This is a genomic window from Sphingobacterium sp. UBA1498, from assembly GCF_002325125.1.
GTDB lineage: Bacteria > Bacteroidota > Bacteroidia > Sphingobacteriales > Sphingobacteriaceae > Sphingobacterium.
In genome coordinates this window covers 120,799-236,141 of record NZ_DCRG01000023.1, presented here as the reverse complement: position 1 = coordinate 236,141, position 115,343 = coordinate 120,799, and the positions used below count along the sequence as shown (strand labels likewise).

At 40.4% G+C, this 115,343-nt stretch carries 90 protein-coding genes, 4 tRNA genes and 1 riboswitch (2 of these 95 only partly in view); of the genes, 52 read left to right on the top strand and 42 right to left on the bottom strand.

Going from position 1 to position 115,343, the window contains the following annotated elements; all coding sequences use genetic code 11:
- The 10 genes from B3139_RS14200 to B3139_RS14155 form a co-directional block, all read left to right on the top strand.
- Nucleotides 1-1,764, top strand: the 3' portion of a protein-coding gene (locus tag B3139_RS14200; RefSeq protein WP_293884157.1) for a glycoside hydrolase family 9 protein. The gene continues 63 nt to the left of window position 1, outside the view; only the last 1,764 of its 1,827 coding nucleotides appear in the window; the start codon falls outside the window, past its left edge; the stop codon is at nucleotides 1,762-1,764.
- A 59-nt stretch (nucleotides 1,765-1,823) separates the two neighbouring features.
- Nucleotides 1,824-2,459, top strand: a complete 636-nt coding sequence (locus B3139_RS14195; protein ID WP_293884155.1) for a polysaccharide deacetylase family protein — start codon at nucleotides 1,824-1,826, stop codon at nucleotides 2,457-2,459.
- A gap of 22 nt (nucleotides 2,460-2,481) precedes the next feature.
- On the top strand, nucleotides 2,482-3,294 hold the full coding sequence (gene murQ / locus B3139_RS14190) for an N-acetylmuramic acid 6-phosphate etherase (protein ID WP_209578509.1): 813 nt from the start codon (nucleotides 2,482-2,484) through the stop codon (nucleotides 3,292-3,294).
- A gap of 39 nt (nucleotides 3,295-3,333) precedes the next feature.
- Entirely contained in the window at nucleotides 3,334-4,824 is a 1,491-nt protein-coding gene (locus tag B3139_RS14185) for a sodium:solute symporter (RefSeq protein ID WP_209578510.1), read from the top strand.
- Between the two features lie 118 nt (nucleotides 4,825-4,942).
- Nucleotides 4,943-5,758: a purine-nucleoside phosphorylase gene (locus B3139_RS14180; protein ID WP_293884152.1), complete on the top strand. Its 816-nt coding sequence runs from the start codon at nucleotides 4,943-4,945 to the stop codon at nucleotides 5,756-5,758.
- Between the two features lie 113 nt (nucleotides 5,759-5,871).
- On the top strand, nucleotides 5,872-7,941 hold the full coding sequence (locus tag B3139_RS14175; protein ID WP_293884150.1) for a putative porin: 2,070 nt from the start codon (nucleotides 5,872-5,874) through the stop codon (nucleotides 7,939-7,941).
- Between the two features lie 130 nt (nucleotides 7,942-8,071).
- A tRNA-Val gene (locus tag B3139_RS14170) sits at nucleotides 8,072-8,149 on the top strand.
- A 9-nt stretch (nucleotides 8,150-8,158) separates the two neighbouring features.
- Nucleotides 8,159-8,236 (top strand) — tRNA-Val (locus tag B3139_RS14165).
- A gap of 9 nt (nucleotides 8,237-8,245) precedes the next feature.
- Nucleotides 8,246-8,320 (top strand) — tRNA-Val (locus B3139_RS14160).
- A gap of 34 nt (nucleotides 8,321-8,354) precedes the next feature.
- Nucleotides 8,355-8,429: transfer RNA gene (locus B3139_RS14155), tRNA-Val, on the top strand.
- 119 nt (nucleotides 8,430-8,548) lie between these two features.
- On the opposite strand, the gene B3139_RS14150 is transcribed toward B3139_RS14155, so the two are convergent.
- Nucleotides 8,549-9,730, bottom strand: a complete 1,182-nt coding sequence (locus B3139_RS14150) for an acyloxyacyl hydrolase (protein ID WP_209578513.1) — start codon at nucleotides 9,728-9,730, stop codon at nucleotides 8,549-8,551.
- A 257-nt stretch (nucleotides 9,731-9,987) separates the two neighbouring features.
- Between B3139_RS14150 and B3139_RS14145 the strand changes: the two genes are divergently transcribed.
- Nucleotides 9,988-12,933 (top strand): M16 family metallopeptidase, encoded by a 2,946-nt coding sequence (locus B3139_RS14145; RefSeq protein ID WP_293884148.1) that lies wholly within the window; start codon nucleotides 9,988-9,990, stop codon nucleotides 12,931-12,933.
- Nucleotides 12,934-13,013: 80 nt separating this feature from the next.
- On the opposite strand, the gene B3139_RS14140 is transcribed toward B3139_RS14145, so the two are convergent.
- A complete protein-coding gene (locus B3139_RS14140) occupies nucleotides 13,014-13,535 on the bottom strand; it encodes an NADPH-dependent FMN reductase (protein WP_209578515.1) in 522 nt (173 codons plus the stop codon).
- A gap of 226 nt (nucleotides 13,536-13,761) precedes the next feature.
- On the opposite strand from B3139_RS14140, the gene B3139_RS14135 reads away from it, so the two are divergent.
- The 5 genes from B3139_RS14135 (at nucleotide 13,762) to lepB (ending at nucleotide 18,731) form a co-directional block, all read left to right on the top strand.
- Nucleotides 13,762-14,559 carry a ParA family protein gene (locus tag B3139_RS14135; protein WP_293884145.1) on the top strand — a complete coding sequence of 266 codons (798 nt, stop codon included), beginning with the start codon at nucleotides 13,762-13,764 and terminating at the stop codon, nucleotides 14,557-14,559.
- 1 nt (nucleotide 14,560) lies between these two features.
- Nucleotides 14,561-15,496, top strand: a complete 936-nt coding sequence (locus B3139_RS14130) for a ParB/RepB/Spo0J family partition protein (RefSeq protein ID WP_209578517.1) — start codon at nucleotides 14,561-14,563, stop codon at nucleotides 15,494-15,496.
- Nucleotide 15,497: 1 nt separating this feature from the next.
- Nucleotides 15,498-16,220, top strand: coding sequence for a DUF5683 domain-containing protein (locus tag B3139_RS14125; RefSeq protein ID WP_209578518.1), 723 nt, complete (start codon nucleotides 15,498-15,500; stop codon nucleotides 16,218-16,220).
- A 182-nt stretch (nucleotides 16,221-16,402) separates the two neighbouring features.
- The gene (gene dapB, locus B3139_RS14120) at nucleotides 16,403-17,146 is read left to right on the top strand and encodes a 4-hydroxy-tetrahydrodipicolinate reductase (protein ID WP_209578519.1); all 744 of its coding nucleotides are present in this window, start codon (nucleotides 16,403-16,405) and stop codon (nucleotides 17,144-17,146) included.
- Nucleotides 17,147-17,162: 16 nt separating this feature from the next.
- Nucleotides 17,163-18,731 (top strand): signal peptidase I, encoded by a 1,569-nt coding sequence (gene lepB, locus B3139_RS14115; protein WP_293884139.1) that lies wholly within the window; start codon nucleotides 17,163-17,165, stop codon nucleotides 18,729-18,731.
- Between the two features lie 128 nt (nucleotides 18,732-18,859).
- Here the strand turns inward: lepB and B3139_RS14110 are convergent, their stop codons facing one another.
- A complete protein-coding gene (locus B3139_RS14110) occupies nucleotides 18,860-19,576 on the bottom strand; it encodes a pyridoxine 5'-phosphate synthase (RefSeq protein WP_209578521.1) in 717 nt (238 codons plus the stop codon).
- A gap of 60 nt (nucleotides 19,577-19,636) precedes the next feature.
- Between B3139_RS14110 and cdaA the strand changes: the two genes are divergently transcribed.
- Nucleotides 19,637-20,431 carry a diadenylate cyclase CdaA gene (gene cdaA, locus B3139_RS14105; RefSeq protein WP_209578522.1) on the top strand — a complete coding sequence of 265 codons (795 nt, stop codon included), beginning with the start codon at nucleotides 19,637-19,639 and terminating at the stop codon, nucleotides 20,429-20,431.
- A 68-nt stretch (nucleotides 20,432-20,499) separates the two neighbouring features.
- Here the strand turns inward: cdaA and B3139_RS14100 are convergent, their stop codons facing one another.
- From B3139_RS14100 to B3139_RS14080, 5 genes are all read right to left on the bottom strand, one after another.
- Nucleotides 20,500-21,345, bottom strand: a complete 846-nt coding sequence (locus B3139_RS14100; RefSeq protein WP_209578523.1) for a DUF2911 domain-containing protein — start codon at nucleotides 21,343-21,345, stop codon at nucleotides 20,500-20,502.
- Between the two features lie 140 nt (nucleotides 21,346-21,485).
- Entirely contained in the window at nucleotides 21,486-22,781 is a 1,296-nt protein-coding gene (locus B3139_RS14095) for a sugar MFS transporter (protein WP_293884135.1), read from the bottom strand.
- Nucleotides 22,782-23,077: 296 nt separating this feature from the next.
- Complete coding sequence (locus B3139_RS14090; protein ID WP_209578524.1) at nucleotides 23,078-23,503, bottom strand: hotdog fold thioesterase; 426 nt, start codon at nucleotides 23,501-23,503, stop codon at nucleotides 23,078-23,080.
- Complete coding sequence (locus B3139_RS14085; protein WP_209578525.1) at nucleotides 23,469-24,017, bottom strand: DinB family protein; 549 nt, start codon at nucleotides 24,015-24,017, stop codon at nucleotides 23,469-23,471. The genes B3139_RS14090 and B3139_RS14085 overlap by 35 nt, the downstream gene beginning before the upstream one ends.
- Nucleotides 23,998-25,227, bottom strand: coding sequence for a sensor histidine kinase (locus B3139_RS14080; protein WP_293884260.1), 1,230 nt, complete (start codon nucleotides 25,225-25,227; stop codon nucleotides 23,998-24,000). The genes B3139_RS14085 and B3139_RS14080 overlap by 20 nt, the downstream gene beginning before the upstream one ends.
- 120 nt (nucleotides 25,228-25,347) lie before the next feature.
- Between B3139_RS14080 and gltX the strand changes: the two genes are divergently transcribed.
- The gene (gene gltX / locus B3139_RS14075) at nucleotides 25,348-26,868 is read left to right on the top strand and encodes a glutamate--tRNA ligase (protein ID WP_293884130.1); all 1,521 of its coding nucleotides are present in this window, start codon (nucleotides 25,348-25,350) and stop codon (nucleotides 26,866-26,868) included.
- 204 nt (nucleotides 26,869-27,072) lie between these two features.
- Here gltX and B3139_RS14070 read toward each other — a convergent pair whose 3' ends face one another.
- Both B3139_RS14070 and B3139_RS14065 read right to left on the bottom strand, forming a co-directional pair.
- On the bottom strand, nucleotides 27,073-28,650 hold the full coding sequence (locus tag B3139_RS14070; RefSeq protein ID WP_293884128.1) for an MFS transporter: 1,578 nt from the start codon (nucleotides 28,648-28,650) through the stop codon (nucleotides 27,073-27,075).
- A gap of 7 nt (nucleotides 28,651-28,657) precedes the next feature.
- The gene (locus B3139_RS14065; protein WP_293884126.1) at nucleotides 28,658-29,707 is read right to left on the bottom strand and encodes an HlyD family secretion protein; all 1,050 of its coding nucleotides are present in this window, start codon (nucleotides 29,705-29,707) and stop codon (nucleotides 28,658-28,660) included.
- Between the two features lie 262 nt (nucleotides 29,708-29,969).
- On the opposite strand from B3139_RS14065, the gene B3139_RS14060 reads away from it, so the two are divergent.
- A complete protein-coding gene (locus B3139_RS14060; RefSeq protein WP_293884124.1) occupies nucleotides 29,970-30,776 on the top strand; it encodes an AraC family transcriptional regulator in 807 nt (268 codons plus the stop codon).
- A gap of 15 nt (nucleotides 30,777-30,791) precedes the next feature.
- Here B3139_RS14060 and B3139_RS14055 read toward each other — a convergent pair whose 3' ends face one another.
- A complete protein-coding gene (locus B3139_RS14055) occupies nucleotides 30,792-33,677 on the bottom strand; it encodes a DEAD/DEAH box helicase (protein WP_293884122.1) in 2,886 nt (961 codons plus the stop codon).
- 144 nt (nucleotides 33,678-33,821) lie between these two features.
- The gene (gene dapF, locus B3139_RS14050; protein WP_293884120.1) at nucleotides 33,822-34,601 is read right to left on the bottom strand and encodes a diaminopimelate epimerase; all 780 of its coding nucleotides are present in this window, start codon (nucleotides 34,599-34,601) and stop codon (nucleotides 33,822-33,824) included.
- 230 nt (nucleotides 34,602-34,831) lie between these two features.
- On the opposite strand from dapF, the gene B3139_RS14045 reads away from it, so the two are divergent.
- The 5 genes from B3139_RS14045 (at nucleotide 34,832) to B3139_RS14025 (ending at nucleotide 39,319) form a co-directional block, all read left to right on the top strand.
- A complete protein-coding gene (locus B3139_RS14045; RefSeq protein WP_293884118.1) occupies nucleotides 34,832-36,388 on the top strand; it encodes a Do family serine endopeptidase in 1,557 nt (518 codons plus the stop codon).
- Between the two features lie 405 nt (nucleotides 36,389-36,793).
- Nucleotides 36,794-37,240 carry a low molecular weight protein-tyrosine-phosphatase gene (locus B3139_RS14040; protein ID WP_293884116.1) on the top strand — a complete coding sequence of 149 codons (447 nt, stop codon included), beginning with the start codon at nucleotides 36,794-36,796 and terminating at the stop codon, nucleotides 37,238-37,240.
- Nucleotides 37,241-37,311: 71 nt separating this feature from the next.
- Nucleotides 37,312-37,659, top strand: a complete 348-nt coding sequence (locus tag B3139_RS14035; RefSeq protein ID WP_293884114.1) for a hypothetical protein — start codon at nucleotides 37,312-37,314, stop codon at nucleotides 37,657-37,659.
- 56 nt (nucleotides 37,660-37,715) lie between these two features.
- Nucleotides 37,716-38,474, top strand: coding sequence for a peptidylprolyl isomerase (locus B3139_RS14030; protein WP_293884112.1), 759 nt, complete (start codon nucleotides 37,716-37,718; stop codon nucleotides 38,472-38,474).
- 74 nt (nucleotides 38,475-38,548) lie between these two features.
- Complete coding sequence (locus B3139_RS14025; protein ID WP_293884110.1) at nucleotides 38,549-39,319, top strand: exodeoxyribonuclease III; 771 nt, start codon at nucleotides 38,549-38,551, stop codon at nucleotides 39,317-39,319.
- Nucleotides 39,320-39,388: 69 nt separating this feature from the next.
- On the opposite strand, the gene B3139_RS14020 is transcribed toward B3139_RS14025, so the two are convergent.
- Nucleotides 39,389-40,453, bottom strand: a complete 1,065-nt coding sequence (locus B3139_RS14020) for an Mrp/NBP35 family ATP-binding protein (RefSeq protein WP_293884109.1) — start codon at nucleotides 40,451-40,453, stop codon at nucleotides 39,389-39,391.
- A gap of 292 nt (nucleotides 40,454-40,745) precedes the next feature.
- Here B3139_RS14020 and B3139_RS14015 point away from each other — a divergent pair, with 292 nt between their 5' ends.
- The gene (locus B3139_RS14015; RefSeq protein ID WP_293884107.1) at nucleotides 40,746-42,920 is read left to right on the top strand and encodes a transglycosylase domain-containing protein; all 2,175 of its coding nucleotides are present in this window, start codon (nucleotides 40,746-40,748) and stop codon (nucleotides 42,918-42,920) included.
- Between the two features lie 27 nt (nucleotides 42,921-42,947).
- Nucleotides 42,948-43,487, top strand: a complete 540-nt coding sequence (gene hpt, locus B3139_RS14010) for a hypoxanthine phosphoribosyltransferase (RefSeq protein WP_293884105.1) — start codon at nucleotides 42,948-42,950, stop codon at nucleotides 43,485-43,487.
- Nucleotides 43,488-43,587: 100 nt separating this feature from the next.
- Here the strand turns inward: hpt and B3139_RS14005 are convergent, their stop codons facing one another.
- Nucleotides 43,588-44,172, bottom strand: coding sequence for a DNA-3-methyladenine glycosylase I (locus B3139_RS14005; RefSeq protein ID WP_293884103.1), 585 nt, complete (start codon nucleotides 44,170-44,172; stop codon nucleotides 43,588-43,590).
- 123 nt (nucleotides 44,173-44,295) lie between these two features.
- Between B3139_RS14005 and B3139_RS14000 the strand changes: the two genes are divergently transcribed.
- The 3 genes from B3139_RS14000 (at nucleotide 44,296) to B3139_RS13990 (ending at nucleotide 47,248) form a co-directional block, all read left to right on the top strand.
- A complete protein-coding gene (locus tag B3139_RS14000; protein WP_293884101.1) occupies nucleotides 44,296-45,270 on the top strand; it encodes a DUF4271 domain-containing protein in 975 nt (324 codons plus the stop codon).
- Between the two features lie 10 nt (nucleotides 45,271-45,280).
- Nucleotides 45,281-46,051 (top strand): uroporphyrinogen-III synthase, encoded by a 771-nt coding sequence (locus B3139_RS13995; RefSeq protein ID WP_209578542.1) that lies wholly within the window; start codon nucleotides 45,281-45,283, stop codon nucleotides 46,049-46,051.
- Between the two features lie 327 nt (nucleotides 46,052-46,378).
- Nucleotides 46,379-47,248 (top strand): cupin-like domain-containing protein, encoded by an 870-nt coding sequence (locus B3139_RS13990; protein ID WP_293884099.1) that lies wholly within the window; start codon nucleotides 46,379-46,381, stop codon nucleotides 47,246-47,248.
- A gap of 92 nt (nucleotides 47,249-47,340) precedes the next feature.
- On the opposite strand, the gene B3139_RS13985 is transcribed toward B3139_RS13990, so the two are convergent.
- Nucleotides 47,341-50,220, bottom strand: a complete 2,880-nt coding sequence (locus tag B3139_RS13985; protein ID WP_293884097.1) for a PD-(D/E)XK nuclease family protein — start codon at nucleotides 50,218-50,220, stop codon at nucleotides 47,341-47,343.
- A gap of 7 nt (nucleotides 50,221-50,227) precedes the next feature.
- Nucleotides 50,228-53,581 (bottom strand): UvrD-helicase domain-containing protein, encoded by a 3,354-nt coding sequence (locus B3139_RS13980; protein WP_293884095.1) that lies wholly within the window; start codon nucleotides 53,579-53,581, stop codon nucleotides 50,228-50,230.
- A 364-nt stretch (nucleotides 53,582-53,945) separates the two neighbouring features.
- Here B3139_RS13980 and B3139_RS13975 point away from each other — a divergent pair, with 364 nt between their 5' ends.
- The 5 genes from B3139_RS13975 to B3139_RS13955 all read left to right on the top strand — a co-directional run bounded on the left by B3139_RS13975 (nucleotide 53,946) and on the right by B3139_RS13955 (nucleotide 60,638).
- Nucleotides 53,946-54,467: a 30S ribosomal protein S16 gene (locus tag B3139_RS13975; RefSeq protein ID WP_293884093.1), complete on the top strand. Its 522-nt coding sequence runs from the start codon at nucleotides 53,946-53,948 to the stop codon at nucleotides 54,465-54,467.
- A gap of 118 nt (nucleotides 54,468-54,585) precedes the next feature.
- The gene (rimM, locus tag B3139_RS13970; protein WP_293884091.1) at nucleotides 54,586-55,110 is read left to right on the top strand and encodes a ribosome maturation factor RimM; all 525 of its coding nucleotides are present in this window, start codon (nucleotides 54,586-54,588) and stop codon (nucleotides 55,108-55,110) included.
- Between the two features lie 99 nt (nucleotides 55,111-55,209).
- Nucleotides 55,210-56,061, top strand: coding sequence for a hypothetical protein (locus B3139_RS13965; RefSeq protein ID WP_293884089.1), 852 nt, complete (start codon nucleotides 55,210-55,212; stop codon nucleotides 56,059-56,061).
- 177 nt (nucleotides 56,062-56,238) lie between these two features.
- Nucleotides 56,239-56,341, top strand: a riboswitch (SAM riboswitch).
- A 71-nt stretch (nucleotides 56,342-56,412) separates the two neighbouring features.
- Nucleotides 56,413-57,369, top strand: a complete 957-nt coding sequence (metF, locus tag B3139_RS13960; protein ID WP_209578549.1) for a methylenetetrahydrofolate reductase [NAD(P)H] — start codon at nucleotides 56,413-56,415, stop codon at nucleotides 57,367-57,369.
- Nucleotides 57,370-57,608: 239 nt separating this feature from the next.
- Nucleotides 57,609-60,638 carry a DUF2723 domain-containing protein gene (locus B3139_RS13955; RefSeq protein ID WP_293884085.1) on the top strand — a complete coding sequence of 1,010 codons (3,030 nt, stop codon included), beginning with the start codon at nucleotides 57,609-57,611 and terminating at the stop codon, nucleotides 60,636-60,638.
- Between the two features lie 144 nt (nucleotides 60,639-60,782).
- On the opposite strand, the gene B3139_RS13950 is transcribed toward B3139_RS13955, so the two are convergent.
- The 5 genes from B3139_RS13950 to B3139_RS13930 form a co-directional block, all read right to left on the bottom strand.
- A complete protein-coding gene (locus B3139_RS13950; protein ID WP_209578551.1) occupies nucleotides 60,783-61,448 on the bottom strand; it encodes an OmpW/AlkL family protein in 666 nt (221 codons plus the stop codon).
- 435 nt (nucleotides 61,449-61,883) lie between these two features.
- Nucleotides 61,884-63,554, bottom strand: coding sequence for a glutamine--tRNA ligase/YqeY domain fusion protein (locus tag B3139_RS13945; RefSeq protein WP_293884080.1), 1,671 nt, complete (start codon nucleotides 63,552-63,554; stop codon nucleotides 61,884-61,886).
- 183 nt (nucleotides 63,555-63,737) lie between these two features.
- Entirely contained in the window at nucleotides 63,738-64,385 is a 648-nt protein-coding gene (locus B3139_RS13940; RefSeq protein ID WP_209578088.1) for a carbonic anhydrase, read from the bottom strand.
- A gap of 209 nt (nucleotides 64,386-64,594) precedes the next feature.
- Nucleotides 64,595-66,136 carry a SulP family inorganic anion transporter gene (locus tag B3139_RS13935; RefSeq protein ID WP_293884078.1) on the bottom strand — a complete coding sequence of 514 codons (1,542 nt, stop codon included), beginning with the start codon at nucleotides 66,134-66,136 and terminating at the stop codon, nucleotides 64,595-64,597.
- A gap of 234 nt (nucleotides 66,137-66,370) precedes the next feature.
- Nucleotides 66,371-66,643: a hypothetical protein gene (locus B3139_RS13930; protein WP_209578090.1), complete on the bottom strand. Its 273-nt coding sequence runs from the start codon at nucleotides 66,641-66,643 to the stop codon at nucleotides 66,371-66,373.
- 234 nt (nucleotides 66,644-66,877) lie between these two features.
- On the opposite strand from B3139_RS13930, the gene B3139_RS13925 reads away from it, so the two are divergent.
- From B3139_RS13925 to B3139_RS13915, 3 genes are all read left to right on the top strand, one after another.
- Nucleotides 66,878-68,419, top strand: coding sequence for a helicase HerA-like domain-containing protein (locus B3139_RS13925; protein WP_293884074.1), 1,542 nt, complete (start codon nucleotides 66,878-66,880; stop codon nucleotides 68,417-68,419).
- A gap of 134 nt (nucleotides 68,420-68,553) precedes the next feature.
- On the top strand, nucleotides 68,554-69,465 hold the full coding sequence (locus B3139_RS13920) for a sugar phosphate nucleotidyltransferase (RefSeq protein ID WP_293884072.1): 912 nt from the start codon (nucleotides 68,554-68,556) through the stop codon (nucleotides 69,463-69,465).
- 96 nt (nucleotides 69,466-69,561) lie between these two features.
- Nucleotides 69,562-70,245: a TIGR02117 family protein gene (locus B3139_RS13915; RefSeq protein WP_293884070.1), complete on the top strand. Its 684-nt coding sequence runs from the start codon at nucleotides 69,562-69,564 to the stop codon at nucleotides 70,243-70,245.
- A gap of 117 nt (nucleotides 70,246-70,362) precedes the next feature.
- On the opposite strand, the gene dnaK is transcribed toward B3139_RS13915, so the two are convergent.
- The 3 genes from dnaK to B3139_RS13900 form a co-directional block, all read right to left on the bottom strand.
- Complete coding sequence (gene dnaK / locus B3139_RS13910; RefSeq protein ID WP_293884068.1) at nucleotides 70,363-72,267, bottom strand: molecular chaperone DnaK; 1,905 nt, start codon at nucleotides 72,265-72,267, stop codon at nucleotides 70,363-70,365.
- Nucleotides 72,268-72,398: 131 nt separating this feature from the next.
- Complete coding sequence (locus B3139_RS13905) at nucleotides 72,399-73,280, bottom strand: GLPGLI family protein (protein ID WP_293884066.1); 882 nt, start codon at nucleotides 73,278-73,280, stop codon at nucleotides 72,399-72,401.
- Nucleotides 73,273-75,960, bottom strand: a complete 2,688-nt coding sequence (locus B3139_RS13900; RefSeq protein ID WP_293884064.1) for a TonB-dependent receptor — start codon at nucleotides 75,958-75,960, stop codon at nucleotides 73,273-73,275. Before B3139_RS13900 ends, B3139_RS13905 begins: the two co-directional genes overlap by 8 nt.
- Nucleotides 75,961-76,187: 227 nt before the next feature.
- Here B3139_RS13900 and B3139_RS13895 point away from each other — a divergent pair, with 227 nt between their 5' ends.
- From B3139_RS13895 to B3139_RS13880, 4 genes are all read left to right on the top strand, one after another.
- Nucleotides 76,188-76,742, top strand: a complete 555-nt coding sequence (locus tag B3139_RS13895; protein WP_293884062.1) for a thioredoxin family protein — start codon at nucleotides 76,188-76,190, stop codon at nucleotides 76,740-76,742.
- A gap of 70 nt (nucleotides 76,743-76,812) precedes the next feature.
- Nucleotides 76,813-77,175: an MmcQ/YjbR family DNA-binding protein gene (locus tag B3139_RS13890; RefSeq protein WP_209578098.1), complete on the top strand. Its 363-nt coding sequence runs from the start codon at nucleotides 76,813-76,815 to the stop codon at nucleotides 77,173-77,175.
- A 136-nt stretch (nucleotides 77,176-77,311) separates the two neighbouring features.
- Nucleotides 77,312-78,454: a PCMD domain-containing protein gene (locus B3139_RS13885; protein WP_209578099.1), complete on the top strand. Its 1,143-nt coding sequence runs from the start codon at nucleotides 77,312-77,314 to the stop codon at nucleotides 78,452-78,454.
- A 101-nt stretch (nucleotides 78,455-78,555) separates the two neighbouring features.
- Nucleotides 78,556-79,329 (top strand): porin family protein, encoded by a 774-nt coding sequence (locus B3139_RS13880; protein ID WP_209578100.1) that lies wholly within the window; start codon nucleotides 78,556-78,558, stop codon nucleotides 79,327-79,329.
- Between the two features lie 107 nt (nucleotides 79,330-79,436).
- Here B3139_RS13880 and B3139_RS13875 read toward each other — a convergent pair whose 3' ends face one another.
- Complete coding sequence (locus B3139_RS13875) at nucleotides 79,437-80,399, bottom strand: isopenicillin N synthase family dioxygenase (protein ID WP_209578101.1); 963 nt, start codon at nucleotides 80,397-80,399, stop codon at nucleotides 79,437-79,439.
- Between the two features lie 275 nt (nucleotides 80,400-80,674).
- Between B3139_RS13875 and B3139_RS13870 the strand changes: the two genes are divergently transcribed.
- From B3139_RS13870 to B3139_RS13835, 8 genes are all read left to right on the top strand, one after another.
- A complete protein-coding gene (locus B3139_RS13870) occupies nucleotides 80,675-81,115 on the top strand; it encodes a MarR family winged helix-turn-helix transcriptional regulator (RefSeq protein WP_209578102.1) in 441 nt (146 codons plus the stop codon).
- Nucleotides 81,116-81,155: 40 nt separating this feature from the next.
- Complete coding sequence (locus B3139_RS13865) at nucleotides 81,156-83,585, top strand: 3-hydroxyacyl-CoA dehydrogenase/enoyl-CoA hydratase family protein (protein WP_209578103.1); 2,430 nt, start codon at nucleotides 81,156-81,158, stop codon at nucleotides 83,583-83,585.
- 30 nt (nucleotides 83,586-83,615) lie between these two features.
- Nucleotides 83,616-84,791, top strand: coding sequence for an acetyl-CoA C-acyltransferase (locus tag B3139_RS13860; RefSeq protein ID WP_209578104.1), 1,176 nt, complete (start codon nucleotides 83,616-83,618; stop codon nucleotides 84,789-84,791).
- A gap of 137 nt (nucleotides 84,792-84,928) precedes the next feature.
- Nucleotides 84,929-86,710 (top strand): acyl-CoA dehydrogenase family protein, encoded by a 1,782-nt coding sequence (locus B3139_RS13855; RefSeq protein WP_209578105.1) that lies wholly within the window; start codon nucleotides 84,929-84,931, stop codon nucleotides 86,708-86,710.
- A gap of 121 nt (nucleotides 86,711-86,831) precedes the next feature.
- On the top strand, nucleotides 86,832-88,088 hold the full coding sequence (locus tag B3139_RS13850; protein WP_209578106.1) for a YeiH family protein: 1,257 nt from the start codon (nucleotides 86,832-86,834) through the stop codon (nucleotides 88,086-88,088).
- 773 nt (nucleotides 88,089-88,861) lie between these two features.
- Nucleotides 88,862-91,459 (top strand): TonB-dependent receptor, encoded by a 2,598-nt coding sequence (locus tag B3139_RS13845; protein ID WP_293884048.1) that lies wholly within the window; start codon nucleotides 88,862-88,864, stop codon nucleotides 91,457-91,459.
- A 143-nt stretch (nucleotides 91,460-91,602) separates the two neighbouring features.
- Nucleotides 91,603-92,151 carry an RNA polymerase sigma factor gene (locus B3139_RS13840; RefSeq protein ID WP_209578108.1) on the top strand — a complete coding sequence of 183 codons (549 nt, stop codon included), beginning with the start codon at nucleotides 91,603-91,605 and terminating at the stop codon, nucleotides 92,149-92,151.
- Nucleotides 92,141-92,848: a hypothetical protein gene (locus B3139_RS13835; protein WP_293884045.1), complete on the top strand. Its 708-nt coding sequence runs from the start codon at nucleotides 92,141-92,143 to the stop codon at nucleotides 92,846-92,848. The genes B3139_RS13840 and B3139_RS13835 overlap by 11 nt, the downstream gene beginning before the upstream one ends.
- A 69-nt stretch (nucleotides 92,849-92,917) precedes the next feature.
- Here B3139_RS13835 and B3139_RS13830 read toward each other — a convergent pair whose 3' ends face one another.
- The 7 genes from B3139_RS13830 to B3139_RS13800 all read right to left on the bottom strand — a co-directional run bounded on the left by B3139_RS13830 (nucleotide 92,918) and on the right by B3139_RS13800 (nucleotide 99,819).
- A complete protein-coding gene (locus tag B3139_RS13830; RefSeq protein ID WP_293884043.1) occupies nucleotides 92,918-93,481 on the bottom strand; it encodes a nitroreductase family protein in 564 nt (187 codons plus the stop codon).
- 122 nt (nucleotides 93,482-93,603) lie between these two features.
- Complete coding sequence (pepT, locus tag B3139_RS13825; protein WP_293884041.1) at nucleotides 93,604-94,866, bottom strand: peptidase T; 1,263 nt, start codon at nucleotides 94,864-94,866, stop codon at nucleotides 93,604-93,606.
- 114 nt (nucleotides 94,867-94,980) lie between these two features.
- On the bottom strand, nucleotides 94,981-95,805 hold the full coding sequence (locus tag B3139_RS13820) for a DUF4197 domain-containing protein (protein ID WP_293884039.1): 825 nt from the start codon (nucleotides 95,803-95,805) through the stop codon (nucleotides 94,981-94,983).
- A 234-nt stretch (nucleotides 95,806-96,039) separates the two neighbouring features.
- Nucleotides 96,040-96,876, bottom strand: a complete 837-nt coding sequence (locus B3139_RS13815) for an endonuclease/exonuclease/phosphatase family protein (protein WP_293884037.1) — start codon at nucleotides 96,874-96,876, stop codon at nucleotides 96,040-96,042.
- Nucleotides 96,877-96,976: 100 nt separating this feature from the next.
- Nucleotides 96,977-97,744, bottom strand: coding sequence for a glycerophosphodiester phosphodiesterase (locus B3139_RS13810; RefSeq protein ID WP_293884035.1), 768 nt, complete (start codon nucleotides 97,742-97,744; stop codon nucleotides 96,977-96,979).
- 253 nt (nucleotides 97,745-97,997) lie between these two features.
- Nucleotides 97,998-98,645: an HD domain-containing protein gene (locus B3139_RS13805; RefSeq protein ID WP_209578115.1), complete on the bottom strand. Its 648-nt coding sequence runs from the start codon at nucleotides 98,643-98,645 to the stop codon at nucleotides 97,998-98,000.
- A complete protein-coding gene (locus B3139_RS13800) occupies nucleotides 98,638-99,819 on the bottom strand; it encodes a THUMP domain-containing class I SAM-dependent RNA methyltransferase (protein WP_209578269.1) in 1,182 nt (393 codons plus the stop codon). The genes B3139_RS13805 and B3139_RS13800 overlap by 8 nt, the downstream gene beginning before the upstream one ends.
- Nucleotides 99,820-99,896: 77 nt before the next feature.
- On the opposite strand from B3139_RS13800, the gene B3139_RS13795 reads away from it, so the two are divergent.
- Together B3139_RS13795 and B3139_RS13790 are read left to right on the top strand one after the other, a co-directional pair.
- A complete protein-coding gene (locus B3139_RS13795) occupies nucleotides 99,897-100,271 on the top strand; it encodes a DUF3127 domain-containing protein (RefSeq protein WP_070570272.1) in 375 nt (124 codons plus the stop codon).
- A gap of 192 nt (nucleotides 100,272-100,463) precedes the next feature.
- Nucleotides 100,464-100,928 (top strand): copper resistance protein NlpE, encoded by a 465-nt coding sequence (locus tag B3139_RS13790; RefSeq protein WP_293884030.1) that lies wholly within the window; start codon nucleotides 100,464-100,466, stop codon nucleotides 100,926-100,928.
- Nucleotides 100,929-100,949: 21 nt separating this feature from the next.
- Here B3139_RS13790 and B3139_RS13785 read toward each other — a convergent pair whose 3' ends face one another.
- The 5 genes from B3139_RS13785 to B3139_RS13765 all read right to left on the bottom strand — a co-directional run bounded on the left by B3139_RS13785 (nucleotide 100,950) and on the right by B3139_RS13765 (nucleotide 105,819).
- A complete protein-coding gene (locus B3139_RS13785) occupies nucleotides 100,950-101,951 on the bottom strand; it encodes an acyltransferase (RefSeq protein ID WP_293884028.1) in 1,002 nt (333 codons plus the stop codon).
- Nucleotides 101,952-101,970: 19 nt separating this feature from the next.
- The gene (locus B3139_RS13780) at nucleotides 101,971-103,122 is read right to left on the bottom strand and encodes an MFS transporter (protein ID WP_293884026.1); all 1,152 of its coding nucleotides are present in this window, start codon (nucleotides 103,120-103,122) and stop codon (nucleotides 101,971-101,973) included.
- A gap of 63 nt (nucleotides 103,123-103,185) precedes the next feature.
- Nucleotides 103,186-103,719 carry a fumarate hydratase gene (locus tag B3139_RS13775; protein WP_209578119.1) on the bottom strand — a complete coding sequence of 178 codons (534 nt, stop codon included), beginning with the start codon at nucleotides 103,717-103,719 and terminating at the stop codon, nucleotides 103,186-103,188.
- 3 nt (nucleotides 103,720-103,722) lie between these two features.
- Nucleotides 103,723-105,120 carry a class II fumarate hydratase gene (fumC, locus tag B3139_RS13770; protein ID WP_293884023.1) on the bottom strand — a complete coding sequence of 466 codons (1,398 nt, stop codon included), beginning with the start codon at nucleotides 105,118-105,120 and terminating at the stop codon, nucleotides 103,723-103,725.
- A 129-nt stretch (nucleotides 105,121-105,249) separates the two neighbouring features.
- On the bottom strand, nucleotides 105,250-105,819 hold the full coding sequence (locus B3139_RS13765; protein WP_293884021.1) for a hypothetical protein: 570 nt from the start codon (nucleotides 105,817-105,819) through the stop codon (nucleotides 105,250-105,252).
- 316 nt (nucleotides 105,820-106,135) lie between these two features.
- Between B3139_RS13765 and B3139_RS13760 the strand changes: the two genes are divergently transcribed.
- Nucleotides 106,136-107,746: a S41 family peptidase gene (locus B3139_RS13760; RefSeq protein WP_293884019.1), complete on the top strand. Its 1,611-nt coding sequence runs from the start codon at nucleotides 106,136-106,138 to the stop codon at nucleotides 107,744-107,746.
- Here the strand turns inward: B3139_RS13760 and B3139_RS13755 are convergent.
- The 5 genes from B3139_RS13755 to uvrA form a co-directional block, all read right to left on the bottom strand.
- Nucleotides 107,736-108,800: an endonuclease/exonuclease/phosphatase family protein gene (locus B3139_RS13755; protein ID WP_293884017.1), complete on the bottom strand. Its 1,065-nt coding sequence runs from the start codon at nucleotides 108,798-108,800 to the stop codon at nucleotides 107,736-107,738. The genes B3139_RS13760 and B3139_RS13755 overlap by 11 nt on opposite strands.
- 43 nt (nucleotides 108,801-108,843) lie before the next feature.
- Entirely contained in the window at nucleotides 108,844-109,722 is an 879-nt protein-coding gene (locus B3139_RS13750; protein WP_293884015.1) for a rhomboid family intramembrane serine protease, read from the bottom strand.
- A gap of 11 nt (nucleotides 109,723-109,733) precedes the next feature.
- Nucleotides 109,734-110,420, bottom strand: coding sequence for a rhomboid family intramembrane serine protease (locus tag B3139_RS13745; protein ID WP_293884013.1), 687 nt, complete (start codon nucleotides 110,418-110,420; stop codon nucleotides 109,734-109,736).
- A 12-nt stretch (nucleotides 110,421-110,432) separates the two neighbouring features.
- Complete coding sequence (gene mutL, locus B3139_RS13740) at nucleotides 110,433-112,319, bottom strand: DNA mismatch repair endonuclease MutL (RefSeq protein ID WP_293884011.1); 1,887 nt, start codon at nucleotides 112,317-112,319, stop codon at nucleotides 110,433-110,435.
- 302 nt (nucleotides 112,320-112,621) lie between these two features.
- On the bottom strand, nucleotides 112,622-115,343 hold the 3' portion of the coding sequence (uvrA, locus tag B3139_RS13735) for an excinuclease ABC subunit UvrA (RefSeq protein WP_293884009.1). 119 nt of this gene lie beyond the right edge of the window; 2,722 of the gene's 2,841 nt are visible here — the last part of the coding sequence; the start codon falls outside the window, past its right edge — the gene reads right to left on this strand; its stop codon occupies nucleotides 112,622-112,624.

Sequence of the window (115,343 nt, the reverse complement as noted above, 5' to 3'; positions counted from 1 at the left end):
TTTGTTTGTAACTTTGCGAAAGCACAGCAAAATGCTTGGATTAGAATAAACCAATTGGGCTATACTCCGGCAAGTAAGAAGGTTGCAGTATGGGGTGGAAAATCAATCAGGCAGCTTCGTTCTTTTGAGATTAAAAACGCAAAAACAGGTAAAACTGTGTATGTGCATCCTGTTGGAAAAGATTATGGGGCCTACGGTCCTTTTATTCAAAGTTTTCGTTTTGATTTTTCTGCCGTACAAGATACAGGACGCTTCTTTGTTCAAGCTGACGATGTAAAATCAGCAACATTCCGAATTGCGCGGGACGTTTATCAAGGGGCCGCAGATTTTGTATTGCGATATATGCGACAACAACGCACATTATTCAACCCTTTTCTGCAAGATAGTTGCCATACACACGATGGTTTTACACTTTACGCCGGAAAGGTGGGTATTCAAGATAGTTCGTATATCGATGCTGGTGGTGGTTGGCACGATGCTTCTGATTACTTGCAATATGCGACAACCTCGGCAAATGCAACATTTCACTTGCTTGCTGCCTATCGTGATTTTCCAAGAGTGTTTAGTGATTGGAAGCTGGCGAATGGGCTTGATGGTAAAAATGGTCGTGCGGATGTTCTGGATGAAGCGAAATGGGGATTAGATTGGTTGTTGAAAATGCATCCCAAGGCTAATGAAATGTACAATCAGATTGGAGACGACCGGGATCATGCCAGTATGCGGATGCCTAAGGAAGATCCGTATTATGGACGTGGATTTGAAAGGCCGGTGTATTTTATCGATGGTGCGCCACAACAACGGGGCAAGTATAGGAACAACACGACCGGTACAAGCTCTACTGCGGGTAAATTTAGCAGTGCTTTTCGCCTCGGGGCGACGTTGTTTGCTAAGGAAGATCGGAAGTATGCCAGACTGCTGTCGAAGAAATCAGCGTCCGCCTATGCCTATGCCAATATTAAGCCCGGCGTGACACAGACGGTTTCTGTGAAATCGCCCTATATCTATGCAGAAGACAATTGGGTGGATGATATGCAGTTGGCTGCTGCAATGGGGTTTTCAGCGACAAAGAAAAAGAAATTTGCCCAAGAGGGTTTACAATATGCCAGACAGGAGAAGGTGACACCTTGGATGATAACCGATACTGCCGCTCACTATCAGTGGTATCCGTTTATCAACCTTGGACATTATGAACTGGCAAAAGGATTAAAAGGGCAAGATCGCGAGGAGATTGTTTCTTACTATAAGCAAGGGATTGAGGAAGTTAATCGCAGAGCAGAGTTAAATGCCTTTTATCGGGGAGTTCCCTTTATCTGGTGCAGCAATAATTTGACTGTCTCTTTTGCCATCCAATGTTTGTGGTACAAGGAACTGACAGGAGATGCACAATTTGATGAGCTCGCTCAGGCTAATTTTGACTGGTTGTTTGGGACAAATCCCTGGGGAACAAGCATGGTTTATGGTCTTCCATCTTGGGGCGATACACCTGTGGATCCGCATTCGGCATTCACGTTTCTGGGAAAGCACCCGATCGACGGAGGTTTGGTTGATGGCCCTATTATGGCATCAACTTATCGCAATTTGATTGGTATCAAGCTGAATAATCCCGATCGTTATGCGGAGTTTCAAAGTGATTTGGCCGTCTATCACGATGATTACGGGGACTATAGTACCAATGAGCCGACCATGGATGGAACAGCTTCTCTCATTTATTTGCTTGCTTCAAAAGAGGGTAAGGCCATGGAGGAGCCTATTGGAAAAAAGTAACCCAGGATATTTTTGGTGCTATTGTCCGGGGCGACTCGACAACACAAAAGGTGGCGCTGATGTTTACTGGTCATGATTTGTCGGAAGGTACTTCAGCAGTGTTGGATGCCTTAAAACGTCATCATGTAAAAGGTTCATTTTTCTTGACAGGTGATTACCTCAGAAATCCGACCTTTAAACCGTATGTGCGTCGGATGTTAAGGGATGGTCACTATGTCTCGGGGCATTCGGATAAGCATCTTTTGGTCAGCGACTGGGGAAGTAGAAGTGTGTTATTGGTTACACGCGACTCTTTTGTGACTGATGTAAAGGCTAATCTGAATGCATTGCAAAGTGCAGGTATTAATAGCCGAAATCTGTCCTATTATATTCCTTCGTATGAATGGTATACGACTGAAACGGTCAATTGGGCAAAAGCGTTGGGGCTATCTTCGGTTAATTATACACCCGGAATACGGACAGCGGCCGATTATACGTATCCTGAAATGGGGGTTCGTTATTTGTCATCGGAAGTGATTCTCGACAATCTGTGGTCCTACGAGGCACGATTTGGGCTTAACGGGTTTATGCTGTTGATTCATATGGGAACGGATGACCGGCGTAAAGATAAACTGTATCATCATTTGGATGATATCATTCGCATATTAAAGGGAAAAGGGTATCAATTTGTAGATGTGCCCGATTTATTGAAATAAAGAAATACAATACATACTAATAATGGTAAATACAACGGAGAAAGATTCGAATTATCAGGATTTGGACAAGATGTCTGTGCATGAATTATTGACTAATATCAATAATGAGGATAAATCTGTGCCACTTGCTGTAGAGCAGGCTATCCCTCAGATTGAAGCATTGGTTAAGGTCACTGTGGAGAAAATGAAGGCTGGTGGTCGAACTTTTTATATCGGCGCTGGTACGAGTGGCCGTCTAGGCGTGTTAGATGCATCTGAATTACCTCCAACTTACGGTGTGCCATTTGAATGGATAATCGGCTTGATCGCCGGTGGCGATACCGCAATTCGGAAAGCGGTTGAATTTGCAGAAGATGATCTGGAGCAGGCCTGGAAGGATATGGAAGCCTATGATATCGATGAGAACGATGTTGTGGTGGGTATTGCGGCTTCTGGCACGACTCCTTATGTGATTGGTGGATTGAAAACCGCAAATGAAAAAGGACTTGTGACAGGATGTATCGTCTGCAATGGTGGCTCTCCTATTGCGGAAATAGCGCAATATCCTGTCGAAGTAATTGTGGGACCAGAATTCGTCACTGGGTCTACACGCATGAAATCGGGTACTGCACAGAAGCTGGTATTAAATATGTTTAGCACCGCAGTTATGATCCAATTGGGTAGGGTCAAAGGGAATAAGATGGTCGATATGCAATTGTCAAATCATAAGCTGGTAGGTCGTGGTGTGCGTATCATTATGGATCAAACAGGGGCGCCCGAGGATGAAGCTGCTGCTTTGCTTGAGCAGTTCGGGAACGTGAGACAGGCGATAGAATCCTATCAGGCAGCGCATTGACTATAACCAATTACTAATCACCTATTTTAAAAACAAACTATGTCACCAGTAATATTATTATCTTTTATAATAATCTATTTTGCGGTTTTGCTAGCAGTTGCGCACTTTACCTCAAAGGGAGCTTCTGATAACTCTACTTTTTTTGTTGCAAACCGTAATTCTAAATGGTATATGGTCGCCTTTGGGATGATCGGTACCGCACTCTCCGGCGTAACTTTTATTTCAGTTCCCGGTGCCGTCGGTGCTTCCGAATTCAGCTATTTCCAATTCGTTCTTGGCAATGCAGTGGGGTTTGTCATTATTGCCTACGTATTGCTTCCGCTCTATTACCGAATGAATCTGACGTCTATCTATACCTATTTGGAAGAGCGTTTTGGGCACACTACTTATAAAACTGGTGCCGCTATTTTTTTGGTTTCCCGAACGATAGGTTCCGCATTTCGTCTATATTTGGTCGCCATTGTATTACAGCATTTTATTTTTGATGCCTGGAATGTGCCTTTCGCGATTACGGTCGTTATATGTTTGGTGTTAATCTGGATGTATACCAATAAGGGCGGTTTAAAAACGATTATCGTAACAGATACCCTACAGACTACCTTCTTAGTGACTGCTGTCATTCTTTCCATTTATTTTATGGCAAAAGGATTGGATTTTGGTATTGTGGATACTTTTGAGGCCGTGAAAGAAAGTAGCTACTCCAAGATCTTTTTCTGGGATGATTTTGTGGGCAGTAAAGCAAATTTTTGGAAACAATTCTTGGGAGGAATTTTTGTGACCATTGCGATGACAGGGCTCGATCAGGATTTGATGCAGAAGAACTTATCGATGGGGACCATTAAAGAGGCGCAAAAAAATATGATCACTTTTACAAGCGTTTTTGTGGTCATTAATATTTTCTTTTTGGCTGTAGGCGCTCTGTTGTATATCTATGCGGCTAAAAACGGTATTGATGTCACCCAGTTGGCCACGCGTGATTATTTGTATCCGGAAATTGCATTGAACCATTTGACCATCGTTCCTGCCATTATTTTTATGATGGGTTTGACAGCTGCTACTTTTGCAACGACGGATAGTGCGCTAACGGCCTTAACGACTTCTTTTTGTGTAGACTTTTTGAACTTCAATAAAAAGGAAAACCCCAATGATCCAGCTTTGATCAAACAGCGTAACTATGTGCATTTTGGCTTTTCTATTGTGATGTTATTGGTTATTCTTGTCTTTAAGCTCATCAATGACGATTCGGTCGTCAATGCAATTTTTACCGCGGCGAGCTATACCTATGGACCTTTATTGGGCTTATTTGTTTTTGGGATTTTTACAAAATATGCGGTGCGGGATAAGGCTGTACCTTACATCTGTATCCTTTCGCCAACTATATTATTTTTGCTTAAGACCTATATTATCGAGGTGCATACGCCTTATGTTATCGGATTGGATCTAATTATCATTAATGGCTTTATTACATTTGTGATGCTTTTGATCAGTACGCCGGGTAAAGCTAGCGAAAGCGCATTGTCCCACAACTAATACATTTTGGCTATAAAAAGTTTCTCCATTGGTGAGAAGATGTAAATACAAGTATTGATTTGATTTGTACGTACAGAAAAATTAAGTTAAGTTTGATATACTTAGTTTTTCTGTACGTATGTATCATAGCATAAATGAGACTACGGAATTTATCCGTAGAAAAATTGGAGATTTTACTCCAGAGTTCGGTATCATCCTAGGTACCGGTTTAGGTAAATTGGTTGATGAGATTGAAGTCGAGTATCAGCTGATGTATTCCAATATACCTAATTTCCCTATTTCAACTGTTGAATTTCATTCTGGTAAGCTTATTTTTGGCAAGCTGAGTGGCCGTAATGTGGTCGCCATGCAAGGAAGGCTACATTACTATGAGGGTTACGATATGCAGCAGATTACATTTCCAATCCGTATTATGAAGGTGTTGGGGATAAAAAAATTGTTTGTTTCAAATGCTGCCGGATCGCTAAATCCTGCGGTAAAAAAGGGTGACCTCGGCATTATTGAAGACCACATCAACTTATTGCCCGACAATCCACTTCGCGGACAAAATCTGGCTGAGTTTGGCCCACGATTTCCGGATATGAGTGAGCCGTATAACCAGGAGATGATCGCACAGGCTCTTGAAATTGCGAGCCAACACACGATTACTGCACGAAAAGTTGTTTATGTTTCTTCTGCGGGTCCTAATTTGGAAACCAAAGCGGAGTATCGCTATATGCGTTTGATCGGTGGGGATGTGGTCGGTATGAGTACGGTTCCGGAAGTTATCGTTGCCAATCATATGGGGCTACCGGTATTTGCCATTTCAGTTGTTACGGATGAAGGCTTTCATGAACAGCTTAAACCTGTATCCCTGCGGGAAATTGTTGCGGTTGCGGAGAAAGCGGAACCTAAAATGACATTAATTTTGAAAGAATTAATAGCTTTGCAATAAATTGCATCTTCATGTAACACCGGTGAGGGAGAAGGTTGTCGGATTTGTGTAGGGTGAAGGGTAATTGGTTCATTCAGGTGAATTTAGCTTTTTTGGTTTTTATATAATTTTAGATGAAGTTGTTTGTACGCATTCTTGCCGCATGGTGTTTTTTATTTATTTATTCCATGGATGTCATTGCGCAGAGCAAAGAGGATTGGAGCAGTGCATTGGATTCGGCGAGAGCCAAGGAGGACGGAAAAAAGGATTCTGTTATCCTATCGGCCAAGTATATCCGCTATGCAACATTGGATATGTTGAAAAAAGGCACCTATACAAGACAGATTGACACTTCACATCATAATTACCAATATTATAACCCGCAAAATTTACCTTGGAATCCCAGTGTGAATCTCGGTTCTTATGGTCTGGCTACGCGCGACCTGCTGTTTCAGCCTAAAAAAACCATTGGATTTCAGTCTGGTTTTACCGCATTGGAGCGTTATTTACTAAATCCTGATTCGGTTCAATATTTTAGGGCACGGGCCAGATACTCTGAGTTGTCAGCGGTGGGGTTTTTCTTTAATGATCAGGTTTTTAGGGCTCGGGTAGCGCAAAATATCAATTCCCAATGGAATATGAATGTGGATTTCCATTCGACTAAAACGGATGGTTATTACCTGAATCAGAATTACTCCGACTTAAAGGCTTCAATTGCCTCGTGGTACGAATCAAAAAATAATCGGTATAACCTGTTGATCAATGCGGTATTTAACCGGTTGGATGCCATGGAAAATGGCTCTATTACCGAAGATCGCCCGTTTGCACCTGAAAACAGACAGGCTCCAAATCGTTTTAACCCTAAATTTGGCAATTCTGACAAGAATGTGATTCCACGATCCAGATGGTGGGATAAATCATTTTTTCTAAGACAGTCGCTTTACGTGGGGCGATTGGATACCATTGATAAAGGTAAGCCCACCATGGAGATTCGGCCTACCAATAGCATGGCGCACAATACCCGTATTAGAAGACAAACCTATAACTTCTTCAAGAATACGGATGATCAGAATGCAGTGTTGCCCTACAACAACAAAGCCTTGGCATTAAATAATGATAAGACCCTGATTACAAATGTTTCGAATGAGTTTGAATACAACTTTTTCCTCCGTGGGAAGTCGGTATTTAAGAATGAGGCAAAATTAAACCTGGCGTTTCAGCACGATATGAACTGGGTGGAGCAAAACCAGCTCGATTCCAATCGCTATTATAATAACCGCGCGGCTTATCCGCAGGCGATTAATAAATTGCCGGATAGCACCACGTTTGATCGCTTTTACCAAAATGGCATCGTAAAGGGCGAATTGGGCTATCAGTTTTCCGACCGTCTTGATTTTAGTTTGAAGGCGAATCAGATTGTATTCGGTCACAATTTTGGGGATTTTTTATATGATGCCAAAGCGGATATCGCTATGGGCGATAAAATCGGAAAGGTAACGCTTTCTGCGTATTCACAGAATAAGTCCCCTGAGATGGTTTTTGAGAATTTAAATTATACGTATGCAAAATGGAATGATTTGGATCTTAAAAAGACTAAAATTCAGAATCTCGGTTTTCAATATGCTAATCCGATGCTTGGTTTTCATGGTAAGGTTGAATATTTCCTGATGAATAATTATACGTATTTTGCAGAGCGGCCCAATCCGCAGGACGATCCTAAAAATGACAAATGGATTGTTCCGACCCAATTGGATAAGGCCAATTTATTGAAGGTAACGGTCGGACAAAAATTTAAATTGAACCATTTTACTTTAGACAACCTGGTTGTCTATCAAAAGACAGATCAACAAAACGTATTGGCGGTTCCCGAATTGTATACTTGGCATAGTTTGTATTACAGCAATCTTTTCTATAAAGTAATTGATTACAGCATTGGTTTGGATGCGAAGTTTAATACAACTTATGCAAATCCAAATTATTCGGTTGGTACAGGGCAATTTTACAATGCATATAAGCAAATCGAGTTTTCGACTTATCCAATTATGGATTTGTGGATTACAGCAAACATACAACGGGTAAACATGTTTTTGAGCTATAATTTTTTAAACCAGAACTTCTATCCACACGGATACTACACGGTTCGGCGCTATCCGATGAATACCGCCAACTTTAGGTTTGGAATTTCGTGGAAGTTCTATGACTAAAAATTATTTCGGTGTTTCTTAGCTTGTTGTGATCGTTAAGGCATAAAATCTTATAAAATAATTTTGAGAATAGAATTTTTAAGCTATATTTGCACACGCAATTAGGGAACGGCGTTCTTTAAAAAAGTATGGAGGCTTAGCTCAGCTGGTTCAGAGCATCTGCCTTACAAGCAGAGGGTCACAGGTTCGAATCCTGTAGCCTCCACCATACAAAGTCGGAGAATTAGCTCAGCTGGTTCAGAGCATCTGCCTTACAAGCAGAGGGTCACTGGTTCGAATCCAGTATTCTCCACCAATCCAAAACGGAGGCTTAGCTCAGCTGGTTCAGAGCATCTGCCTTACAAGCAGAGGGTCACAGGTTCGAATCCTGTAGCCTCCACAAAGCATCATTGACTGGTGCTTTTTTTTCGTTAGGGGGTTTAGCTCAGCTGGTTTAGAGCACTACCTCGACAAGGTAGGGGTCACTGGTTCGAACCCAGTAATCCCCACAATAAAAAAAAGCGTTCATCATGAACGCTTTTTTTTATGCATTGAATTGCCTGTAAATTTCGAAATTCCCTTTCAGGTAGTTAGTCTGCTTTGGGAATCTCTTGTGGTTATTTTATTGTTAGTTCTTCTTTTTACCTAGCTTAATGCCGTAGCCTGTCGTCCATTCAATAAAGTCGGCTTTACCTCCATGGGCTTTAATAGAAACGCCAGCAAAGAAATCTTTGTAGACTTTATAGCGTACACCTACTCTAAGGTATATGGGCATGCTCTCGCCATTGAATTTGTTGCGATGCAGGTAGGCCCCTACATTTCCGTTGATATACAATCTGGAGTTTAAAACATGGTCGATGTAGAACGCTGGTCCATACGAAAATAAGGCTGAAAATTTGCCAGCTTTGTCGCCTGCCACCTTTTCATCATTCCCGCTGGCAGAATAGAATGCATCAACCCCAGCGCCGAGGCGCCATTTGTAGCCCAAATGTCTGCTATAATAAGCTCCCAACATCGATTTAAAATATTGGCTATCATGCTCCCGATCGATCTGCTTGAAACCAAAGGCATAATTGAAATGTAGCTCTTCGGTTTTCTCCATCGGGGGAATATGCGTTTTTCTGTAGTCAAATGGCTTGTCTGTTGGTGTATACGAAACGGATAAACTCAAAGGGACGAGATTTATCCCTGTATTGGGTAATGCCAGTGCTCCATTGCTGAAGTGGTGAAATGCCGCGCCAGCACCAACCTGAAAATGTTTGTTTAACCGATAGTTGGCCTGAATTCCGAAATCAATAAAAACGTTGTTTTTACTGCCGATAAGGAGGTTGAAAGGGTTATCTTCTTCGTTATAGGGGTTGAATCTGCCGGAGAGACCGAGGGCAATCCGATAATTGAAATTCCATCTCGAATTTACTTTTGGTCGAATGGGGATAGCCACAAAGCCGTATGCGGCAAAAGGCTGGCCCAGATGTTCCTGTCCAAAGGTGCTGCTATAGATACCGATACCGTAGATCGGATAGTTGTACAGTTCATTGTAGATGCTTTTTATTGAATCTTGAAACTGGGTTTGAAAACCTACTCTGAAATTTAACCCATTATAGTAAGAATCAGCTAGTGTTTCTTTGGAGCGTTCATTGAATTTAAGTTCGCCGCCGCTTTCATGTTCAAGTTGAAATATAAGTCTTTTCTTGGCTGGGATAAGGCTTTGTAAAGTGTCTGTTGAAGTTTCTATTCGAGGTGTAACCTGGGCTGTGGTACGAAAGGAAAGCAGTGCCAAGGTTACAAAAGCAAGTATTCTTGATGTCATGAAATAAAACGTTAGCGTTTTTTAAAATTTTTGCAAAAGTAAGCATGATATACCATTGTAACAAAAGTATTTAAACGGATGGGATATAAAGGTATCAAAACTGCCCGTTTTTAGCTACAGCTTTTTAATCCGACACAGGGAATTGTGCCCTTCGTTGTCACGATATCAAATGGATAAATAATTGTGGGTTATGCCTTTAATTATATTGCATATAAAAAGCAATTTATCTAAGTTTGAGCTGAAAAGAAAAAGGAAATATGATTAAAAACCTATTTAGAATTACTGCTGTTACGTTTGTACTAACAACAGCGGGGGGTGCTTTGTTTGCTCAGCACGCCAAATTTAATTGGAAAGAAGCATCTGAAGGGGGGTATACCTACAAGTACGTAACCAACGATCCTACTCATTCGCGGTTCTATAAGTTAAAAAATGGCTTAACTGTAATATTGAGTCCCACCAAAAAGGAACCCCGTATTCAAACGTACATCGCTACAAAGGCGGGTAGTAAAACAGATCCGAAAGATCATACTGGTTTAGCGCATTATCTGGAGCATATGCTATTCAAAGGAACAGATCAATTTGGGTCGAAAGACTGGAACAAAGAAAAGCCGCTGCTGGACCAGATTGATGCGCTCTATGAGAAATACAATAGTACAACAGACGAAACCGAACGGAAAGCAATTTATAAGGAGATTGATCAAGTGTCTGGAGAGGCTGCTAAATATGCGATAGCCAATGAGTACGATAAATTGATGGCGTCGATGGGGGCCGAAGGAACGAATGCTTTCACTTCATTTGAACAGACTGTTTATCAAGAGCAAATTCCTAGCAATGTGCTGGATAAATATCTGGCAGTGCAGGCGGAAAGGTTTAGAAATCCGGTATTGCGCTTGTTTCATACCGAGCTTGAAGCTGTTTATGAAGAGAAAAATATAAGTCTCGATAAAGATAATCGTAAGGCCGTGGAATCGATGTTTTCAGCGGCTTTTCCTGATAATAATTATGGAAAGCAGACCACAATTGGGACTGTTGAGCATCTTAAAAATCCGTCGTTGAAGGCAATTCGGGAGTATTTCCATACGTATTATGTCCCTAATAATATGGGTGTTATTATGTCGGGTGATTTTGATCCTACTGAGGTCGTTAAAAAAGTGGATAAGAGCTTTGCTTTTATGCAGCCCAAAGAGATTCCTGCCTACACTTTTGATGCTGAAAAACCAATTTTGACACCTATTGTCCGTGAGGTCAAAGGTCCGGATGCAGAGTTTATGCTGATGGGATTCCGTTTTCCGGGTGCTGCAACGAAGGATGCCCGCATGCTCAATTTGATGAGTCAGATCTTGACGAACGGATCTGCGGGTCTGATCGATCTGGATTTGGTGAAGAACCAAAAATTGTTGGGTGCTGGTGCTTTTCCTTACGTATTAAAAGATTATTCCTTGCTGCTACTACAAGGTAATCCTGGTCAGGGACAGCGCTTGGAAGAGGTAAAGCAGCTACTGTTGCAAGAATTGGCGAAATTGAGAAAAGGTGATTTCTCGGATGATCTGATAACCGCAATTGTCAATAATGCAAAGAAAGATGAAATTAAACAGAACGAAAGCTATGGCGACCGCGCTGAATCATTGATGGATGCCTTTACTTCTGGTCAAGATTGGGCATCTGTTGTGGGGTATTCGGATGAGTTAAATAAGATTACCAAGCAAGATGTGGTGGACTTTGCAAACAAATACCTGAACGACAATAATTATGTTGTCGTTTATAAACGTAAGGGGGTGGACAACAATGTAGTTAAGGTTGTTAAGCCAGAGATTACGCCTGTAACGGTCAATCGTGACGACCAATCTGATTTCCTAAAGCGGGTTGAAGCAATGCCGGAGGATAAAATCCAGCCGGTATGGGTAGATTATGATAAAGCTATTCAGAACGCTACTGCAAATGGACTGCCAGTGCTTGCTGTAAAGAACTCAGATAATGAGCTGTTTTCCCTGTCTTATCGTTTTGATGGTGGAAAATGGGGTAATAAGTTATTGGCTTTAGCTGCTGGTTATCTTGAATTTTTGGGTACAAAGGATAAGTCAAGTGAACAGTTTAGCAAAGATTTTTATCAATTAGCTTCTGATTTTTCGGTGTCTGCCGGTAACGAAGAGACCATGGTGTCGATTTCGGGTTTAAATTCAAACTTCACGGCCACATTGAACTTGATCCAAGATTTGTTGCGCAATTGTGTTGCTGACCAGGAAGCTTTCAAAATGTATATTGCCCGTGCAAAAAAAGCGAGAGCAAATGCGAAAGAAAGCAAGACTGCAATCATGGAGGGCTTGAAATCCTATGCAAAATATGGTGCTAAAAATCCATTTAATAATGTGTTTACAGATGCTGAATTGGATGCTTTAAAAGCGGAAGACTTGGTGAAGGTGTTGCACGATTTGGTTAATATGAAGCATACAATGCTTTATTTTGGTCCGTTATCGGCTACGGAATTTGTGGCGAAAGCGAAGCCTTTAAAACAAAGTACCGGAGCCTACGTAGCGGCAAAAAAGGCGGTTGTGTTTGAAGAGTTACCAACAACCAAGAATCAGGTGCTTTTTGCTGATTTTGATATGAAGCAAGCTGAGGTGTTTTGGTATAGAAGTTCAGAAGCTTACGACAGTGCCCTGACGCCTACAGTTTCGTTATTTAATAATTATTTTGGCGGCGGCATGGGAAGTATTGTTTTTCAGACTATCCGTGAGTCAAAAGCTTTGGCATATTCCACTTATGCTTATTATGGCCAACCGTATAAAAAAGGCAATCGGTATACGGTAGGAGCTTACGTCGGCACACAGGCAGATAAGTTTAACGATGCGATTAAAGGCATGAACGAGTTGTTGGATGTATTGCCTGAAAGTGCTAAAGGACTGGATATCGCGAAAGTTAGTCTAGAAAAGTCAATTGCCAGTGAGCGTGTGTTGAATGCTGCTATTTTAGGGAGTTATTTGGCAGCACAACGCTTGGGAAATACAACTGATATTCGTAAAGTCGTCTACGAAGAGGCACCGAAATTAACGTATGACAATCTGCATGCTTTTCATAAAAAGGAAATGAGTCAAAAGCCCTATGTTTATTGTATCGTAGCGAAAGAAGACAGTCTTAAGCCAGCTGATCTCGCCAAATTAGGCGAAGTTAAGAAGCTGGATCTAAAAGAGATTTTTGGGTATTAGCTCAGCCGCTATTAGCGTAGCCTTTATACACCTGAGAGAAGCCTTCAGTGATACTGAAGGCTTCTTTTGGTATGGGGTTATTAGAATCGGATAATTTCATCAATCTGCTCATTGATGAATTGCAGTGTATCTTCCTTAAATAACTCTCCGTCATCATTCAATTCATTCTGAACGCCGGGTATAAAAATCTTGAGTGGAAGTACATGCATTCTTAAATAGTTGCATATCCCAGTGAGATGATCGATTCCACGGAGGTTGCCATAGCGTCCAGAAGATAGTCCGACCAATGCAACTTTCTTGTGATAAAAGCTGATCGGAAATGTGCAGCAGTCAATAAAAAGCTTGAGTGCTCCGGGTATACTTCCGTTGTATTCTGGGGCGATGAAGATAAACAGTTCCGCTTTACTGACCTTTTCTTGGATAGGTTCGAATGCTGTGCTTCTTTTGCCATAAAGATCTGTCTCTAAAATGTTTGCTGGTAGATCTTCCAAAGAAAAAATGTCACTTTCAATTGACTTACGATCAAGTATTTGCTTGTAGCACTTTGCTATTTTTAACGTCTTGCTATTGGGGCGGTTTGTTCCGGATATTATTAAAATCATTGTGTTGTTGGTACTTATAAAAAGCGCAATTTCAAAGTGGATACATATCTCGATTTTTTGTATCTTAGCATCCTGAGGATATGTGCTTTTGCTTCGTCAAAAGTACGAAATATGCTGAACTTGTTCTGTTAATTTGAGTTGCGGATAGAGATTTTGGCAAATTGATCTTCAAAAAAGTGACATGTGGGATAAAATGACATTTTAATTAAGAAAGATTTTCATTCAGATGGGAAAAGTAATTGCAATCGCAAATCAAAAGGGTGGGGTCGGAAAAACCACAACGTCAATTAATTTGGCGGCTAGTTTGGCGGTTTTAGAATATAAAACATTGTTAGTGGATGCAGATCCTCAAGCAAACTCTACTTCTGGGATTGGCTTTGACCCGCGTACAATCACCGCAAGTGTATATGAATGTTTGGTAAATGATTTGGATCCCCGGGAGGCTATCCAATCGACAGAAACGCCAAATCTTGACCTTTTGCCTGCTCATATCGATTTGGTTGGGGCAGAAATTGAGATGATCAATATGCATGAAAGGGAGTACAAGATGAAAAAAATCTTGGATCAGGTGAAACATAATTATGATTTTATTATCATTGACTGTTCGCCTTCTTTGGGCTTAATTACAATCAATGCACTGTCTGCTTCGGACTCCGTCATCATTCCTGTACAGTGCGAATACTTTGCTTTAGAGGGTCTTGGTAAATTATTAAACACGATTAAGATTGTTCAAAATCGTTTAAATACGAGCTTGGAGATTGAAGGGATTTTGTTGACCATGTACGATGTCCGTTTGAGGCTGTCTAATCAGGTGGTCGAGGAAGTGAAAACACATTTCACGGATTTAGTTTTTGATACGATTATTCAGCGGAATACCCGTTTGAGCGAAGCTCCAAGTTTTGGAATTTCTGTTATCATGCATGATGCGTCCTGTAAAGGGGCAATCAATTATTTGAATTTGGCGCGTGAGATCTTACAGAAAAACGGGCATCTTAGTGAAATGAATAAAACAGTAACCGCATAATATGGCAGCACATCAGCGTAAAACAGGACTGGGAAGAGGTTTAGGTGCGCTATTAAACGATAGTGTAGAAGTTCCTGCTAAAAGTAATCAGCAAGTGGAAGAAGCTCCTCAAGTTACAACCACAGCTGTAAAAACAACGAATGAGAATGGCAGTATTAGCCATGTCCGTGTAGAAGAAATAGCTGTCAATCCTTTTCAACCGAGAACAGAATTTGACCCGGTTGCCTTACAGGAACTGTCGGAATCTATTCGTCTACAGGGGTTAATTCAACCCATCACCGTACGTAAAATTTCGGATGGTAATTATCAATTGATTTCCGGCGAACGTCGTCTCCGTGCTTCACGTTTGGCTGGCATTACCGAAATTCCAGCATATATCCGTACAGCCAACGACCAGCAGATGCTGGAAATGGCTTTGATTGAGAATATCCAGCGGGAGAACTTAAATGCGATTGAAGTAGCCTTGAGTTTTCAGCGCATGATTGAGGAGTGTAATTTAAAGCAGGAAGAGCTGGGAGAGCGTGTGAGTAAAAACCGGTCTACTGTCACAAATTATCTTCGTTTATTGAAACTTCCGCCTGTCATTCAAGCGGCGATACGGGATGGAGCATTGACCATGGGACATGCTCGCGCATTGATTAATATTCCTGAAGTTGATAAGCAGCTTTATATCTTTAAGTTGATTATTGATCAAGGTTTATCTGTTCGTAAGGCCGAGGAATTGGTTCGTGAACTACAAAAAGGTGGTAAGAAAAAGGCTGGAAAGGATAAAGCTCCGATGTCTTTTCAACTACAGAAAATTGAAGATGATCTGGCATCTAAATTCTCTTCGCGTGTCAAATTGAATCTCAAGAGTACCAAAGGGAAAGGTGCTATCGAGATCCCTTTTGAATCAGAGGATGATTTAAGTCGCATTCTAGAATTATTAGATTGGTAATATGGCCAAATTAATAAGCTTGATACTTGCAGTGTTTGCGCTGGCGATAGTACATGGGCAGACGGTGGATTCCATTGCGAAGAAACAAGTGGCACCTGTAAAAATAGATAGCATAAAGCAAAAAGGGGTACAGGATACTGTAAAGAAAGAATCTAGGAAAGAACGTAAAAAGCGGGAGAAAGAGGAAGCTAAGGCAAAGGAGAAGGTGGTGTTCAAAGATTCGACCCGCTTGGCTATTGAAGCAAAAAATAAGCAAGCCTGGAAACGTTCTTTGGTTCTTCCCGGATGGGGACAATATACAAATGGAGGCGTTTGGTGGATAAAGGTCCCTGCAATTTATGGCGGGTTATTGACAACTGTGCTTGTTTTTGATTTTAATAACCGTTATTATAAAGAATTGTTGGGGGTATTGCAAGACAAGGCTCTTGGAAGGCCAATCGATCCATATTATCTCAACGTTTCCGAGCAGTCTATCATTCGTGCAAAAGATAATGCGCGGCGAGATCGCGATCTCATGGTGCTTCTTACTTTGGGAGTGTATGGCCTTAACGTCGCCGAAGCCTATATCGACTCGATGCTTAAATATCGTTGGAGCATTGGTGATGATAAGCCTAAAAAGACTGCTTTATTAATTGGACCGACTCTAATGGATGCCAGTCTCGCGTCGGGAACTTATTCGTTTAAACCAACTGTTGGACTTAAATTGACCATGAAATTCAATTAAAATCTGATTTCTTCAACCTCATATTTCGATCGAAAATGACTGTTGATGTGGGGATGTATAATCTGAATTTCAGTAATATTAGTTTTACACGGTCTGTAAGATCAAGGATTATGGTTTTTAAATAGGGGTATTTCATTGAAATTTTTTAATTTTAAAAATAAACTATACTTTTTTCTGAATATATGAACATCATTCTCTTGGGATATGGCAAAATGGGGCAGATTATCGAAAGATACGCACTAAAAAGAGGCCATCAAATTTTTTTAGTTGTGGATGAACATAATCGTCCTAACCTGACTGCTGATGATATGAGAGGAGCTGATGTCGCGATAGACTTTAGTGTGCCTTCTGCAGCATTGGATAATATAAATCTTTGTCTGGAAGCAGGGGTGCCTATTGTGGTAGGGACAACGGGCTGGTACGATCAATTGGAAGATGTTAAGGCGAAGTGTTTGGCGTTTGGAGGTTCGATTTTGTACGGGTCTAACTTTTCTATCGGTGTGAACGTGTTTTTCCATATCAATCGCATGTTGGCAAAAGCATTACAACCTTACAAGCAATATGATGTTCAAGTCGAGGAAATTCACCATATCCACAAATTGGATGCTCCGAGTGGTACCGCAATAACCATTGCTGAGGGGATATTGGAGAATAGTGATGTGAAGACCAACTGGGTGAATACTGTCGTTGGCGAGCAAGATGAAATTATTCCAAAGCCCCAAGAACTTTTGATAGAAAGTCATCGCATTGAAGAAGTTCCGGGAACACATACGGTACTTTATAGTTCGGAGGTTGACCAGATAGAATTTAAGCATACTGCACATAGCCGTGATGGCTTTGCTTTGGGTGCTGTTGTTGCTGCGGAATGGTTAAATGGTAAAAAAGGCTTTTATCAAGTTACAGAGATTTTTGATTTTAATAAATAGTACTAATTAGTAGTTTATGGGCTTAATTATATTTGCGGTTTTAACAGCAATATCGGGATATGGGTTGTGGCAATTGTTTGTTAAAGCTGGCAGAAATGGCTGGGAAGCGATCGTTCCTTTTTACAGCCAGTATATTCAGGCAAAATTGATGGGGAGACCGCTATGGTGGGTAATATTATTGCTCGTTCCAATTGTCAATGTCTTTATTTTCTATAATCTTTATCTTGATTTTATCCATTGTTTTGGGAAGCGTCGTTTTTGGGAGAATGCGGCTGCGGTTTTAGTCCCTTTTATCGTGCTGCCCATGTGGGCAAAGGATAATAATGTGCGTTTTTTGAACGGCCTGTACGCTAAGAATCTGAAAGCTGCTAGTCAGGAAGGCATTGTAATGACTGAAGAGAAGCGTGCCGAAATAGCCCTTGAATCCTATAAAGAGTATAAAATTAAATATCCATACAAAAAGTCTATGGTACGCGAATGGGCTGATGCTATCGTATTTGCCACTGTCGCAGCGTCCCTTATTCGTGGTTTTCTGATCGAAGCTTATATGATTCCGACAGGATCTATGGAACGTACCTTGTTGGTTGGCGATTTCTTATTCGTCAGCAAGTTGAATTATGGGCCACGTATTCCTAATACGCCGATTGCTTTTCCTTTTGCGCATCATACCATGCCCATTACAGGAGGGAAAGCATATTCTGAATTGATAGAACTCCCTTATAAACGTCTACCTGGATTTCAAAAGATTGAGCGCAATGATGTGGTCGTCTTTAATTTTCCCGCTGGTGATACTGTCGCCCTCGAAAACCAAAATGCAAGTTATTATGATCTTGTTCGAGCGTATGGCTGGCAGACCGTGAATTCGCAGTTTACGATTCAGGCAAGGCCGATTGATAAGCGTGAGAACTATATTAAACGTTGTGTGGGATTGCCAGGGGATAAGATTTCCATGAAAGATGCCAAGCTTTTTGTAAATGATCAACCGGGATTTGATCCTCCTGAAAGTCAATTGGACTATCTGGTATTAACGGATGGTACACCCTTAAATATGGAAAGGTTAAAGGAGTTGAGAATTGAAGCAGTAGGTGGCGATCAGCAGCCTGGGGTCTATCAGTTGTTCATGACTCAAGATGAGCTGGCCATTGTAAAGTCCTGGTCGAATGTCAAAGAAATCAGAAGGAGCCCCGTTGGAGAAGGTGCTTATCCATATGATGCGCAATATAAATGGAATTTTGATAATTTTGGACCGATTTTAATTCCGAAAAAAGGTTGGTCAGTTGCTTTAAATGAGCAGACTTTACCCATCTATGAAAGAGCTATCCGCGTGTATGAGAATAATAAGCTTGAAAAGCGGTCGGATGGAATCTATATCAATGATGTTAAAGCAGATCACTATACATTTAAAATGGATTACTTTTGGATGATGGGTGACAATCGGCATAATTCGCTAGATTCAAGGGGATGGGGATTTGTTCCCGAGGATCATATTGTTGGAAAGGCTTTATTTACTTGGATGAGCTGGGATGACATTGGTACGGGACTCTCGAAAATTCGCTGGAATCGAATCTTTAAGGGCATTCATTAATCGGTGCAAATCAACATGCTAGCCTTCTGATCTGAAGGTAATAAAAAGGGCTTTCGTTAAGAAAGCCCTTTTTTCTGAAATTACTTGTGTTTACTGCTTATAGGCCTCGGTCTTCGCCGAAAGTTGTACTACTTCAAACAGGCGAGGTAACGTTTGATCGTTTCCTCTAATCCTAAATATAGTGCATCGGAGATAAGTGCATGGCCTATGCTTACTTCCAACAATTCCGGAATATGCTGATTGAAATATTGCAGATTGTTGAGGTCCAGATCATGGCCTGCATTGAGTCCTAATCCAACTTCACGCGCCTTTAAGGCTGCTTTGAAATAGGGCTTTATAGCAGTTTCTTTATCGAAACCATACTCCGTTGCAAATCCTTCTGTATAAAGTTCAATACGATCTGTTCCTGTTTCTGCGGCAGCTTCTACCATTTCTTCGACAGGATCAACAAAAATAGAAACACGTATCCCGGCATCTTTGAACAATTTGCACATATCTTGTAGGTAAGCTTTGTTCTTAATGGTATCCCAGCCATGATTGGAGGTCAATTGACCTTCGGTATCAGGTACTAACGTAACCTGTGCTGGTTTATTGGCCAATACAAGGTCTATAAATTTCTGCTCCTGGCAGTTTCCTTCAATATTCAGCTCAGTCTGAATTGCTGCTTTTAAGTCAAATACATCCTGATAGCGGATATGTCTTTCATCAGGTCTGGGGTGAACAGTGATACCCTGAGCACCAAAACGTTCACAGGCTAATGCTGCTGAGACTAGATTAGGATTATTCCCACCTCTAGAATTTCTGAGCGTTGCGATTTTATTGATATTTACTGAAAGTCTAGTCATTTTGCTGTATGTTGTGTTGTAAAAATACGAATAATATCTATTTTTTTTTAACTTGCATGTATGGATGGAATCGACTATAGCCTATTTAGCGGCTTTCGCCTCTTGGACGTTATCGATATTATATTGGTAGCGATTATTATCTACTATATTTATAGTTTGATTAGGGGTACCATTGCTGTTAATATCCTAATTGGTGTCGCATTGTTTTATGGCGTTTATATTGTCGTCAAGCAGATGCATATGCGTTTGCTGACAGAAATATTCGGCGGTTTTATATCGGTGGGTTCGATTGCGTTGATTGTCGTATTCCAGCAGGAAATCAGGCGGTTTTTGCTGCATGTTGGGAAGAATATATCGATGAAGCGAAAAAAGGTTTTTTGGTCGTTTATCGGGAATAAGAAGGCTATACAAAAGGATTTGACGGATGATTTAAGACCTGTAATTGAAGCCTGTAGAAGTATGTCGCGTACGCGCACCGGGGCATTGTTGGTTTTTTCAAAATATTTTGATGAGGAGTATTACCAGAGTAGTGGTGAATATATCGATGCTCATATTTCCAAACGTTTGATTGAAAGTATTTTTCATAAAAATAGTCCCTTGCATGATGGTGCGGTCGTTATTGTCGATTTTAAGATTATGACAGCATCATGTGTATTGCCTTTGTCGGATAGTGAGGATCTGCCCTTGCAATTTGGATTAAGGCATCGCGCGGCAATTGGAGTAACGGAAGTCTCCGACGCTATTGCTGTTATTGTTTCAGAAGAGACTGGCGAGATCTCTTTTGCGAAAGATGGAAATGTCAATATGAACGTTTCGCCGGAAGAACTTGAGCAGCTACTGAAAGATGAGTTGTAAAAAGTGATCATTGAATGCAATGCCCCAAAAAGTTAGTTGCTTTTTGGGGCATTGTTATGTATAGACCGCTATTTTTTCGCAGCATTGATCACTTGTGTATTCAACTTGATGTACTCAGCATTCTTGTCAGCTGTGGCCACTTCAAGACCTTTCGTGGCAGTTTCCACCGCTCCTTTTTTATCTCCTGCTTTCAATTGAGCTTTTGCTTTCCAATAAAGAACATGTGCAGCTTTGGGTTGGGCTTTAGCAGCTTCATCGAACCAGTTTAAAGCTTTATTCAGATCCAAATTATTAGTAAAGTAATATTGAGCGGCTGCAAAATATGGTTTTTTCTCCCCTTTCATAGCCTCATCGATTGAAGCTAATATTTTATCCTGCTGGTTTACTTTAAGGGCAATTTTTACAGCAGTTTTTTCCCAAGCCAAACTTAAAACCGCATCCGTTGGCGTAACATTGTCAAAAGCGATGGTAAAAGTTTCCACCGGATTGGCTAATGTCTGTGGTTTAACATTGAAGCGTAAAGCGTCTTCGGTTTGTTTATACGTGTATGCGCCCCATTGTTTTGTGTTTTTACTGATGATGATGGTCCACTCCGATTTGTTTGGGATAGTAAAAAGCGAATAGGTTCCTGCTGAAAGCTTATTGCCATTTAATGTAACATCTCCTTCAAAAGTTAATGTGGTATTGGTATTTGCTCCTGTACGCCACACCTGATTATAAGGGACGAGATCACCAAAGATCTTACGTCCATTCATACTTGGTCTGCTATAGTTTAGTGTTACATTTTCAATACCTAATCCTTGTGTAATCGTTTGTGAGCTGCTGGCTGCAGGAAGCTTAATTTGAGCAAAAGATTCTCCAGCCGTAAACATCATGGTTGCGGCAATGGCAATTGCAAAAAGATTTTTTTTCATCTGTATCATTGTTTGTTTTGTTGTCTACGCGTTTTGAACAGTTTCACGCCTCTATCTATCTTCTAAAAATAGGAAGAATTTCACAGAAAAAGGGCATCTATTTTTAGATGCCCTTTCGCTAGTTGCACTAAGGTGTTCTATTAAGCGTTTTCTTTTCCAATTTTATGCCCTTTAGTGGCAAAAAATAAGATATACAGGTAGGCCGGAACCATCGCAAAGAGAAACGCATGTTGGAAGTCAACATGTAAAGTGTCCTTTAAATAACCATATATCAAAGGCCAGATTGCTCCTCCGGCAATACCCATAATCATAATGCCTGATCCTGTTTTCGTAAAGCGTCCTAGTCCTTTTATACCCAGTGGGAAAATTGCTGGCCACATCAATGCATTCGCGACACCCAATAGGGCCACAAAGATATAAGACGTCAGTCCTGTAGAAAATGCTGAAATTGCCGTGAATGTTATTCCAACAATTGTACAGATACGTAAAGCGGTTTGCTGCGATACAAACCTCGGAATAGAGATAATACCAATGAAATAGCCAACTAGCATACATACTAGTGTAAACGTAGTGCCATACTTAACAAAAAATGGCGGCAGAGATAATAATCTCCCATAAGTTCCGATGATGTCGCCTGCCATTACTTCTACTGCAACGCAGAAGAAAATAGCGAGAAATCCTAAAAATAGATGTGGAAACTGAAAGATACTTGTCTTTTTAGTACTTGTGACAGCAGCGTCATCTGTTGCTTCTTCTTCCTTATTGACATCAACTTCGGGCATTTTTACAACAAATACGACAATCGCTAAAATCGCAACACCGATAGCCACTCCAATGTAGGGTCCATGAAGCCTTTCAGATAATTCCGCTAACAGTGCATCGTGTTCTGCACCTGCTTTGAGTTCTTTGATTCTACTGGAAATGCTGTCGTAATCTTTTAATAGGATGCTCCCCAAGACTACTGGAACAATCATGCCAGCTGTTTTATTGAAAATCCCTACGATGGAGATCCTTTGGGCGGCACTTTCTATGGGGCCGATTATACTTAAATAAGGGTTAATCGCTGTCTGTAAAAGCGCCATGCCTGAAGCTTGCACAAATATAGCAACCAAGAAGAGTTGGTAGCTCAGGTTTGATGCGGCAGGAATAATGATAAGGGCGCCTAAAATAATTAACACCAGACTGGCCACTAATCCATTTTTGAAGCCTGTTTTCCCTAAAATCCATGAACTGGGTAATGCGAGAAAAAAATAGGCAATATACGACGCGAACAGAATTAAAAATGCTTGTGTGTCGGTCTCTAAATTAAATGCTAAGCGTACAAAAGGGATCAATGCGCCATTGGCCCAAGTGATATATCCAAGAATAAAAAATAATGCACAGCAAATGAGCATAGGGACTATTGCTGTTTTACCCGAATTAGGATTAGTGGTCATTTTTTTAATTATATTTAGTTAAGTTATCGTTCACGCAGTAGAAATCTGTCGAAAAAGTAGCGTTAAGCAATCGATTGCATGCTATTTTGTTGATTTTTAAACTATCCAACGTACAAGACTACTTAAATTTATTGAATATAGGAAATAAATAAAGGCATATTTTTGCGCGGTTTTGGGAATTAATTCGTAGAAAAAAAGGAGGATAAATTGTAATTTATCCTCCTTTAAATTTTAATCTGACAGATTAAAATTTGATGGTTTTGGAATTCGAGTTGCCAAAAGCCCTATAAATTGTATTATTTTGGAACGATCGCTACTGTAAGTCTGGAAATACAATTTAATTTATTGAACCGGTCATACATCTTTATTTCCCAGATATGTGTGGAACGGCCAATATGTATTGGACTGCATTTCGCTGTAATTATTCCGCTGCTTACGGGACGTATATGGTTTGCGTTCACTTCAAGTCCAACGCCGCGATATTTATCTGGATCAACCACCAGGTTAGAGGCAATGCTGCCTAGAGACTCTGCCAGGACTACCGAGGCTCCACCATGTAATATTCCGTGCGGTTGCTTGACTTTATCCGTTACAGGCATAGTCGCTGTAATGGTGTTGTCATTTATTTCTGTCGCTTGAATTTCCAGGAGACCTGACAGGTATTTGTTAAAAAATACATTTATTTCCTCAATGCTGTAATGCTGAAACCAAATTTTTGACATCGTCTGAGTTTAAGTAACGTTCTTGGATAATAATGCGGTGATGATTGAGGTGTCCCGCAATAACATATAACAGTGCCTTTACACTTGTGAGTCGCTCAGATGCCATTCCTTTACGCTCCAATTCAGCGTCATTGAAACTGTTGAAAAGCATCATATTGGCTTTGCGAAGAAAGGTGAATTCTTTGCTCAAGCTTTCTAACGTACGATCATTATAGCGTGAATACTGGATGAGGTAGTCTTGGTCATAACCGGCTAGCTCCTTCAGGTCATTACGGGAGAAGCGCAACGCACGATAGGCCATGATTCGTTCATTATCGATGACGTGGCCAACGACTTCTTTGATGGTCCATTTATCCTCGGCGTATTTAAAATTGCCTCTTTCCTCAGGAATCGTGTCCAGAAATGCTGGAAAGGAGAGCGTTTGTTCTTCAAGTGCATCAAACACGTTATCGACGACAGTCTCAATATATGGCGCATAGACTGCTGGATATTCGTCAGATTTGAGTGGCTTCATATTTTAAATTGCTTTTTAAGATTATTCGAAATGTTGTTCCTTTACCTAATTCAGATTCTTTTACAAAAATTTGTCCTTGGTGATACCGTACCATTCTTTTTGTCAGACTAAGCCCAAGCCCCCAGCCTCTCTTTCTTGTTGTGAAGCCCGGCTGGAAAACTGATTCAAAATTAGATCTCGGAATTCCTTTGCCCGTATCGCTAATGTCTATAAAAATTTCATCTTTCGCAATATTTTCTGAAATATTAACAGTTATCTTTCCTTCTGTACCAATGGCATTTACTCCATTTTTCAATAAATTTTCTATAATCCAGTCGAAGAGCGGAATATTGAGCTTTGCTTCAAGATGTTTGTCTCCTTTTAATTCGAAAGTAATTTTATTGCTAGTCCGTATACGGAAATAATCCATGTAATTTTTAATGACCTCGTAGAGGTTGTGATTGGTCAGTACGGGAGTAGACCCTATTTTTGAAAAGCGGTCAGCGACGATTTCAAGCCGCTTTATGTCGTTTTCCATTTCATTTAGGGTATCATCTTCTTCGGCATCAAATTTTATACGAATCAGTTCTAGCCAACCCATCAACGACGAAATGGGGGTGCCCAATTGATGGGCAGCTTCTTTGGTGAGGCCTACCCAAACAAGATTTTGTTCAGATTTTCGGATAGAGTTGAAAACGGTATACGCAATGATCAGGAAGAGCGCAATGAGCGATAGTTGTACGTACGGAAACACCCTTAGCTGTTGCAAAAACCAAGAATCCTTGTAGTATACATGCCATTTTTGCCCGTTCTCTAATTCCAGAGTAATGGGGGGATGGCTTTTTTTCATAAATGCCAGCTGTTTTTGAAAATAAGCCGGGTCGTAATTTAGATGCTTTGTAACACTGTCGTTTTGTCCGGGCTTAATATTGGTCTTCGTAGAATCGAGGTTCCGCCAAAAAATGATATCTTCTTTATCGTCAGTAATAATCGCTGGTAAATTTAAGCTGTCTCTCACAGCGTAAATAAATGTAATGAACTCATCATCTACGTCGGGCATGGTCATGATATTTTTAGTACTCATGGCCCATACCTCGGCCTTTGAACGTTCGGCGTGAGCAAGATTTCGAACGAGGTAATTGGTGTACACCAAGGAGGCAACAGCAATGACTGCTGCAAAGATGAGCAAGATAAATTTCCAGCGTTGCTGGCTAATCTGATAGGGTTTCATGATTCCGTATTCGTGTCCTTCATCGCAAATTAGTGAATAAATGTCTGTTTTCTGCACTTTTATTTCATTGAAGAAGTGGTCGTAGCGCCCAAATCAAAAATTTTGTGGTAATTTTGCTTCATGAGTTCAGAAAGAAAAGTAAGAGTGCGTTTTGCACCAAGCCCTACAGGTGGTCTTCACCTTGGTGGGGTACGTACAGCTTTGTTTAATTTTCTCTATGCGCGTCAGCATCAGGGAGATTTTATTTTACGTGTCGAGGATACGGATCAAACTCGTTTTGTCTCAGGTGCTGAAGAATATATTAACGAATGTTTAGCATGGTGTGGTCTGAACCCTGATGAAAGTCCGTTAAAAGGGGGGAAATATGGGCCTTACCGTCAAAGTGAGCGAAAACCATCTTACCGGAAATATGCTGAGCAGTTGATCGCAAATGGGTATGCTTATTATGCCTTTGATACTGCTGAAGAGCTAGATGAACAGCGTAAATTACAGCCTAACTTCCGGTATAGCCACGAAAACAGACTTCAATTGCGCAATTCGTTGAGCCTATCTGAGACTGAAACTCAACAACTGTTGGATGCGGGAACTCCGCATACCATTCGTATAAAAATTCCTACAGATGACACGGTAACATTCACGGATATGATCCGAGGTAAGGTTGCTTTTGATACAAATCTTGTTGATGATAAGGTATTGCTTAAAGCTGATGGTATGCCCACTTATCACCTAGCCGTTGTTGTCGATGATAAAACCATGGATATTTCGCATGTATTCCGTGGCGAAGAGTGGTTGCCTTCGGCACCTATTCATATTTTGTTGTGGGAATACCTTGGATGGGGCGAAAGCATGCCGAGCTGGGCACATCTTCCTCTAATCCTCAAGCCCGATGGAAATGGTAAATTAAGTAAACGCGATGGCGATCGTTTGGGATTCCCTGTTTACGCGATGAACTGGACCGATGCGAACTCTGGCGATACAACAAAAGGTTTTCGTGAGATGGGTTTCTTGCCGGAGGCTTTCGTCAATATGCTTGGGGTGTTAGGCTGGAATGATGGAACTGAACAGGAACTTTTTTCTTTAGATGAATTGATCCAGAAATTCGGCGTTGACCGTATCAGTAAAGCTGGGGCGAAATTTGATTTTGAAAAAGCAAAATGGTTTAACCACGAATGGATCAAACGATCTTCAACAGAGTCGTTGTTACCGCAGATCAGAACAGTTTTGGAACATCATCAAGTAGCGGCTGATGATACTTATGTGAGTAAGGTATTGGATGCGGTAAAAGAGCGCCTGACCTTTGTGGAAGATTTTTGGAGCCAAGCGTCGTTTTTCTTCCTGCAACCTGCAGAGTATGATTTAAATGCAGTAAAGCCTAAATGGTCTGCGGAAAAAACTGCATTTTTTGAAGGCATTAACCAGTCTTTCGCAGGATTTAATACCTGGAAGGCCTCTGAGTTGGAACCTTTCTTCAAGGATGCAATTCAGGCATCCGGAATGAAAATGGGCGAACTGATGATGCCATTCCGTATTATGTTAGTCGGTGGGAAATTTGGACCAGATGTGTTTCAGATAGTTGAACTGCTGGGCAGAGATGAAGTCGTAAATCGTGTGAAAAAAGCACTTCAGGAATTTGATGCTTAAAGTAATAGCGTATAAAATACTAAAAGAGGCTATTTGCATTGATTTGCAAATAGCCTCTTTTAGTATTGTTGACTAGGGTTTCCATGAGTTTACTATGCTCATTTTACTGGAAAAGTTTATTTTCTTTGGCTTTGATGGAGTTGTTAGACCTTGTTAGGTAGGCGTCCCCTAGTTTGGTTATACTAGGCGTTTCCCTAGTTAGATTTATAAGTAAGGTAACCTCAGCCGGATATAAAGGGTCTTGACTGGGCCAAATAAGAATATTATTCCGGTGACAACTAATCCCAGCATTCCGAGGTAAGTAAATATTTCCATATTGCTGATTAGCGATGCTTGCTGACTCAAACTTCCGGAAAGACTTTTACTAACAATACGGTTTGCCACTTGATCGCCATATAATCCGCTATATTTCTCGATTAATGTGTTCCAGTAATTCATTGTCAACGGATTGCTTGTATTCAGTGTCTGTTCGAGTTGATTATAATGCTTTTTATTTAGTATATAGCTGATGTTTTGGATAAATGCAAATCCAATATTGGTACTCCAAAATCGAACAGTTGTACCCATGAGGCCGGCATTGCCTACATGTTGCGATTCGACACCTGTTAAAATGTAAATCACCAACGGGGTGAATAACCAGCCTTGTCCGATGCCCTGAATGAACAAAGGTAGACCAATGGCCCAGATTGTGGTATCAGGATAAAAGGTAGGGACAAAGAGAAAACAGGAAATTGCCAATATCAGAAAGCCAAAGCCAAAGCTATATTTAGGCGATACGTCGCGTAGAAGTAAGACGCCAGAACTGCCAACACCCAGGATAGTACCTATGACATTGATGTATTGTACATCAATAATGTAGTGCCAGGGCCATTTCCAGACGGTAGCCATGACGGTATAGACATTGTTGAGGCTGCTGCGAATAATATAAAAGAGAAAAAATAGGATAACTCCCAAAATCACATTTTTGTATCTCAAGACCTCAAAGTGAAAAAGAGGTCTTTTGACCAAACTTTGTTTAATTATAAAGAGTGCTCCGAACACCAGGAAAAGGGCAAAGTTGATGGTAATATTGGTGTGTTCAAACCAATAGTGTTTACGGCCATAAATTAGGACATAAGCGCCGCAACTCAATGAGAGCAGCAGAAACAGACAACTTGTGAGATCCAGTTGATAGAGGGGGAATTTTTTACTTAAGCGGTTATTGTTGAGTAAGAGCAGGGCTATCGCAATCACAATCAAATGCCAATAGAGTACAACGTGGATCATATCTTGCCATCCATAATCCATAATACTTTCTTTGAGCAAAGATGTTGTTAAGGTTGAGCCAGTAAGCATAAATGTATACAGGAAGAAATAGGCAATGGTGCGGCTCTTAGCATGTTTAATCTGGTTCATAACCATTGGAAGGAAGCAAGCTCCTTCAAGTACACAGAAAATACCTTCGGCTACACGCAGAACGCCAATAAGGATTGGATCTTTTGTCAATGAGATGCCTATTAAGATGAGGATGGAAGCACTGCAGGTCAACAGGATATATGTTCTCACCCTGAAATAAGAAAAAAGCCGCTGAAATATGAGTAAAGCAACCACAATGGCACCATACATCAAGGAAAGGAAATATTGAATATCTTCGGTTTCGATGTCAAGCGTCGACGCAGTAAATGCCGTGTTTGAATGGAAGAGCGACATTAACATGAGATGGGGAAACATCGCTAATATCATAAGCGGAAGTTTGATCCATTCGGGAACCCAGCTATAGTATAAAGATTTGTTGTTAAGCATGGTCAAATTAGGATTGATGGGCGGCATGAATGACAACGTTCATTCCGGCACGTAGTTTTTTAAGATCCTGCTGTGGATCAAAGACAATTTTAACGGGGATGCGCTGCTCTATTTTTACGAAGTTTCCGGTTGCGTTATCTTGGGGTATTACGGCAAATTTGGAACCTGATGCTGGAGAAAAAGAATGGATCTTTCCTTTAAAAAGAAGGTTGGGAAATGCATCCACCTGTATCGTCACGATAGTGCCTTCTATAAGATCTTCGAGCTGTGTTTCCCTGAAATTTGCATCGATCCATTTCTCTTCGCTAACTACATTTGCCAGCGTCTGGCCTTCCTTCACAAATTGTCCGGGTTGTATAGTCCGCTTGCCCACAAAACCGTCATAGGGCGCAGTTACTACGGCATAAGAAAGGAAAAGCTGCGCATTTGTTTTTGCGGCCTTTTTGATGTTAATATTCGCTTTTGCAGGTAACTCGTTTGCTTTTTCTTTGCTGGTATTCAGTCGCGCGGAATGATACTCTTCTGTCATAGCATGTAGTTGTGCTAATGCTAAATCGTAAGTTGCTTGGGCATTGTCGTATTGCTGTCTGGTTGCCGCATCAGCCTCATATAATTTCTTGAATCGACTATAATCCTGTTGCGTTTGCCATACACTTACTTTTGCTGCTTCTAATCTTGCCTTTTGAACCGAAATACTATTGGCAGTCGCATTGGCTGTTTTGCTGATTACCTCGGCATTTCTCTGGCTACTTTGGAGTTCGGCATTTGCGATATCTACCCTGGTCTGATATTCACTTGCATCTATGATTAATAGGGTGTCACCCTGATGCACATATTGATTTTCTTCAAATCGGACTTCTTTGATAAAACCGGGGATCCGACTAGCAACAGGGGTCACATATTGATCTATCTGTGCATCATTGGTCGTTACATATTGATGAGTAAAAATCAGATGCTTGGCCAGGAAGCCAATACCGGCCAATAATAATATACTGGCAAATAGGACAAGCACTCTATTAAATCCTTTTGTTTTGTCTTTTTTATCTTTTCTATTCATTATTCCATTCTACTTGCGCATTTTCCAAATTCTTCAGCTTTAGCATTCAGATCCACATTCCGATTCTGGTTATGAATTACCTGATACATCAATATCTGTCAATGCATTTTACTTAAAAGGGGGGCTTGAGTCCCGATCGACGTTTCTGTTTGGGAATATGGCCCGTACAAAGATACTGTAGGACGGAAATGATTTGTTTTGTATAGTCGGACGGATATTTGTTTATTTGCGCCATATTGTCGAAATAACGTAATTTTGAGTTATGGAAGAGGGCAAACTTGCAGCGATTGATGCTGAGCACTATGATTTTTATGTCGACCACCTCTACGTAGATCGTATTGATTCTCGCGAGTATCAACATAAAAAGGCGCGCCTGTTGTACGCTGAAGGCGGGATTATTCATGTATTTACAGCAACAAAGCACTGGTATTTGCCTGCAAGATTTTATATGTGGATTCCGGCAGATACAACTTATCATCTGGAAAGTACAAGCTCTCGTATTCCACTCTATAGTTTTTACTTTAAAGAAAGGCCGGGTATGCCATCTGTGCTTTCGGTGCCAAATATATTTCTAAGCAATGATTTGATGCGTGAAATGTTTTTATTTGCTCGAGATTGGGCTGGCGGGGTGAGCAAGATGACTGAATATTCTAAATATTGTCTCTTGCGTGCGATGATGGCTATTATTCCAGATACGAGTTCACCAGTAGATGCTTTTCCGATGCAGCATCCCTATCCTAAAAGTGAAAAGCTCAAAAGTGTGGCTCGGTATCTCAACAGCAACATCGATCAGGCCTTTACCATTGAACAGATTGCTGCGCGTTTTGGAATGAGTAGCCGCTCCTTATCCAGGCTTTTTAAAGAAGATATGGGCATCAGTTATATTCGGTTTTTAAGAGCGATACGAATTGCGAAAGCGCTGGAGCTCATGTCTGAAAATAACTACTCCATTCTCGAAATCGCCATGCGCGTGGGTTACAACGAGCTCTCTTCTTTCAGCAACATTTTTACACGCGTGACGGGTATTCGTCCATCGATTTATATGGCGAAGATCAATGGATACAAATAGCAGTAGTGATTGTATTTAGGCTAAAAGTTCCTGCAGATCTTCCTGAGAAAGTGACTTGATAAAGCTTTCTTCGGTTGTGATCAGGCTTTGTGCGATCGATTTCTTCTTATTCTGTAAGGCTAAGATTTTTTCTTCAACGGTATCTTTGCTGATAAATTTATAGATAAAGACGTTGCGCGTCTGACCGATGCGGTGCGAACGGTCTACGGCCTGTTGTTCTACGGCCGGATTCCACCAAGGGTCTAGGATAAAAACATAGTCTGCTTCAATAAGATTGAGTCCCACACCACCTGCCTTTATCGAAATGAGGAATAGCTTGGTATCGTTGTTTTTACGAAACTGACTGACCGCTTCATCCCGATTTTTTGTGCCACCATCCAGGTAGGCGTAGTTTATTCCTTTATGATCAAAATATTGGCGGAAGATATTGAGTTGTTTTACAAACTGCGAGAAAATCAGCACTTTGTTACCTCTCTGCATGACCATTTCAAGTGTTTCAATGACCGCTTCGAACTTACCGGAATCGCCCGAAAATTTCTCATCCACCATTCTGGGGTGATTGGCTAATTGCCGCAGCTTTGTCAATCCTTGTAAAAGTGCAATTTGGCTAGATTTTGGTTTGTTTTCCAATTGTCCGTCGAGGATTGCATTGCGATATTCAGATTTAACCTTCTCGTAAAGTTCGGACTGTTTTTCTGTCATCTCACAGTAGAGTACCTGTTCTGTCTTTGGCGGTAATTCTCTTGCCACCTGATCTTTTGTACGTCTTAATATAAACGGTTTAACAATCGCCTGGAGGCGTTGTGCTTTTTCTTCGTCTTTTTTCTTTTCTATTGGCTGCACAAACTCCTTTTGAAAATAGGTGTAACTACCCAACAGTCCGGGATTGGTGAAGTGCATCTGTGCCCAAAGATCCGAAACTGAATTTTCGACCGGGGTTCCACTTAAGGCCAGTTTATTTTTACTTTTTAGGCTTTTTACGGCTTTGAAAGATTTGGATGTAGGGTTTTTAATGTTCTGGCTTTCATCCAAGATAATATAGTTAAAATAGAAGCTACTCAAAGTATCCTCGTCTATACGTGCTATCCCGTAGGTGGTGATTATCAAATCATATTTGGAGAATAGTGAGGCATCTTTAATACGGTTATTCCCGGTATGAAGGTGAATATTAAGCTGTGGCGCGAATTGATGTGCTTCTTTTTGCCAGTTATATACTAATGAAGTCGGTAAGACCAAAAGCGAAGTACGTACATCCTGTTCATTCTGAAGCAGTTCTTTTTGTTGCTGCAATAAGGCTAATGTTTGTATGGTTTTACCTAAGCCCATATCATCCGCAAGACAGCCTCCAAACTTATACTGCTTTAGAAAATTAAACCAATTGTATCCTGCCTTTTGGTATGGGCGAAGATTTCCTTTGAAATGTTTTGGTTCGGGAATATCTGCAATTTCTTCGAAGTTGGCCAGATTTTGAAGTTTTCGGGTAAATACCAGTTGCGTATGTTCGCTAATTTCAAAGAGTAGGCCTATATGTACCTTATTTAATTTAAGTTCATGGCGATCTGCAGAAAATTGAAATAAATGATTGTACTGTGCAAACCATTCTTCGGGAATCATGGCAATTTCTCCATTCGGTAAAGTAAATTCCTTAATGTTATTGAGGATATGATTGCGCAGCTGAATAAATGGGATTTCGTAAGGTCCAAATTTTGCGATAGCACTGATATCAAACCAATCATTGTCTTCTTCAATGGAGATATCCAGCGAGGTCTGTCCTATGAAGAAGCACTTTTCTTCATTATTTTGTACAATTTGAAAGCCAAGTTTCTCCAGTTGTTCTTGGTGATTATTTATCCAGTCAAATATGGAAAGTCGTTTTCCAGCGGCTATCACTGGTGTCAATAAACCGAGTTGAAGGTCAAAATCCTGTAGCCCCAGCTTTTTTAAGTTTTCATGCTGTTGTTCTTCCCATTGCAAAGATCGTTTGACACGGTGGAAAATATAACGATCGTCTTCCTCCTGATAGACCATGCGGACAGTAACTTTATTTTCGGCACCAGCTGTAAAGATATGTTTACCGTACTTAAATTGCAGTTGAAGTTGTGAAGCTCCATCTTCGATATAAATCAAACGGAGAATTGGAATTGCTTGATGCTGATGGGTTTGGATGTCGAATCCTTCGGCATAAACATGATAGCGTTCTATCAAGCCACAGACAAAGGTTTCAAAATATTTTTTTTCAGTGCTCCTACCGACAGAAATATAGCGTTTATTCAAGAAGGGGCTAAGCTTTTTCCCTTCAAGGGTCTGATCGAAATAATAAAGGGTATTATTTAAAAGTAGCCATGCTTGTACATTGGTCAGCACGATAGCATTTTTGAACATGAACTCCAAACGCTGATTTTCGTATTTGATGGTCGGGAAATAGCGTGTTTCTTCTTCGTTTCGACGGAAATGAAAAAGTATCGAGGCGGCAGATGTGGCCAGTTTAATTTCTTGATCTGCAGGATACCCATCTTTGCTCATCATAAAGAATGGTTTGTCTCCAACAGTTTCAAAAAATTGAATCATTTTTTCATCTATTTTAGGACGAAGGAGTTCATAAAGCTTTTTATCAAAAACTTTGGAAAAGAAATCTACAGGTCTGATCGCTTTTTTGTAGTATTTTTTGATGAGGTGTGTTTGTTCGATTTCATCAAGCAGTCGAATGAGTTTGTAATCTACTTCATCTAATTCGGCGGCGTAGGCACCGACAGTGTTACTAAATATGCGTTGATATCGGAGTGAGTAAGTCCCATTGGGATTGAGTTGGACCATGTGTGGCTCAATGAGATAGCCGAGATAAGGGTGCTCACATATGGAATAAACGATTTTATATACTGGGAATGACTTTGACTGTTGCATTAAAAATAGCGGACCTTATAAATAAAGGTATCTAATATACAATAAAATATACCATTACTCGCAATTTGCCTGATGAAATTTTAAAAATTGGCGTGCTTGGATTGAAGATTCTGGAAGCGATTAGTGTTGATTGCCTGTAGCAACCTAATAGTTTCCATTGAAGACAAACTGCGCCGGTCCTTTTAAGAACACCTTTGTAAAATGCTGACCATTTTTATGGAAGGAGATGTAAAGCTGCCCTCCTAATACGCGGATAGGAATATTGATATCGCCTGTGAGATTCTGCTTTAGGGCGACGGCCATGGCTGCTGCAGTAGCACCAGTGCCACAGGCATAGGTTTCATCTTCGACACCGCGTTCAAAAGTACGCAGGAAATAACCGTCTCTTTCTGCTTCGATGAAATTTACATTGATGCCATCTTTTCCATATGTCGCATTATTACGAATGGCGTAGCCGTCTTGATAGACATTTTTATGCGCGAGATTTTCTACAAATTCAACATAGTGTGGAGAACCTGTTTGTAACAGGTAGGCGTCTCCATCACGGGCAAAATCTTGCACGTCGATCATTTGGAGATTGACAAGATCTGCAGATAAAGATGCATGGTGTATACCGTCTACTGCCAAAAAGACAGTTTTGTCAGTAATAATGCCAAGGTCGCGAGCAAAGGCGACAATACAACGGCCTCCATTACCACACATGCTTCCTTCTCTACCGTCTGCATTAAAGTAAACCATCTCAAAATCGTAATTTTCGTTCTGCTGTAAGAGCATCAGCCCGTCAGCACCAATACCAAATCGGCGGTCACATAGCTTCGCTACTAATGCTTCGTCTGCTCTGTCAAATGCATTTTGGCGATTGTCTACTAAGATGAAATCATTGCCTGCTCCTTGGTATTTAGAGAATCTTACTTTTGTTGCCATTCTGTTGATTTTTAGTAACAAAAGTACGTTTTTTTGTTACAAAAAAACCTTCTAAAGTTAAGATTTGTTAAAATGGTTGTATTTGTCTAGTAATTAACATTTTTTAACGTGTCGGATTTTCCGAAGGTTTCGAAATGGTATTACATTTGAACATATCCGAATAAAATCGGTAATTTTAAGAGCAAAAGTTATCAGCTTATATTAAGACATTTTAAAATAGAAATAAGTTTATGAATAAGGTCGGTTTAACGCTATTAACAGCTGTTTTCGGTGGAGCGGTAGCATTAGGAGGTTACAAGCTTATTGAGAATAAGAAGTTTGATGGTATGTCTTTCGAAGACAAACAAAAGGTTTATTTTGCAAATAATCCAACAGGAGTGATGTCCTCTACAGGTAACCCTGATTTTACGCAGGCTGCTGCTGCGGTGTCACCGGGTGTTGTACATATTAAAACCACATATAGCCGTAAGGGATCACAACAATCGCAGGGTTCTCCGTTTGACATGTTTGAAGAGTTTTTTGGCATGCCACAGGGGGGCGGGCGACGTCAAATGCAGTCGCAACCTGTACAAGCTTCTGGGTCAGGTGTAATTATCTCAGATGATGGTTATATCGTAACCAACAACCATGTGGTGGAAGATGCAGACAAGATTGAAGTTGTATTAACAGATAAGCGAACATTTGAAGCTAAATTGATCGGACGTGACCCAAATACCGACCTAGCTTTATTGAAGGTATCGGGCAAGGGGCTTCCCGTTGTTAAATTAGGTAACTCAGATAATGTCAATGTTGGTGAATGGGTATTGGCTTTTGGCTATCCACTTGGACTTCAGTCTACAGTGACTGCAGGTATCATTAGTGCGAAAGGGCGTCAGATTGGGATTTTAAGTGAAGGCCAGCAACAACAGCGTGGTAACCCATTTGGAGGTGGACAAGACCAAATTCCTGTCAGTTCAGCGATCGAATCTTTTATTCAGACAGATGCGGTAATTAATAGGGGTAATAGTGGCGGCGCTTTAACAAATGCTTCGGGTGAATTGATCGGTATTAATTCCGCTATTGCTTCTCCAACAGGTACCTATGCGGGTTATGGTTTTGCGATTCCTGTCAATTTGGTAAAGAAAATTGTTGATGACTTTGTTGAATACGGTAATGTAAAACGTGGTTACATCGGGGTAACTTATACTGAAATAACACCTGAATTGGCGAAAGAGAAGGGTTTTGCAGATGTTGATGGTCTTTATGTTCAGGATGTCGTAGCTGGTGGTGCTGCTGAGGCCGCAGGTATCAAGAAAGGTGATATATTGTCCAAAATTAATGGAAAAGTAATTACAGGTTCGCCTGTTTTAAGTGAAACTATAGGTCGTGCGCGTCCTGGAGATAAAGTAAATGTTACTTACAAACGAGATGGTAAGGAAAAACAGGTTACGATGACATTGAAAGGTGAAGATTCGTTAAAATCTGCGAATGCTGGCGGAAAAGCTTCGAAAAGCGCAACCGAAATTTATAACAAATTAGGAGCAAGCTTTATTCCTGCGTCTGCACAGAAGAAAAAGGAATTGGGTGTGAACTCCGGAGTTGTTGTCACTCAGGTGAATCGTGGTGGTATCTTTGATTACTTCGGTGTAGAGCGCGGGTTAGTTATTACTGAGGTCAACGGAAAGGCTGTTAATTCAGTGGATGATGTTGAAGCCGCTTTAGGAGCAACACAACGTAATATTGTACGTTTGAAAGGTGTGTCGCCTCAAGGTGGTGCTGTTCAATTGAGCTTCCCAGTAGAATATTAAGCATAGAATTAAGAATTGGTTGATTAATATAGTTTAGGTGGCTCTAGCCTTTAGGTTAGGCCACCTTTTTTTTGGCTTGGCAAAACTGCCTACGGTAAGGTTTGATTTCTTTTACAAAGGTGGAAGAAGCAACACCGTATTAAAAAAACATGGCTTGGTAAGAAGTTGGTCACTTTTAAGCGGGTTGTTTCGTTAATAATTTTAGTTTAGCTATTTTGCGGAATAAAAGTACAGAAGCAACTTGGCACTTGATAAGCTCAGACTTTTTGGACTTGCAATCTACTATAAATAGTGCTATTAATGAATCGATGGGGTGGCTAGTTGATTTAATTGAGTTTTTACGGAATTAGTCGAATTCCATAGCAGTAGTGGTATTTATTGTATAGCTTTTTAAACGTTATAAAAATGAAGATTTTAATGGTTTGTTTGGGTAATATCTGTCGTTCACCCCTTGCACACGGTATATTGAAGCAAAAGGCATTGGATAAACAATTGAACTGGGTCGTTGAATCGGCTGGTACAGGTGATTGGCACATTGGTGAAGCACCCGATCATAGGGCGATCGCAGTTGCCAAGAAATATGGTATCGATATATCGGGTCAGCGGGCCCGGCATTTTAAACCACAGTTTTTTGCTGAATATGATCTGATATTTGTCATGGATAGACAAAATTATGCAGATGTTTGTGCTCAGGTTATAGACAAAGCCGATCTGAACAAGGTTAAATTATTTTTAGGAGACGATATTGTTCCTGATCCCTATTTTGATGATAATTTGTTTGATCCGGTTTTTCAAATGATTGACCAACGTTGTGCAGAGGTGATTGCCAAAGAAGGGAATCGAATAGCATAAATGTATTCTTCTATATGTAAATTTGTTCGCAAATCAACACAAACTTATCTTAGTTTGTTTAAATCAAAAAAATGAAGGCAGCTGAAGTTAACAAGAAATGGATTATCCTGCAGGAGGAGATTGCTGCACTATTTGATATGGAAAAGCCAGACATCAAGGTGTGTTTATTCCTCATTGGTGTTCAGGAATTGGGCAAGGGAGCCCAGAAATTCTCGAAGCGGGAAAAGGAAGAGTTGATGCATATTGCCACTTGTCGTCTTTTTAGTGCGATGGGATTTTATACGCTGAAAGGTCTTGATGAGGAAGGATGGCCGCATTGGGAATTAATAAAACCAATTCCTAACTATACACTTTTGGAACAAGAACTGATTATGAAGTCTCTGATCATCGATTATTTTGAGGAATTAAATGTTATCTAGCGATCACGTCAAGAGAAAAATTAAATGTTCAAATGGGAACGTAGAACTATTAACAGATGAAATTTTTAAAAGCTAGTTTAATTGCAGTATTCTGCTTTTTACAGGTTTTGGCATTTGCGGCTAAACCTGAATTTAAATATGTACAGATCGTTACTGACAAGGGCATCTGTATTGTGCGGCTGTATAATGAAACGCCAAAACATCGAGATAACTTTGTCAAATTGGCAAAAAGCCAATATTATGATGGGACGCTGTTCCACCGCGTCATTCAGAATTTTATGATTCAAGGGGGTGATCCTGACTCAAAAAATGCGGTTGGCGGAGCTCAGTTGGGTAATGGGGGGCCTGGATACACCATTCCTGCGGAGATTCAGGATGGTTTATTTCACAAAAAAGGTGCTATCGGAGCTGCCCGGGATAATAATCCTGAAAAAGCTTCGTCGGGCTCTCAGTTTTATCTTGTTCAGGGAAAGGTATTTAGTCCTGAAGATCTCAATCGGTTGGAGCAGACCCGAATGAATGGCAAGAGATTTTCTGATACTCAACGTCAGGTATACACCACTATTGGTGGTGCGCCCCATTTAGACTGGAATTATACTGTATTTGGTGAGTTGGTCAAAGGTGTAGATGTTATCGATCAGATTGCAGCGGTAAAGACAGATCAGCATGATAGGCCAGAAACCGATCAAAAAATGACCATGCATGTACTTACGAGGCGAGAGGCATTAAACTTGGAACGTGAACTTAAAGGTTTAAAACCTCAAACGGGTATCTTTTCAAAGATTGGTGATTTATTCTCTTCAAAGGACTACTAATGTTATGTTGAAATAATATATTAGGGATTGAGAAGGTTTCTTGTTTCTATAATCTAGCATCACAATAATAAACAATGAAAATAGTAACTTATAATGTGAATGGCTTGCGTGCGGCCTTAAAGAAAGATTGGTTGGGCTGGTTGAAAGCTGTAAATGCAGATGTCATCTGTCTTCAGGAGATTAAGGCTACGCCTGATCAGATTCCCGAAGTTGCCCTACTGGAGGAAATGGGCTATGAGCATTACTGGTATCCAGCGCAAAAGAAGGGGTACAGCGGAGTTGCCTTGTTTACCAAGCTGACACCTAAGCATATTGAGTACGGTTGTGGTCATGAGGATTATGATTTTGAAGGTCGTATTATCCGTGCTGATTTTGATCAACTGTCGGTGATGAGTACCTATTTTCCTTCGGGTACAACCGGGGACGTAAGACAGGATTTTAAATACCGCTTTTTGAAGGATTTTCAGTTGTATAGCGATAAGCTTTTGGTGGAAAAGCCGAATCTGGTTGTCTGCGGTGACTATAATATTTGCCATCGTGCCATCGATATTCATAATCCAAAATCAAATGCGAACTCTTCGGGATTTCTTCCGGAAGAGCGCGAATGGATGGAGAATTTTATTAATTCAGGTTATATTGACTCTTTTCGCCATCTAAATCCAGATCCGCACCATTATACCTGGTGGAGTTATCGTGCTGGAGCGCGTGCAAAGAATTTGGGTTGGCGCATTGATTATAATATGGTTTCTAAGTCTTTGGCCGACCATATCAAATCTTCCAGTATATTGCCGGATGCTGTGCATTCCGATCATTGCCCGGTAGTATTAGAGCTAGCGCTCCAATAAAATGTTAATCATACAAAAGGCTTNNAAGCCTTTTGTATGATTAACAGCAGCAGCACTGCCTTTGAATAGCTATTTTAACTGACTATGAATGATGGAAAGCTGCTGAGCAACTTTTTCTGCAATCGTCAGAAATGATTTTGTTACAGGATCTTCGTTGTCTATCGCAATGGGGAATCCATTATCTCCAGCATCAGAAATACCCTTTAATAGTGGTATCTCGCCAAGGAAAGGTACTTTATATTCTTCAGCTAACCTTTTTCCGCCGTCTTTTCCAAAAATATAATATCTATTATCAGGAAGCTCCGCTGGTGTAAAATAAGCCATATTTTCCACCACGCCCAGTAACGGAATATTGATACTATCCATTAAAAACATACCTATACCTTTGACAGCGTCAGCTAGGGCAACTTGCTGCGGAGTAGTGACGATCACTGCGCCCGCAATCGGGAAAGTTTGTGATACGGTAATATGGATGTCGCCTGTACCTGGCGGCATATCAACCACTAGATAATCGAGTTCACCCCAGTGTGCATCATTAAAGAGTTGCTTGATTGCAGAGGTGGTCATGGGGCCACGCCATGGGATAGGCTGGTTTGGGTCGGTGAAGAATCCGATTGAAAGTAATTTTAGTCCAAATTTTTCAAGCGGTTCAATCTTAACCTGGCCATCAGGCATTTCTACTGATCCGGGTTTAGCACCTTCTAGGCCAAACATAATCGGAAGTGAAGGTCCATAGATGTCAGCGTCTAAAAGTCCTGTTTTAGCTCCTTTAGCATGGAGAGCAAGCGCCAAATTGGCGGCAACAGTTGACTTTCCAACTCCACCTTTTCCTGAGGAAACCAAGATGATGTTTTTAATGCCTGAAACCTGTGCGCCTTGTTTCCCGATCACATTGGATGTCATGTTGATCTGAACTTCGAGATTTTTGTCGATGAAATGAGCGATGGCGTTTCGGCACGCGTGTTCAATATGGGCCTTAAGTGGACAAGCGGGAGTAGTTAAAATGACATCGAAAGAAATTTTTTCACCTTCGATCCCGATATTTTGAATCATATTCAATGTGACAAGATCCTTTTTCAAATCAGGCTCTTCTACATAGGATAATGCATTTAATATTTGTTCTTTGGTAACCATCTATTGTTCATTTGTAATCATGGATTACAAAACTACTCATTGCGGATCAATTTCATGTCATTTCTCTGTTTTTAATGGGATTAAAGTTACTGGATATAGGGCTGGCTTTTAGGAAAGATCGCTTTCGTGGAACATTTTCATTTTTATGTAATTAATGCGTTTGTCAATAAATTTGTCGTGCTGAAGTCACGGATAAAAGCGACCATCGTTTCCGTGAATTATAATTGTATATACAGCCAAATTTATCTAAGTTTGACTGTTGATATGCATGAGTTTGCATTTAGTAATAATTATGTCCAATCGATTTATAACATCTTTTAAGTCCCGCAAATGGCGATGGCTTTATATCTCTTTAGCTGCTATTTTGGTTTTGGCGTTTGCAGTTGGCGCGTATGCTTATCAAAAAAGAGATGTGATGCTCATGGGGGTAATCAACAAAGCAAAAGCGAAGTTGCTTGAAAAATATGATTTGGATTTGAAGATCCAATACTATGCTTTCCGTGGAATTAATGCTGTACAGTTTAAGAATATCCAATTATTGCCTAAAAATAGAGACCAATTGGCTCAAATTAATGATCTGACAGTATCGGTAAAATTATGGCCCTTATTATTCGGGGATGTGAAGTTGGGACAGGTTATTTTAGATCACGGTACGGTTTCTCTTATAAAAAAGGATTCAATTAGTAACTACGATTTTCTGTTTAAAAAGCAGAAGAAAGACACAATAGAAAATGATAATCCGAAACAGAATCTGGCAGCTTTGGCAGATCGATTGTTGAAAAATGTGTTTTTTAAAATTCCCAATGATCTCGATCTGAAGAGCCTTGAACTTTCTTATCGTGATGACAGCACTTCACAACGTGTTGTTATTCCTTCTGCTGTGATCGATGGCGGTGATATGGAAACTAAATTTTTGTTAAACGATCATGAGGCCGCCTGGAATCTAACGGGAACAATTGATTCGGATAATCAAGAATGTGACCTCCGTCTTTTTTCTGATAAGAAGGGCGTAAATCTTCCCCTATTGCAACGCAAATTTGGTCTTGCTGTAAGTTTTGATGAAATATCCTTCCGATTGGACAAAGCACACAGAAGAAATAAGGAATTGCTGGAACTGCATGGGCAATGGGGATTTAAAAATTTAAAAGTAAATCATAGGCGTATTTCTAGTAAAGATGTGATCTTTCCTGAGGCCCAAATGCAGGGGGCTCTGAATATCGGAGCGTCTTCTCTCGAAGTAAGCAAAGAAAGTACGGTAAAGGTCAAAGATTTTGTGTTTTCTCCCTACGTTAAATATATTCACAAACCCGAGAAAGAGCTCTTTTTGGCTATTCATACGGATAAGATAGAAGCGCAACACTTTTTTGATGCTATACCAGTTGGATTGTTTCCAGGTCTGGAAGGAATTCAGGTGGAGGGGCACATTCAATATGACCTGAATTTTGCTCTTGAATTTAAGAAGCCTGAAAATCTCCTTTTCTCTTCTAAAATGGACGATAAGGATTTAAAGGTCGTGAAATGGGGAGAGGCTAATATTGCAATGTTAAACACTCCTTTCACGTATACCGCTTATGAAGATGGCAAGCCGATGCGGGAGATCGTTGTGGGCCCACAGAATCGCAATTTTACGCCTATCGATCAAATCTCCCGTTATATGCAAATTAGCTTGATCAATACCGAGGACCCATTTTTCTTTAAGCACAAGGGCTTCGAAGAGAAGGCTTTTAAATTGTCCATTGTTACAAACATCAAGGAAAAAGGATTTAAGCGTGGAGCCAGCACAATATCGATGCAGCTGGTGAAAAATGTTTTTCTAAATCGCAATAAGACGGTTGTACGGAAGCTGGAGGAAATTCTGTTGGTATGGCTGATGGAGCGCTCTCAGCAAGTGAGCAAAAAACGCATGTACGAGGTTTATCTCAATGTGATCGAATGGGGAAATAATGTCTATGGCATTACCGAAGCTGCACGCTATTATTTTGGAAAAACTCCAGCACAATTAGGCCTTGGAGAGAGTATATTTTTGTCAAGTATTGTTCCACGACCTAAAAAAGGGTTGAACTTTTTTGACTGGACAGGTCACTTAAAAGGGAATATGTTGCGGTATTTTAATACTTACGGTCATATTATGACGAAAACCGGACAGATTAGCGTGGATTCAACAACCTCAAATTATGGGTTTTATGAGGTTGTTCTGCAACCACACCTGCGTGCAGCAAGACCGGCTGTGGTGGATTCTGTCGATATATTCGATATGGGTGAAGATCCGTTGTTGTTCGATCGTCTTGATAGCAGCCTTCCTGGCGACAATCTCGAAAGTGTATCTGTTCCAAAGAAATTAAACAAAATGGATCTCACGGAAAAGAAGGACGAGGAAACCGGTGAGCAGGATAAGCCAAAGCGATCGTTATTTGACAAGATATTGGGGCGTAAAAAAGAGGAAAAAGATCAGGATGCACAAAAGTAGTGTGTGTCATGAAAGAATAATAATAGCATGAGAAACATAGAAATTGACGGATTGTTATTTGAGCCTCTCATTGAAGAGGAGCAGATTCAGAAGCGTGTTCGCCTGATGGGTATCGATATAAGTCTGCGTTATGAGCATAAACAGCCTATTTTTATAGGCGTATTGAATGGATGTTTTATGTTTATGGCAGACTTGCTCAAGCAAATTGAAGTTCCGTGCGAGATGTCATTTATTAAATTGGCATCGTACATCGGAACAGGCCAATCTGAGTTAAATGAGCTTTTAGGGCTTGGTATTGATCTGGAAGGGCGTGATGTGATTATCGTGGAAGATATTGTCGACTCTGGGCATTCACTCAAACATACGTTGGATGCGGTAAAAAAATTAAATCCAGCGAGTGTCATTGCCTGTGCGCTTTTGGTGAAACCTGACGCGCTGCAGTATCATTTCGAGGAATTGAATTATGTTGGGTTTGAAATAAGTAAAGAATTTGTGGTCGGGTATGGCATGGACTTTAACGGGCTAGGCCGGAATCTGCCCGATATCTATAAAAACATACCTGGTTAGAAAAAACGGGATGTTCTAAGAGTTTGAAACAAAGATGTTTTCTTTGATTTTTAGTGCACTGCGCTATTTCACATTGCAGTGCACTGGTGTTTTTTTGTGTTTATGATACTGCATCTGCAGGATATTTAAAAGAGCAAATTTCAACATGATCATTTACCATTCCAACGGCCTGCATGTAGGCATAGCAGATGGTAGATCCAAAAAACTTAAAACCTTTTTTCTTCATATCTTTGGCGATTTTATCAGAAATATCAGTAGTAGCTGGTACGTGTTGTAAACTGGACCAATGGTTTACGATGGGCTGCTCTTCGGGTAAGAAGCTGTATAAATAGTTGTAAAAGCTGCCATGTTCGGCCTGGACTTTTTTGAAAAGCCTCGCATTTGTGATGGTTGACTCAATTTTATTGCGATGTTTTATGATCCCAGAGTCGGCGAGTAACTGTGCTACATTTTCATTATTGTAGTTTGCTACCTGATCGACATCAAAGTTAGCAAAAGCTTCTTGGTATGCCGTTCTTCGACGTAGGATAGTAATCCAGCTTAATCCCGCTTGTGCTGATTCTAATAATAAAAACTCGAATAAGGTTTTATCATCTTTGACTTGTCGGCCCCATTCGTTATCGTGATAGGCAACATATTGTTCGTCAGATCCGCACCATTGGCAGCGTGTGATTTCTTTGTGCATGTTCTATGAAGATTTTTTGAATGCAATATAACTTTTTATCCTAACTTTACGACCACAATTAAAGAGTTTCGATTATAGACGGTTCTTGAATATTTCATTGCCGTTAAAAGACAATTCATTTTAATGAACGCAGCTATTTTCAAATATCATATTCTATTTGTACTATTTCTTTTATTCGCAATAACGAAATTGAATGCGCAGGGGCGTACTTATCGAAACGTTGTTCAAGACGGTAGCACAATTGGGATTGATAGTACACATGTTGTAAAGGATTCGCTTTTAACGCCTAATGAGGAAGTTTTGGCATCCTTGAATCCAGCGTTACAGGATCAATATCGAATTGTAACATTGGAAAGGGAGGGGTTAATGGTTCATAATATTTATAGCTTCGATGTGCAGCAATATTTTCAAGGAGAATTGCGAACTAGCAAGTTGGATAGACAATATGGGACACTTAAAGTTCACCGGGAAAATTGGATTCTTTTCACAGTTCTTGCATTAATTTTTGGTGTTGGGATGATTCGGATATTTTTCCCTTCTGATATCAAATTGGTTTTTCAGGGGTATTGGGATGATCGGGTGTTGCTATCGGTGAGCAAAGAGGACACCATCTTGACGTCATGGCCTTTTATTTTTCTATTTATATTATTTTCAGGAGCATTGGGCTTATTTGTGAGTCTATTCTATGCCTATGAGTTAGATAGATTTGATTTTATCACGTTCTCCAATTATATGAAAACGGTGGGCATGGTTGGCGGCTTATTTGCGTTAAAAATCGGATTTATTCGATTCCTCTCCTTTGTGTTTGAAATTAGGAAGTTGGTAAAGGAATATGTGACAGTGCTGTATCTGATTTATTTCAATACACTTTTTTTAATGCTTCCTGTACTATTAATATTGAGTCTTGTCCCCTTAACATCGGTAGGTGTTGTACTGCACTTGGCCATTGTTGGAGCGGCATTACTTTTTTGTTATCGATTTCTTAAGACAGCGGCTCATATTATGTCGATGTATAAATTTTCAATTTCCTATTTAATTTTGTACCTTTGTTGCCTAGAAATAGCACCAATATTAATACTATTAAGATTATTGAGCTAAAAGTGGTTATATGCAAACTTCAGACGTAGAAAGAGCAAAGAAGGTAAAAAGTGTACTGGTAACTTTACCGAAACCTGAAAACGATAAGTCCCCTTATTATGATTTAGCAAAGAAATACGGGTTAAAATTAGATTTTCGAGGTTTTATACACGTAGAGGGAGTTCCTGCCAAAGATGTGCGTAGGGATAAAGTGAATTTGGCAGATTATTCTGCCGTAATATTTACAAGTAGAAATGCTGTAGATCATTATTTTAGAGTTTGCGAAGAGATGCGATTTGAAGTGTCTGCAGAGATGAAGTATTTCTGCATTTCGGAGACCATTGCGCTTTATCTTCAAAAGTATATTCAATATAGGAAACGAAAGATTTTCTTTGGTAAACAGACCGCGAAAGACCTTGAAGACGTGTTGAAAAAACACAAAAGTGAGAATTTCCTATTTCCATGTTCGGATGTAGCGAATGAGGAGACCAGGAACTGGTTACAGCAAAACGGCTATAAGTTTACACCAGCTGTGCTTTTTAGAACTGTTGTAAGCGATTTGACTGACCTAAAGGATGTTTTTTACGATGTTATCGTGTTCTTTAGTCCTTCCAGTGTACAGTCTTTATATGATAACTTCCCAGATTTTAAACAGAATAATACAAGGATTGCAGCATTCGGCGCTTCTACTCAACAGGCACTTTTGGATCATGGATTGATTTTAGATATTCCTGCTCCAACGCCAAAAGCTCCTAGTATGACTATGGCTGTTGAAGAATACATCAAAAAGGTAAATAAATAATAGCCTAGCAAAAGGTAAATATGGAAAAGGGTTCTTAAGACCCTTTTTTTTGTTATCTGTAGAGAGCTTGGCAAGCTAAGGGCTGTTGGGGCATAAGATCGGTAAACAGAAGCTTCCTTATGTTGGTCTATTGAGCTATGGACTGATGTTTAGCTGGATCGGAGGTGTTAAAATATAATAAAATGACGAAGGTCATTGAGATTTTAAGTATATTTCTATTAAATTGCTTAATATAATTCATTCTATGTAAAATAACGCATAGGTGGTATTTTTGAAATTTGGTAGAAATATTTTTTTATGTTTGTAATTAAGCAAAATTAATCAGTCGTGAAGTTAAAGCAAGTTGATAAAATTTCGGGCATTCGATCAGAGGACTTCCTAAAAAATTATCTGAAACCAGGTTTTCCTGTCATTATATCAGATTTTATAAGTGCAGAAAGTCCAGCGTGGAAGAAATGGAGTTATGATTACTTTAAAGAAATTGCAGGAGATATAAAAATAGATGTCTACGGAAAAGAGGAGGAATCGATGGACCGTGCTGCGAGCGCTCCTGTTGGCCATATGACATTTGCAGAATATTTGGACCTGATTACAAAAGAACCTACGGAGTTACGATTGTTTTTGTTCAATCTGCTTAAAATTCGTCCTGAACTGAAGCATGACGTTATTTATAACGATGTCACAGGTGGCAAGGTATTGCAATGGTTGCCATTTATGTTCTTTGGTGGTGAAGGTTCGAGTACCCGTAATCATTTCGATATTGATATGTCACATGTGTTTATCTCTCAATTTCAGGGGTTAAAGCGTATTTGGCTTTTCCCAAATGATCAATCTGATTTGATGTACAAATTGCCATACAATTTTCATAGTATTGCTAATCCAAAATACAGTAATGTAGAGGAATATCCTGGGATTAAGTATTTGGATGGCTACGAGGCAGTTATTCACCCTGGAGAGACTTTGTATATGCCCGCAGGATGGTGGCATTATATTCAATATGAAACTGAAGGGTATTCAATTTCCGTTAGGGCTTTAGCAAATTCAATCAGCGAGAAATTGAAGGGTGCGCGCAACTTGTTTATCACAAGACATTTTGATAATACGATGCGAAAGATCTTCAAAGGGCATTGGTTCAACTATAAAATCAATACAGCGAAACGTCGCGCTAATAATGCAATAAAAAGAAAAGTACGTTAATATAGAAAGGGGACACCAAATGTCTCCTTTCTATATTAACGTATTGATTACAAAAGATTAGTTTGACCTCTCCTGTCAAACCGTATTTCCTTTTATTCTTCTGCTTCGGCCCATTTGCTTGCTTCTCGATAAAATAAGGTATAGGGATCGCTTGGATAAACTATTGTGTCCGGATTATGCCGAAATGGAACATCCGGATTAAAGATTTCTTGTAGGATATCGCGTAAGAATCTGATAAAATTCTCTTTTTGGAATGCGAGAAATTCGTCGGTCAATATTCCCTCTTTACCACTGAATAAGGTTCCCTCTTCCCGCATTTTCCGCGCAACGTAGAGATGAGGTTCAAGGTGTTTTCTCCCTGTTTTCTGTTCAAATACATAGGCATAAAATAGCGTCTGCACCATGGCTTTATTTTCGGTATTGGGAGCAAATACTTGATCGATTTCTTTGAATAGAATCGAATCTCCGCCCGTTTTGTAATCGACAATTCTACTGATAATACGGTCGTCGTGTGTTACTACCTCGTCTACACGGTCAATAATACCGTATAGTGAGACTTGATGTTGCTCTCCATTGATTTGAAGTGGGAATGGTAAGATATAATCGGTGTCGTTTTCAAGTTCAATAATCCGAAATGACTTATAGTTATTGATGTCATATTCGAGATACATTTTGACATACTCGGAGGCAATTTTCAGCATGATCCGCTGCAAGCTATTTAAGTCCTTTTCTTCTTTTAATTCAATCTGATATTGAATGCCTATTTCTCGGGTCACATATGCTTCGATACGGTCTATCTGCCCGCGTAGCATATGTGTTGATGTAAACTCCTGTTTCCCTTTGAAGGGTAAAAATATATCCTCCATGACATTATGGATGACTGTTCCGAGCTTATTCATTTCAAATTCCTGAGAGAGTGAAGGTGGCTCTTTAATGTTGGCAATATGTTTTAGGAAAAACTGTAATGGAGATTGGAGGTATGTCGTCAGTGCGGTCGCCGATATCTTTTTCTGGTTAACGATAAAGTCCTCGTACATTTTTTTCCATATTTCGCCATGCTTTTGGATAACGATCTCTTGCGCTTTATCTGCAAATTGGATGGGCTGTTGTTGAACTTTTCGGTCAAACTGAAATTTGCTTTCAAATTCTAGCTGTTTGATAAACCGGCTTTCTTCACCAGTGGAGCTTTCGTCAACTAAACCATTGTAGAAAATATGTATTCCCTCACTGTATTGAAAATGACGATAAAACAAATAGGCCGATAGGGCATTCTGATTTTCCAATATAGGAAGACCGTACGCGCTCCTCAGACTATTGGGTATAAAGGTCGGTGAATTGGATGTTTTGGGTAGAATGCCCTCATTAGCCCCCAAGATATAGATGTTGTCAAAATTTAAACAGCGGCTTTCCAAGAGCCCCATGATTTGTATGCCTTCGAGTGGGTCCCCTTCTATGGCAGAATTTATTGGAGCAATGGCTTTTTTTATCAAACCGATCTGGAAGCTGATACTTAACGGGGCAACAGTTTCAAAGCCTAGTAAAAGCTGGTTCAGGATTTTTTTTGTTTCGATTAGGAGATTGTTGTCAATTTGGCGGATGCGCTCTTGAGATGAGATACTATGTAACAAATCATCGACGAGCAGGATGAGCGCTGGTACCAAATGAGCTGAATTTTCGATAGGTACAAAAAATTGTGGTAAGGAGCTTTTGAAATGAAGCTCTTCCAATGTGATCTCGAAGAGTTGTTTGTCGGCAATCTCTTTCTGAATCTGAAGTTTATCTGCCAAGGAAACCATACTCAGGGGATGATTTATGAAGGTCTCTATGATTTGATAGGGAAGTTTCCGTCTTTTAAACTGTGATATCTCCAAATGTACCTCCATCCATAGATCCAGTATGCCATAAATAGGAGACTGCGTCAAGGGGTAGCCCGTAGTGATATTAGGTTTTACATCTGGTAAACTTTGCAGTAAAGGGACAAGTAAATTTTCATCTGCTAGAAGAATAGCGGACGTCTGCTCCATATTCTTGTGCTGTTCGAGGATATCATGCAGTAATTTTGTTTGGCTGATCTTCCCGGTGCTAGCATATAGATTTACGGTTGAAGTTCTATTGCCAATAATATTCGGGCTATCGCCGAGGGCATTGACCAAGCCTGTTTGGAAAATATTTCGACGAATAAATAGCCCGGCCTCCTGCATGGTGTCTTCCAGATAATAGGCATCGGCATCAAAGTAAAATAGGGCGCGGCCTTCCTCTTGCCATTGCCTGAATAATTTTGCTTCGACTTTGTTTAATGCATTGAAACCGACAAAAAGGATATGTTGGTAGGAGGATGCAAATTGCTGATGCGTAGCTTTGCCTTCAGCTAGATCGCGGTAAATGGTTGGATAGTTGGTTTGTCCTTCTGCTTTAAGCTTTTCTTTAAATCGATTATACAACACAGGTAGTCTTTTCCAAAGTTGTAGAAAGCGCTCCTGTACGCCACTATGTCCAGCAATGGAAAAAGACTGCCAAAATTGACGTATAAATCCTTGCTGTTCTTGGGTTAGATGTTGAAAAGCAATGTCGATTTTGGTGTTGTCATAAAGTTCTAGATAGATCTGCTCAATAGGAGCAAGATCATAATCGAGCTGGCCGAAGTCACTCAGTATTATTTCGGCAATTGGGTAAAACTCTTCCAACGTTTCTGGTTGTTTTCCTTCAATCACCAATAACTCATTATGGATATTAAAAAGGTGGAAAAATTGTGCCAAAGGACTGGCTTCGGTATCATCGGTCGAACGTCTAAAAAATTCCTGAATCGTAAAAAACTGAGGAGACCAGATCGCCTGTCCATATACTTCAGAAAGATATTTTTTGAGATAGGTAATCGGGCGTTTATTATTAAAGACGATGGCAATCTCACTCAGATCGTTTCCAAAACGTTTTTGAATATCTGTTGCTACTAATTTTAGAAAGGCTGTCTGCATCGTGCTATTATTTTACTTCAATTAATTGATTTGATTTTGCATAATAGAGAAAGGCCCTAACATTGTTGTAGCCTAGATTCTCTAGATTTTTTTTGTAGTTATCGACTTGATACTGATGTCCGATATAATCTGTCTGCGTAAACTTGAAATCGAGTACGATTGTTTCCTCTTTGGAAGTGAAGACCTTATCCGGCCGAATGGTTTCGCCCTTGGCGGTAATGATACTGGCCTCATTCCAGATCGTATAGTTTCCGGTAAGCCATTTATTAATGATGGGATGCTTCCAGATTTGATTGATCTCCTGCATGAGGAAGGGCTGCTCCTCCTTGGAAAGGATACCTTCCTGGATCAGTTGGCCAACCAGTTTATGGATGTCTTCTTCGTTTGAAATCTGAGCCATAATATCATGTGCCAATATGCCATACTGTGCCGCTTTTTCCAACATCATAATATCATTGATACTTCGCGTACTCGCTTTTTCTAAAGCCATTTCCAGTTCTTTGGAAATGGGATAATGGCTTAACGAAATAATACGGTCATTTCGAAACTTCGCTTTTCTTTTTTGGATTATCTGATCAATATATAAGACTTTATTTTCGAGTTTAAACGGGGATTCTGGAGTCTCTAAGACTTGGAAGAGCACATCGCTGATGTATTCGTCTTTCTTATCATAGCCTGTAATCTCTCCTGTCTTTTTGTCGACGGATTCTTTAAAGCACGGAGCAGTAATATAAAGGTGTTCAACGGCGCGGGTTGTTGCCACATAGAACGTATTAAGGGCGTCCATGTAGTTGAATAGCATCTCTTCAAAATATTGTTTGAAAAATATAGATTTGCCGACGGTAGATGTGTATTTGATTGGAATTTTTCCCAATTGGGCAAATGGAGTTTCGGATGTTTCAATCCAAAAATCGCCGTTGATCATGCCGTCGAGATCCCATGAACAAAATGGAATCATGACCACGTCATAAGCCAGCCCTTTTGATTTGTGTATCGTCGTTACCTCAATCGCATTGATTTCTCCATTGGAAGGGAGTACAGCCCGGTTGCCATCTTCTTCCCAGAACTCTAAGAATTGTATAATGCCACGTTCGCCATTCGTGGAAAACGTTGAGATCATATCTTTGAATGCGAGGAGGTAAGGAAGGTGAATATTGTCCGTGGTTGTGAAACCGTAGATTTCGATAAGCTTTTCAATCAAGTGGACCAATGGCTGTTTCTGTGCCATTTCCCAAGAGTCAATTAAGGCTTGAGGTAGAAAATCTTTAAGCTCATGGATGTCATTTGTGGCAAATTTTAACCATGCATTCTGATCAACGGTCGTATTATTCTGTATATGCTGATAGAGATAGACGATCTTTGCTTTATGAATGGTATGTTTCTCCGAATTATAGACTAATGCTTTCAGCGTTTCGATCAGTAGTAAAACGGCATCATTGCTGGCTAGCGACAGCGCATCTCCTGATATGACTTCAAACGTGAGCTGTTGCTGTTTTTTGAAATCCATAAGTTTCTGGATAACCAACTTGGCTTGTGAATTACTACGCACTAAAATACCGATCTGTTGGGGTTGATAGCGTTCGTCGAGTAGCCATTCGCTTATTTTTTGGCATAAATTTACAAGTGATTCTTCGATAACCTGATTTCGTCTGTAGCGTCCATCAGTAACGGGAATGTAGGAGATCTCAATGGAACCTAATTGGTCTAGTTTTCCTTTTTTATGTTCAGGCACCTCCTGTTGGCTGTTTTCATACGCTTTGACAAGCATGCTATCATTGCCTGAGGAAGCCCACCACTGTTTGCCTTCTTCATCCAGGCTTTCGGATACTTTTTCATTTAATACCTGTTGCAAATGTTTTGGAATACTGCTAAACAGGTAATTGTTTAAATGAATAATATTTGGAAGACTTCTAAAATTGGTGTCGAGGCTTCCGTTTTCGATAAAGGTTGTTTTGCTATCGTCGTCCAAGTGAAAGGCATGGACAATTTGTTGTTCTACCTGTTGGAGTAAAATTCGCCAATCGCCATTCCGCCAGCGATAGATGCTTTGTTTAACATCTCCTACAATCAGGTGTTCGCTGACAGTACCTTTGGCATCTGCCAATGCATTGATCAGTAGCGGACTATAGTTTTTCCATTGAATGCGCGAAGTATCCTGAAATTCGTCAAACAAAAAGTAGTTAAAGCGATTGCCGATTTTCTCCCAGATAAATGTTGGGTCGCTATTTTCATCAAGTCCGAGTTTGTTTAACAGAATCTGAGAATCGGAAATTAACTGGGCACCATTGTCGCGTCGCCACTGTGTCAGTAAATCGCTCATTTCTTTGAGTAAACGCAGGTAATAGAGGTTATTCTGTACCGCTTGATAGGCAATGTAAGCAGATAGGTTGTCGTGTAACTTTTGGAAGGACGCCAAGATAGGGCTGAACGCAGCCATAAGATCATGACGTATATTTTTGTCACTATCCGTAAAAGCATCTTCATTATCGATTAACAGAAGGTATTTTTCTATTATCTTGGCAATTTCAGAAGCGCTGAGTTTTTCCGTCTTTTTGCTGGTTTTGCTAGCTGAGATTATCTTATTGCGCGATTTACCCTTCAGGTCACTTTCAGTGAGGTTGAATTTTTTGAATGTCTCACTAAACGCTTCAATTGTCATGGATAGCGCTTCGGTAAATGCGCTTATCTTCTGTTCAATCTCCTGATTAAGGAGATTAAAAACCTCCTTGGGATTTGCTGAGTTGATATAACTATCAAATTCCTGGAAATTTTCAGAAAAAATAAGGCTCGCCAAACTCATTAATTGCTGACGGTAGTTCCAATTTTCATTTTTTGCTATCTTCTTTTCAGCATAAGTTATAATCCAATCGAGTAGATCGGGGCGCTCATCCAGTAATTGATTGAGCATAACTGTCAGCTCATTTTTCACTTTATTGACATTCATTTCAATCTTGTAAGCCGCATCAAGATTAAGTTCATATGTAAACGCGCGGATGACCTTTTGGGAGAAACCATCAATTGTACTTATCGTAAAATGACTATAATCATGTAAGATACGGCGATAAACACGGTGAGCTTTCTCCTGCACAAGATGTGAAGTCCAACCTGGCTGTTGTGCCAGTAATAACTTTCTGAAATCTTCAATTTTAGGGCTAGGATGGCCTGTTGCCAGGCCATGGAGTACCGATAGGATACGTTCCTTCATTTCGGCAGTTGCCTTATTGGTGAATGTCACCGCCAAAATTTCCTTGTAGCTATTCTCGTTGGATAGGAGAAGGGTGAGATAATGTAAAGTCAAGCTAAAGGTTTTCCCCGAACCGGCTGAAGCTTTTAATATTTTTAATGGCGCAACGGATTTCATAGAATGAAGGTAGAAAGTAAAAAGTGAATTGGCAAAAATGGGGAAGATTATTTTAATTGAGAAAACAGCCTTAATTTGATTCTAATTTATTAACCAAATTATTGTTTTATGATATATACTGGTGTCGTAATATGAGTAGGTGTTGCCTTCGGGCGAAGCCAACAGCTGTACACATTACTTTAGGTGTTGACGGCAGAGCTGGTGCAATGAGATATGTTCTAAAAGGGGTGTTCAAGGTGTTAAGGATGTCATTTTCAGCGAAGTTTATAAAATTATGTTTATGAATAGAAAAAAATAACTATCTTTGCATCCCCTCTAGTATGAAGCTCGGGGGATATGTTGAATACATAAAATAAATTAAAAAATGGCAACTAAAATCAGATTGCAAAGACACGGTAAAAAAGGACGTCCTTTTTACCACGTAGTCGTAGCGGATTCTCGCGCTCCACGTGACGGTAAATTCATTGAACGTATTGGTTCTTACAACCCAAACACTAATCCAGCAACGATCGTTTTGGATTTTGAAAAAGCTTTGGACTGGATGAACAAAGGTGCTCAACCGACTGACACAGCTCGCGCTATCCTTTCTTACAAAGGTGTTCTTTACAAAAAACACTTGCAAGGTGGTGTGAAAAAAGGTGCTTTTGATGAAGCTGCTGCTGAAGCTAAATTTGCAGCCTGGACTGAAGCTAATGATGCAAGAATCTCTGGTAAAAAAGATGGTTTAGCACAATCTAAAGCTGATGCTAGAAATGCTGCTTTAGCTGCTGAAGCTAAGAAAAAAGAAGAAAAAGCTGCTGCTGTAGCTGCTAAAAATGCTCCTGTAGCGGAAGAAACTCCTGCTGAAGAGACTGAAGCTCCTGCATCAGAAGAAACTGAAGGTTAATTCTTTCATAAAGTATTCGAGAAAGCCGACTCAACCTTGAGCCGGCTTTTTTTGAAACAGCCTATAGGCTATAGTTTGCCATTATCATGTCTTACATCTAATTGCTAAATACGAAAATATGACTATTGATCAAAGCTTTTACATCGGTTATATCAGCAAAACAAGAGGGCTTAAAGGAGAGGTACAGCTGTTTTTTGAGTTCGAAGAATACGAGAGTTTGGATATGGATGTCGTCTTCGTGGAAGTGAACAAAAAGCTTGTTCCTTATTTTGTTGACGCCATCAAATTTCAAAAGAACAGTACCGCTTATGTGACATTCGAGGATGTGGATCATATTGATAAGGCTCAAATACTTGTACGTAAAAAGCTATATCTTTCCAATGATAAAATGCCGGAGCGTGATCCAGATGATTTTAGATATACGGATTTAATCGGTTTTTTAGTAATTGATGAAAACCATGGTGAACTGGGGAGAATAACAGATGTTCAGGAGTTTCCACAACAATTTGTTGCTACCGTAGATATGGATGGCAAGGAGCTGATGTTCCCACTTTCGGACGATTTGATCTTAGGTATTGATGGCGAAGAGGAGATTATTGAAGTTGAATTGCCAGAAGGCTTAGTGGATCTGTATAAAGAATAAGTATATCCTTAGGCTTATATAAATGAATAGCCTTTCATAGACTATCGCAGTAATTTATTATATTGGCATATATTATTTTGCCATAATTATTAATTGATTTTGAAATCGTTATTACTCCTGCTATTCCTATTTTCACTGTCTTCTTGTGCTTTCTTTGGAAAGAAAAAGGAGTTTCCTGAAGGTAATTATCAGATGATATTGGGCTATTCGAATGAGCAATATCATAAACTTAAGAGAGAATCTCCCCAGAATGTGGAGGCAAATACCTATGGGAATGATCCTACTTTATATCGGTCCTTTCTCTCACTCCATAATAAAGACCGCTTTGTCTTGGCGCTAGACGATATATTACTCTTCGGAAAGTATAGATTCAATGGTGACAGATTAGAGTTGACCGACGAGAAAAAAGGTAGCATCGCATTGGATATTGTTAAGGTAAAAAAAGATTTTATTCAGCTAAGAGGTGATTTTTCACAGTTTAACTCAGCGCGTGTACCTACTACCGAAAGACTTTATCTTAACTTTGCCTTAGATAAAACCCCTATACGCGAGACGCCAAGCAAATTTGACAGTCAAGTGAATTTGTGGCGGAATGCTCCCGTAAGAGCAGAAAGTGAAAAGGAGGTCAAGGCGAGGGCATTGAATTTTGTTGATTATTCCATCGCTTACTTTCAACATATATCAAGTTCTGGTACGCATCACGATTATCGAATGGATGGTGTTGAATCGCCAATTATTTATGCTGAGAACGGTATTGTGCTCAAGGCGTGGACAGATGTGCCGGAATCTTGGAAAGAGTTGTTTTACAATGAACAAGATGCATTGATCGCCTATCGCTATTTATTTGATGGCTTTAAATATGGATCGAAAGAGGAATACCACGTAACAGGACTTTTATTAATAACATTTTATCTCAAAAATCTACGGAATTCCCTGGCAGCGCATCTTTAGCCAATGATTCTCGATCCTTACTTTCGCCTGTTTTTTTTAACATTTTTTGGTGGTGCATACATTTCTTTTGTTGCGTGTAAGCAGAGCCCAAAGGTCTTATTGCCCTATTTGCGGTGCCATTTTAGTCTTTTCGAAAAAATATTTTTGTCTTTTGATTTTTTAAAACGATATTAGCAACGCTTATAGAGAAAGGCCGAGGGAATAGACCCGTTGAAGCCTTAGCAACCTGTATTGTTCAAGGTGCTAAATTCTACCCTACTCCATGTGGGAAAGATAAGTTACATGAAGATAAACGATTCCTCGACGTGTGCGTTTCGATATAAGCCAACCAAACTAAAAAACAGTTTTTTAATGAAGATTATCGATCATATCCAGAATGCCAAAGGAAAAACATTGTTTTCTTTTGAGCTATTGCCACCGGCGAAAGGGCAGGGCATCCAAAGTATTTTTAAAACCATGGATGAACTGATGGAGTTTAAACCTCCTTTTATCGACGTAACTTACCACCGGGAAGATTATATCTATAAAGAGCATGCAAGTGGATTACTGGAACGCGTTTCCTATCGCAAACGTCCTGGGACAGTGGCGATATGTGCAGCAATCATGAATAAATATAAAGTTGATGCAGTGCCCCATTTGATATGTGGTGGTTTTACTAAGGAGGAAACCGAAAATGCACTGATCGATTTGAACTTCCTGGGTATAGATAATGTCTTAGTATTGCGCGGAGATGCACGTAAGGGCGATGCTGATTTTATTCCAACGGATGGTGGACATGCTTTTGCAACAGACCTATTGGAACAGGTTGCTGATATGAATAAAGGAAAGTATCTGCATGAGGATATTGTCACATCGGAAAAGACTGATTTTTGCATCGGTGTAGCAGGTTACCCCGAAAAACACTTTGAATCGCCAAATTTTAATACTGACTTTAAATATCTGAAACAAAAAGTCGATATGGGGGCGGAATTTATTGTAACTCAAATGTTCTTTAATGTCGAAAAATATAAGGAATTTGTTACTAAATGTAGAGATAATGGAATACATGTGCCTATTATTCCAGGATTAAAGCCACTGACAACTAAAAAGCAGCTCGTGACCTTACCACGAATATTTCATCTCGATATTCCAGAAGAACTGAGCGATGCTGTTTCGGAATGTAAAACGAATGCCGACGTCAGACAAGTCGGAGAAGAGTGGTTGGTACAACAATGTCAGGAGCTGATCAAGTTTGGCGCTCCGGTTTTACATTTCTATACGATGAGTAATCCGGGTCCAACAAAGAAAATTGTAGAAAAACTAGCCTAACTCATAAAAATACCCGCGAAAGGGAGCTGATAAGCTCCCTTTTTCATTGTTAATATATCCATAATTGACCTTATAGCCAAGTCGTCGTGTTGGCAACGGAGTCATTTGCGTTCGTGCAAGTGTCAGTGTGTTTATTGTCAGGTACTTGTGTTAAATAGTGTTAATTAACATACTGGAATCAGGATAACTTTTTAACTTAAAGTCCTAAAAAGGATTTTAATAGAAGACCAATTGTCCTTATGACGTACAACAGAATAAATTCTCTACTGGGTTTTGCTTGCGGACTCATTGCCACATGTGTATACATTGCTACCGTGGAAAAGACGGTAAGCTGGTGGGATTGTGGTGAATTCATTGCCTGTGCTTACAAGCTGGAAGTAGCACACCAACCTGGGGCACCATTGTTTCTTCTGATTCAGAATGTATTTTCAAACTTGGCTTTGGGTAATGCAGGTAAAATCGCCTATTGGATGAATATCGGATCGGCAATTTGCAGCGGGCTTACGGTTACATTTTTATTTTGGACGATAACAGCAATTGCCAAGAAGATACTCTGCGAAGACAAATACGCACCTTTATCCAACTGCTTGCAGATCTTCGGCGCAGGAATTGTTGGTGCAATGGCATTTAGTTTCAGCGATTCATTTTGGTATTCGGCCGTAGAATCCGAAGTTTATGCGATGTCGTCCTTGTGTACAGCAGTTGTGTTTTGGGGGATATTAAAATGGGAAGCTCGTGCTGATGAAGAAGGTAGTGATCGTTGGCTGGTATTTATCGGTTTTGTTATGGGGCTTTCTATTGGAGTCCATTTATTGAATCTTTTGGCTATCCCAGCGATAGCGATGGTGGTCTATTTCAGAAAAGCAACTCAGGTGAGTGCGAAAGGTACCTTAAAAGCGTTTGTAGTAGGAGTACTGATCCTTGGAGCCGTTTTGTGGGGCATTATTCAATGGTTGGTTGGCCTGGCTGCTAAAGTTGACCTTGTATTTGTAAACTCACTTGGAATGGGATTTGGTTCCGGAATTTTCTTCTCGTGCTCATTGCTGGTAGGATTGATAGTTTGCGGTTTGTATTATTCGTATACAAAGCGCAAATACACGCTCAACACCGCTTTGTTAGTTTTTTGTTTTGTTTTATTTGGATACAGTTCCTACACCATGGTCATGATCCGGGGAAAAGCAAATCCATCCTTGAATAATAATGCGCCGGATAATGTATTTTCTTTTTTAGGCTATTTGAGCCGGGAACAATATGTCCGGGAGCCATTGCTCAAAGGTCCGTATTATGATTCGCAAGTGGTTGGTGTAAAGAGTAAGACAGGCTATCGGAAAGATCAATCGGCGTATGTACCCTTTACACAGATAGACAAATATCAATTTGATAAGGAAACCTTTTTCCCGCGTATTTACAGCCAAGATGGAAACCATCAAGCCTATTATAGAAGTTACCTCAATTTGAAAGAGGGAGAGCAACCACAATTCTCCGATAATTTTAAATTCTTTTTCAATTTTCAGCTTGGCGATATGTATACGCGCTATTTCTTATGGAATTTTGTCGGTAGACAGAATGATCGACAAGGGTATGGGACCTATAGCGATGGCAACTGGCTGTCGGGGGTCAAAGCATTCGATAACTGGCGACTAGGTGCGCAAGATAAACTACCGCAATCGCAGGCACATGATCCGAGCCGAAATACCTATTTCTTTCTGCCGCTGCTTTTGGGAATAGCTGGTGCGGTATGGTTGTATCGAAACAACAAGCCTTATACTTTGGTCGTAACCTTGCTGTTTGTATTTACCGGAATAGCGATTGTTGTTTACCTAAATCAAACGCCCATGCAACCTCGGGAGCGGGATTATGCTTATGTGGGCTCTTTCTACGCCTTTGCAATCTGGATTGGATTGGGGCTGATCGCATTGGTTCGTTTTTTCAAACGTTTTGTACGAACACGTTATGCTTTGGCGACAGGTTTATCCTTTGCGTTGCTGGGCGGCCCCATTATTTTGGTTCATCAAAACTGGGACGATCATGATCGATCGGAGAAATCGATGGCAAGGGACTTGGCGCGTAATTATCTTGAGGCCTGTGCTCCAAATGCAATCCTATTTACGTATGGCGATCATGATACATTTCCGGTGTGGTACTTACAAGAAGTAGAAGGTGTGCGTCCCGATGTACGGGTGGTCGTCTTAAGTTATCTTACCGGTGATTGGTATATGCAACAGGCCAGGCAGCCGACTTATCGAGCAGCAGGCCTACCCGTGACAATTCCGGCAGAAAAGACAAAAAAAGGTGTCCGTGATTATATCCCCTTTGTGGATAGGCAACTCGACAAAGCTGTTGATGCAGGTCAGTTATTACAATTTGTAAACTCAGATGATCCCAATTATAAAGTTCAGTTGAATTCCGGTGAGATGGAAAATTATTTCCCCTCTAGAAAAGTCAAACTGGACGTTAATAAAGCGGAGGTCGTCAAGAAAAATGCAGTTCCATCTTATTTGCAGGAAGCTATTGTATCAACCATGGAATGGGAGATACCAAATGACCACCTAACAAGGGCAGATTTAACAATCTTATCGGTGCTTGAAAATAACAAATGGAACAGGCCCGTCTATTTTTCAAATATGTTGCCAAGTGATCTTAAATTAGGATTAGATAAATATCTTGTTAATGAAGGTTTCACGTCTAGACTGATGCCGGTCGCAGCTACAGGTGCGTCAACAGAAAAGCAAATTGAGCAAGCCGGACTAGTGAACATTGAAGCTTTATATCATAACATTATGCATACGTATAATTGGGGCAATATAAAAAATGCTCGATATGTTGATACGGATTCATTCCGCTTTTCAAGCATGTATGCAAGAGATATTTTTGGAAAAGCAGCGCGTCTGTTATTGGCTAATGGCCAAATAAAACAAGCAGGAGAAGTTGCTAAAAAAGCATATGATCAATTGCCTGCGCGCGTGTATGCTATGTCAGATGCAGTCAACTATGCTGATATTATTGATAGTCTATATCGTTCTGGACAACCTCAGCTCGCCAATAATATGATGGATCGAAATCTAAATTATGTAGCTGAAAATATGGAATATTTGCATCAGCTCGTAGTGGATAAGAAAAATTTAAGCTTCGAATGGAATGATATTCAGGTTGGATTGGACTCGGTAGACCGCTGCCGTAAAATTTTATCGGATGCGAAAGAGGATAAACGATTAGCGCGTGTTGAGGGCTTAAGGCGTCAATATCAAAACTGGTATGGTTTAGAGTAATGTTTGTAACAAATGAAGCCAAGGTATTGGGTTTGCCTAAATGGTAACTGGATGAATATGCTTGAGGTAAGGAACCAGATGAGGCCGTTTTCATATACTGAAAGCGGCCTCGATACATATAGGATAGGGAAATGAGCCAAATGATTAGAATTTCATGCCGACTCCAAAGCCAAGGAGAAAAGGATTGATATCAACTTTTGCCGGTATGGATAAGTTGGGAGCCAAGTTGGATGCATCCACATTAACATCTGTCTTTAAAAGAATATATTTAGCATCTAAATTCACAAAATATTTGTCTGATAGCTTAAAGTCAATCCCGAGTTGGGTAGCGAAGCCAAAAGCATTGTCGTATTTCACATTCTTTACAGTCGATCCAGCGTTAGCACTATAGAATATCGTGTAATTTATCCCTGCGCCCACATAAGGTTTTATAGCTCCATCGGGGAAGAAGTGATATTGAGCTGTAAGCGTAGGAGGAAGAAGCCAAACACTGCCTAGATCGACATTGCTGGATGAACTTCCACCAATCGCAGTTAAATCTGAGCCTGTTGTATGCACATTATGTTTTGTCGTTCCAAGAATCAATTCCGCCGCAATGTTTTTTGTGAAAAAATAGGTGAAGTCCAGTTCAGGAATAAACTTTGTGTTGATGTCCACGTCTCCGCCTATCGTATTAATAGTAGCCGATTCGTTTGGCATGACTGCCACTCCTCTGAGTCTCATTTGCCAACGTTGATTAGGGATTGTTTGTGCTTGTAAACTTAGTGCTCCTAAAGTGAGTGTCAATGCGATTAAAAATAACTTTTTCATATCATTAAGGGTATTTATTTGACGTAAAACTATTGCTAAAATCAAGGCAAAAGAGTGACGATAATCAAGTTGAAAAATGAATGATATAATGCTTTGAGTAGTGTACATGACGTACCTTTATAAATTAGTGTCAAAAAAAAGCACTTCTGTATCTGTTTTTGACTCTGGGGGGTATTTTGTTTGTCAGTCTTGAGTAAAGCCTGAATTTTCGAAGGCTATATTGCATGTTGGAGAAAAGCAAAAATTTAGGATGATCTCAGGTTTGATAGCGTTGCCTAAATTTATCAGAAATGCTGTGAAGAGGATGGCTGTGTTTATAAATGGTTTTTGGGGAAGGAGAATGTCAAAGCTGGCTGCAGATTTAGTAAAAGGACATACTATAAACTAAAAGAGGTCGGAATCACCTCCGACCTCTTTTAGTTAAGAATAAATCTTTTATGCATTTTTCTTTACCTCTTTGCCCCAGGAATCTTTCAGTGTAACCGTACGGTTAAAGACTAATTGGGAAGGGGTAGAATGTGTATCTAATGTAAAATACCCCAGTCGTATAAATTGATAACCTTTTCCCGGGGTTGCATGTGTTAGATCCGGTTCAATATAAGCGCGTTCAATAATATGCAAGCTTTCAGGGTTAATTGATGCTTTGAAATCTTCTGCAGCAGCAGGGTTTTCATCATTGAACAATCTGTCGTACAATCTCACTTCGGCTTCTTTCGCATGCGGCACGGAGATCCAATGAATTGTTCCTTTCACTTTCAACCCAGAAGTATCTTCTCCTGATTTAGAATTTGGAACATAAGTACAATGCACTTCTGTTACTTTTCCATTTTCATCTTTCACAAAATCGTGACAGGTTACGATATATGCGTGTTTTAAACGCACAGAAAGTCCTGGAGCTAAACGGAAGAATTTTTTTGGAGCGTCTTCCATAAAATCATCGCGTTCTATCCAAAGTTCTTTTGAAAAGGGAATGGACCGCGCGCCTTCACCACCTTCAACTTCTGGATTGTTTTCACCGATAAGTTCTTCTACCTGGCCATCAGGATAGTTAGTGATGACTAATTTAATTGGATCTAATACAGCCATTCTGCGCCATGCTGTTTTGTTGAGATCCTCTCGAATACAGAATTCCAGAAGACTGACATCGATCATATTTTCACGCTTTTGAACACCGATTTTCTCACAGAAGTTACGGATACTCGCAGGTGTATAGCCTCTTCTTCGCAATCCTGAGATCGTAGGCATACGTGGATCGTCCCAGCTTTCAACAAATTTGTCATTAACTAATTGCAGCAATTTGCGTTTACTCATGACGGTATAGGTCATATTCAAACGGGCAAATTCGTATTGCTTAGAAGGGAAAATCTCCAATTTTTCAATACACCAATCATAAAGTGGGCGGTGTGGGATAAATTCCAATGTACAGATCGAATGTGTAATTTTCTCGATAGAATCGGATTGTCCATGTGCAAAGTCATACATGGGATAGATACACCATTGATCGCCAGTTCTATGGTGATGAGCGTGTTTGATGCGGTACAACAAAGGGTCGCGCATATGCATATTCGGGCTAGCTAAATCTATCTTTGCCCGGAGTACTTTTTCGCCGTCTTTGTATTTACCGGCACGCATTTCTGCAAATAAAGCAAGATTCTCTTCAACAGACCTGCCGCGGTAAGGCGTCGGAACTCCCGGTTCTGTAGGGGTACCTTTCGCGGCAGCGATTTCTTCAGCTGTGCTATCGTCAACGTATGCTAGACCTTTTTTTATTAGCTCAACGGCATAACTGTATAATGTCTCAAAATAATCTGAAGTATATAATTCCTCTGCCCACTGGAATCCAAGCCATTGAATATCTTTCTTGATGCTTTCAACATACTCAGTATCCTCAGTGACAGGGTTAGTGTCATCAAAACGTAGATTAGTCTTGCCATTATACTGCTGTGCTAATCCAAAGTTCAAGCAGATGGATTTGGCGTGACCAATGTGGAGGTAACCATTTGGCTCAGGAGGGAAACGTGTCAATACACGTCCGCCATGCTTTCCTGTACGAAGATCCTCTTCGACAATTTCCTCGATAAAATTTAATGATTTTTCTTCACTCATAGTGCAAAGTTAATTATTCGCGACGAGATATTTGCTAGGAGATCGTAGATATTCGGCTCAGGATAAGCGGTGGAATGTGCGTGTTATATGGCTTAGTATGTGCATAGTTAATAACCTTTTGATCTGGCAAAAAAAAAGGGGCAATATTATGCAATGCCCCTTTAACCGATTTTTATTACTACGCTATTTATACGAGAAGACTTCTCCCAGTTCATCATTATTCGTAAACGTACAATGTTGGTCGATCAATTCTCCAGTACCGATATTGATAATCATGCCATGTACTGCAAGATCATTACGTTCTTTCCACGCGTTTTGAATGATGGACGTTGCACAAAGATTAAAAACTTGCTCTTTTACATTAAGCTCGATTAAGCGATTTACCTTTTTATCGTGTTCTTCGATCGCATCAATCTCTGCGCTATGTAAACGATATACATCTTTGATATGGCCAAGCCAGTTGTCAATAATGCCGTACTGCTTGCGGCTTAGAGAAGCTGCTACACCTCCACAGCCATAGTGACCTGCGATAATGACATGTTTTACTTTCAAAACATTGACTGCATAGTCTAATACTGAAAGCATGCTCATATCAGAGTGAATGACCATGTTGGCAATATTGCGGTGTACGAATACCTCTCCTGGCTTTGTGCCAGTCAATTCGTTTGCGGGTACTCGGCTATCTGCACAACCGATCCAAAGAATTTCCGGATTCTGACCTTTGGCAAGTTGCTGGAACCGTCCTGTTACGTCATTTTTCACAAATTCCATCCACTCTTTATTTCCCTTAATGATATTGTCAAATCCTGTTATTAAATCTTTATTTTCCATATTTTTCTTATTTCACTCGTGCCCGCAGGCGTAGTTTCTATTTTATGATAATGAATACAAATGTCTAAATTCATTGTTTACTTCAAACAACTTATTTTCATTGAAAATCCGTTCCTGATCCCAATGAGTGTCCCTGCCGTCCCAATCGAGTCTTTTCATGCAATATGATGCCCAACCAAGTACAGTAATCTATAAAGAAGGTCTTCGTCCTAGGAAGGTTTTTTATAGACAACCTGCAAAAGTTCGATGTCTTTTCCCTTGCTTCTTGCATTCTGTTCAAAATCTTTTATGACTTCGATGACATCTTTATCGATGAACTTACTGAATGTCCCATCGATACGGATCTTGCTGATCGATTTTGGGAGGCTGTATAATTTTTGTTGAATAGGGACTTTATTCAAAAATGATACTTCTTCAGCTAAAGTAATGATAGCTTTATCTTCTTCATTGTCTCTTTCAATATTGTATTTAAAAGCATTTTTCATATTTGCTCTCAAAATATAGCATGTTGCCACGACAATGCCTATTCCTACCCCCATCAGAAGATCGGTAAAAACAATTGCAACAATAGTGACACAAAATGGGATAAATTGATCTAAACCTTTTTTGTACATGGAGGTGAACAGGCTTGGTTTTGCTAATTTGTACCCAGTATGAAGGAGAATGGCGGCTAGACAGGCTAGCGGAATCATATTTAGCATTGTTGGGATAGCAAGCATAGCGACCAAAAGCCAAATACCATGCATAACAGCAGATTGTCTCGTTTTTCCTCCAGCATTGACGTTTGCCGATGAGCGAACGATAACGGATGTCAATGGTAGGCCCCCTAAAAGTCCGCTGGTCATATTACCGATCCCCTGCGCAACAAGTTCGCGATTAGTTGGAGTATTTCTTTTGTACGGATCTATTTTATCCACAGCCTCGATGCTCAATAGGGTTTCAAGGCTAGCGATAATCGCAATGGTAAACGCAGCAATCCACACCTCTTTGTTCACTACCTGTGTAAAATCTGGAAGTGTAAATAAACCCGTGAACTCGGAGAAGGAACCTACAACCGGAACCAAAACAAATTGCTTTTCATGCAATTGGAATGCTGATCCGTTGAAAAGGTAAGCTAAGCTGACACCTAAAATTACAACCACCAATGGGGCTGGAATTTTATTGAGCTTTGGAATCGATGGCCAAAAGATAAGAATCGCCAAAGAAAGCGTACAGATGATAAATGCACCAAAGTTGATTGCAGAGGCAATTGTATCAAAATAAGCACCAATACCATGTCCATTGTCCATTTCAAAGGCGTGTGATTCCACCAAACCCAATGCTAAAGGAATTTGTTTCATGATAATCGTAATACCGATTGCCGCAAGCATCCCTACAATGACCGCTGAGGGGAAATAATTGCCGATCATTCCAGCTTTTAATATTCCAAGAATGACTTGTATTATGCCAGCAATGACGACGGCAAGTAAAAAGGTTTCATATGCGCCTAGGCTTTGAATAGCGCCTAAGACAATAACAGTTAGACCAGCAGCTGGTCCACTTACACTGAGTGGTGATTTACTGATGGAAGCGACCACGATTCCACCAATTACACCTGTCAATAATCCTGCAAACAATGGCGCACCTGAGGCCATTGCAATTCCCAAACATAATGGAAGTGCCACCAAAAACACCACAACACTAGCAGGGAAGTCATATTTTAAGTCTCTTTTCGATAATTTTAGAAAAGCCGACGTACGAGTTCCAAACATAAAATTTGTGTTTATCTGTAAATAAAGTTTTCATCAAGCAACCTATAATAGCGGCAGCAATAACGGATACAGGGCTTATTGGCTGGGAGCATCGACGTATGCGTTGCACTCAACAAAAGGCCAACAATAGACCGATAATGCCAGAGCAAAGATTGCTTAAGAAAAATCAAGAATACCGTACACGCTTTTTCTTTCGCGTGCAGGTCGAGAGGAAAACATCCCGATAGGATGTCGTTATAAGTTAGGAGGGGGTGTTGGAACCGTAGGGTGAAAAGCTAAAATGCTTTTCTCATTTTTAAGATAATTCTTTTGTTTTCCTTGGTTCTCAACGAGTATAGTTTCGAATACAATAGGTTCTTCTGACTTCGTATTGAAAAATTTTGAGGCTGTTTCGAGTGTATCATTACTCGCGCCATTATTGTTCTCGATTTCCAGTTGTAAAACAACCTGTAAGATTGTACTTTGATCTAAACTATTGGAAAAAATAGGTGAAATAGATATAGCCATCTTTGTGAAAAAGATGATCGCGCAAATGAACGCTGCCACAAATCTAAACCGCTTATTTAACATTTTTTATTACCTTTAGTCTTACTGTTTTACATCGTAAAAATAGTAATTCCATGTTAAATTCAAATTAATAGTGCACTAAAAAATATATTTTGGCACTAAATTGTGACGAAGAGATTATTTTTATGAAACGTTTTTCAATTTTTATTGATTTATAAACTTAAAGCCTTAGGTATGGCAAATAAAGAACAATTTATTGAGAAGGTAAAGGTATCCTATAACCCAAAAGGAGCATTCATTTATTTGGGGGCAGGAATTCTCAATGGGGAAATTCAAACTGAAGCAAAAGTGAATTTAGCTTTGAAAATGATGAACCGTCACGGACTTATTGCCGGCGCCACGGGCACAGGTAAAACCCGTACGTTACAATTAATCGCCGAACAGTTGTCGGATGCCGCTGTACCCGTATTTATGCTGGATGTCAAAGGCGACTTGTCAGGTTTAGCAGAGCCAGGACTGACCAATCAGGCACTTATTGATCGGGGAAGTGCTGTGGGCATACCATTTGAGCCATCATCGTTTCCCGTTGAATTGTATTCACTTTCTGGCAACAAGGGAATTCCTATGCGGATTACTGTAGAGGACTTTGGGCCGGTCTTGCTAGCCCGGATACTGGAGCTCAATGAAACGCAAACGGGCGTATTAGCGGCTATTTTTAAGTATGCGCAAGATCAACAAATGCCTTTGATCGATTTTTCAGATACCAAGAAATTGCTTACCTACCTTTCGGAAGGACCGGGTAGCGAAGAAATAAAAAATGATTATGGTAAGATTAGCACAGCAAGCTCGGGAACCATCTTACGTAAGATCGTTGCATTGGAACAGCAAGGCCTAGCGCATATTTTCGGTGAGAAAGAGTTTGATATCAACGATTTGTTTCAAAAGGTGGATGGTAAGGGCGTGATTAGCTTATTAAATATCTCCGATGTACAAGATCAGCCCATACTTTATTCTACATTTTTGTTAAGCTTACTGGCACAGCTGTTTAAAAATATGCCCGAGGTAGGTGATTTGGACAAACCTAAGCTTGTCTTTTTCTTTGACGAAGCCCATCTACTGTTCAACGGAGCTCCTAAAGCCTTTCTGGCACAGGTTGATCAGATCATTCGCCTGATTCGATCGAAAGGGATCGGGGTTTTCTTTTGTACGCAGTCCCCAACCGATGTGCCAGAATCTGTTTTAGCGCAGTTGGGAAATCGTGTGCAACATGCCTTGCGTGCTTTTACACCAAACGATGCTGAAAACTTAAAGAAGATTGTTAAAACTTATCCGAAATCCGACTTTTATGAAATTGATCAGGTCTTAACCTCCTTGGGAACGGGGCAGGCATTGATTACCGTATTGAATGATAAAGGTATCCCCACGGAGGTTGTTGCTACGCATTTGATACCTGCCCGTGCCGTGATGGGGCCTGCAAGTGACCCAACAATCCTACAAATTATCAATCAGTCTGATTTAAAAGCTAAATACCAAAAGCGGCAAGAAAATCGTTCTGCGGCTGAAATCATAGAAGAACGAATGCAGGCCGTGGAGCAGGAACAACAGCACGCGGCCCAGCAAAAAGAAGTGGAAAAGGCAAGTCGGCCTACTTCCCGAAGACAGACTCCTTTGGAAGCTGCGCAACGAACTGCTACAACTACTTTAGCGCGTGAAGGCGTGAAGTTTTTGGGCAAATTGGCAACGGGGTTATTAAACGCATTCTTAAAAAAGAAATAACAATAATTTTTTGATCTTTTTCGTTTCAATACTATACCTTTGAAGGTAGAGCTGAACTTAGCTAAATTTGCTTTTAAAGGCAAATTTAGCTAAGTTTACCCACGAAAAGAAAATTCTATTAACGCAATTTAAATATGAGTAAACCAACCCTTTTGATTTTGGCAGCAGGAATGGCTAGCCGGTATGGTTCTTTAAAACAAGTAGATGGATTTGGCCCACACGGCGAGACGATTATTGACTATTCAATTTACGATGCCATTCGCGCAGGATTTGGAAAAGTTGTATTCATTATCCGGGAAGAATTTCTGGAAAAAATGAAAGCAGTATTTGATGAGAAATTGAAGGGTAAAATAGAAGTAGATTATGCTTTTCAAGATTTTGACCTGACGAAATTCGGTGTCAATCATGTGATCGAGAGAACTAAGCCTTGGGGTACAGCGCATGCGGTGATGAGTGCCAAAGACAAGGTACATGGACCATTTTGTGTTATCAATGCAGACGATTTTTACGGATCCGATTCTTTTCAAAAAATGGCTGAATTCTTAACGACTGAGGTTTCTGACCAACAAATGTCGTTAATGGGTTTTCAGGTTGGAAATACCATGTCTGATTATGGTTATGTTTCGCGTGGTGTATGTGAGGTGACGCCTTCAGGACACATGCAAAGTGTAACCGAACGGACAAATATATATTACAAAGGCGAAGGGGATAACCGCAAAATCGTGTACGAAGAAAATGGCGTGGAAACGGATCTAGATCCAAAGACGCGTGTTTCAATGAACTTTTGGGGGTTTACACCAAAAATTTTCGAAGTAGCACAAGCGATGTTTCCTGCTTTTGTCGAGGAAAACAAAGAGAATTTAAAAGCAGAATTTTTTATACCTTCCGTACCAGATTATATGGTGAAACATAAATTGGCGGATTTCAAAGTAATTCCAACTTCATCGAAATGGTTTGGTGTAACATATAAAGAGGATAAACCTATTGTACAGGAATCAATTTCAAAATTGGTTGCTGATGGAGTCTATCCTGAAAAGTTATTTTAAGAGCTAAAAGAAATAGCTTATCTTTCACCTGTATTGCCAGCAATGCAGGTTTTTTTTGTCCTGTTTGCTTGATTAATGAGTGGAAATAGATCTTAGATGAAAAAAGTTCTTAAAGTGTTAGGTTATTTTATTTTAGGGTTGTTGTCTTATTGCGTGCTTTATATTGTGGCGGAATACAGTTTGTCGCGCATTTCAGCGCAGCGAAGAGAAATCAACGTAGATAGGACAGTGCAGGTCTTTGTCAAATCAAATGGTGTTCATACCGATATTGTGTTACCGGTCGTCAACGAAGAGATGGATTGGTCGCAATTGTTTCCTTATGAAAATACGATCGGGAAACATCACGGATATCAGTATGTTGGGATCGGCTGGGGGGACAAAGGGTTTTATTTGGATACGCCGGAATGGAAGGATCTAAAAGTCTCCACAGCATTCATCGCTGCTTTCGGATTAGGCCAGTCCGCCATTCATGTGACCTATTACAATACCATTCAGGAAGATGAATTATGTTTTTCTTATCAGATCAGTAGATCGCAATACCATGATTTGGTACAGTATATCAAACAATCGTTAGACGGAAATCAAAATCAAGCTATTTTAGTGAATACAAATGCACAATATGGTGATTCAGATGCGTTTTATGAAGCGAAAGGTGCGTATAGTATGTTTTATTCCTGCAATACCTGGACAAATAATGCTTTAAAGAAGGCGGATATGCCGGCAGGAATATGGGCTACATTCGACAAAGGAATATTAAGTCACTATAAGAACAAGCAATAGCTCGAAGCGCATAAAAAAGTAGTCGTTGAATGTTAAGAAATAGAAAAGCGAAAGGGTTAAAATAAAAAAAAGCTCCAGGATTAATGTTCCCGGAGCTTTTTTTATGAGGAGGAGTGATTACTTCACTTCTTCGTAATCGACGTCAGTTACATCATCACCACCTTGGTTTCCACCTTGAGCTTGTCCTGCATCACCTTGAGGCTGTTGAGCACCGCCTTGAGAAGCAGCATACATCTCTTCAGAAGCAGCATTCCAAGCATTTTGTAATTCTTCAGAAGCAGCGTCAATATCAGCGAAGTTTTTCGCTTCGTATGCAGCTTTTAATTTCGCTAAGCCAGCTTCAATTGGTGCTTTTTTATCTGCTGAAATTTTATCGCCATATTCTTTCAATTGTTTTTCAGTTGAGAAGATTAAAGCATCAGCTGCGTTTACCTTATCAGCTTCTTCTTTCATTTTTTTGTCGGCATCAGCATTGGCTTCAGCTTCTTCTTTCATGCGTTTGATTTCTTCGTCAGACAAACCTGAAGATGCTTCAATGCGGATATTTTGTTCTTTTCCAGTAGCCTTATCTTTCGCAGACACTTTGATGATACCGTTCGCATCAATGTCAAAAGTAACTTCGATTTGCGGAACGCCACGAGGAGCAGGTGGAATATCGTTCAAATGGAAACGGCCGATTGTACGGTTTTGGTTTGCCATAGGACGCTCACCTTGTAGAATGTGAATTTCTACTGATGGTTGATTATCCGAAGCAGTAGAGAATGTTTCCGATTTTTTAGTTGGAATTGTCGTATTTGCTTCGATCAATTTAGTCATCACACCACCCATTGTTTCAATACCCAATGAAAGTGGAGTTACATCCAATAATAAAACGTCTTTCACTTCACCGGTCAATACACCACCTTGGATAGCAGCACCTAAAGCTACCACTTCATCCGGGTTTACACCTTTAGAAGGCTCTTTTCCGAAGAATGCTTTTACCGCATCAACGATTGCCGGGATACGAGTAGAACCACCTACTAAGATAATTTCATCAATATCGGATTTGCTGAAACCTGCATTTTTCAATGCTGATTCACAAGGAGCAATTGTTCTCTTGATCAAGTCAGCAGCCAAAGCCTCAAATTTAGCGCGTGATAATGAACGAACTAAGTGTTTTGGTCCAGTTGCATCAGCAGTGATATATGGCAGGTTGATTTCAGTAGAAGTTGAGCTTGATAATTCAATTTTCGCTTTCTCAGCAGCTTCTTTCAAACGTTGCAATGCCATTGGGTCTTTTTTCAAGTCAAAGCCATTGTTTTCACTTTTGAATTCTTCGTTCAACCAGTTGATGATTACGTTATCAAAGTCATCACCACCTAAGTGCGTATCACCGTCAGTAGATTTAACCTCAAATACACCGTCACCTAACTCGAGTACAGAAACGTCATGAGTACCACCACCACAGTCAAAAACAACGATTTTCATGTCCTTGTGTGCTTTGTCCAAGCCATAAGCTAAAGCTGCAGCTGTTGGCTCGTTGATGATACGTTTTACTGATAAACCAGCAATTTCTCCAGCCTCTTTTGTTGCTTGACGTTGTGCATCATTGAAGTATGCAGGAACTGTAATAACAGCTTCAGTCACCTCCTGACCTAAGAAATCTTCTGCTGTTTTCTTCATTTTTTGAAGAACCATAGCAGAAATCTCCTGTGGTGTATATTTGCGGTCGTCAATTTCTACACGCGGTGTATTATTGTCACCTTTAACGATATTATAAGGTACGTGTTCTGCTTCTTTCACAGCTTCATCGTATGAAAGTCCCATAAAACGTTTGATGGAATAAATAGTTTTATGTGGGTTAGTAATTGCTTGACGCTTTGCTGGGTCCCCAACTTTGCGCTCGCCACCCTCTACGAAAGCTACGATCGAAGGAGTTGTACGTTTACCTTCGTTGTTCGTAATTACTACAGGCTCGTTACCTTCCATTACGGCAACACATGAGTTTGTAGTACCTAAGTCAATTCCTATAATTTTAGACATATCTTGTGTTTTAATTTTTTACTTAAACAAATCTATCACTCTATTATCAACCCTTATGCCAATCCAAATTTTTTTAAAAAAAATCACTATTTGTCATCTATTTGTCTTTAGGTACTGCCAAACTGACATTTTCAATACACCAATTGCTCTAAAATCCTTTTTTTTGCTGACTCGTTTTGTCGATTGCGTGGCATATATCTGCCAAAGATTTCCGAGAATTCATTAAGTTTCATTTTTTTCGATTTCTTATCTCGCCAGTCAGCAGGCACAAGTTTATTGGTATATTCAATAGTTGTAGCCCAGTATTGAATATGCATTTCAGGAATCACGAGACCTATTATCATCCCCGGGAGACCATGGCTTAAGGCTGGTCCTGCTGAAACAGGAATTTCTTCCGAATAGTAGGCAATAAGGTAAAGTGAGTCTTTGGTGGCACCATTCACCCGGCGGCAGTTTACACCAGCAATATTTCGGTATTCTTCTGTGAACCGCCAAGTAATGCTGTCCAATGTTTCCGAAAGAATGTATTTCTCGTCAATGTCGAGCTGAATATCTGCGGTGCCAGCTTTCAGATCCTGATAAAGCACTTTGCCATTTTTAGCTCCACCTCTAAATTGTCCTCTCGGGCTTGCGCCAGATCGAGCCGCCCCTTGAAATCTACCGCCCCGACCATTGGCAGAAATAGTCTTAGGTGCGGTCATTTTCACTTCAGCATTTTTCTTGTCACTTTCCGCGCTTTCCTCGGGCATCAGTACGGTTGAATTCTCATCAAAGTAGAATTTCAATTTTTCTGTATGCGAATCAGGTACCTTATCCAAATATTCCATTATTCCTGCGCCTCTGTCCATTCCTTTCGAATTTATGTCGTTGGACATCTGTCGCAGGCGCGCTTTTGTATACGTGACTTTATCAAAACTGATCGTGCCCCTGCTTCCAAAATAAGCATATTGTGCCTGAATGGACAGCCCAAACAAGCAGCAGATAATTACAGTTAAATATAATTTTTTAATCATTTCCTTTCCCTAGATATTTGTTAAAATCCCACTTCACGCCGATCAGAAAGTATTGTGTTAATACCTGTTGAACGGATTCGGAATAGTTGGTGTCACTTGCACTACGGCGTGTATTATTAAATGTGTTGAAAATGTCAAAAGCCTTTACACTAAGCGTCATGCTCTCATCTTTTAGCACTTTTTTCTCCAATTCAATATTGGCATAAAATTGATTGATTGATTTTTTATAAAGCTTAGTCGGGCCTGTATAGCTATAGAAAATATTGGTCATGATATTAAATTTCTTCGGTAAAAAGTACTTAATATAGGCTGACGTTCCCCCCAAAAAACTTGTCGCATTATATTGCGTGTTGATCGAATTTTGCTGTATATTAAATCCGGTATTTACAGAAACGTCAAAGTCAAATCCCTCTGAGTCTTGTTCATTTAAGCTTGAACCTACGCTAAAATTGGTGTTCTTTGCATTGTTCAGCAGAAATTCGCCGCTGGATTGACCACCTTCAAATTTGGTGTAGCTATAGCTATTATTAAATATGACGCTTGCACTCTTGTTAAAGTTGATACGACGATTGGCTAAAGGTTGCATGTGGTTGATATTCAGAGTGCTATTCCAGCTGGATTTGCCGGACAGGTTTTCGTAAGTGCTGATTTGAGCCGAATTGTCCAATATGGTGGTTTTGTTAACAATAGGATTGTTGACAAAAGAAAAGCTCCCGTTGATATTAATATTTGTTCCTTTCAATAAACTGAAAGCATTATAATTGGCCGAAATATTATTACTAACTGCGCGCTTAAGATCGGGATTACCAATTTGCTGGAACAAAGGATTGGTTTGGGGTTGAAGTGGCTGTAATTGATCAAACGACGGTATAATATTTGAACTCTGATAAGCTAATCGTATATTTCTACTGTTTGAAATTCGATAATTGGCGTCAATATTTAAATTGTTATCCCAAAAGTTACGGGCAAGATCAATGGCCCTGTAGCTATCATTCAGCTGTTGATTCTTGTAGAAAGTTCGGTTTGAAAAATTGATTTCCAGTTTTTCTTTGCGGTAAGAAAAGTTGACATTAACTCCTTGATTAGTGTTATTGTCCACCTGATTTTGAGAGTAAAGTGAATCAAACTGCTGCGTGATATTGTTTATTGAATTTTGCGTATTGGTGTTTTTTGAATGATTAAAACTATAGCCCAAGGCAACATTGATATACGCATTGATTCGGTTATTCAAGTTGATGGACGAAGTGAAATTATTGCCCTTATTCCAGCCCTGTCGATTTTGGTCGATAATGGTGCTATCTGCTGTTTTATAAAAATAGGTTCGTGAATTGACTTTACTTTCTGAAGATGATTCTTTGTGATTGTTGCCGATCATCACATTTAAAGAGCGTCCCGGTTTTAGCCGCTTTCTATAGTTTAAGCGAAAATTGTTGTTCGAGTTTGAAGAATTCGACTGATTATTCTCCCTAAAGTCACTGATTGGATTAGCCAATCCATCGCTTGTGTTGCTGTTTGTATTGTTAAATTGCGAAGTATTTTCCCAACTGGCATTGGATTGGAGTTCGATACTTTGCGTGGAATCCAGTCGCATGCTGATGTTTGAACGGAAATCATGACTTTGGCTGTGCCTTTCATTATTAGTACTCGTGTTTTTTTCTTGAATAGACTCGTCTGGCAGCACGTTTTTATTGTAAGTTTCTGAACGGTTCTTATTGCTATTGTCGTCGTAACCATAGTTGGCATTTACTTTTAGGGCTTTTTTGAAGAACTGATTATCATAGTTGGCGCCAAGGTTTGTGTTCAGTGGTTCGCCCGTAATTTGATTGTTCATCCGTAAAGAGCCCTCACGACCACTTGAACTTCCCATATTATTGTGGCTGGCAGTAATTCCAATACGCTCGGTCTTGTTAAATTTGGCAGCGAACAGATTTCCAGCATATAGTCCTTGGGATCCCGCTAATGCCTCCATGTTCCCAAATAGGCCTTTTCGAGCTTTCTCCTTAAGCACAACATTAACCGTTTGGATCCTTACGCCATCGTCGATGCCCGAAAGCTCGGCCTCCTCAGATTTTTTCTCATAAAGCTGTACCTTGTCGACAGCATCTGCTCGTACATTTCTAATGGCTATTTTAGGATCATAACCAAAAAATTCCTCCCCATCAATAAATACTTTTTGTACTGATTTTCCCTGAGCCGTGATAGTTCCGTCTCCCGTCACGGTGAAACCGGGTAGACGACGCAGTAAATCTTCCAGTTTGGCATTTTTTTCCGTCGCGAAACTCGCGGCGTCATATTCTATGGTGTCACCTTTGAGTGTAATTGGAAGACGACGGGTCACAATCACCTCCTGTAAAACGTTTCTTTGGGAATTTATTTTGATATCGTGTAAGTCCAGATCTTTGTCTGCAATTTGGATCGTATCGCTATAGAGTTCAAATTTAGGGTAGGAGGCCAGCATGATGTAGCTCCCCGGTTTAATATTTTTAACCTGGAATCTCCCCTCTTCATTGGCGCGGTTAAAATAACGGAGAACTGAATCGCGGTTCAATAAAATAATAGAAGCATTGGTCAGGGGTTTATCATCTGCCTTGTCTAGAATCCTCCCCTTGATGTTTATTTGCGAGTAAGCACTGTTGATGAGGATAAATAGCAAAAATAATAATTCAACTAATCTTTTCATGTACGGGTGTTATCCTTCAAATATAATTTACTTAATCGTTAATAAATGTAAAATATCTTTTCTGAATGTAAAATCTTTGGTATATCCCCCGGAGGGTAGCAGCTTTTTGTTATTTTAATGGAAGTTTTTAGAAAATCTTTATTTTTATTGCATTCAATACAGATAGTTGCCGATAGGTATGTTGAGAAAGTTGGAAGTAAAATTTACCTTTGCACAAAATTGATGTTATGACTTTTGAAAATTACTTGCAGCAATTCGAAGATATCTTAAATCATCCTGAGAATTACCCGGCCTATCAGGACGAAGAATATTATCAGTACACCAAAATGAACTGGGCTAGAATGGGCCGGTGGTTAAAACGATTTATGCCAAACTCGGATTTTGATCATTTTGTAAAGTCAATTGCTGAGAAACAACAATGGATTATTATTACTGAACCTTGGTGCGGGGATGCGGCGCATTCTGTACCGATGCTCGCTAAAATGGCCTCACAAAACTCCAACATCACGTTGGACATACAACTTCGTGACAGCGCGCCTTTTCTGATCGATTCTTACCTGACCAACGGAGGGAAATCTATTCCGATTCTTGTCATACGTGATGAAAACGGACGAGATTTAGCTGTCTGGGGGCCACGTCCTACAGCTTGCCAAGATTTGTTCTTGAAGCTGAAAGAGCAGGGAGTGGATTTCTCCGAAATTAAAGAAGAAATTCAAAAATGGTATAATGCCGATAAAGGAGTAGCCATCCAAAAGGAAATCCAGTCCCTGCTGGAAAAATAAGGGAAAGTACATTTTTTTCCTTTTCTGGCCATGTTTTGGAAAAGGAATGTTAAGCTAAAACCAAAGAAATATGAACATTGAAGATCTGAGGGATTATTGTTTATCTATCGGGCCAGTTGTGGAAGAAACCCCATTTGGTCCAGATACACTTGTGTTTAAGATTGGCGGCAAGATTTTTTTATTGGTTGGGCTGGATCAGATCGATGAACTTCGGTTTAATGTAAAGTGTAATCCCGAAAGGGCAATAGAATTGCGTGAAAAGTACGAACATACAGTGCTACCGGGCTATCATATGAATAAAAAGCATTGGAATACCATTATTGCCAATCGAGAACTGGAAGACAAAATTCTTGAAGAACTCATTGTCCATAGTTATAGTCTAATTGTTGAAAGCTTGCCGACTAAACTCAAGCAGGAGATCAAGGGGTTATAGCCAGCCCATATATTTGACGAATCGGTTTACTGTTAAGGAAAAGCATTTCAATGACTTTTTCTGACACTTGGTATGCTGGATTTGCCAAAATTGTGAAATCACATCGATTAATAAATTTACACTAAATATTATTTTTATGAAGCGAACACGAAATTACTTGTGGGTAATCGGTTTTACGTTCCTTCTCAGCTTGGGAAGTTGTATCAAGGAAGAAGCTCTGAATGCTGAGGCGGACATCGAAGCGGCTAGTATCCCTCAAGGGGATCAGGTTTTAAAGGGTAACCCCTCCATAGATAACAATACTGTTGTTTTCCCATTAAAACGTTTTACGGGGAATTATATGCAATCTCCTGAATTTGTGTTGACGCCTGGGGCATCAATCGAGCCGAAAAGTGGTACAGAACTTAATTTTTTCGAACCACAAAAATATACTGTTACTTCCCAGGATGGAGCTTGGACTAAGACATATACGGTTTCATTTGTGATTGATGAAGGGGCAGATTTATATGCTCCTTTTGAGAATGCTGAAGTGGTAGATACGGATAGTCCAGAAGGACATTATCATAAGTTTTTTGATTTGACAACACTAGGGCAAAAAAAATATAATTGGGCAACAGCAAATGATGGATATAATATTTTAGCTGCTACTCTTTTAGAACAAGGAGAACAATTGGTCCCTGGCTTTTATCCCACGACACAGATAACAGATGGTTATATCGGTAAAGCTGCGAAACTTACGACCAAAAGTACAGGAGCATTAGGTGGACTATTTGGCTCACCCCTCGCTGCAGGTAATTTATTCTTAGGGGAATTTAAAACAACATTTCCAACAATTAACTCCACACGTTTTGGACTTCCTTATGACAATAAAACTGCCCCTTTGGCATTGAGGGGATTTTTTAAATATAAAGCTGGTGAGTTGTTTATTGTAAACAATGCGCCTTCACAGCTAAAGAAAGATACTTGGGATGGGTATGCGTTATTGTTTGAAAAGGTCTCACCGCCGAAAGATAATTTTCTAACTGGAGCACATAGCTTCACTGATCCACGTATAGTTGCCGTTGCACGCGTGGGAGCAAAAGAGCAGATTGAGACAAATGTATGGACGCCATTTAACCTTCCTTTCTCTTTTGTCAATGGTAAATCATTCGATCCCACTAAAGAATATATGTATACAATTGTATTTAGTTCAAGTAAAGAGGGGGATAAGTTTAACGGTGCTGTAGGCAGTACATTACTTATTGATGAAGTAGAGCTAGTTGTAAATAACTTAAAATAGTATCCCTTCTATTATCAATAAATATAAATACTTCAATGGAGGAGCATATCACTGAATATATTCCCAATTGGTGTGATCATTTTTAAATTAAAGACTATCTAATGAATAAGTTTCTCTATATAATTGCTGTCTTCATGATAGCGACTGGTGGTGTGCAGGCTCAAAGCGGCACGTCAAATCATCCAAATTTTTTCAATACCGATATCGATTACGCATTGCAGGCTCAGTTCAGTATTGGTGGCAGTAGCCCGTTGGGTCTCCCTCAAACCATACGGAAGATTGAAAGTTTCAATCCAGGTTTGCAGGTCGGACTAGAAGCAAATGCGACAAAATGGTTAGGTGAAAAGAAAATCTTGGGGGTTCGTACCGGGCTTCGCTTCGAAACAAAAGGGATGAAAACTAAGGCGCGGGTGAAAAACTATTTAACGGAGATTGTAAAAGATAATGCTAAAGTGAAAGGGTATTATACGGGTAAAGTGGAAACTAACGTTCAAAATACCTATCTAACACTGCCGGTGTTAGCGGTCTATAAGTTATCTAACCGGTGGAATCTCTATGGAGGACTTTATTTCGCTACATTATTGGATAATAGTTTTGATGGAAATGTGTCTGATGGTTATTTGCGTCAAAATACACCAACCGGAACAAAAATTACATTTGAAGAGGGAAGTCAGGCTTTCTATGATTTCTCTGAGAACGTTCGGAAATTTCAATGGGGAACGCAAGTTGGAGCAGAATGGCTCCTGAACCAACACTTTAAATTTTTAACCGATCTGACCTACGGATTTAACAATATCCTCGAGAAAGATTTTAATTCTATAGACTTTAGTATGCATAATATCTATCTAAATGTTGGATTTGGCTACACTTTTTAAGCATAAATTAGGTGTTTCGCGACCTAAAATGAAAAGGATACCATTAGTTTAATGGCTAATGGAATCCTTTTTGATATATTTTTGGAGTTTTATCTTCCTTTTACAGATTACATTTTTAATCCGATTTCTCTCAACCGCTCATCCAGGTATTGACCCGCGGTATAATCTTCGTAAACTTTCGGGTGTTCTGCATCGATGCATGATTCTAGTGAAGCCAAGCTCATGGAAGATTTTGGATGCAAAAAGAAAGGGATAGAAAAACGCGAAGTTCCCATCTTTTCCCGTGGAGGATTGACAACACGGTGCGTAGTTGATTTCAGCTTATTGTTTGTCAATCGTTGCAACATATCGCCCACATTAATAACAATATCTTCGCCTTTGGCTTTAATAGGGAACCATTCGCCATCTTTTGTCAACACTTCTAGACCATCCGCACTGGCACCAATTAATAAGGTAATGAGGTTGATATCTTCGTGTGCACCGGCACGAACAGCGTCAGGCGCTAAGGCATCAGGGTCATTGATTGGGAAATAATGGATCGCACGTAGAATAGAATTACCATTGATAACAAATTTTTCGAAGTAATTCTCTTCCAGGTCAAGGTAGATCGCAATCGCTTTCAGTAAGTCGCGGCCTGTATCTTCAAGCTTTTTATAAACCTCAGCTGTGACACCGTTAAAGCGAGGAATTTCAGCAACTTCTGGATTGTCCGGAAAATCAGCTTTGGAATATTTTTCGCCAACAATTGTTTGGCCGCGCTGCCAAAATTCTTTTAAGTCCGGAGTCTTCGCATCTTTAGCTTTTTCTCTTCCTTTTGCTGTATAACCACGCTGACCTGCCAATTCTGGAAACTCATATTTTTCCTTCGTCTCAGTAGGTAAGCTGAAAAATTCAGGAACTACTTGGTACAACTCCTCGATCAGATCTTTTGATAAGCCATGATTTGCAATCGTTACAAAGCCCGTTTCGTTAAACGCTTTGCCAATATCTTGAATAAATTGATTTCTTTGTTCTTGGGTTCCTTGTGTGTAATGCTGCAAGTCCAAGCGCGGTATGTTTACTAAAGCCATACAGTGTTGATATTTGTTTAGGACAAAGTTAACGGAATTAATTTTGATTATTACATAAAGGTTGTTAATAAAAGTTTTTAGTTTTACTGTATCGTTCTGTATTTCAGTGTTTAAAAGTTTTCCACATTTCAATAGTGCTCTTAGTTTCGCTTAACCTATAAACGGTCATCATGCTGACGAATATATGACAAAATTTATAGTTCGGATCTTGCTATTCTAATTCCTAACGAGTATATTTGTTATGCAAGCATAATAAATAGCTTGAGAGTGCGCTTATGAACCAAAATCAGACAATCGATTATTTTTTAAAAACAGGCTGGCAGACCATAGCCAATAAATACAATCAAATCGCTTCGCAGTATGGATTTACGCAGGCGGCGGGTTATATTTTGATAAATATCCATAAAGAAGGCACTCCTGTTTCTCAGATTGCAAATCTGACGGGAGTTAAAACAACTAGTTTGTCTCGGGTGTTGAATAATTTGGAGTCATTGGGATTTATTTACCGGGAGACTAGCGAAACGGATAAAAGATCTGTGAAAGTATATTTGACAGAACTCGGTCGCGAAAAAAGGAGAATTGCTAAAGATGTCGTGCGTAATTTCAATCAATACCTGGCAGATAATTTTTCAGAAAATGAGCGTGACCAATTGATTGCTTCGCTAGCGAAACTAAATGATCTTGCAAACAGCTACAAGGAAGAAGTAATCGTCTAGAATTTAAACCAAATGTACAGAAGTGCATACTAAATATGTTATGATGAACAGAAATATTAGAAAAGTGGCAGTTCTCGGTTCGGGTGTTATGGGCTCGCGAATTGCTTGTCATTTTGCTAACATTGGTGTTGAAGTTTTACTGTTGGATATCGTTCCACGTGAGCTTCTCCCAGCGGAAGAAGCCAAGGGCCTAACGTTGGAGAGCAAGATCGTCCGGGATCGTATTGTTAACAGTTCTTTAGAAACGGCTTTAAAAACAAATCCATCACCAATTTATAGCAAGTCTTTTGTTAAACGAATCAAAACAGGAAACTTTGATGATAATCTTCAAGATATTGCCCACGTGGATTGGATTATCGAGGTTGTCGTTGAACGACTTGATGTTAAACAGTCCGTTTTCGAGCGTGTTGAACAATTTCGAAAACCTGGAACATTAATTACCTCCAATACTTCTGGTATTCCCATTCATTTGATGACAACAGGTAGAAGTGAGGATTTTAAAGATCATTTTTGCGGTACCCACTTCTTTAATCCACCCCGCTACCTACCTTTGTTGGAGGTTATTCCAACACCGCATACCAAACCTGAAGTCGTCGATTTTATTCTTCAATTCGGTGATAAGATGTTAGGTAAATCTGTTGTATTATGTAAAGATACACCGGCATTTATTGGAAATCGTATCGGGGTTTATTCGATGTTGGCGGTCACTCATCTGGTGGAACCTCTCGGTTTAAGCGTTGAAGAGATCGACAAATATACAGGCCCGGCAATGGGACACCCTAAATCGGCAACATTTCGTACGGCAGATGTGGTCGGACTGGATACTTTGGTGAATGTTGCTAATGGTTTGGCACAGAATGCGCCGGAAGATGAAGCTAAAGGTGTGTTCCAACTTCCTCCATTCATCAGTAAGATGGTAGAAAATAAATGGTTGGGCGAGAAAACCAAAAAAGGATTTTATGAAAAAGTAAAAGCTGATGATGGTAGTTCAGAGATTTTGTCTTTAAATCTAAAAACGCTGGAGTTTGGGTCGCAGCAAAAAGTGAAATCAGCGACTTTGGAATCCACAAAACCTGTAGATGATATCCGCAAACGGATGAAAGTATACGAACAGGGAACCGATAAAGCCGCAGAACTCTTCCGTGCCATGCATTATCCCTTGTTTGAATATGTATCCCGCCGTGTCCCAGAAATCACCGATGACTTCTTCCGAATAGATGATGCTATGCGAGCCGGATTTGGATGGGAGTTAGGACCATTTGAAGTATGGGATGCCTTAGGTGTTCGCGAGACTTTAGCTAAAATTAAGGCGGAAGAAAAACGACTTCCAGGCCAAAATGGTGAAGTTGCAACCTGGGTACATGAAATGCTAGATGCAGGACATGAATCCTTCTATAAAATTGAGAATGGCGTGCGCCATTATTATGACATTGCTTCAAAGTCGTATAAACCTATTCCCGGAACAGAGGAACTTATTGTGTTGGATCATATCCGTGAAAGTAAAACGATCTGGAAAAACACAGGTGTCTCTATTATAGATCTAGGTGATGGTATTATCAATTGTGAATTCCACACCAAGATGAATACCATTGGTGGCGATGTGATTCAAGGTTTGAATAAAGCGATCGATCTTGCTGAAAAAGAATACCGCGGATTGGTAGTTTCTAATGATGGAAAAAATTTCTCTGCTGGAGCTAACATCGGAATGATTTTCATGATGGCAGTAGAACAGGATTTTGACGAATTGAATATGGCAGTCCGTGCATTTCAAAATACATCGATGCGGTTGCGGTACTCATCAATTCCGGTCGTCGTTGCTCCCTTTCAAATGACCCTCGGCGGTGGCTGTGAATTTTCAATGCATGCGGATTTTGTGCAGGCTCATGCCGAAACATATATGGGTTTGGTCGAATTAGGAGTTGGTGTTATCCCCGGCGGCGGCGGTACCAAAGAATTTACACTAAGGGCCTCTGAAGAATTTAAAGAGGATCAAATTGTTCAAAACACGTTGAAAGATAAATTCCTCACTATTGGGCAGGCAAAAGTATCCACTTCTGCTTATGAAGCTTATGAACTTGGCTATTTGCAGAAAGATAAATTTGCAATAACAATGAATCGTGCCCGCCTCTTGGCAGATGCCAAAGCAAAGGCCATAGAGTTGGCCGATAAGGGATATGTTCAGCCGGCTCCGCGCAATGATATCAAGGTTTTAGGCAATCAGGGATTGGGAATTGTGTATGTGGGAGCTTCGTCTATGCGAGAGGGTAACTATATATCAGATTATGATCGTAAGATCTCAGAAAAGCTAGGCTGGGTGATGTGTGGAGGAAACTTATCATCACCGACCGAAGTGTCCGAACAATATTTACTGGATCTTGAACGTAGAACGTTTCTCGAGCTTTGTGCAGAACGCAAAACACTTGAAAGGATTCAATTTATGTTGACAAAAGGTAAGCCTTTACGGAACTAAAACTCACTACTCACGAAAAAAATAAAAATAATGGAAGCATATATAGTAGCAGGATTTCGTACAGCAGTAGGTAAAGCGCCGCGAGGAGTATTTCGCTTTATGCGGGCGGATGATTTAGCATCGGATGTGATTAAGCATCTCGTATCTACTGTGCCGAATTTAAATAAAGAAGATATAGATGATGTTATCGTTGGAAATGCAATGCCAGAGGCTGAACAGGGGCTCAATATGGCACGTTTTATTTCCTTAATGGGATTGGATACCGATAAGGTGCCCGGAGTGACTGTCAATCGATACTGCGCATCTGGGTTGGAAACTATTGCCACAGCGGTAGCGAAAATTAAGACAGGTATGGCAGATGTCATTATTGCCGGCGGGGTAGAAGTCATGTCCGGAATGCCTTTTGGCGGCTGGAAAATTGTGCCCAATCCTGTGGTCGCCAAAGATCATCCCGACTGGTACTGGGGTATGGGGTTGACAGCTGAAGCGGTCGCTAAAGACTACAAGGTTTCCCGTGAAGACCAGGATGCATTCGCACTTAAATCAAACCAAAAGGCAGTTGCGGCTATTCAAAACGGCCATTTGAAAGATGGTATCGTGCCTATCACTGTAAAAGAAAATTATTTAAAGGACGGCAAAATTGCAACACGTGAATATGTGGTCGATACCGATGAAGGCCCTCGCGCTGATACCTCCTTGGAGGCTCTGGGAAAGTTAAAACCAGTTTTTGCTGCAAATGGTTCGGTGACTGCAGGTAATTCCTCACAAACATCTGACGGCGCGGCATTTGTCTTAGTGATGTCCGAAGCTAAAGTGAAAGAGCTTGGCGTGAAGCCTATTGCAAAGCTCATTAGTTTTGCTGTGGCAGGCGTTCCACCTCGCATTATGGGGATTGGACCCATTTATGCAATACCTAAGGCTTTGCATAGAGCGGGGCTTAAAAAAGAAGATATTGATCTCTTTGAGCTGAATGAAGCTTTTGCGTCTCAGTCGCTAGCCGTTATCCGTGAACTTGGGTTAGACGAAGAAAAGGTGAATGTCAATGGCGGTGCTATCGCTTTAGGTCACCCACTTGGCTGTACGGGAGCTAAATTAACAGTCCAAATTTTAAACGAGTTGAAACGCAGAGGCAAAAAGTACGGGATGGTGACGATGTGCGTGGGAACTGGTCAGGGAGCAGCAGGTATTTTTGAGTTATTGGACTAAAATTAGCCGCATAGAATAGCACTGTAAACAGCATATGGATTTCTGATCTCATAGCTAATAGAAGTATTTTAAAAAACATGGTGGACAGCAACATCACTTAGCTGCAATTTGCGCGTCCATATAAATCTAAAAAGACAATGAGCGAAAATAAAGCAATTAAAGGCGGAGAGTTCGTGATTAGAGAGACTCCCTACACCGCAGTTTTTATTCCAGAAGAGTTTGATGAAGAAGCTAAAATGATTCGTCAGACCTGCTTAGATTTCTTGGATACAGAAGTATTGAATAAGCTTGACCGTATCGATGCGCAAGAGGAAGGTCTGATGCCCAGTTTGATGGATAAGGCCGGTGAACTTGGCATGCTGGGCGTTTCTATTCCCGAAGAATATGGCGGTTTTGGCAAGAGTTTCAACACTTCAATGCTCGTTGCCGATGCAGTAGGTGGTGGGTTTTCCTTTGCGGTCGCGCTGTCAGCCCATACAGGAATAGGTACCCTGCCTATTTTGTATTATGGCAATGATAGTCAAAAGGCAAAATATATTCCTAAACTTGCTACTGGTGAATGGAAAGCGTCGTATTGTTTGACAGAACCCAACGCTGGATCGGACGCAAACTCGGGACGTACCTCGGCAAAATTAAATGCTGAGGGAACCCATTATTTGATCAATGGTCAAAAAATGTGGATTACGAATGGTGGTTTTGCAGATATTTTTATCGTATTTGCAAAAATCGATAATGATAAAAACTTGACGGCATTTATTGTCGAGAAAGATTTTGGCGGTATTACGATGAATCCGGAAGAACATAAATTGGGTATTAAAGGATCTTCAACACGCCAGATCTTTTTTAATGATTGTGCTGTTCCGGTAGAAAATATGCTTTCTGATCGTGAGAACGGATTTAAGATTGCTGTAAACATCCTAAATATTGGTCGTATAAAACTTGGAGCCGCTACGATCGGTTCGGCACGGATGGTCATCAACCATGCCGTACAGTATGCCAATGAACGTGTGCAATTTAATTTGCCGATTTCCAAATTCGGTGCTATCCGATATAAGCTGGCCGAAATGGCAACACGTTTATTTGCCGTCGAGTCGGCATCCTATCGCGCAGGTCAGAATATTGACGACGCCTACGATGCGCTGATTGCGGGTGGTATGGATGAAGCAAAAGCAAAATTGAAGTCTGTGGAGCAGTTTGCGATCGAGTGCGCTATTATCAAAGTGTGGTGTTCAGAAATGTTGGATTATGTGGTGGATGAGGGCGTACAGATTTATGGTGGAATGGGCTATTCGGCGGATGCACCTATGGAACGTGCTTATCGGGATTCACGGATCAACAGGATTTTTGAAGGCACCAACGAAGTGAATCGTTTGCTCGTCGTAGACATGTTGTTAAAACGCGCCATGAAAGGGGAATTAGACCTGATGGGGCCTGCGCAAGCTGTAGCCGGTGAGCTTTTAGCTATTCCCGACTTTGCAGATGAGGATGACGCACCTTTTGCAGCAGAAAAGAAAATTGTGGCAAATCTTAAAAAGGCGGGATTATTAATTGCAGGAGCTGCTGTACAGAAATTGATGATGTCGCTTTCCAAAGAAGAGGAGATTCTAATGAACATAGCCGATATTATTGGATATGTTTATATCACCGAATCTGTTTTGTTACGTGCGGAAAAATTGGTACATACAGGATCTGATAAAGCTGATTACGCAACAGATATGGCTAAAATCTACCTGTATGGTGCGATAGATAAAGTCAGCGCTGCTGGCAAAGAAGCATTGTATTCATTTGGTGAGGGCGACGAGCTGAACATGATGTTGGTTGGTTTGCGCAGATTCACTAAAGCCCAACCGTTCAATGTGAAAGATGCCCGTCAGCGAATTGCAAAAAAATTGATAGACGAGAATAAGTATTGTTTTTGATTGAAAATAAATTATTGGTTTTGGTTGATGGCCGAAGATTTCTCTTCGGCCATTTTTGTGTTACAATTCCAGAAGTAACTGTAATTATATTAAATTTAACCTTTTAAACCCTAACCATTATATGACATCTTCAAGATCATTTACATTTACAGAAGACTGGGTAGTCGTCATCTTGGGAATTGCTACCATCCTTCTTGCATTATCAGGAGTCGTGGCACCAGTACCTAGTTTTTCGTGGAATAATTCGGCCGAACTCGTATCAACTGTATTGGACCCGGCAAATTTAATGAAGCTATTTGAGCAATTTATTTACGTATTCGTAACCGCACTATTGGGCGCATTTCTTTTGGGAAAATCTATAAAATATTTATTAGTTGTATTTCCTGTTGTATTTTTCCTTACGGTATTTGCCTTGGTTTTGGCAGGCAATGCAACGGTTAAAGAATATAATCTCGAAGCTGTAATTTTTAGTTTGATTATTGGGTTAATTATCAGCAATTGCTTTAAACTGCCTAAGTGGTTTAAAGAAGCGCTCAGTACGGAGCTTTATGTCAAGATCGGTCTAATTCTACTTGGAACCACCGTTATCTTCGGAGATATTCTCAAAGCCGGATCCTTGGGGCTTATTCAAGCGCTGGCTGTCGTACTGTCGGTTTGGTACTTCGCTTTCTGGATCTGCAAAAAGTTAAAGATTGATAAAGAGATGGCGTTGATGTTGTCGAGTGCAGTATCTATTTGTGGTGTCTCTGCTGCAATAGCAACTTCAGGCGCGATCAAAGGCGATAGTAAAAAACTTTCCTATGTGATTTCGTTGGTCCTGATTACGGCGATTCCAATGATGATCTTCATGCCTTACATGGCAGAGTGGATGGGGTTGTCGCAAGAGGTTACAGGTGCTTGGCTTGGTGGTAGTATTGATACAACGGGAGCTGTAGTGGCTTCCGGGTCGCTCGTAGGTGAAAGAGCTTTGGAGATTAGTACTATTGTGAAATTTTCACAAAATGTATTGCTTGGACTAGCAGCTTTTGCGATCAGTATTTATTGGACTTATGCTAAATCTGTTGATGATGAGACCAAACGCGATAAACCGACATTGAAAATTATCTGGGAACGCTTCCCAAAATTTGTATTGGGCTTTGTATTAGCCTCCCTGTTATTCTCTTTTATTGTATCTCCTGAGAAGATAGATGCGGTCAAAGGAAGTTTGAAAAACTTACAGGGGCTTTGGTTTACCTTAGCATTTACATCAATCGGTTTGGAAACGAATTTTAAGGACCTTTTTGTACAAGATAATAAGAAGCCGTTGTATGCTTTTCTGATTGCTCAGACTTTTAATGTTATTATTACTTTATTGATTGCATTGGTGTTATTTCGCTAAGAAGGTAAGTGTTTCAACGTGAAACAGATCGTTATAATATGACGGTAAAGATGGTCGTCCAAATAGGATGGCCTTTTTTATGCGTTTTCATAACGAGGTTATGCGTGGCGATTTTTTTCTGGCTCATAGTACAGATCATTGTTTTTTATAATAACGCTTTGCTTCTCGATTTTTGCTGGATTGTTAGCGTATAGGATTGTTGCCGCCTTGATTTTTTATCCTGAGTGGACGATGAATAGCCTTTTTTTTTCTATAAATAGCTGTTAATTAAGGGTTAATGTGTTTTAAAAAAAAATATTATAAAATCTATCAAATTAGTAGTCTTTTAAAAAATATTTATATATTTGTATCGTCATCTGACTTACAGGCAAGTAGAGCAGCGGGCGAAATGAACTAACTTGATTATGAATCGAACTAGCAATAGCATTTGATCTTATAAAAGAGAATATGTGTTCATAGCTTTTTAAAATTACAACATAAATATGCACATGCAACTGATGCGTGAATGGCAAGGTAAATAAAAGAAAATAACAAATAAAACGAATGAAACAAGATTACTCCGCAAAAACAAGTGTATTGCTTTTTCCAGTTGAAGCAGGTATAATGACCTTAAAAAGCGCTAAGGAACGAATGTGTTGTTAAAATTTCTCTCTTACACTCTCTTATATTAGAAAAGGGAAGCCGAGGCTTCCCTTTTACCAAGTTTTAACAATGAAGCAAGTATCGATTGGCGTTGGCACTTGTTTAGATTCACCATTAAACTGAATAAATTTATGAAAAAAAATGCTATTTTCCGAATTAGCGTCATTTTTAGCTTGCTTTTGACAGGCTCTTACCAAGTCTACGCGCAAGTGGAAAATCCAAAACCTATTATAAATGCCTCTTTAACAGGTACTGTAATTGATGCCGTCACAAAAGAACCATTGCAAGGTGTTACGGTGCAACTTGAGGCTGTTACACACCAGGTGAAAACTGACAGTAAAGGAGTTTTTCAGTTTGTAACTGGACAAAAATTACCTTTTTCATTAATTGTATCTATTGTTGGGTATCAAACCCGTCATATTGTTATTGATCAATCTCCTGCAATAATCGAGCTTACGCCGCGGTTGGAAGCCTTGGATCAGGTGGTGGTCACAGCACGCCGTCGTAAAGAGCAGCTACAGGATGTACCTATTCCCATTTCTATTATTCGTGGAGCAGCACTTGAGGATGCAGGTGCCTTTAATGTCAATAGACTAAAAGAGCTTGTACCTACAGTTCAGTTGTATGCATCGAACGCACGTAATACGACGCTTAATATCCGAGGAATGGGCTCAACTTATGGTCTTACCAATGATGGGATTGATCCGGGAGTAGGGTTTTATCTTGATGGTGTTTATATTGCACGTCCCGCAGCGACTTGGTTGGACTTTATTGACATTGACCAAATCGAAGTACTGCGGGGCCCCCAGGGTACATTGTTTGGAAAAAATACAACAGCAGGAGCATTCAATATCACTTCACGTTTACCACAATTCACACCAGAAGCCAATGTGGAAGTGAGTTACGGAAATCAGGGTTTTATTCAGGCGAAAACTTCCATATCCGGACCTCTGGCCAAAAACTTAGCTGCGAGAGTTTCCTTTTCTGGAACACAGCGTGATGGCAATCTTTTTAATGTACACACCAATAGAAAGATTAACGATATCAACAACCTGGGTTTTAGAGGACAATTGCTCTTTACTCCATCTGAAAATATCAAACTGGTGCTTTCCGGTGATGTGTCGTCGCAAAGACCTGACGGTTATGGATGGGCCGTTGCGGGAGTGGTAAAAACACAGCGTGCAGATTATAGACAATTTGATGCAATTATCAAGGATCTTGGTTACGAACTCCCATATCAAAGCGCTTTCGAACGTAAGATTGACCTGGATACTCAGTCCAAAGCGGATAATAAATTGGGAGGAGTTGCATTGAACGCCGATATCAAGATTGGCGGGGGAACACTAACCTCAACTTCTGCCTGGCGGACATGGACATGGGTGCCGCTGAATGACCGCGATTACTTAGGGCTCCCTGTATATACAGTTTCAGCAGGTAATTCGGTCCATAACCAATGGTCACAGGAATTCAGGTATTCTGGAAAGATTAGTGAAAAGGTTAGCGGCGTTGTTGGGCTATTTGGTCTTTGGCAGGATCTTGGCACAGATCCCGTACATACCGAAGAAACAGGATCTGCGTTTTGGCGTTTTCAAAAAAGCTCGACGAGTGCACTGTGGCAGACTCCCGGCTTATTCGACAATTTTGGAATCAAGACCGTTTATGGAATTAAGAGCACAAGCCTGGCCGCCTATACACAGATTGATTGGGCTGTAACCCCAAAATTACACATCCTGCCAGGTCTTCGCTACAACTATGATAAAAAGGTAGCTAACTACGATAGACAAACCTATGGTGGCTTGCAAACATCAGACCCGGCATTGCTTGCGTTGAAGAACGGTGTATATACCAATCAAACTTTTGATGTCAATGCCGATGCCGACAATTTCTCTGGTCAGCTCTCAACAAGATACCGCTTCAATCCGAAGATAAATGCTTACGCTACATATTCCATCAGCTATAAGCCTGTCGGTATCAACGTCGGTGGATTACCGACAGCCAATGGAGCAGTGTTGCTGGATCTGGCCGAAGTAAAACCTGAGGCTCTCCAGCATAAAGAAATTGGTGTGAAAACAAATCCGACACGCAACTCACTGCTCAACCTGACGGTCTATCAAACGGATATAAAAGACTACCAGACCCAAGTGCAGACGCCCGAACCGGGTGTGAACCGTGGTTATCTGGCCAATGCCGAAAAGGTGCGTGTAAAGGGTGTTGAATTGGATGGAAATATCAATATTGGACATTTTCTCCGACTGAATGGAGCATTGGCTTATACGGATGCCAAATACGTCAAATTTACCAATGCACCTGTCCCTTTAGAAGAGGTTGGCGGAGCGCAGGCTTTTAAAGATATCTCTGGCGGCGTCCTTCCTGGTGTTTCCAAATGGTCTTGGTCGCTGGGTGGTGAAGCGAATAAAAGCGGTAAACTGATCGGAATTAATGGATCTTACTTTGTGGGCGCAGACCTCTTTCACCGTTCTAAATTTTCGTCCAGTTCTTCACCATCCCAATACCTAAATATTGATGCCTATTCGGTCTTGAACGCCAGGCTAGGATTCAGGGGATCGAACGGTATTTCGGTGTTTGTGTGGAGTAGAAATCTAACGAATAAAGATTACTATGAACAGCTGCTAGCGGCCCCGGGAAGTTATGGGCAGTACGCCGGAGTGGTCGCCGATCCACGAACCTATGGCGTCACGCTCCGATACAATTGGAAGCAGGGGAATTAAGTCCGTAATTCATATATATTTTTATCGACCGTCTCCATTTCATCATGGGGACGGTTTTTTGTTTTTGGGACAATATATATTTGCATCTTTTTTATATATGGAAATTTGTATCTTAAATCATCATTAAGGGGAATGATTTGCGTATGAACGAAAAAGAGCTTTTACAACACTATAAAACAAGCGGTGACTTGTCTACATTGGGGAAATTATATTCACCCTATATGTCTTTGCTTTATGGTGTATGCTTTAAATACCTGCAAGATCCTGATCGCAGTCAGGATGCTGTGATGCAGATATTTGAAGAGCTTATCCAGAAGCTTCGCCACTATGAAGTCGATAATTTTAAGAGCTGGCTGCACGTTTACAGTAAAAATTATTGCTTGATGCAGTTGCGTAAAGATAAGCGGACAACGCAGGTTGATATTGAAGACAATTTGTTTGAAAGCGAACAAAAGCTAAATGATACCAGTGAAACCAAATGGGAAGAAAAGGATTTTGAGAAACTGGAAGGCTGTATGCGAACTTTAAATCGCGAACAACAAGAGTGTGTACGCTTGTTTTATCTCGAGCAAAAATGTTATAAAGATATCGCAGATGTGACTGGATATGATTTGAATAAGGTCAAAAGTGCTATTCAAAACGGAAAGCGCAATCTGAAAATCTGTATGGAAAGGAAAGAAAATGGAAAATAATTATCAATTATCACGGATCCACAATTACATCCATGGTTTGATGAGTAAGGAGGAAATGTTTCAATTGGAACGAGAAGCATTGGAGGATCCTTTTTTACAGGATGCTATCGACGGTTACCGATTGCAAAATGGAGTAGATACGCGGCAATTGAGCCTGCTGCAACAACGTCTCACTCGTAGAGTGGAAGATACCGTTGCGACACGGCACGCCCAATATTTCACGTGGCAGCGTTTGGCCATAGGTGCTACCGCAGGCGTACTGTTTGTGACTTTATTGGCCCTGCTATATTTTAAACATTTTAATGGTAAAGCGGAGCGTACAACGGATGTGGAATTAAGTGAACCAGAGAACAAGGTGTCTGTTCAACCTTTGCTGGACGGGGGGGACGCAACACCGCGCGAAGGCTGGAAAATGTTTGAACAGTACCTCAATCAGAAATCAGGAGCTCCGGCAACAGGCGGAGAAATTACTGTCAATTTTATAATCGACAAGAATGGTGTTCCAACCGATATTCGTGCCGAGGGACAACCGGAGTCGTCACTCCTCGATGAAGCGATTCGACTGCTGCAGAAGGGACCAAAATGGCAGGGAACAAAAGGTCGGCTGAAGATCGCTTTCCCTGTCAAAGATGAAAAAAATCAAGCGCAAGCAAATGTGATTAAACCACCCCATTGTTTTGGAGTTGAAAAGAAATAGAGATCGATGTTTTAAATAACAGCCATTTTGTAAGAAATGGGCTGTTATTCTATAGGAGAGGAATACAGTTTATTCTTCCCAGCGAATCTTTTCCTCAATTGGTGTACGGTTCGGTTCACGTGGCTCAGACTGATGATGCCCTAAATAGAATAGACCAATACATTTTTGATTTTCTTCGAGATTTAAGAATCCACCCAAGTGATTGATTAAACCTGGGGTTGCCCAGTATCCGCCGATATTTAGCGAGTGCGCAGCTAACCACATGTTTTCAACTGCAGCAGCGGTACAGGCCAGCTCTTCCCATTCAGGAACTTCTCCCGTATAGTTGACAACAATCGCAATTGCAACGTTTGACTGGGTTGCTTTTTTACCCATGGTTATTTCTGTTGCCTCCGTATATTTCTCCGCTGGTGTTACCGATTTGTAAATGCGTGACAATTCAGCGCCTAAACGTTCTAACCCTTCTTTACGGAAGATCACAAAACGCCAAGGTTGTGTTCTTTTATGAGTTGGAGCTGCGTTAGCTGCTTCCAAAATATTCAAGATATCTTCTTTACTGACTTCTTCTTCTGTAAATGAAGCTTGAAATACGGATCTTCTGTAATGTATCGCTTGTAATACGTCGTTTTTCATTGTTAATTATTTATGCGTGTCTACTTTTTAACTGTATAAATGAACCCGTTGCACTCGGCTATTTGCTCATGAATTGGTATTGCTTTTAGGCATCGCAATGCCTTTGGTAGGATGAAGTCCAACTATGCTTTCTCTTCCCATAAAGATACAACATGTAAAATTGTTTTGACCGCTTTTTCCATATCCTGTACCGATACCCACTCTTGTTTTCCATGGAAAGCATGGCCTCCCGCAAAAATATTCGGACAAGGTAAGCCCATAAATGAAAGGCGCGAGCCATCTGTTCCGCCACGGATACTTCTCCTTTCGGCTACCATTCCTGCGCGGTTGATCGCCTCCATGCCGATTTCCATAATTTGTGGATGCTGATCCAGCACTTCTTTCATATTACGGTATTGTTCTTTTACAGCGAAAGTATACGTACAATTTGGATATTTCTCCACGATCGATTTTGCAATTTCCTCCAGTTCGTCTTCGTGCTTCTTGAGATTGGCGGTCACATGATCGCGTATGATAAATTGAATTTCTGCTTTTTCTACCGAACCGCTGATATGAACAGGATGTACAAAGCCGTCTTTTTTACTGGTACTTTCAGGGGAAAGTCTATCTTTCGGTAAGGCATCAATTACAGCACTGGCGATTTTGATAGCACTTTGCATCTTCCCTTTAGCAAATCCCGGGTGTACAGATACACCATGAATGGTCAAGGTAGCACCATCAGCTGAAAATGTCTCATCCTCAATCGTTCCCGCTCGCTCACCATCCATTGTATAGGCAAAATCCGCTGCTAAACGTTTTAGATCGGCTTTATCTACGCCTCTGCCAATCTCCTCATCTGGCGTAAAAAGTATTTTGATATCGCCATGTTTAATTTCAGGATGTTTCATCAATAAACGGGCGGCATCCATGATTTCGGCCACACCAGCTTTGTCATCAGCTCCCAGCAAAGTGGTGCCGCTTGCAGTAATGATATCATTGCCAATTTGATTGGCCAAGTCTGGATGCTCCGCATATTTGATGATAACACTACTGTCGTCAGGAAGTACCAAGTCTTGCCCCTGATAGTTCTTGTGTAACAAAGGTTTAACATCTTTCCCCGAAGAGTCCGGAGAAGTATCCATATGAGAACAAAAGCAGATAACAGGAACTTTCTTGGAACTATTCGCTGGAATGGTTGCATAGATGTAGCCATTTTCGTCCATAGCAGCGTCTGAAATGCCTAATGCTAACAACTCCGTTACCAGTAACTCGCCAAGGTTTTTTTGCTTTTCCGTAGAAGGGCATGTTGGTGAATTTGCATTAGACTGGGTGTCAATCTGTACATAGCGTTGAAATCTTTCGGACACCGAAAAATCATGTATGTTATTGATCTCAAATGTGCTCATTTTCTAATAGCCTTAATGTGATAAGGGTGGTCAAACTTAGATAAATTGCTTTTTATTTGCAATTTAATTGTGTTGCATTACAAACAAATTGTCCTTTATTAAACACATATGACGCTATTTAAATTTTTTCTCGTCGGCATACCCGAATACCTGCTGTAAAATATTGGTATTTCTACTGCCACCGATATTATGTCTAATTTTTGATTCTTGGTCAGCGACTTTGATAAATAAACCATCTATAGCCTTTTGGGTAACGTATGCCGTAAGATTTGTTTCCACTTTATTGCCTAAAGGGAGGTTATTGTAAGCTGTTGTCAATTGCGTCCAGTACTGATCCACATTGTTTGTACCCATGGCAGATTTAATGACAGGACGAAACTTGTCTGTTAATTCAGTCGATGTATTTGTTTTAAAGAACGTTGTCGCAGCATCTTCTTTGCTGCCCAACAGGATATTCGTCGCATCTGTAATCGTCATCTTTGAAAGAGCGTTCACAAATACGGGGGCAGCTTCTTTAACAGCTCCCTCCGCCGCTCTGTTCATACTTTGTATAAATTGATCGCATAATTTCCCCATACCAACTGCACGCAATGTTTTTTCTACCTTTTGTGCTTCTGCAGGCATTAGAATTTTTACCGTTGCATCCCCTAAGAAACCATCTTTCTTGGCCAAAGATTCGATGCTCATATTTAAACCATTTCTTAGAGCCTGTTTAATTCCTGATGAAGCATCGCTATTGGATACAGACGCTAAGGTGTTGTTTTTTGATGATGTTGCTGTAGTGCCTGAAGCAGACGTCGTTTTAGCACTGTCGGTTTGACCCTGATTTGCTTTTGCCAAAGCCTCCGTGATTTTCTTAAAAATCTGTCCTTCGCTTGTATTGGAATAAAGTAATGCTGAGACAAGTAGTGTACAATATAATAGTGGAAATTTCATCATGTTATTGTTTTGCTGCCAAAATTAGGTATATCGACTGTTAATATGTGTGAAAGTTTAAGCCAATTTCAGCCAACTCTGCAGATTGTCTAGAATCGTAGCAGATAGGCTACAGCGATGTGGAGAGATCGTACGGATGCCATAACTCCAAATCACTTTAATTGATACAATCCAAACGAAAACAGCAGGTCCTCATCGAACCTGCTGTTTCAGCGATCGGTTGTTGTTCACACAATATTATTTCCAGGAGAGTGTCGTTGCCACTGGGAAGTGATCTGAAGGAAATTTATTCATGTAAGTATCGGTGAGGATACCGTATTTTTTGACCTGAAAAGGTTTGGTGATAAAGATATGGTCAATGCGACCTGTTGGTGTGGTGCTTTTGCCCCAGCCATTGAAGGAGGAATTGGGTTCGTATTTGAATGGTGCCAATTCGTGTACGTCAGTGACGACTTTACTGTTCGCCAAGGTGAAATACGCCTCATCCTTTTCATCGACATTGAAGTCTCCAGTTAAAATCAACGGTAAATCTTTGGCAAACTCTTTTGCTTTTGCCAAAATCAATTTGGCACTTTCGGTACGTGCCGTACGGCCGATATGATCAAAGTGCGTGTTCATAAAGATAAAGCGCTTTTTGTTGGCCTTGTCTTCAAAAATACCCCAGGTGCAGATCCGCGGTAATGCAGCATCCCAGCCTTTATTCGGGTGTTCGGTATCGGTTGCTGAAAGCCAAAAAGTACCACTCTTTATAGCTTTAAAGCGATTTGAATTGTAGAAAATAGCTGAATGCTCACCTTCCTGAGCGCCATCGTCGCGTCCAACTCCCACGTAATCAAATCCAGGAAGCAGCTTTTTAAGATCTTGAACCTGATCAAAGAATCCCTCCTGAATACCAAAAATAGCGAAGCCGTGGTATTTGATCAGATTGGTTAACGGAACTTTACGGTCGTTCCAAAAGTTGTCCACATCGACAGTGTTTCTTTGGCGGATATTATAGCTGCCCGCAATAAATTCTTGGGCATGAGATAGAAAGGAAAGGCAGAGCGCTAAAAATAGAAAAAGACTTTTTTTCATGAATAGTTTCGTTTTTAAATGATGTTGATTTGTTTATGACCACGAAGTCGGCCTTCTATTTAATCGGCTGATTGTGGGCCATGACTATGTTAAAGCATTCTTATTTCTTTAATACACGGAGCAACATTTCAGGCTCGTCCGTTGTAATAAAATCAATATTCTGATTGATTAAATTGGTCATCTCCTCAGCAGTATTCACTGTCCATGCGTTCACTTTCATACCAAGTTGATGTGCATCTTTCAACCATGTGCCATTCTTTTTGAAAACTGAAAAGTGATAATCCAATCCATTTATTCCGGCAGCCTTTACCTCAGCCGGAGATTTGTCACCCGTAAGGTATTGGATATTGGCCTTTGGAGCCATCTCGTGAATCTTCTGACAAGCCTCAAAACTAAAAGAAATATAGTCAGTGACCTTCTCTGCTTTTAATTTTTTAACCATTTCCACCGTTTTTGTTGTCGCTTCAAGTGTACGCTCTAGGCCGAGCTTATTGGTTTTCAATTCAAGGATAAGACGCAAGCCTTTCAATTTTTTTCCAGCATGAAGATATTCTTCCAATGTAGGAATAGATTCGCCGTTAGGGTGCTTCTTTTCCAAGAGTTCTTTGTACGTTGCTGTAGCAATATCAATACCATAGAAATCATTGTCATGGTTGACAACCAGTATGTTGTCTTTGGTCAAATGCACATCAAACTCAGACCCAAAAAGCTTGAGATCGTGAGCCGCAGTTAAAGATGCAATTGAATTTTGGGGAAGGTGGCTGTTTTTCCATACGCCACGATGCGCAATGGCTTTTGTTTGTGCAAATAATGCCGAGGATGAGATCACCATGGCTAGCGTAAGGCAACTAAAAATATGTTTTTTCATGCTATAATTATGTAGGAGTGTTTGTTTTAAACGGTATAAATTATCCGTTTCACTCGTTGATTTATTCCTGTTTTCGGACACTTAATCTGAAAGATTATCTTGTAAACCGCATAAGAGCACCACTGATCATATCATCATTTCTCGCGAATAATTTTTAAAGCTGACGTTATAGAAAGCAAAAAAGTGGTACTTTTTATCTCAATGTACAAGATCTAAAGTACCACTTTTATATTTAGTAATTGTTAAGTGTAATTTATTTTTTACCATTCCATTCGGCTATAAACTCATCAAGGAAGTTGAGCATATAATCATGGCGATGCGCTGCTATTTTTTTCGCAGCCTCTGTATTCATTTTATTCTTTAGCAACAACAGTTTTTCGTAGAAATGATTGATTGTAGGGGCCTCTGAATGTTTGTATGCTTCTTTATCCTTATATTCCTGCACAGGAATGTTAGGGTTATACATCTCACGTCCCTTGTTTCCGCCAAAGCTGAATGCGCGGGCAATACCAATTGCTCCGATGGCATCCAGACGATCAGCATCCTGCACGATCTCCATCTCTTTCGAATGGAATGACACTTCGCCTAAGCTTGCTTTGAAAGACATGTTGAAGATAATTTTTTTGACATGGTCAATGATCTCAGGCGAAATTTCTAGACTTGCCAAAAATTCTCCGGCAACACGAGGGCCTACAGTTTCGTCGCCATCATGAAACTTACTGTCAGCGATGTCATGTAATAGCGCGGCTAATTCGCAGACCATGACATCCGCCGTTTCATTTTCTAAAATTAACTTCGTATTGTTCCATACGCGTTGAATATGCGACCAATCGTGGCCTGCTTCTGCAAATTTCAATCGGTCTTGCACAAATGCTACTGTGCGCTCAATAATGTTATTCATACAATACTTTTGTTTTTTCGCGAGTACCCTCGTATAATTCGTATTCTAATAATCTACAATCTAACTTACCATTATAAAACTCTATCCTTCGGGATGCACGCAGCCCAATTTTCTTTGCCAAATCTGGATTCCCTGTAAATATATAGCCTCTATACCCTTTGCACTCCTGCTTCATGAAATCCCCCATACGCTTGTAGGTAATTTCCAGTTTGCTGTGCGTGCCTAGGCGTTCACCGTATTCAGGATTGAATAAAATAACGCCACCTTCCTCTTTAGGAACGTGTGTTTCGGCAAAATCGCATACTTCAAATGAAATTAATTGTTCCACGCCGGCAGTTCTGGCATTCATCTTGGAAACATTGATCGCCTCTTCCGAAATATCACTTGCAATAATTTGTGGGGCCGCCTTTTTATTGATTTGATCTTTAAGTAGTCTGCGCTCCTGGAAGAACACAGTTTCATCATAACCGATGAAATGCATAAAAGAGTAATTCATGCGCAGCAAACCCGGTTTCCTATTTGTTGCAATCAGAGCGGCTTCAATCGCTAAAGTTCCGGAACCGCACATCGGGTTTACAAATGGAGCATTGCCATCCCATTTGGATGCCATAATTGTTGAGGCTGCAAGAGCTTCCAGCATCGGAGCTTTTCCAGGAATCTTGCGATAACCATGTTTTGCTAGGGTCTCACCGGAAGTATCTATGAAAATTTCTGCGCGGTCATCTTTCCAATACAGGTGTACAACAGCCTTATTGTTGTCTGGACCTGAATTAGGACGCATGCCCTTTTTTTCCTTGATGCGGTCCACGATAGCATCTTTAACCTTTACGTTTGCAAATAAAGGAGTGCTGATTGTTTCATTGTCCACATTGGAGCTGACCGAGAAGTATCCATCAAATTGAATGAGTTCTTCCCAGGCAATTTGACTCAATTGTTCATAAAGCTCCGTGGGATTATTGGCTGTAAACTCTTTTAACGAATACAAAATCTGAGAGGCTGTACGTAGATTCAGATTCAGCTTGATCGTATCATTTATACTGACCTTTAATTCTACTCCTGTGGGAAATGCCCTGACAATGTCAAAACCTAACTCTTTAACTTCCTGCTGCAAATAAGGTGATAAGCGCTTATTGCACGTTATAATAACTTTATTGGGGGTGTTGAAAACTTCCATCATATTTTGTACAAAGTTAATTAAACTCTTCCTCAAAAATTGCTTAATTTTACGCTTTAATATTTATTTTTTTGATTATGGAAATTAGAGGAAAAGTACACGAGATAGGAGCGACACAACAAGTGACAGAATCATTCAAAAAACGCGATATGATTGTAGCTTATGCCGAAAACCCACAATTTGTTGAGTATATCCGTTTTGAAGCTACACAAGACAGAACGTCAATTTTTGATAACCTAGCGATTGGTGAAGAGGTAGAAGTATCTTTTAATCTTCGTGGTCGTCCTTGGACTAATAAAGATGGTGTAACAACTTATTTTAACTCATTGGTAGCATGGCGTGTAACAAAATTAGGTAATGCTGCTCCAGCACCTTCTTCCCCAGGTTACGCAGATATGCCTGCTCCTGTAGATTTAGCGGGTTCATCAGATGACGATGATCTACCATTCTAATCGGAATAGGATTTGTGCACTGCTCGCGGTAGCAAATAGATTATTTAAACTGTAAGCAATACAGTTATCTACAATAAAAAAGGCTTCCTCAAGAAGCCTTTTTTATAATACAGATAGCCCGATACCAACCGCTACTTTTCTTGGCGCTGAAATTGCTTGCTGTTGGATGTCTTAAATCAAAAAATAACAGCTATGAAATTACCCGTATTCTATTTTTGCTTAGCAGCGATTTCGCTAAGTGCATGCAATCAAACCTCAAAAAATAGTCAGCAAGCCGCTGCAGATTCTGCTGCCCACGAGACTGTTGCGGTGGATACTTTCCATACATCACGCAATTCACTCGATTGGCATGGTACTTACGAAGCTACTATTCCCTGTGCCGACTGTGAGGGAATCAAAACCAACATTACCTTAAAAAATAACAATACGTTCACTATTGTGAGTGAATATATAAATAAAAATACCAAGGTAGAGGACAGTGGCAAAGTCATGTGGCACGACAAAGGGGCCGTCGTTCATCTGACAGGGAAAGAAACCAATATGAAATTAAAAGTTGGGGAAAATAAGTTGATCGGGCTGGATCAGGAAGGTCATGAGATCGAAGGTCCCAACGCACATCTTTATGTATATAATAAGGTCGAAGGAGAAAAATTGTAAAGCAAAATTTCCTTGCTTGACTTATCCACTGACATATTTGCCATACGGGATTTTCCGTAGTAAATAGGTCAGCAGCGCACTTGCCAACAGCGTGCTCACTGTTGCAGTCGGTATTTTCCACAAAGTGGACAGTGGAAGCAAAGGATGGATGTAGTTAAGCAACAATATATGACATAAGTAAATACCAAAGCTGTGCCTATCAATAAATTCCCAGAATACATGGAGGTTTTCTGGGAGTTTAAGCCGTTGAACAAATACAAATAGAAAGCCTGCGCTCAAAGCGATATTTGGCGAAAGGTAATTGTAAAGTGTTGGATCAAATTCCCCTCGTGACACACTTAAATAATATGTTCCAGCAGTAGTCATCAAACAGCAGATCAGGAAAAATGTAGAACTCGGTAATTTTCCCATCTGGATGGGATAGTTGCGCAAGTAATGGCCTAAAACCAGATAACCCATATACCCCGAGAAAAAAGTTAGGTCAAAATTAGGCAGGTAGCTATTAAACCATTTATTCATGAAAAATAAGGAAGCAAACCAAAGTCCCAAAAAGATCTCGATTTCTTTTTTACTGCAGTTGCCTACAATTTTACGGATAAAAGGAACTGCCAGGTAGAGGCCAAGGATCATATATAGATACCATAGGTGGGCATTGGTTCCTGATTTTAAGCGAATTAACACAATGTTGATAACTTGTGGAAAACCGATGTAGTCAAAATCAATGTAACGAATGAAATAGTAGACCAGATAAACGATACTCCAAAAAAGAAAGGGCGGAACAATTTTTAACAGACGTTTTCGATAAAATTCGCCCGTGCTTTCGTCTTTCTGTAAAAGCAGGGCGCCTGAGATGATGACAAACAGCGGTACTGCAAAGCGCGAAAAGCTGTTAAGCCAATTGGCATATTTCCAATCGAATGACTGAAATTCATTACTATTCAGATAACCTGAAGAGGAATGAATCAAGATAACGAGCAATATCGCCACAATACGTAGTACACTGATATAACTGGTTCGCGCCATTTGATTTTGCTATTTTTTACTAGCGTTTATTGTCGTAGACTTTCAAATAAAGGAAGGTTAGGAGTGCTCCAATGGTCGCCATGCCCACGCCAACAAGTGACGGCGCATTATACGCCAAACCCAAGGTTATTGGAATTCCACCTAAAAATGCTCCCAAGGTATTTCCGAGGTTAAAGGCAGCCTGACCACCTGCTGCCGCCAACGTGGCGGCCTCTTTCGAAGCACGGATCAGCATGAGCTGGGTCGGTGAACCAATGGTAAACGACACTAATCCGGTGATAAATGCTAACGGGTAAGCTGTCCATTCCAAAGGCGATATAAAATAAACCATCACAAGGCAAAGCGCCATGGCTGAAAAGCTCGCGATAGCTGCTTTGGTTGGTGAAATGGTGTCGGCTAATTTACCACCAATAAGGTTTCCAAAAAACATACCAACGCCGATCAGAATCATAATTAGTGGTACGCGATCAGCAGCGATGCCCGATACATTGGTCACTAATGGGGCGATGTAACTGATCCAGGCAAAAAGACCACCGGTACCAATGGCGATGATTGCCATTAACAGCCAGGCAATTTTTTTATTGAAGAAGTTGAGTTGGCTAAAAATATTATTTCCTTTCGCGGCTTCAATTTTTGGCATCCAGACATAAATCGCGGCAAAAGTGATTAATCCCAGTATGCTGATGATTCCATAAGTCAAACGCCAGGAATAATGATGACCCAGGTAGGTGCCCAATGGTACGCCCGCTAAATTAGCAATCGTCATTCCCGTAAACATAATGGAGATAGCCTGCGCTTCTTTTCCTTTTGGAGCCAGTCTGGCCGCAACGACAGAACCGACACCAAAGAAAGCACCATGCGGAAGTCCAGCCATAAACCGGGAGAGACTGATCAAAAACTGTCCCGGTGCGATGCTAAAAAGGCCATTAAAGATAAAAAATAGCAGCATTAAAAACAGCAATACCTTCTTTGGAGGATATTTACCCGTAAATAGTACTAATGTAGGGGCACCGACAACAACACCTAGTGCATAGAGTGCAATCAGATGGGCGGCTGTAGGGATCTCGATATGAAGATCTTGGGCAATATCCGGCAAAATTCCCATCATCGTGAATTCGGTCATTCCGATGGCAAGTCCGCCAAATGCCAAAGAAATAATTCCTTTGTTCATTGTGTTTTAAGGTTGAGGTTGTACGATAATGGTACGAAGATAATAAATAGATTGTACTAAAAACTACTGATACCTTTTTTGAGGGACACAAGTAATATTTTTAGTTTTTCTTAAGATGATCTGACGTTGATCTAATCTGCTTTCCAGCACGACCGAATCAGCAGCATGGTATACGACTTTAAACCGGGGGATATACTGGCCGGAAAGATAGCAGCCAGAAATCTTCTGCTTGCCATTAGCTTTCGTGTAAATGCCATCCACAAGGATAGAGTCTCCGCGCAAAACATAGATCCCCTTTGCATGTTCCGTCCAGGAACCGTTTTTGTAACAGCTATCCGGGATTGTTTGTACTTTATTGTTGACATGCATGGTCGCATAAACAGAGTCGCAAGTGAACTTGAAATCGGTCAACGTATATTGCATCATCTGCTGCTGTCCTGGAATACTATCCTGAACCCACTCTCCCTGCAAAAAAGGGGCGCCCTCACTCTGCATATCCGAATTGAATTTACAGGCATTAGAAAAGAAAAACATACCTATGACAACAGCCAGTAGGTATGTTTTTCTTTTTATATTTTTAATTGAAATAAAAGTCACAGCTTATTTTAAACTTCCAACCATATCTTCTGGTTTTACCCAAGCGTCAAAATCTTCAGGAGTTACGTAACCCAAACGTACCGCTTCCTCTTTCAGCGTAGTCCCGTTTTTATGTGCTGTTTGAGCAATTTCTGCAGATTTGTAATAACCAATTTTTGTGTTTAGCGCTGTTACCAACATCAATGAGTTGTCAACCAATTCTTTGATGCGCTTGTAGTTTGGCTCAATACCTGCAGCACAATGCTCTTCAAATGAAACACAAGCATCACCCAATAGGCGTGCCGATTGCAAGAAATTCGCCGCCATCAATGGTTTAAACACGTTCAATTCGTAATGGCCTTGTGTTCCACCAATGGTGATTGCAACGTCATTACCCATCACCTGAGCCGCCACCATAGTCAATGCTTCACATTGTGTCGGATTAACTTTACCTGGCATAATCGATGATCCTGGTTCGTTTTCAGGAATCAAGATTTCACCGATACCAGAGCGTGGTCCAGAAGCCAACATACGGATATCGTTTGCTATTTTATTTAAGGCTACAGCCAACTGCTTTAATGCTCCGTGAGTTTCAACAATTGCGTCATGAGCAGCCAATGCCTCGAATTTGTTTTCAGCGGTGACGAAAGGAAGCCCTGTAAATTCAGCGATATATTTTGCAACCACTACGTCATAACCGTTTGGCGTATTCAATCCTGTACCGACAGCAGTACCACCCAATGCAAGTTCAGATAAATGCGAAAGTGTATTTCTCAAAGCTTTCAAACCATGGTTCAATTGAGCAACATATCCTGAAATCTCCTGACCTAACGTTAACGGAGTAGCATCCATCAAGTGTGTACGGCCAATTTTAACTACATTTTTAAACTCCTCCGCTTTTTTAGCCAAGGTGTCACGCAATTTTTCTACGCCTGGAATGGTAACTTCTGCAACAGCTTTGTAAGCCGCGATATGCATTCCGGTAGGGAAAGTGTCATTCGATGATTGTGATTTGTTTACGTCATCATTTGCTTTTAACACAGGCTCGCCTTCACCGATTTTATGTCCAGCCAACACTTGTGCACGGTTTGCGACAACCTCATTCACGTTCATATTGGATTGCGTGCCCGAACCTGTCTGCCAGATAACCAGTGGAAATTGATCATCCAATTTGCCCGCTAAGATCTCATCAGATACTGCAGCGATGGCATCCCGTTTCTCCACAGATAATACGCCCAGCTCGTGGTTAGCATAAGCTGCTGCTTTCTTTAAATAGGCAAAGCCTGCGACGATTTCGTGTGGCATGGAAGCTGCCGGCCCGATTTTAAAGTTGTTGCGTGAACGCTCTGTCTGTGCACCCCAGTATTTGTCTGCAGGTACTTGAACTTCACCCATCGTGTCTTTTTCAATTCTGAATGACATAGTATGTAAGTATAAGTAAAACGTAAAATTAAAAGTACATGCGCTAAGCGCATAATACATCAATCACAAAGTTACAGGATAATACAGTAAAGAACAAGGATTAAGAATAAAACTCCCAATAAGCAAATCTTAAAAACCAAGACGTTTTGTCAAGGATTCATTCACATGGTAGAATACCTGTTTCGGTTTTAATGTTCGCCAAGCAAGTGTATTCAACCCCCCTCCAAAATTAATGTAATAATCTATATTCTGTTGTTGGAACTCTTCGATAACATGTTCACGGAAACCAATCCCTGCAATCCAGCCATCCTCAATATCCTGAAACCACTCCTCATAATACGAGTCGTCTGAAGCATGGAAATTCAGCACATTCTCGCCGATTACAATAAAATATTTGATACCTTGACTGATCAATACATCAATAATTTCTCGCTTGAATAACATGATATCATTGTAGATGGCATCATTCCATTCACCAATCAGTTCGATAATGCAATATTGTTTCTCATAGTCTACAAACAGTATTTTTAAATATAAAGTAAGCGAACCAAATTCATCCCATTGCGGATGGAGGAGAAAATTATAGATCTGTTTGTCAAAATCAAATTCGCTATAGATGGTGCCATAGAAGGGCGATTGTTCATCGTCAGCGGCAATGTAATAATCCCGCCAATTGTAATAAGGTTCGATTTCGTGCATACCAGTTGAATCGTTTTCGACTCAAACTAAGATAAATTTACGCGGATTTGCAAGTTAAATTACAGGCATAGTACTGTTTTGAGGAAAAGAGTGAGAAAGTCCCTACGGCTTGCTCTTCGAGCGATCGAAGAGATGTGGGGATGGAATTGAACGGACGAATGGCACTGACAGGCTGTCCTAGACCATAGTACGGTTTTTTATTTTTAATGTAAAAATATGGTCACGTACTCGTTTAACCGAATAAACTTATTATTTTTGATCAGGTAATGAATGTTGAATAATTTTTCTCTTCTTCGATAATTCAGGAAGATTTCCCATGCAAAAAAGTATTAAAAGAAATATTTTTGTAGCCGCTACATATGCTGCGGTATTGCTTCTCGGCTTGCTGTTGGGACAAAATTATGCTGAAGAGCAAGGAAGTAATCAAAAAACAACTTTTTCTAGCTTACGCTCCAACGGTAACTCGGATAAATTGCAATATCTCATTCAATTAATTGCCGAAAATTACGTCGATAATGTCAGTATAGACACCGTTCAGGACGAAGCCATTGAGCATGTAGTTTCTCGCTTAGACCCTTTTTCCTCATTTTTGAAACCAAATCAAGTGCAGGCCAAGCAGGAGACACTTGAAGGAACATTTGACGGTATTGGAGTAGAATATTTTCGTTTGAAAGATACCCTCCTCGTTGTTGGAATGGTTGCTGCAGGCCCTGCTGAGAAAGCAGGAATGCGTATTGGTGACCGCATTTTAAAGATCGGAAATAAGGACCTTGTCGGAAGAAAAGTGACCGAAAATGAAATAGAAAAACTGATCCGTGGAAAGAAAGGAACAGCGGTATTGATTTCCATTCAGCGTAATGGAGTGGTATTGAGCAATCCAATAAAAGTGATCCGTGATCAGGTCAATGTTTCAAGCTTAGATGCATCCTATATGATCGCTCCCAAAACAGCTTATGTTAAAATTCGAAGGTTTGGACATAAGACAGCAGACGAATTCAGGCAGTCACTCATTGACTTACGAAAAAGTGGAGCGCAGGATCTTATTTTAGATTTACGTAATAATGGTGGTGGATTTGTGCACACGGCAATTGATCTAGCGGGGCAATTTTTTCAGGAAAAAAGACTCCTGATGTATACCGAAGGGGCCAATGAGCCACGTCAAGATTTCTATTCCGAAAAACCTGGCGAGTTTGGCGATGGCCGTGTCATTGTGCTGATTAACGAAAGCACTGCCTCAGCAAGTGAAATTGTGAGCGGCGCTCTTCAAGACCTCGATCGGGCAACAATCGTCGGCCGGCGGTCCTATGGCAAAGGTTTGGTACAAGAGCAATTTGATTTTTCAGACGGTTCGGCAATCAATTTGACCGTGGCACGTTACTATACGCCACTTGGAAGATGTATTCAGCGAAAATATACACGTGCCAATTTTGATGCATCAAAATACATGACAGGCTTCGATCTTTGGACCATGGATACTGAATTTAGTCAAAAAGAAATGTTTACAACCAGCAAAGGGAAGCTTGTGTTTGGTGGTGGCGGTATTCTTCCCGATGTGACTATCCCGATTGATACCAATGAGACCAGTGCCAAATACCGCGAAATTTTTCATTCCAATGCAATCGAAGAGTTCGTTTATGATCGATTCACAAAACAGCTGCCCGCATATTCTATCGAGAATTTTATAAGCGGCTACCATTTGCCAGCGGCAGAATTTGATTTATTTATTTCATATCTCAATAGCCAAAAGCGTATTTCGGTGACGTCCAGAGAAGCTAAAAATTTACATGATATCATTCAATCCGATATCGAAGCATTAGTAGGACGCTATTATTTCGGCCGTGAAGCCTACTATAAAATCAAAAATAGAAGAGATAAATTTATTGAAATAGGACTTAAAACATTAGGTTATCAGATGCCTAAGGTTTAAGCCTAAGATCAGACCATACCGGGTAGTGATCTGATAATTTCTTTTTGACGATCTGATAGTTCATCACCTCAAATTTCTGACTTGCAAAAATATAATCAATCTGAAAGATCGGTAAAAGGGCATGATGCGTCACACCCCAACCATTGCCTTTCTCCTTAAACGCATTGTACAAACCATCTCCAATCAGATTGACCGAGTAGCTCATTGGTGTATCATTGAAATCACCTACGGCAATATAAGGATATTGACATTCATTCATATGCTTCTTTAACGAATGTGCCTGTTCACTCCTCAGTTCGAAGGCATTCTTCAGTTTGCGACTCAGTCTACGTGTTCTTGAATTATCCAACTCATTAGTATTGGATAAATTCTGAATAAACTCTTTGTCTTCATTTTGAAGCGCAAAAGAACGGAGATGTATATTGTAGATGCGAATCAAAGTATCCTGTTTTTTAACATCGACATAACTGATTCGATTGATCCCGTAATCGTTGTCTCTTATAGTGCCTGAATCATAAATCGGGAATCGTGAAAGGACAGCCATTCCATAGGCCTCGTAATCATTTTTAGAGCTTGGTTCAAAGAAAAAGTAATCGTAGCCGAGCTTATCTTTAAACTCTTCCGAGAAAACGTGCTTTCCTTTAATTTTACTTATATATTCCTGAAAACAGATCACATCTGGAGATATACTGTCGATAATGCGAACAACATCGGCTTTAAAGTTTTTTTTCTCATCGTTTACCTTTTTGAATAAATGTGCATTGAAGGTCATGATGCGCAGTGTACGTGTTTCCGACGAGACGGGGGCATTCTCTTTGCGAATATTCCAGTGTTTAGTTAGAAAAGGCCATCCAATGAGGATCGTTACGAGTGAATAAAAAGCGATTTTTCGCTTCCGCAGTAGCCAATAGAAAATAAAACAAATGTTTATAATAAGTATAGGAAAGTAGCCTAACCCCATAAAGGCTATAGGCCAAAAGGATTTAGGATTGATGAAAGTCGCTGAATAGCTCATCAGCAAGGCAATGATCGCAAGCATATTCGCCAGGAACATTGTTTTACTTATAAACCCCAGTTTTCTTCTTAAAAATGTCCTTCTATCCATCAACCTTATCACCACTATTGCTTGCCCTAAAGAGCGTTTCTTTTTCGGGATTTGTTAGACTGTCGTAGCCAGAAATAGAAATTTTATCTAAAATAGCATCGATTTCGGCCTGATTGGGCAAGTCATAACGATGTTTCCGATTTGTCTGTATGTTGTTGCCTACAACGACTTTCATTTTTGCAGGCTTATTTTGTTTTTTCTGGAATATTGTGGACCAGTCCATCCCCGATTTTAATGCATAGGTGAATCCCATTCCGAACAAAATAACGGCAAAATAGGAAATGGCCGCGGGCCGGTTTGTCATGGTGAGTGCAAGGAATTCCAGTCCAAAATAAATGATGGCCACCAATTTTAGCTTGATGTTACCTATGAGCAATAAACGTAATTCGTACTTGGGAACTAAAGTGACAATGGCCGCCAATACCGCCGCCAAAGGAAGCGCACCTCCCATGAGCTGTAGCTCGCTGGAGATCGGAAGAAGCGAGCCGAACCCCACATATAGGATACCACCAAATAGCCAGGAGGTGATATAAATAAATAGAAATTGCCTTTTGTTCAAGAAAGTGAAGAAAATCTGGCCGACCCAATAAAGCCATAAACTCTCGAAGAGTATAGTCCAAAGTTTGACATAGACAAAATTCGATGTAAACAAAGACCATGGCTGTTCGAGAAAACGGGAAAAGCTACTTGGAAGGCTTAATCCTCTCACTAAAGGTTCCAGCAAGCTCTGCGAAACGATCTGTAATTCAAAGAGTAGATCCAAAAAATAGATGAGGACAAACAAACATGCCTGAATACTAATTACTAACGGTACTGGTGATCCAGTTTTATAGGTTTGTCTCCAAAAATCTTTTAGTCCGATGTTATTCATTTCGCACGATATTAATAAATTCCCTTTCTAATCTTCCACAGCTTAAGGAGTAGATAGCCGAATAGTGCTCCTCCGACGTGAGCCAGGTGAGCCACCGAATCTCCCGGTCGAGATAAGCTCATATAAATTTCGATGAGGATAAATCCACCGATCATATACTTCGCTTTGACTGGTACAGGAATAAACAAAAATTGCAGTGGGATGTTTGGGAAAAGGTAGGCAAATGCCAATAGAACACCATAGATCGCCCCTGACGCACCCAGCATTGGAATAAGATAAGTTAGGGCTTCATTATTCCCGGTATTTGCCAATGAGATAAGCTCGTTCCCATTCATACCATGGAGGGGGGCAAAAGAACCCGTTGCATTGTAGAGTTGTAAACCATTCACTGCGGTATAAAGAAACCACGCACCGATTCCGGATACCATATAGAAATTTAAAAAACGTTTCGATCCAAGTACCTGCTCAATCATTGGCCCAAACATGACCAGCGAAAACATATTGAAGAAGATATGGGTAATACTTTTTTTATCATGCATAAACATGTGCGTGACTACCTGCCAGATTTTAAAATAAGGCGAGTCTGGATAATAGACCGCAAGATAATCATATGCTACAGGTACAATTTGCGATCCAATATAAAATACAATATTGATGATCAATAAATTCTTGATAACAGGTGTTAATTGTGGAAACATATATTTTATCTTCTAGTTTTTACCAAATTTTTCCGCTAATTCTTGCAATGTAAATGTTACAATTACAGGATTTCCATAAATGGAGATATTGGGCGAGTGACAGGCGAAAAGCTTATCCACCAGCTCTGCCATAGCCGTGTTGTCCAATACAGTGCCCGGTTTAATGGCGGCATTGCGGGCAAGGCTCTTGGCAAGATTTTCGCGCTTAGCTAGCTTATACTCAGATTGATTGTTTTTATAATCTTCCAATATTTTCTCAATCATCTTTATTTCATCGAATCCTGTTCCTAAGTCTGCAGGGATTCCGTCAATAATATAGGAATTTTTTCCAAATTCACGAATTTGAAAGCCCAAGCCATTGATGTCCTCCAGGAGATCTCTCATCAATTCATTATCTGCAGCATTCAGATCTAACGTCTGCGGAAACAAACTTTGCTGACTCAGACCTTTATGTTGATCCAGCTGCGTAAGAAACTGTTCGAAAAGAATACGTTCGTGCGCTGCCTGCTGGTCGATCAGAATAAATCCAGAGTGAATCTGCGAAACAATATATTTATTATGCAGCTGGAAAAAGAGCTTCGATGATGATTTATCTTCGACTTGAATTACCTGTGGACCATCGGCATCCAACTCAGATTTTCTATGCAACGGCAGCTGGACGGACTCCTCTTTTTCGACAATTTGATAGAGGGAATCCCAGTTGCTCGGAATCCCGCCCGTTTTCTTGGTAAGCCCTTCAGCATAGCTTTCTGATCGGGTATAGCTCGAACTGGATTTTGATTTGTCCGTATCAAATGGGTTGAAGTCCGGATTGAAAGTTACTGTTGGAACGATAATTTCATCCAATGCCTTCTTTGTAATGAGATTGGTGAAACTTGTTTCCTGTTCAAAATCCAAAGATGGCATGATATTGTACCGCCCCAGTGATCTTTTTACGGCTGAACGGATAATGGCGTAAATGGCCTTATCGTCTTCATACTTGATTTCGGTTTTCGTGGGGTGTACATTGATATCGATTCGCGCAGGATCTATGTCGATAAATAAGACATAGAAAGGGAATGTTTCGGCTTGTAAAATATCCTCATAAGCATTCATGACAGCATGATGCAGATAAGGATCACGTACAAAGCGTTTGTTGACAAAGAAAAACTGTTCACCACGAGTTTTCTTTGCAAACTCGGGTTTCCCAACGAAACCTTCTACCTTGATGATGGATGTGTCCTCTTCGACAGGAACAAGGCGCTGATTGTAATTGTTTCCGAAAATATGGACAACACGCTGTTTGAGCGTCTCCGCGGGCAAATGATAAATTTCATTTCCGTCGCTGTGCAAGGTCAGGAAAATCTGCGGATTGGATAAGGCTATACGTTGAAATTCATCAATAATATGACGCATTTCTACGGAGTTACTCTTTAAGAAGTTCCGCCGTGCAGGAATATTGTAAAAAAGATTTTTTACTAAAATATTTGTTCCGGCAGCAACAGCTTCCGGGTATTGGTTGACAACTTTTGATCCTTCTATCTCAACAACTGTCCCTAGCTCATCTTCGAAGCGGCGTGTTTTGAGTTCGACCTGTGCTATCGCAGCAATGGATGCCATTGCTTCACCACGGAAACCCATTGTTCGGATTGCAAATAAGTCTTCAGCCTTACGAATTTTTGATGTTGCGTGCCGTTCAAAGCAAAGGCGGGCATCAGTCACACTCATGCCGCAGCCATTGTCAATGACCTGAATCAATGACTTGCCTGCGTCTTTAACAATAAGTTTTATTTTGTCAGCTCCAGCATCAATAGCATTCTCAATCAATTCTTTAATGGCAGACGCTGGTCGCTGCACCACTTCTCCCGCCGCAATCTGATTAGCAACATTATCTGGAAGTAATTGAATAATATCCGACATATAATACAAAGTTACGAAATATCCATATTTACAGCGTATAAACACGGATGAAAATCAAATGGACGTTCCACTTGTTTCTTTAAAATAAAAGCCTTTAAAACGTTCACTTATCCCAATGAACTGGCTGTAAATGATACCTTATTGACATACTAAAACAAACTGCAAAACCGACATAATTATTGCATATACGCTATCGAATTGCTTATGCACAATTTAACGGCGGTCAGATACAGCGTGTATTACCCATGTCCGGAATAGGAACAACGGTCCTCCGTTTCAATGACATTACATCTCCAGCGACATTACATCTCCAGCTTTAAGAAACGTGCTGTTTCGCTTTTATTATTTTTAATTAAGTTTTCAGGCGTTCCCTCAAATAAGACCTGGCCCCCTTCTTTACCACCCTCAGGACCAATATCAATCACCCAGTCTGCCGATTTAACAACATCAAGATTGTGCTCGATGATCAATACCGTATTTCCACGGTCCACTAAACGATTGATCACACCCATCAGTACATTTACATCTTCAAAGTGAAGGCCGGTAGTCGGTTCGTCAAGGATATAAAATGTATTTCCAGTATCTTTTTTAGAAAGTTCAGTAGCCAATTTTACCCGCTGAGCCTCACCTCCCGATAAGGTTGTCGACGACTGACCTAAGGTGATGTAACCCAAACCGACATCCTGCAGTGTTTTAATCTTTCGGTAGATACTCGGTACATTTTCGAAGAAATCTACCGCATCGTTGATGCTCATATCGAGAACATCGGAAATGGATTTTCCTTTATAGCGTACCTCCAAAGTTTCTCGGTTATAGCGTTTTCCGTGACAGGTTTCACAAGGAACCTGCACATCAGGAAGGAAATTCATCTCGATGACCTTTAGTCCGGCTCCCTGACAGGTTTCACAACGACCACCTTTCACATTGAAGGAGAATCTCCCGGGCTTATAGCCCCTGATTTTTGCTTCAGGCAACTGGACAAACAAGGTTCTGATATCCGAGAATACACCTGTGTACGTTGACGGGTTAGATCGCGGTGTACGACCGATAGGACTTTGATCGATCTCGATAACTTTGTCAATATGTTCTAACCCTTCAATTTTTTTGAAGGGAAGTGGAGTTGCTTTTGCCCTGAAAAAATGTTTATTCAAAATCGGGTATAACGTGCCTGTAATCAAGCTGGATTTGCCCGAACCCGAAACACCGGACACCACAATAAGCTTTCCTAAAGGAAAAGAGACCGATAGATTCTTCAAGTTATGCCCTGTTGCTCCTCGTAACGACAAAGTTTTTCCATTGCCCGTACGGCGTTTTTCAGGGATTTTCACCGCTTTTGTTCCGTTGAGATAAGCCGCCGTGAGGGAGTCTGATTTTAAAATTTCCTTGGGTGTGCCTTCGGCAACCACCGTACCACCATGAACTCCCGCAGCAGGTCCCATGTCGATAACATGGTCGGCATGTAGGATCATGTCTTTATCATGTTCTACCACAAGCACCGAATTACCAATATCGCGTAGGTTTTTGAGTGCATTGATCAGTCGTTCGTTGTCCCGCTGATGCAGGCCGATACTCGGTTCATCCAGAATGTAAAGTACATTCACCAATTGGGAACCAATCTGTGTGGCCAGACGGATGCGTTGTGCCTCACCACCTGAAAGCGTCTTAGCCGTACGGTCCAAGGTCAGGTAATTTAAGCCTACATCCAGCAAGAAACCCAAACGCGCACGTATTTCCTTTAAGATCTCTGTTGCAATAATAAGCTGGCGTTCATCAAGTTTACTTTCTACCTGGTCAAACCATTCTTTGATGGAAGTAATATCCATCGTAGCAAGTTCATGAATATTCTTATCGGCAATTTTGAAATGTAAAGATTCTTTTTTCAATCGTGCACCCGCACATGTAGGACAGGTAACTTTTGTTCTGAAATCATCTAACGAAGGGGCTTCATCGGACGATTTTCCCGAAAATTCCTCCAGCATCTTAAAGATGCCTTCAAATTCAACGCGATATTCACGCGTGCCATAACTGCCATAAGAAACCGTGACAACGATAGGCTCTTCTTTATTTCCAAACAAAAGCTGATCAATCTGTTCTTCATTGAGTTTTTCAAGCGGCGTTGTAATGGTAAAATCCAATTTTTTAGCGACAGCTTTCAAGACTTCCGAAGTCCAGTTTTCACGTGTGGGGCCCAGAGGAGCTAAACCGCCTTTTTGAATGCTTAGCTTTTTGTCCGGAATAACCGCATGCTTGTCAATTTCAAAAATATAGCCTAAACCATCACACGTGGGACAAGCGCCATAGGGGGAATTGAATGAAAACGTATTGGGCTGTGGCTCATCATACGAAATGCCCGATTCCGCATCCATGAGGTAACGGCTATAAAATTGCTCCTGATTATCCTTGTTAGAGACTTTGATGATTCCTTTTGCGGTTTTCATCGCCTGCATGACCGAGGTCTGTAAGCGCTTTTTATCTTCACGCTCTACTTTTAGACGATCTACAACGATTTCAATATCGTGTATTTTATACCGGTCAACCTGCATTTTTGGCACAAGATCCAATATTTCCCCATCCACACGCACCTTCACATAACCTTGCTTGCGGATTTGTTCGAACAATTCCCGATAGTGACCCTTACGCCCTTTGACCACAGGTGCCAGGATATTTAAAGCCTGTCCTTCAAATTCAGTCAGAATGCGTTCAATGACCTGATCGTCCGACATGCGCTCCATCTTTTTTCCGGTCACATAAGAGAAGGCTTCTCCAGCACGGGCAAAAAGTAAACGCATAAAATCATACACTTCAGTAATCGTTCCAACAGTAGACCTGGGGTTTTTGCTGGTTGTTTTCTGTTCAATGGAGATTACCGGACTTAAGCCCGATATCTTATCCACATCCGGACGTTCCATACCACCCAAAAACTGGCGGCTATACGCACTGAATGTCTCCATATAGCGGCGTTGTCCCTCGGCATAAATGGTGTCAAAAGCCAAAGATGACTTTCCACTTCCGCTTAAACCTGTA

Coding starts and splice junctions, on each gene's coding strand:
- B3139_RS14195 (WP_293884155.1), top strand. CDS start 1,824: ATGTTTACTGGTCATGATTTGTCGGAAGGTACTTCAGCAGTGTTGGAT.
- murQ (WP_209578509.1), top strand. CDS start 2,482: ATGGTAAATACAACGGAGAAAGATTCGAATTATCAGGATTTGGACAAG.
- B3139_RS14185 (WP_209578510.1), top strand. CDS start 3,334: ATGTCACCAGTAATATTATTATCTTTTATAATAATCTATTTTGCGGTT.
- B3139_RS14180 (WP_293884152.1), top strand. CDS start 4,943: ATGTATCATAGCATAAATGAGACTACGGAATTTATCCGTAGAAAAATT.
- B3139_RS14175 (WP_293884150.1), top strand. CDS start 5,872: ATGAAGTTGTTTGTACGCATTCTTGCCGCATGGTGTTTTTTATTTATT.
- B3139_RS14150 (WP_209578513.1), bottom strand. CDS start 9,730: ATGACATCAAGAATACTTGCTTTTGTAACCTTGGCACTGCTTTCCTTT.
- B3139_RS14145 (WP_293884148.1), top strand. CDS start 9,988: ATGATTAAAAACCTATTTAGAATTACTGCTGTTACGTTTGTACTAACA.
- B3139_RS14140 (WP_209578515.1), bottom strand. CDS start 13,535: ATGATTTTAATAATATCCGGAACAAACCGCCCCAATAGCAAGACGTTA.
- B3139_RS14135 (WP_293884145.1), top strand. CDS start 13,762: ATGGGAAAAGTAATTGCAATCGCAAATCAAAAGGGTGGGGTCGGAAAA.
- B3139_RS14130 (WP_209578517.1), top strand. CDS start 14,561: ATGGCAGCACATCAGCGTAAAACAGGACTGGGAAGAGGTTTAGGTGCG.
- B3139_RS14125 (WP_209578518.1), top strand. CDS start 15,498: ATGGCCAAATTAATAAGCTTGATACTTGCAGTGTTTGCGCTGGCGATA.
- dapB (WP_209578519.1), top strand. CDS start 16,403: ATGAACATCATTCTCTTGGGATATGGCAAAATGGGGCAGATTATCGAA.
- lepB (WP_293884139.1), top strand. CDS start 17,163: ATGGGCTTAATTATATTTGCGGTTTTAACAGCAATATCGGGATATGGG.
- B3139_RS14110 (WP_209578521.1), bottom strand. CDS start 19,576: ATGACTAGACTTTCAGTAAATATCAATAAAATCGCAACGCTCAGAAAT.
- cdaA (WP_209578522.1), top strand. CDS start 19,637: ATGGATGGAATCGACTATAGCCTATTTAGCGGCTTTCGCCTCTTGGAC.
- B3139_RS14100 (WP_209578523.1), bottom strand. CDS start 21,345: ATGAAAAAAAATCTTTTTGCAATTGCCATTGCCGCAACCATGATGTTT.
- B3139_RS14095 (WP_293884135.1), bottom strand. CDS start 22,781: ATGACCACTAATCCTAATTCGGGTAAAACAGCAATAGTCCCTATGCTC.
- B3139_RS14090 (WP_209578524.1), bottom strand. CDS start 23,503: ATGTCAAAAATTTGGTTTCAGCATTACAGCATTGAGGAAATAAATGTA.
- B3139_RS14085 (WP_209578525.1), bottom strand. CDS start 24,017: ATGAAGCCACTCAAATCTGACGAATATCCAGCAGTCTATGCGCCATAT.
- B3139_RS14080 (WP_293884260.1), bottom strand. CDS start 25,227: ATGAAACCCTATCAGATTAGCCAGCAACGCTGGAAATTTATCTTGCTC.
- gltX (WP_293884130.1), top strand. CDS start 25,348: ATGAGTTCAGAAAGAAAAGTAAGAGTGCGTTTTGCACCAAGCCCTACA.
- B3139_RS14070 (WP_293884128.1), bottom strand. CDS start 28,650: ATGCTTAACAACAAATCTTTATACTATAGCTGGGTTCCCGAATGGATC.
- B3139_RS14065 (WP_293884126.1), bottom strand. CDS start 29,707: ATGAATAGAAAAGATAAAAAAGACAAAACAAAAGGATTTAATAGAGTG.
- B3139_RS14060 (WP_293884124.1), top strand. CDS start 29,970: ATGGAAGAGGGCAAACTTGCAGCGATTGATGCTGAGCACTATGATTTT.
- B3139_RS14055 (WP_293884122.1), bottom strand. CDS start 33,677: ATGCAACAGTCAAAGTCATTCCCAGTATATAAAATCGTTTATTCCATA.
- dapF (WP_293884120.1), bottom strand. CDS start 34,601: ATGGCAACAAAAGTAAGATTCTCTAAATACCAAGGAGCAGGCAATGAT.
- B3139_RS14045 (WP_293884118.1), top strand. CDS start 34,832: ATGAATAAGGTCGGTTTAACGCTATTAACAGCTGTTTTCGGTGGAGCG.
- B3139_RS14040 (WP_293884116.1), top strand. CDS start 36,794: ATGAAGATTTTAATGGTTTGTTTGGGTAATATCTGTCGTTCACCCCTT.
- B3139_RS14035 (WP_293884114.1), top strand. CDS start 37,312: ATGAAGGCAGCTGAAGTTAACAAGAAATGGATTATCCTGCAGGAGGAG.
- B3139_RS14030 (WP_293884112.1), top strand. CDS start 37,716: ATGAAATTTTTAAAAGCTAGTTTAATTGCAGTATTCTGCTTTTTACAG.
- B3139_RS14025 (WP_293884110.1), top strand. CDS start 38,549: ATGAAAATAGTAACTTATAATGTGAATGGCTTGCGTGCGGCCTTAAAG.
- B3139_RS14020 (WP_293884109.1), bottom strand. CDS start 40,453: ATGGTTACCAAAGAACAAATATTAAATGCATTATCCTATGTAGAAGAG.
- B3139_RS14015 (WP_293884107.1), top strand. CDS start 40,746: ATGTCCAATCGATTTATAACATCTTTTAAGTCCCGCAAATGGCGATGG.
- hpt (WP_293884105.1), top strand. CDS start 42,948: ATGAGAAACATAGAAATTGACGGATTGTTATTTGAGCCTCTCATTGAA.
- B3139_RS14005 (WP_293884103.1), bottom strand. CDS start 44,172: ATGCACAAAGAAATCACACGCTGCCAATGGTGCGGATCTGACGAACAA.
- B3139_RS14000 (WP_293884101.1), top strand. CDS start 44,296: ATGAACGCAGCTATTTTCAAATATCATATTCTATTTGTACTATTTCTT.
- B3139_RS13995 (WP_209578542.1), top strand. CDS start 45,281: ATGCAAACTTCAGACGTAGAAAGAGCAAAGAAGGTAAAAAGTGTACTG.
- B3139_RS13985 (WP_293884097.1), bottom strand. CDS start 50,220: ATGCAGACAGCCTTTCTAAAATTAGTAGCAACAGATATTCAAAAACGT.
- B3139_RS13980 (WP_293884095.1), bottom strand. CDS start 53,581: ATGAAATCCGTTGCGCCATTAAAAATATTAAAAGCTTCAGCCGGTTCG.
- B3139_RS13975 (WP_293884093.1), top strand. CDS start 53,946: ATGGCAACTAAAATCAGATTGCAAAGACACGGTAAAAAAGGACGTCCT.
- rimM (WP_293884091.1), top strand. CDS start 54,586: ATGACTATTGATCAAAGCTTTTACATCGGTTATATCAGCAAAACAAGA.
- metF (WP_209578549.1), top strand. CDS start 56,413: ATGAAGATTATCGATCATATCCAGAATGCCAAAGGAAAAACATTGTTT.
- B3139_RS13955 (WP_293884085.1), top strand. CDS start 57,609: ATGACGTACAACAGAATAAATTCTCTACTGGGTTTTGCTTGCGGACTC.
- B3139_RS13950 (WP_209578551.1), bottom strand. CDS start 61,448: ATGAAAAAGTTATTTTTAATCGCATTGACACTCACTTTAGGAGCACTA.
- B3139_RS13945 (WP_293884080.1), bottom strand. CDS start 63,554: ATGAGTGAAGAAAAATCATTAAATTTTATCGAGGAAATTGTCGAAGAG.
- B3139_RS13940 (WP_209578088.1), bottom strand. CDS start 64,385: ATGGAAAATAAAGATTTAATAACAGGATTTGACAATATCATTAAGGGA.
- B3139_RS13935 (WP_293884078.1), bottom strand. CDS start 66,136: ATGTTTGGAACTCGTACGTCGGCTTTTCTAAAATTATCGAAAAGAGAC.
- B3139_RS13930 (WP_209578090.1), bottom strand. CDS start 66,643: ATGGCTATATCTATTTCACCTATTTTTTCCAATAGTTTAGATCAAAGT.
- B3139_RS13925 (WP_293884074.1), top strand. CDS start 66,878: ATGGCAAATAAAGAACAATTTATTGAGAAGGTAAAGGTATCCTATAAC.
- B3139_RS13920 (WP_293884072.1), top strand. CDS start 68,554: ATGAGTAAACCAACCCTTTTGATTTTGGCAGCAGGAATGGCTAGCCGG.
- B3139_RS13915 (WP_293884070.1), top strand. CDS start 69,562: ATGAAAAAAGTTCTTAAAGTGTTAGGTTATTTTATTTTAGGGTTGTTG.
- dnaK (WP_293884068.1), bottom strand. CDS start 72,267: ATGTCTAAAATTATAGGAATTGACTTAGGTACTACAAACTCATGTGTT.
- B3139_RS13905 (WP_293884066.1), bottom strand. CDS start 73,280: ATGATTAAAAAATTATATTTAACTGTAATTATCTGCTGCTTGTTTGGG.
- B3139_RS13900 (WP_293884064.1), bottom strand. CDS start 75,960: ATGAAAAGATTAGTTGAATTATTATTTTTGCTATTTATCCTCATCAAC.
- B3139_RS13895 (WP_293884062.1), top strand. CDS start 76,188: ATGACTTTTGAAAATTACTTGCAGCAATTCGAAGATATCTTAAATCAT.
- B3139_RS13890 (WP_209578098.1), top strand. CDS start 76,813: ATGAACATTGAAGATCTGAGGGATTATTGTTTATCTATCGGGCCAGTT.
- B3139_RS13885 (WP_209578099.1), top strand. CDS start 77,312: ATGAAGCGAACACGAAATTACTTGTGGGTAATCGGTTTTACGTTCCTT.
- B3139_RS13880 (WP_209578100.1), top strand. CDS start 78,556: ATGAATAAGTTTCTCTATATAATTGCTGTCTTCATGATAGCGACTGGT.
- B3139_RS13875 (WP_209578101.1), bottom strand. CDS start 80,399: ATGGCTTTAGTAAACATACCGCGCTTGGACTTGCAGCATTACACACAA.
- B3139_RS13870 (WP_209578102.1), top strand. CDS start 80,675: ATGAACCAAAATCAGACAATCGATTATTTTTTAAAAACAGGCTGGCAG.
- B3139_RS13865 (WP_209578103.1), top strand. CDS start 81,156: ATGATGAACAGAAATATTAGAAAAGTGGCAGTTCTCGGTTCGGGTGTT.
- B3139_RS13860 (WP_209578104.1), top strand. CDS start 83,616: ATGGAAGCATATATAGTAGCAGGATTTCGTACAGCAGTAGGTAAAGCG.
- B3139_RS13855 (WP_209578105.1), top strand. CDS start 84,929: ATGAGCGAAAATAAAGCAATTAAAGGCGGAGAGTTCGTGATTAGAGAG.
- B3139_RS13850 (WP_209578106.1), top strand. CDS start 86,832: ATGACATCTTCAAGATCATTTACATTTACAGAAGACTGGGTAGTCGTC.
- B3139_RS13845 (WP_293884048.1), top strand. CDS start 88,862: ATGAAAAAAAATGCTATTTTCCGAATTAGCGTCATTTTTAGCTTGCTT.
- B3139_RS13840 (WP_209578108.1), top strand. CDS start 91,603: ATGAACGAAAAAGAGCTTTTACAACACTATAAAACAAGCGGTGACTTG.
- B3139_RS13835 (WP_293884045.1), top strand. CDS start 92,141: ATGGAAAATAATTATCAATTATCACGGATCCACAATTACATCCATGGT.
- B3139_RS13830 (WP_293884043.1), bottom strand. CDS start 93,481: ATGAAAAACGACGTATTACAAGCGATACATTACAGAAGATCCGTATTT.
- pepT (WP_293884041.1), bottom strand. CDS start 94,866: ATGAGCACATTTGAGATCAATAACATACATGATTTTTCGGTGTCCGAA.
- B3139_RS13820 (WP_293884039.1), bottom strand. CDS start 95,805: ATGATGAAATTTCCACTATTATATTGTACACTACTTGTCTCAGCATTA.
- B3139_RS13815 (WP_293884037.1), bottom strand. CDS start 96,876: ATGAAAAAAAGTCTTTTTCTATTTTTAGCGCTCTGCCTTTCCTTTCTA.
- B3139_RS13810 (WP_293884035.1), bottom strand. CDS start 97,744: ATGAAAAAACATATTTTTAGTTGCCTTACGCTAGCCATGGTGATCTCA.
- B3139_RS13805 (WP_209578115.1), bottom strand. CDS start 98,645: ATGAATAACATTATTGAGCGCACAGTAGCATTTGTGCAAGACCGATTG.
- B3139_RS13800 (WP_209578269.1), bottom strand. CDS start 99,819: ATGGAAGTTTTCAACACCCCCAATAAAGTTATTATAACGTGCAATAAG.
- B3139_RS13795 (WP_070570272.1), top strand. CDS start 99,897: ATGGAAATTAGAGGAAAAGTACACGAGATAGGAGCGACACAACAAGTG.
- B3139_RS13790 (WP_293884030.1), top strand. CDS start 100,464: ATGAAATTACCCGTATTCTATTTTTGCTTAGCAGCGATTTCGCTAAGT.
- B3139_RS13785 (WP_293884028.1), bottom strand. CDS start 101,951: ATGGCGCGAACCAGTTATATCAGTGTACTACGTATTGTGGCGATATTG.
- B3139_RS13780 (WP_293884026.1), bottom strand. CDS start 103,122: ATGAACAAAGGAATTATTTCTTTGGCATTTGGCGGACTTGCCATCGGA.
- fumC (WP_293884023.1), bottom strand. CDS start 105,120: ATGTCATTCAGAATTGAAAAAGACACGATGGGTGAAGTTCAAGTACCT.
- B3139_RS13765 (WP_293884021.1), bottom strand. CDS start 105,819: ATGCACGAAATCGAACCTTATTACAATTGGCGGGATTATTACATTGCC.
- B3139_RS13760 (WP_293884019.1), top strand. CDS start 106,136: ATGCAAAAAAGTATTAAAAGAAATATTTTTGTAGCCGCTACATATGCT.
- B3139_RS13755 (WP_293884017.1), bottom strand. CDS start 108,800: ATGTTCCTGGCGAATATGCTTGCGATCATTGCCTTGCTGATGAGCTAT.
- B3139_RS13750 (WP_293884015.1), bottom strand. CDS start 109,722: ATGAATAACATCGGACTAAAAGATTTTTGGAGACAAACCTATAAAACT.
- B3139_RS13745 (WP_293884013.1), bottom strand. CDS start 110,420: ATGTTTCCACAATTAACACCTGTTATCAAGAATTTATTGATCATCAAT.
- mutL (WP_293884011.1), bottom strand. CDS start 112,319: ATGTCGGATATTATTCAATTACTTCCAGATAATGTTGCTAATCAGATT.